Source organism: Gaoshiqia sp. US2, from assembly GCF_059705485.1.
The window spans coordinates 1,210,669-1,326,011 of record NZ_AP048550.1; the positions used below are offsets into that span (position 1 = coordinate 1,210,669).

Here is a 115,343-nt window from a genome sequence, read left to right on the forward strand (position 1 = left end):
AGCTGCCGGAAGGCTTTTTTTATGAATTTTCTTATTGATGACCTTTTAAACAAAGTAAATGGAGGCGTATACTGCGAAGACGGCGATGTGGCAGAGTTGGCCCGCGGACAGGTTATCTCGGCCGGAGTGAAACCTTACTCCCTGGATGAAGCGAATGCCAAAAAATTGTGGGCATTAAGCGAAAAACTGACCGGGATCGCGTTCGATATTCAGTAATCATAAACGTCAGGTGAATGATTATTGCTATTTTTGTTTTGTCGGCTTCAAATTTACACATGGAGTATAAGGCAAAATATATCACCGAAGACATAAAGTTATCCTCGTACGAGTATAACTTTGTCAAGTCGGACATTCTGTTTGACCATCATATGCTTGTCTGGTTCATTTCAGGAGAAACGAAAATTGTGCAGGCAGATGCGACCTGTTATTTTAAAACAGGAGATATTTTTTTAATCCCCAGGAATCAGCTGGCTACTATCATCAACTACCCTAAAAACGGGCAAGCTCATAAAACAGTGGTCATGCACCTCTCTACGGCAAGGCTGAGAGAATTTTACGCTAAACGAACGGTTAATCATGTCCCTGCAGTTTCACCCCGGATCTTATGCTATAACAATCATCCGTTGTTGCAGAGTTGCCTGTCTTCTTTGATCCCTTATTTTGACATGAACGATGTCCCCGAAGAAATTGCTTCGTTAAAAATAACCGAGGCGATCAGCATCCTCAGAAGTATTGATCCCGGGATAGACCATATATTGGCAAACTTTGAAGAACCTGGTAAGGTTGATATCGTTAGTTTTATGGAAAAGAACTTCCTGTATAATCTTCCACTGCAAAAGTTTGGTTATCTGACCGGCCGGAGTTTGACGACCTTTAAAAGGGACTTTAAGAAAGCTTTTAATAATACCCCGCAACGATGGCTCACGCAAAAACGGCTTGAACTGGCACATTACCGTTTAACGCAAAGTAAGTCGAAACCAATAGATGTATGTTATGAAGCAGGGTTTGATGTAAATTCCATTCACCAAGGTATGTCCGGGCGGTTGACGGACAGACCGGCTATGCTGTCCGATCCGGCCTCATTAAGCGATTTACCTGCAAATCCTGACAAGCCGGTGTTTGTCACCATTGACGACTTTTCAACTTTCAGGAGGTACATGTCGCTTAGTTCGTTTGTCCTATGGGACGGCAATAAAAATTTCAGCCCAACCTTGGATACCCTTCTGTACTTGTACTGTTTAAAGATGCCGGATCCGGGAAATTCATCAATTACCAGGACTGCCCCGGTGCTGTCCGTATAAACCCAGGGTTCTCCGGCCAACTCCAGTATTGCGAGGGTTGAGTCTGTGACAATCAAAGGTTGATTTTTGGCATAAAAACCAATTTCATAGTCCATGTTGTTCATCACGAACAAGGTGGCGTTTTCTGATCCCGCAGCGTTGAAATCGCGGGTGGCAATGGGGGTTGCGTTGTACCTGAAAATTTCAGGGAAAAAATGAACCGTTAGGATCAGGTTGACAAAAATAATTGCCATCACAGGAACGTGAATAAGCTTTTCTGCAACCGACGCTGATTTTCTTGTAACGTAAACCAACGCCCCCAGCAGGAAAATGACGGAAATCCATAACAGCAGATTGCCGGAAGGGAAAAACACGGTGGGCATCAGCAGCGAACCAACAACCAGCAAGGCCAAGGCGATGTGTTGGAAAACGACAAGTGTTTTGGATGTTTTGGAAGAAAAAACCTTGCCGGAAATGACTTTGTCCGTCCACTTTGCCGCGATGATGGCCATGAGCGGAATTACCGGCAGCATGTAATGGGGGCTTTTCATTTTTGATACGGACAGGATGGCCAAAAACAGGGGGATTGCCAGGGTCAGGCCTTCTTTTGCCCCTGAAAACGAAAATTTTGCCAATATCCACCTTCTGATCTCCTGGAAAACCCCAAAATAAGCCAATATTGAAAATGGCAGGAACAAATAGGCGAACGTGTGCAAATAAAATAAAGGATCGCTGTTGTTCCCGGTATAAGCTCCGGTAATGCGCCCTGCGTTGTTGGTCCAAAAGAAAAACTTCAGCCCGCCGGCCCCGAATTGATGATAAAGCCCCGCCAGAGCCGGGGCTGCAATCAGGGCCACGATTATCAGCCCGGGCAACCATGGCAAAGGCCAAAGCAGGCGGTACTTTTTTGTGACCAGGATGTGAGACACGATCGCAAAAACCGGCACCGCCAACCCCACCGGCCCCTTGGTGATAACGGCAAAACCAATAAAAATAAACCCGGCCAGGTAATTCCACCTGTTCCCTTTGCTGATGAACAGGTAAAGCTGCCACAGCGCGATGATGATGCACATGGACAGGATAACGTCGGTATGGGTGTCGTTGTTATAAAGCAACATGCCTTGCGAACTGATCAGCATGATTGCCGCTATTGTGCCCGTCCCTTTATTGTAAAGCGCTGCACCTAACCGGTAGGTTGCATAAGTCCCGAAAAGGGTGAACAAAAAAGTCGGAAGTTTAAACGCGAAATTGGACAAGCCAAACAGTTTGAATGAAAGCATACCAAGCCAGAACATGAACGGGGGTTTCTGGTCATACGGTTCATCAAATACCTTCAGGTGAATTAAATCGCCCGATTCAAGTATGTTTTTACTGACGGCTGCATATTTCCCGGAATCAATCACCAAATCAAACCGGAGCCCGGCAATATATACCAGAAGCAGGGCCAGCCCCGTCAGCCAATATTTGAGCGGTATGTTATTTCTTAAAGCCATATTAATTCAGTTTATTTGGTTTGCACTTAAAGACTGGTATAAAAATCCGGATCAGAGATTAAAAAGCGCTCACAGAAATGTTACAAAGTAGTTATTTATCAGCAGAAAATCAATAAGAATGCAGCCTGTCCGGCGGTGGGCGTTCAGATTCCAGAATAAAGAGACACCACAAGAATTTTTTTTGTAATTTTAAGAAGCGGATAAATGACCTGTCTATGAATGAGGACTTTTTACACTTCGTTTGGAAACACCGTTTGTTCGATCCTGCCGAAATGCAAACAACAAACGGCGTTCCGGTTCAGGTTTTGTCCACCGGGATGCTGAATACCGATGCCGGGCCCGATTTTTTCAACGCCCGCCTTCAGATTGATGATACGGTTTGGGCCGGAAATATTGAAATTCATCAAAAAGCATCGGATTGGTACCGGCACACGCATGAGTTGGATGCTGCCTACGATAATGTGATCCTGCATGTGGTTTGTGTAGACGATCAGAGCGTGAAAAACTCGAAAGGTCAACCGGTGATGAACCTGGTGTTGCCGTATAATAAACAGCTTGAAACCAATTATTCAGACTTGCTCAGGTCGAAAGGCTGGATTGCCTGTGCAGACCGGTTTCACCGGATGGATGAGATGACGATGCAAATCTGGTATCATTCGCTGATGGTAGAACGCCTTCAGCAAAAAACAACGGAGATTTTACAACGTTTGGCGCAAAACAAGAACGACTGGAATGAGACATTTTACCAGTTTTTAGCCCGGAATTTTGGATTCAAAACCAACAGCCTGCCGTTTGAACTGTTGGCAAAGGCTGTCCCCCTGCACGTGCTGGCAAAACACAAGAATGACCTGTTTCAGATCGAATCGCTGTTGTTCGGAACATCGGGCCTGCTCAATGAGGAGCTGATCGGGGATGAGTATTTTCTGGCCTTGCGAAATGAATATGCGTTTTTGTACAAAAAATACAAGCTGAAACCGATGGAAGGCCACTTGTGGAAGTTTCTGCGTTTACGCCCGGTGAATTTTCCGACCATCCGGATTGCCCAGTTTTCCCGCCTCATTCATCAGTCTTCCTCCTTGTTTTCGAAACTGATGGAGCTAACCGATCTGAGCGAAATCAAACAGTTGTTCATGGTGCAGGCATCAGATTACTGGACAGAACATTACCGATTTAATAAAGTGTCGGCAAAAAGGGTTAAACACCTGGGCGAGTCGTCGTTTTACAACATTGTGACCAATACCCTGGCGCCTTTTTTGTTTGTTTACGGCGACCATCACAACAGGCAGGATTTAAAAGATTTATCACTTGAATACCTGGAACAGCTTTCTTCCGAGCATAATTCAATCATCGCCAATTGGATCAAAACCGGAGCAAAGGTGCATTCCGCCTTTGATACACAGGCACTGATCCAGTTGAAAAACAACTACTGCGATCATAAAAATTGCTTACATTGCACCGTGGGGACCAAGCTGATCAGCGCAGGCAGTCGGGAGGTGGAAGAGACAACGGGTCAGGCATAAGACAAAGAAGAAAATAGACGGATAAAAACTTGACATTCAAAGAATTTTAATTACTTTTGCGCAGATTTTTGAGAAATTAATTTTAAGCCGTTGTTATTGAAGGCGATGCTGCGGCTTAAACATTGTATCACCATTTAAAAATAAAAAGTATGTATTTGACTTCTGAAAAGAAAGCAGAGTTTTTTGCAAAATTTGGTAAAAATGCAACGGATACCGGTTCGGCCGAAGGGCAGGTTGCCTTGTTTTCATACCGGATTGCTCACCTGACTGAGCACCTGAAGAAAAACAAAAAAGATTTCAGCACGCAACGCGCATTGGTCAGCCTGGTAGGTAAACGTCGTAGTTTGCTGGATTACCTGGCAAAAAAAGATATTGAAAGATATCGGCATATCATAAAAGAACTCGGTTTACGCCGCTAAAAATTGTTCATAATAAAAGGCAATAAATTTATTGCCTTTTATTATTTTTGAAATCCCCGCCACGGATCACACAGTACGTATTGTTAAATTATTTAGTTCAAATTTATTTATGAGTCAAGCAATTATTAAGACAATTGACCTTGGAGACGGACGGACAATTAGTATCGAAACCGGACGCCTGGCCAGACAAGCTGACGGGGCAGTTGTTGTAAAAATGGGTGATACCATGTTGCTGGCAACTGTTGTATCAGCCAAAGAAGCCAAAGAAGATGTTGATTTTATGCCTGTTTCTGTGGATTATCGTGAAAAATTCTCCGCAGCAGGTCGTTTTCCTGGTGGGTTCCTGAAACGGGAAGCTCGTCCCAGCGACGATGAAATCCTGATCGCACGTTTAGTTGACCGTGCTCTGCGTCCGTTGTTCCCGGCCGATTATCATGCCGAAACAGCCGTGATGATTACCCTGATCTCTGTTGATGAAAATGTGATGCCTGATGCTCTGGCGGGGTTGGCTGCTTCTGCTGCCATTGCCGTTTCAGACGTTCCGTTTGAATGCCCGATTTCAGAGGTCCGCGTGGGCCGGATTAATGGCAAGTTTGTGGTCAATCCGAGCGCCGCGCAGTTGAAAGAATCGGATATCGACATTATGGTTGGCGCCTCCTACGACAACATCATGATGGTGGAAGGCGAAATGGACGAAGTGTCGGAAGAAGATATGCTCGACGCGATTAAAGTGGCGCACCAGGCTATTCGTGTTCACTGTAAAGTTCAGGAAGAACTGGCTGCCGAAGCGGGCAAACCCAAACGCGAATACTGCCACGAGGTGAACGACGAGACCCTGCGCCAAAAAGTACATGCCGATCTGTATGAAAAATGCTACGGAATTGCCACACAGCGTATTGCCGACAAGCAACTTCGTATGGCGTCGTTTAGCGGGCTTGTTGACGAGTATATTGTTGCTTACCGGGAGGCGAATGCCGAAAATGCAGAGATTGACCTGGAGCAACATGTGAAGCTCATCAAAAAATATTACCATGATGTGGAAAAAGAAGCCATGCGCCGCATGATTCTGGACGAAGGAATTCGTCTGGATGGCCGTACAACCACCCAAATTCGCCCTATTTGGGGCGAGGTGGATTACCTGCTGGGCTCTCATGGTTCGTCAATCTTTACCCGGGGCGAAACCCAGTCGCTTTCGTCGGTTACCCTGGGAACTAAGATGGATGAAAAAATTATCGACGGTGTAACCGTGCAGGGAACCGAAAAATTCCTGTTACACTATAATTTCCCTCCCTTCTGCGTGGGCGAGGCAAAAACGCCGCGCGGTTTGAGCCGCCGTGAAATTGGTCACGGGAACCTGGCTTACCGCGCCCTGAAACGCATGATCCCGGAAGATTTTCCTTACGTGGTGCGTATCGTTTCAGATATTCTCGAATCAAACGGCTCATCCTCGATGGCTACGGTTTGCGCCGGTACCATGGCGATGCTGGATTCAGGAATGAAAATGAAACGACCGGTTTCGGGGATTGCGATGGGGCTGATCACCGATGAAAACAAAAAATTCGCGATCCTTTCAGATATTTTAGGCGACGAAGATCACCTGGGCGATATGGACTTCAAAGTAACCGGTACCGAAAAAGGGATTACGGCTACACAGATGGACATTAAAGTGGATGGCCTTTCTTACGAGGTGATGTCGCAGGCCTTACAACAAGCCAAACAAGGTCGCGAACACATTCTGGGTAAAATCCTGGAAGTTATCTCGGAACCGCGTGCCGAATTTAAACCGAATGTACCGCGTGTGGAAACGGTTCAGATCCCGAAAGACATGATTGGTCCGATTATCGGACCTGGCGGTAAAAACATCCAAAAGTTGCAGGAAGAAACCAAAACAACCATCGTTATTGAAGAACGCGATGACTTTGGCTATGTCGAAATCTCCGGCTTAAATAAAGAAGCGCTCGATGCTGCAAAAGAACGGATCAAGCGGATCATTGCCCTTCCTGAAAAGGGTGAAATCTACAAAGGCAAAGTAAAATCGATTACAACCTTTGGCGCTTTTATCGAAATTCTTCCGGGAAAAGAGGGACTGCTGCACGTTTCTGAAGTCGCCTGGGAACGTATCCAGAATACCGAAGACGTTTTGAAAGTCGGAGAGGAAGTTGAGGTGAAACTGCTCGATATTGATCGTGACAACAAATTGAGACTTTCCCGCAAGGCGCTTCTTCCGAAACCTGAAGGTTATGTGGAACGCCCGGAACGCGAAAACCGCCCTCCCCGAAGAGATGACGGCGACCGGCGTGATAATCGCGACAACCGCGACCGGCGTGATAACCGTAACAGAAGATAAAAAATGTCATGCTTAGATATAAAATGCCCGTTTATCGGGCATTTTTTTTCACCTTTGATTTTTTTTAATTTTGTAATGTTCCGGGAAAAAAGAGACGGATAATGACGTGTAAAGAACTGAAAATTAAATTATCCGGAAATGAAAGATTTAAGCTGTTTCATGGTATTCTTATTGATGATTTCGTGTACTGATCAAACGGTGAAATATCCTGTAACAAAGAAACTTGTGGTAACAGATCGTTACTTTGGCGCTGAGGTTGAAGACCCTTACCGCTGGCTGGAAAACGACACCTCGGCCGAAACGGGCGCCTGGGTGGAAGCGCAAAACGCCGTTACTTTTGCCTACCTGAGCAAGCTTCCAAACCGGAAAGTAATCAGGCAAAAACTGACCGATTTGCTGGATTATCCCAAATACGGGGTTCCTTCCAAAAAAGCCGGCAGGTATTTCTTCTATAAAAATGATGGTTTACAAAACCAAAGCGTGCTGTATATGACCGATTCGCTTGACGGCGAACCGCAGGTCGCACTCGATCCGAATACCCTGTCGGATGACGGAACAATTGCCCTTTCGGGCGTCGAAATTTCAGACGACGGCACATACCTGGTCTATAAAATTGCCCGCAGCGGTTCCGACTGGAACGAGATTTTTGTAAAAAACATGGAAACCGGCAAACTTCTGGATGATCACATCGTTTGGGTGAAATTCTCAGGTATCAGCTGGTACGATGGAGGCTTCTTCTACAGTGCTTATGATCAGCCGGTTGATGGAGGCCGGCTGTCTCAGTCGAATGAATATCAAAAAGTATATTACCACAAACTTGGTACGTCCCAGGCCGACGATATGCTCGTCATGGAAGACAGCGAAAAGCCAAAACGAATGTTTGTAGCCGGAGTCACTGAAGACAAGCGTTTTCTGTATGTAACCATCAGCGAGTCAACGAGTGGAAATGCCTTATCGGTGAAAGACCTGAACAGAAAAGGCACCCGATTTGTGCCGGTGATGGAAAGTTTTGATTATGAGTTTAATGTTGTTGATAATGTTGGCGACGATTTGTATATCCTGACAAATTATCAGGCCCCGAAATATCGTTTGATAAAATTGAACATCGCGGAGCCGGAAGAAAAATACTGGCAGGAGATTATTCCAGAGAAGGAACATGTATTGGAGTCGGCAGACTTTGCCGCCGGGAAACTGATCGTTAAGTATATGAAAGACGCCAGAAGTGAGCTGGAGGTTTATGATTATGCAGGCGATTTTGCTTACGCGATTGAATTGCCGGGAATCGGAAGCGTCGAGTCTTTTTCCGGTAAAAAAGACGAACAGACTGCTTTTTACAATTACCAGTCGTTCAATACGCCGGGCGAGATTTATCAATACGATTTTGAGAAGAAGGAAAGTCGCCTGCACTACCGGCCCGAAGTCCGGTTCAACCCCGATGATTACCTGGTGAAGCAAGAGTTTTATCCATCGAAAGACGGGATGAAGGTTCCTGTGTTCATTGTTCACAAAAAAGACCTGAAGATGGACGGGAACAACCCCTCTTTGTTGTATGGTTATGGCGGCTTCAATGTCAGCCTGACTCCTTCTTTTTCGTCAACACGTATGGTATTTCTGGAGAACGGCGGGATATTGGCCGTGGCTAATTTGCGCGGAGGAGGCGAATATGGTGAAGAATGGCACAAGGCGGGGACTAAGTTGCAGAAGCAAAATGTTTTTGACGACTTTATTGCGGCGGCAGAGTACCTGATTGCCAACAACTACACAAATCGGAATAAACTGGCGATCATGGGCGGATCGAACGGCGGATTGCTGGTGGGGGCAGTGGTCAATCAGCGGCCCGATCTGTTTAAAGTAGCCTTGCCTGCCGTTGGGGTGATGGATATGTTACGCTTTCACCGGTTTACCATTGGCTGGGCCTGGGCCGGAGATTACGGCACCAGCGACGACAGTCGGGAAATGTTTGAATACCTGTACGGCTATTCGCCTTATCACTGCCTTCGGAAAGGAGTCGCATACCCGGCAGTACTGGTTACTACGGCTGATCACGACGACCGGGTGGTGCCGGCACATTCATTTAAATATGCTGCCCGCTTGCAGGAATGCCAGGCCGGCAAGTTGCCCGTTTTGATCCGGATTGATATCAAAGCCGGTCATGGAGCCGGAAAACCGACCACGAAGGTGATCGACGAGTACATGGATGTCTGGTCGTTTATGTTTTTTCATTTGGGGGTAAAAATGTAATTCACGCAGCAGGTATCCGTTTTAAATATCGTATTTTTATATCCCGGAAGTAATAGGCTTCCGGGATTTTTGCGTTATGAAAATCAATTACTTAGTCATAGAAGGAAATATCGGTTCGGGAAAAACCACGCTGGCAAATAAAATTGCCGAAGATTTTGGCGCCCGCACCATTCTGGAGGGATTTGACGATAACCCCTTTCTGCCCCGCTTTTATGAGGATCAGGATAAATACGCGTTTCCGCTTGAGATGTCATTCTTGGCCGATCGTTACAATCAACTGAGTAAAAATATCCAGGAGTTTGATTTATTCAGCGCATTTCTGGTGTCTGATTATTACTTTATGAAATCCTTGATTTTTGCGCAGAACACCTTGTCGGACGACGAGTATCAATTATATAATCGTTTTTTCAAAATAATATACGACAAGATACCAAAACCCGATTTATACGTGTACCTGCACCTGAACGTCGAAAATTTGTTGCGGAATATCCGGAAGCGAGGACGACGGTATGAGCAAAACATTGATGCTGAATATCTTAATAAGATTAGCACAGGGTATTTTAGTTTCTTCAGGCAACAATTGGATTTTCCGGTTTTGCTGATTGATACCAATAATATCGATTTTGTGGACAATCCGGATGATTATAAACGGCTGATTGGTATTATTTTTGATAAGGGGTATCGACCCGGAATAAATCGTGTTTTGTTGGATTAAAAAAGCATTGTTGCCTCTTTTAAATCATTAAAACATTGCTATTTTTGTAAATATTAATGGGTTAATTACGAAATCAATATTTTAACACTGTCAAAATGAAAAGATTAAACTTTAAACCTCTTGCCTCGATTGTGCTGGCAGCTTTAGTACTTTCCGGCTGCTCTGCCCTGAAGAAAATGAAGAAGAATGCTGATCAGATTAACTTCCAAGTTACTCCTGAAGTTCTTGAAACACACGGCGGCGACGTGGATGTTGCTATTGACGGGCGTTTCCCTGAATCCTATTTCAATAGAAAAGTAACGCTTGTTGCTACTCCGGTCCTGAAATATGAAGGTGGAGAAACTGCTTTTAAACCGGTTACGTTGCAAGGAGAGAAAGTAGATGCGAACAACAAAGTAATCAGTTACAACGGCGGTAGTTTTGCCTATAAAGATGCGGTTGACTACACGGATGCCATGCGCCTGTCGGATCTGGAACTTCGGATTACCGCTTCGAAAGGAGTAAAAAGCCTTGATTTTGATCCGATTAAACTGGCCGACGGGGTTATTGCTACCTCAACGATGGTGGTGAATTTCCCTTCGCCGATTATTGGCGTTCAGCGCGAGAAGAACACAACCGGAATTTATGATCCGAACATCGATAAATTCCAGCGTATTGTCCCGGATTCGTACACGGCTGATATTCACTACCTGATCAACAGCGCTGTTCTTCGCAATACCGAGTTAACGGCCGAAGACATTGTTAAGCTGAGGGAATATACAAAAGACGCTTTCAACGCAGAACGTAAAGATCTGAAAGGTGTTGAGGTTTCGGCTTACGCCTCTCCCGACGGTGCACTCGATCTGAATACCAGGTTGTCTGAAAATCGTGAAGGAACTTCAAGTAAATACGTGAAAGATCAGCTGAAAAAAGATAAAATTGAAGCTGAACTGAAAACAAAATTCACTCCCGAAGACTGGGACGGATTTAAAGAATTGATGGAAAAATCAAACATTCAGGACAAAGAACTGATCCTGCGTGTACTATCCATGTATTCTGATCCTGAAGTCCGCGAACGCGAAATTAAGAACCTGTCTCAGGCATTCACTTCAGTGGCTGATGAAATTCTTCCGCAATTGCGTCGCGCCAAGATTACAACAAGTGTTGACCTGATTGGTAAAACTGACGAAGAAATTGCCGCTTTGGCAGATTCAGATCCTGCTTCATTGAACCCGGCTGAACTGTTGTATGCTGCTACATTGACGACCGACAAAAACAAACAACTGGCCATCTACAACTCGTTCATCAAAGTTTATCCGAACGACTGGAGAGGTCCGAATAACGCCGGTATGGTGTTGGCCCAGCAAATGAAATATACGGATGCCAAACCATTGTTTGAAAAAGCAGAAAAACTGAAAAACGACGAGCCAATCATCAAAAACAACTTAGGCGTTATTGCACTGGTTGAAGGCGACCTGGCAAAAGCTGAACAACTGTTTGGCGCTGCATCGGGTGCAGGCAGCGAAGTAAACTACAACCTGGGTATTGTTGCCATCAAAAAAGGCGAATACGACAAAGCTGTAAAACTGTTGGGCGACTCTGATTCTCCCAATGCCGGGTTGGCTAAAATTTTGGCCGGCGATAACAACGGCGCACTGAAGTCATTGGAAAGCTGCACCTGGGAAAACTGCTTCGTTTCAGAATATTTAAAAGCCGTTGTAGGCGCCCGTACAGCAAAAGAAAACCTGATGTACGAAAGTCTGGAAGCTGCTGTTAAAATAAATCCTGAGCTGAAAGCTAAAATTGCTACGGACATGGAATTCGCCAAATATTTCAACGAACCGAAATTTCAAGCCATTGTACGTTAGTACAAAAGCAAAAAGATAAAAAGAAAAGCGGCTTCATTTGAGGCCGCTTTTCTTATTCTGTCACGCGTTATCTGTACCTGATTTTTTTAAACAAATCCCACAACACGATACCGGCGCTTACCGAGACATTAAATGAATGCTTCGTGCCGAATTGCGGGATTTCAATGGCGCCGTCGCACAAGTCAATTACGCTTTGTTGGACACCTTTCACTTCGTTGCCAAAAACCAAGGCCAGCTTGTCTGTTGGCGTGGGCATAAAGTCAGGCAACAGGATACTTTTGTCGATTTGCTCGATTGCAAAAATGCGATAGCCCTTTCCCCGGAGTTGGCTAACTGAGTCTTCCGTATGCTCGAAATAAGTCCAATGAACCGTTTTCTCCGCGTCGAGCGCTGTTTTATGTATTTCTTTATTGGGCGGGGTGGCCGTAATGCCGCATAAATGAATTTCTTCAATCAGCAGCGCATCAGAAGTCCTGAAAAAAGATCCAATGTTGTTGCAACTCCTGACATTGTCCAGGACCACAATGACCGGAATTTTTTCTGTCTGTTTATATTGGTCCGGTTCCAGTCGGTTTAACTCCTGTGTACGTAGTTTACGCATAGTTCTGTTTATTTTTACCAATCAACCGCTTTTCTGCGAAAAGGCATCGTCATACACCTGGCGCCGCCGCCACCCCGCGCCAGTTCCGAGCCGGCGATGGTGATCACACATTTCTTTTTGGCCGGGATTACGGCTGTCTGTTCAAGAATATCACGGGCTCTGATCACTTCAAATCCCTGTTTGCTAAGTTCTTCAATGGTGTTTACGTTTCGCTCATAGCCGATGATCTGTCCGGGGCTAAACGCGAAGAAGTTAGCGCCGCTGTGCCATTGTTCCCGTTCCTGGGCCCACATATCGTTACTTCCGCCACAAAAAACAGGCTTCAAATCCATCCCGAGTTTTTGCAAGGCTTTCGGAAGATTTTGTTCTTCCGAGATTTTGCGTACCTCGCCGTTATCAACCTGGATGTGGATGGTATGAAAACGGTTTGTTCCGAGGATGAGCGGTTGGTACACCATGCAGGTGTCTTTATCCAGGAAGGTGAACACCATATCAAGGTGAATGAACGACTCGGGCATGTCGGGCAGTTCCTGGACCAGGATGTGCCTCACAGGTCCTTTTTCGGCCTTTATCCCTTCCAAGATGAAATCGATGCCCTGCGTGGTGGTCCGGATACCGGCGCCAATGACCAGGATGTCCTCGCGGGCTACCTGGAAATCACCGCCTTCAATCGACAGATTTTTTCCGGCAGCTAAATTTTCGGATTTCTGCGGGTTTAGGGTTTTGGCCTTAAGCGTTGGATGATGATGAAAGATATATTCCATGATCAGCGCTTCCCGGTCGCGTACCTTGTTAGCCATTTTCCCGATAAGCACTTGGTTGCCAAAGGCCATGGATGCGTCCCTTGTAAACAGGAAGTTGTGAAGTGGCCAGAGGCTGAACCGCTCCTGACTGAGGTAACGAGTCAGGTTGTTCCGGTTGATGGGTACCCCTTGGATGAGCTGCCGGGCAAGTTCATTCGATCCCAACTCATTTAAGCCCGGGAAGATGTCTTCTGCATTCTCCTGAAGACAAATCTCGCTTAAAAGACGTACTTTCACGGTTTCGTCCTGTAAAACCTCGGTTAGCAGATCTGTAATTTCGTAACATGGACTGACGGCAGACAAAACTCCTTTCAGTTGTTTGTATTCTTCGCGGGCCACCGATAAATTCAGGATATCGCTGTAAAGCGCCCGTTTGGCTGTTTCCGGAGTCATTTCTTCTACTTCAAGGCCGGGTGTATGGATGATCACTCCTTCGAGTTCCCCAAACTCGGAGGTGAGATTGACCTTCATCTTTTCTTTCATATGTAACCCTTTTCAGAAATTTTAACAAAGATAATACTCTGGGCTGACAGATAATCTGATAAAAACTTGTTCGTTTTGGTTTAATAACATATTATCTTCGTTCCCTGATTATGAAGCTGATTTTTATCGTCATATTTTTCAGTCTAGTGCCCGTGTTCGACGGATACACACAGCAGAAAGATTCGCTGCACTACCTTGAAGCCATCCGGGAAGACGGGGATACCTTGCCGCACCGCGAATTGGAGCCCATAACGGTGTATCCCCGGAGTAAGTTTAAGTCGCGCAGGATGGAACAGCAATACTGGAAGTTGGCCATGCGGGTCAAAAAGGTTTATCCGTATGCTCAAAAAGCAGCCGAAATCATGAAACAATACGAAGCCCGCTTTCTGGCAACGAATGATCCGAAACAACGGAAAAAATTCGTGAAGCAGGCTGAACAAGAATTATTCGATGAATATGGCCCTCAATTGAAGAAACTCTCGGTTTCGGAAGGACGGATACTGATTAAGCTGATTGACCGGGAAACGAAACGCACCTCATATGAGTTGATTAAAGACCTGAAAGGAGGCGTTACAGCATTCTTCTGGCAGGGAGTGGCCCGTTTGTTCGGGAACGACCTGAAAGCCGAATACGACCCGGTTGTGGAAGACCGGTTGATTGAAGAAATTATTTTTTACATCGAAATTGGCATGTTCTGATGAAACGGACCTTTATTGCCATAAACGTCGGCCTGAATGCTGAATTCAGCGAGCTGGTCTTTCAGTTGAAGAAAAACTTGTCGGGTGAACAGATTCGCTGGGTTCCGGGACATGACCTTCATTTAACCCTGCGGTTTTTAGGCGATACCCCGGATGAAGGATTGATCGCGATAAAAGTGGCATTGCAGCAATTGTCCAAAACAGCTAAATCATTTTCATTGCGGCTTCAAGGGGTTTCATCATTCAAACATCGTGGTGTTCCGGGTGTCATTTTCGTTGAGGTTCAAGAAAGCAGGCAGCTACACGAATTGGTTACCGATTTAAACGAACTTATGGCCGGCGCCGGATTTTCCCCGGTTGGAAAGGCATTTAAACCGCACCTAACGCTGGCCCGGATCAAACAGTTGAAAGACTTAGGGCTTGATACAAAATAAACTTTACATATTTGGTACAATGGAATAATTCCATTCTCCATGAAAATCGTTTTTTGTGATATTTATCTTTCTCAAATCCTCATCTATTATTTTAATTCCTTTTTCATAGACCGTGTCATCGATTTTTGCTTTTATCAACAAGCCTTTTGTTGTTGTCGTAGCTGCAATCAGGCTTACTATTACCTGTAGGCTTGTCAGTGGTTTTGCCCGCCAGTTCATGGAGATATATGAAAACATCCTGTGTTCAATTTTATTCCATTTGCTTGTCCCTGGCGGAAAATGGCTTACAATTATTTCCATGTCCAACTCATTTGAAAGTGACTGTATTTCTGATTTCCAAAGACGGCTTCTCGCACTGTTGCTCCCGCCACCATCTGCTGTTATGAACAGGCGTTTTGATTTTCCGTACAAACCCGCCCCCATTTCATACCACCAGTTCCGTATGGATGAAACGGCAAACTTAGCTGTGTCGTAATTAACCCCAACGCTTACCCAGCCTTGGTTTTGCTCTATATCATACACCCCGTAAGGTATGGCTTTCCCTAGTTCCTTGTCGACAAAATCGTAAACCTTTACTTCGGGGGATCCGCCTTTTGGGTGCCATTCTTGTCCTGAATTCTTATAATTCCCCACTAATTCCTTCTTTTTGCAATCTACCGAAATAACCGGGTCCCCTAAAGCAATAAATTCTGTCGCCACTTTGTTGATATGTTCAAACTGTGCATCCCTATCTTCGTGTTCCCCGCCTTCGTCAACCTTCTTATTACCCTGCAAGCTAAACCCTTCGGAACTCAATATACGGTTAACTACGTTATAGCTAACATTATACCCTTTCCTTTTTAACTCCACCGCTATCTTTCTCGTACTCTTGCTTGTCCATAAAAGTGTATTCATCGGGTCTCCAACAGTATGGGGGCCTACCAATTCGCGGACAGCTTCTGTTAATCCAATTTCTTTGTCTGTCAGCTTTTTTCTGCCACCACCAGTCTTTCGGTTGCTTTTTAAATCAATCTTGTTTACATCTGCCGACCGCAATTCTTTAATCCCTGACGTTAGCGTCACCCTGGAAAACCCAGTAAGTTTAGCAGTTTTACTTATACCCCCACGCCCATGCCCGATCGATTCTGATGCCAAATACAGACGCTTGCTTTTTTCATCTAAATGGGGCAATAGCAAATCATATTTTTCCTGTAAAAGTTTATCGCTTTGCATACATTTTGTTTTTTTCAAATGTACATATTATTTCGTATCAAATCCTTAGCTCATTTTTACCGGGTCTTAAATTGTGCTGGTGGGGGAGAATACCAGGAAGTTCAGGTAAAGGAGATCATCTTCTATGAAAGTATTCTAAAAGCTACCGGACCGGTTTATACGCCCTTGATGAAATTTCCGCTAAGTGAGTGCTGACGCCAGTCGATGCAGCAAATAATTGCTTGGGGTTTATACCAATAAACTGCTGCCGCTGTATTTCAGTTTTTCGGTGATTTCGTGCATGATATTTTGTGCCTGCAGCAATTCATTCATCGAAACAAGGATCGCCGGCCTGTTTCGTATAGCGCTTACAAAGTGTCTGAGTGCATTCTGCTCCGAAGAAAAAAGTTTTGTTTCATTTAGCGGCGCCAACTGAAATGAAATGACAGCGTCTTCCTTCCTGAAAATTTCGATCATCGATTGGTTACCCGTAAAACGGGTCGAAAAAACCAGATGCCCCACGGTACCGGAGTGAAAAGAAATCCGCAGATCCAGAACAAAAGAATGATCATCGCCTTCCAACATCAGTGCTTCGGTTTTTTTTGGTTCGGTTTTGTCCTGATGGATCAGGTAAAGGATCAGGTACAACAACTGGTCGTCGTAAGTTATTCCGGCGCTGGCGGCCATACGGATATTAATCAGCAGCGGCGACAGGAGGTCGCCGTAAATCTCCAGGTTCTCTGAAAGAAATATGTAAGGATTGAAAATCTGGATAACGGAGCCGGCTTCATCTCCCAGGCATATCAGACTTTTGATTTCCGGGATTGAAAGCTTGGGAAGAAACCGGGTAAAGATGTGACTGCTTTTACGGATGGCTGTTCTTAGCAGCGCCAGGCCCGGAGACGGCGTTTCCAGGTAAATGGCATCTGACCCATTGATCAGTTCACCAGCCTGAGAAACAGTCATTTTCTCCGGGACCCCGAACACAGGAGCGGATACACCCGTAATTTTCAGTTCTCTGAATTTGTTGATCAACAATGTTGACCGGGTTACCGAGTTTGCTTCCGAAAGTATGCCTACTCTGATCATAGCTGCAAATTAGAAATAAAAAGCTATTTTAATGTCCGGTATCAGCGAGAACTTTTCAACCGTGCTTGTTGATAATGTATTTTTTCCCGGTTGTTACCCGAACGGCTTTTTAAACTATTTTTGTTAGAAATATAAAAAGAAGATGGATCCCCGCGATACGTTGAGGCATAAGGGCATGAGAAAAAGATTGGTCGAAGGTCTTAAAATTAAAGGAATAAAAGACCAGAGAGTACTCGAGGCGATTGCCAAAGTGCCCCGTCATTTGTTTATGGACAGCAGTTTTATCCAGTTTGCCTACAAAGATCAAGCTTTCCCGATTGGGGCCGGTCAAACCATCTCACAGCCTTATACCGTTGCCTTTCAAACGATGCTACTGCAACTGGAAAAGAATGAAAAAGTTCTCGAGGTAGGTACGGGCTCCGGTTATCAGGCAGCTGTTCTGGTAGAAATGGGTGTCAATGTGTATACCATTGAACGTCAGCGCGAGTTGTACCTGAAAGTTCAGCAATTGTTGCCTGAACTGGGCTATCATCCAAAATTCTTTTACGGCGACGGCTATAAAGGACTGCCCACTTACGGACCTTTTGATAAGATTATTGTCACAGCAGGAGCCCCGGTTATTCCTGATGAACTTTTGCAACAGCTTCGCATTGGCGGACGGCTGGTTATTCCTTTAGGCCAAACAGACAAGCAAATTATGACGGTGATCACCCGGGTAGATGAAAAAGAGTTTAAGAAGGAATCGCACGGAACATTTGTCTTTGTCCCCATGTTAAAGGGAACAGAAAAATAAACTTCAGTATGATACAGATTCAGAAATTCACGTTTAATCCGATTCAGGAGAATACGTACATTCTATATGATGAAACCGGCGAATGCATCATTGTTGACGCCGGATGTTATTTCGATGATGAACAACACGAACTGACCGGTTTTATTGAAAAGAATCACCTTAAGCCGGTAAAGCTGGTAAATACCCATTGCCATTTCGACCACATCCTGGGAATATCTTATTGTCGGTCGAAATACCAGATCCCGTTTCTGGCGCATGCCGGCGACCTGTTTCTTGTTGAAAATGTTGTATCTCAGGCAGCGTTGTTTGGAATGACGGTTGAGCCGGTTGACGCGCCGGACCAGTTAATTGATGAAGGCGATTTGGTTCAGTTTGGCCACTCACAGCTCGAACTGATTCATGTCCCGGGACATGCTCCCGGAAGTCTGGTGTTGTATCATCCGGAACAAAAGTTTCTGCTGGCCGGCGATGTGCTCTTTTACGGAAGCATCGGGCGTACGGATTTGCCTCAGGGAAGCTTCGAGCAATTGGTCGGAAATATCAAATCGAAACTACTGGTTTTACCCGAAGAGGTGGTGGTTTACAGCGGTCACGGGCCGGAAACCAGCATCGGGTTTGAAAAACTGTCCAATCCGTTTTTAATGGACTAAAAAAAACTCTGTGGATGTTTGTAATTCAAGGATAGTAAAAATCATTTTTTATCCCTGAACTTCATTCTATTATTGGATAAAAATTAAAGACATAATATTCATACGCATGGGAAGTGATAAATTTGCGGCCAGACACATCGGCCCCCGGGAACAGGATATCCGGAAAATGCTCGAAAAGATTGGCGTTTCATCATTGGATGAGTTGATTCATCAGACTGTTCCTGAAAATATCCGGCTGGAAAAACCGTTGCAACTGGAAGACGGACTCACCGAACGGCAATATTACCGCAAGATTTTGGCCCTGGCTAAAAAGAACAAGGTATTCAATACCTATATCGGAATGGGTTATTACGACACCATTACACCGGCTGTTATTCTGCGGAACGTGTTGGAAAATCCGGTTTGGTATACATCATATACACCTTATCAGGCCGAAATTTCACAAGGCCGTCTGGAGGTTTTGCTGAACTACCAGACCATGATCTGCGAACTGACCGACATGGAACTGGCCAATGCCTCTTTGCTCGATGAAGCAACGGCAGGCGCCGAGGCGATGATCATGATGTACAACGCCCGTTCACGCGATCAGGTAAAAGCCGGAGCCAATGTGGTGCTGGTCGATCAGTCTGTTTGGCCGCAAACGCTCGATGTGTTGAAAACCCGTGCTGTTCCTTTAAATATTGTATTGAAGGTGTTGGACGCCGCTGACTTTCGCTTCGATGACGGCGTTATCGGTGCAATTGTCCAGTATCCGAATGCCAACGGCGAAATCGTTTCATACGCCGAACTGGTTGAAAAGGCCCATGCCCATGATGTTAAGGTGGCTGTTGCTGCTGATTTGCTCAGCCTGGCGATCCTGACTCCTCCGGGAGAGTGGGGGGCCGACATTGTTTTTGGCAGTTCGCAGCGATTTGGTGTTCCAATGGGATATGGCGGTCCGCATGCGGCATTTTTTGCAGCAAAAGATGCCTATAAACGCAATATGCCCGGCCGTATGATCGGAGTTTCAAAAGATCATCACGGAAACCGGGCCTTACGCATGGCTTTGCAAACCCGCGAGCAGCATATTAAACGCGAACGGGCTACCTCGAATATTTGTACCGCCCAGGCGCTACTGGCAACAATGGCTGGTTTTTACGGCGTCTATCACGGTCCCGAGGGGATCAGGCAGATTGCCGAGCGGATCCACCGGATAGCGGTTTTACTCGAAAAAGAAATTACGGCACTTGGTTATAAACAACTCAACACGAATTTCTTTGATACCATCCGTTTTTCCTTGCCCAAGTATGTGAAACGTGAAGATATTGAATGGTTATCGCTCGAGCTGGAGATGAACTTCCGTTATTTTGAGAATGGTGAGGTGGGATTAAGCATCGACGAAACTACAAATCTGGATGATATTAACTGGATTATTGAGGTGTTTGCCAAAGCGGCCAATAAACTTTCGTATCCGAAAATAAAAGGGTATCCCGATCAGTCAAAAATTAGCGCTGCCAATCAGCGTAACAGCAAATACATGCAGCAGGAGGTGTTCAATAAGTACCGTTCCGAAACGGAAATGCTGCGTTATATCAAAAAACTGGAACACCGGGATATTTCATTGACCCACTCGATGATCCCGCTGGGTTCCTGCACCATGAAACTGAATGCGGCCACGGAGATGCTGCCGTTGAGCTGGATTGAATTTGGAGGGATGCACCCCTTTGTGCCTAAGAACCAGGCGCGCGGTTACCAGGAAATGATGGAAGAATTGCGTCGTGATCTATCCGAAATTACCGGGTTTGCCGACGTGAGCTTACAACCAAATTCCGGCGCTGCCGGCGAATATGCCGGGTTGATGGTGATTCGTGCCTATCACCTGAGCCGCGGAGAAGATCAGCGAAACGTGGTTTTAATTCCGGCTTCAGCTCACGGAACCAACCCGGCAAGCGCCGTGATGGCCGGGATGGAGGTCGTGGTTGTTCCCTGCGACGAAAAAGGGAATGTTGACGTGGAAGCTCTTCGTCAGAAAGCCGCGGAATATAAAGATACCTTGTCGTCTTTCATGGTTACTTATCCGTCAACACACGGCGTGTTTGAGTCATCCATCATCGAAATGTGCGAAATTATCCACCGTAACGGCGGACAGGTTTACATGGACGGCGCCAATATGAACGCCCAGGTGGGATTAACCAACCCGAAACGAATCGGGGCCGACGTTTGCCACCTCAACCTGCATAAAACATTTGCCATTCCACATGGCGGAGGTGGTCCGGGTGTAGGGCCAATCGCTGTGGCCGAACATCTGGTGGAATTTTTACCGTCTCATGCCGTGATGAATAACGGTCATATCGGGATTACAGCGGTCTCGGCAGCCCCCTGGGGAAGCGCATCCGTTTTGCCGATCACTTACGGGTACATTAAAATGCTGGGCGCCGACGGCTTAAAACGCGCCACTGAAATCGCCATCCTGAACGCTAACTACATCGCTGAATCGCTAAAAGAGACCTACGGAATTGTTTATACCGGCGAAAAAGGCAGGGTTGCTCACGAAATGATCCTGGAATGCCGTCATTTTAAAGCCGAATCGGGTATTACCGAGGCCGATATTGCCAAACGCCTGATGGATTATGGTTTTCATGCGCCAACCTTGTCGTTTCCGGTTCACGGAACATTAATGGTTGAGCCTACTGAAAGTGAAGCGAAAGAAGAACTGGATCGTTTTATTGAGGCCCTGAGTTCGATTTATCTGGAAATTCAGGACATTATCGCCGGGAAACTCGATAAGACGGATAACCCGCTTAAAAATGCTCCTCATACGGCCGAAACGGTTACATCGGATCGTTGGGAACATCCTTACAGCAGACAGCAAGCCGCTTTTCCGCTTGCGTGGTTAAAAGAAAATAAATTTTGGCCACCAGTAGGGCGTGTTGATGATGCTTTTGGCGACCGAAACCTGGTTTGTACCTGTGCTCCAACGGAGAGTTATCAATAAGTAGCGATTTTGTGATTGCCTTTTTGTAACTTTGGATAAGTTTTAGACAATATGATTACTTATCCGATTGCGAAAATTAACATTGGGTTGCAAATCACCGCGAAACGCCCGGATGGTTTCCACAACCTGGAAACCATCTTCTATCCGGTACAAATTCAGGATGCCCTGGAAGTTGTGCCGGCGGATGATTTTAAGTTTGATATAACCGGGCTGGCGTTGGAAGGTGATCCGATGGAAAACCTGGTGGTGAAGGCTTACGGCCTGTTGAAGGCCGATTATACGATTCCAAATGTTCATATTCATCTGCATAAGAATATTCCGACAGGGGCAGGATTAGGTGGCGGTTCGTCCGATGCTGCCGGTATGCTTGTTTTGTTGAATAACCTGTTTAATCTGGAAATACCGGAGGAAAAACTGATGAGCTATGCCTTGCAACTGGGTAGTGATTGTCCGTTTTTCATTCATGGAAAACCAGTTTATGCCACGGGACGAGGTGAGATTATGAACGACATCCGCTTAATGCTCAGGGAATATTTTCTGATTATCGTCAAACCTCCCGTTCATATTTCCACGGCCGAAGCCTATCAGAATATTGTTCCGCAAAGGCCTCGTCTTTCCTTAAAAGGATTAATTGGTTTTTCGGTAAACAAGTGGAAAGGGAACATCCTGAACCAGTTTGAACGCTATGTATTTCAGCTTCATCCCGAGGTAGGGCAGATCAAACAAAAATTGTATGATCAGGGAGCGGCCTTTGCGTTAATGTCGGGTAGCGGTTCTGCGGTTTACGGACTTTTCAGAACCGAGAAAAGGGGCATCGAAAGCCTTTTCCCGGATGATTATCAGGTATACCGGATACGCCTTTAAGATTTCCTTAAGATAAGTTTTACAAACTTTAACGGGTTTACTTGTAACGAATCTTGTTTTTATTAGTCTATACGATTGAAAACAATCAGAAACAAAAACAAGTAAGTCTTAAAGTTATGAAAACACATGTGAATCAAATTGCATTTATTCTGGCAATCGTGGTTGTTGGTTTAACCGGCATCAATGCGAAAGTGAATCCAAAAATCTTTATTCCCGAGCAGGAAGAAGAACTTAAAATTGAGGCATGGATGACCGAAGACGATTACTGGAAAAAAAAACAAAACGAAGCGATCTCTGAACCTGCTCCCGAGGTTGATCCGGAACTGGCCCTTGAAGCCTGGATGTGTGACGAAAGCTATTGGAAATAATGGTGCAGTCATTCTGACTATACAGGAAAAAAAAGGGGCCGATTAAGCCCCCTCTTTTTATACTGGAATAATTTCGATCATCAGAAATTTCTTCGGAACTTTATCCCCTGCTTTAACATTTACGGCGACAATTTTACCGTCAAACGGCATCTGCACCAGGTTGTGCATTTTCATCGCTTCCAGGATCAGTAGCGGATCGCCTGTTTTCACTTTATCGCCTGGTTTTACAAATACATCGATAATGGTACCCGGGATGAATGAATGCAGGTTGTTCTCATTTGGTTTTTCCCATTTGACACGGTTTCTGTATTTGTTCGTGTATTCCGTTTTATATACAGCGCTGTGTACAATAATGGTTTCTAATTTTTGTTCTTCTGCCATAACTGGTCTTTTCTGGTTTAAAATGGAGGAATTCCGTGTTTTTTTGCCGGGCCGGAGATGGATTTGTTCGCTGATACCTTCAGGGCATGAAGTAACATTTTTCGGGTATCTTCCGGCTCAATCACCTCGTCGATATATCCTTTTGCCGCAGCCACATACGGGTTGGCAAATTTGTCCTTGTATTCCTGGATCTTTTGTTGGCGCATGGCCTCCGGATCTTCTGCTTCCGCGATTTCTTTCCGGAATACAATATTTGCAGCGCCTTCGGGCCCCATAACTGCAATTTCGGCAGTTGGCCAGGCAAATACAAAGTCGGCGCGCAGGTGGCGCGAGTTCATGGCGATGTAACCACCGCCATAGGCTTTACGGATAATAACCGTGATTTTCGCAACTGTTGACTCGCTGTAGGCATACAGAATTTTGGCCCCGTGGCGGATAACCCCGGCATGTTCCTGGTCGACGCCGGGCAGATAGCCAGGCAAGTCCTCCAGGGTGATGATCGGGATGTTAAAGGCATCGCAATAGCGGATAAAACGAGCCGCTTTGTCGGAACTGTCGCAGTCGAGCACTCCGGCAAGTACTTTAGGCTGGTTGGCTACAAAACCGACCGTTTCACCATCCATACGTCCAAACCCAATAACGACGTTTGGCGCGAATAATTCCATAATTTCAAAGAAATCAGATTTATCCGTGATGGCTTTGATGATATCCCGGATGTCGTAAGGCATTTTCGGGTCGGACGGAACAATGTTTTCAATCTTTTTCTTGAAAGTTGGTTTTGCCGGTTCAATGGCTTTTGCTTTCTGTGCGTTGTTCCAGGGGATGTACGAAATCAATTGTTTGATTTGCTCAAAACATTCCTGTTCACTTTCAGCATAGAAATGGGCATTGCCGGTAAGTTCGGCATGTACTTTTGCTCCTCCCAGGTCTTCCATCGAAATTTCTTCACCCAACACCGTTTTGATGACACTCGGCCCGGTAATAAACATTTTTGAGATGTTATTGACCACAAAGACGAAGTCGGTGAGAGCAGGCGAATAAACGGCGCCACCTGCGCAAGGTCCGAGAATCACAGATATTTGCGGAATCACGCCTGAGGCAAGGGTATTGCGGAAAAAGATTTCGCCATAACCGGCCAGCGAGTTTACGCCTTCCTGGATACGCGCACCGCCCGAGTCGTTGATACCGATCAGGGGGACCCGCATTTTCAGGGCATGGTCCATAATTTTTGTGATTTTACGGGCATGCATCAATCCTAAAGAGCCACCGGCCACCGTAAAGTCTTGGGCAAAAATACACACAGGAGAACCGTAAATGGTTCCGGTACCAATGATTACACCGTCACCGTGCAATTTCATTTTGTCCATATCGAAATCGCGGGCAACATGTTCAACGAACATATCATATTCGTGAAAAGATCCCTTATCCAGGATGTTGACAATCCTTTCGCGAGCGGTGAGTTTCCCCATGGCGACTTGTTTCTCAATGGCTTTTTCTCCACCACCCTTGAGTACCTCATCTTTTCGTTTTCTGAGGTCCAGGATATTCCGTTTCAGCGACATAGTAAATAGTTTTTAAATAAATAAAATGCTCCGGATAACCGAAGTCTTGTCTTGTAAAGGTGTTATTTCAAGTAAGTTTTGCGGGGGTAAAATTATAATTTTTTCACACACAAATGTGTTTTATAAAACATTTCGGCTTTTGGATTAACTTTCCTGTGAATCTTTGGTTTTGAATAATTTTCCTTTGAGTTTGAATCTTTTGCTACCGGCTTGCCTGTTTGTAAAGGTAAGCCGCCAGACAACCGAAAATCAGGTTGGGAATCCAGGTGGCTATGGCCGGAGGAACGCTTCCTGACGCGGCAAAAACGGTGGATATCTGCATAAACATGATGTATGAAAAACTGATCAGGATGCCTAAACCCAGGTGAAGCCCCAGGCCTCCTTTTACTTTCCGCGAGGCCAGCGAGGCGCCGATCAGTGTCAGAATAAAAGCAGAGAACGGTCCCGACAGCCGTTTGTGTTTCTCAATTTCAAATTCAATGGAGTTGACACCGCGTAGTTTCATGTCGTTAATTTCTTTATTGAGCTTGGGCAATGTCATTGTTTCAACAATGTTTTTTACCATCCGGTAATCCTCCGGCAGCATGTTCAGGGTGGTGTCTTTTTTCACGCCGGAGGTGATGGTTTCCGTGTAACCGTCGATGTCGCGGATATAATAGTTGTTGATTTCCCATTTTTTATTCTCCCGGTCCCACTTGATGTAGTCTGCTGAGAGTTTCGATACCAGTTTCCCGTCCTCAAAACGTTCGATGGTAAACCGGTAGCCCACGTCGTTTGATGCATTGTAACTTTTCATGTAGATGAAAGTTCCGGGGGTTAACTGGCGGTGAATGTTTTGTTCGAGTCCTTTGTAGCTGGTCGATATGTAGGTGTTTCTGAATTCAACTCTTTTTTTATTGGCCGGCGGGATCACGTAGTTTCCCAGGACATAGGAGAAAACAGCAATAATAAATGCCGAAACCATGTATGGCCTGATAAAACGGTGAAAAGACACCCCGCTGCTGAGGATGGCGATAATCTCGGAGTTGTAAGCTAACTTGGAGGTAAAATAAATAACAGCAATAAAGGTGAAAAGCGCGCTGAATAAATTCGCAAAATAGGGAATGAAGTTCAGATAATAGTCAATAAAAATGACATTTAAGGGTGCATCTTTTGAAAGAAACTCGTCCAGGTTTTCTGAAATGTCAAAAACAATGGCAATACTGATAATCAAGGTAATCGCATAGAAGAAGGTTCCCAGGAACTTTCCGATAATGTAAATGTCGAGCGTCTTCAGTTTTGGCGTTTTCATAATTTACAGACGTTGGGCAAGTTTGATAACCATCTCTTCTTTCCAGCTTTTAAACCGATCGGCGAGAATTTCTTTTCGGGCTTCTTTTACCAGCCAGAGATAAAAGGCCAGGTTGTGTTGACTGGCAATTTGTGCGCCGAGCATTTCGTTCGAAATAACCAGATGACGCAGGAACGCTTTGGAATAGTGCCGGTCGACAAATGAAGTTCCGTCGGGATCGACCGGTGAAAAATCGTCGGCCCATTTTTTATTCCGGATGTTAATCATCCCCTGACTGGTGAATAACATGCCGTTTCTGCCGTTACGGGTCGGCATGACGCAGTCAAACAGATCCACGCCGCGGTCGATGGCTTCCAGCAGGTTGACAGGGGTGCCAACTCCCATTAAATAACGGGGTTTATTTTCGGGAAGGATCGGGTTTACAACTTCAATCATGGCATACATGTCGGCTTCCGGTTCCCCGACCGACAGGCCGCCAATTGCGTATCCGTCGCTGGGTATTGTGCACACGTGGCGGGCTGCTGCTTCCCGAAGATCGGGATAAACACCGCCTTGAACAATCGGGAATAACGATTGCTTGTACCCGTATAGGGGAGCGGTTTTTTCCATTTGGTTAACGCAACGTTCGAGCCAGCGTTGTGTCAGTTCCAATGATTTTTTTGCATAATCGTAAGCGGCGTCTCCGGGGGTACATTCGTCGAAAGCCATGATGATATCGGCCCCGATTTTACGCTGAACATCAATAACGCTTTCTGGCGTGAATAAATGGTACGAGCCATCGATATGTGATTGAAACCGGACTCCTTCTTCGGTTAGTTTGCGGATATCTCCTAACGAAAATACCTGGTACCCGCCGCTATCGGTTAATATGGGGCCATGCCAGCCGTTGAATTTGTGCAAACCGCCCGCTTGTTCAATGATATCGGTTCCCGGGCGTAAATACAGGTGATAGGTATTTCCAAGGATAATTTGCGCTCCAATATCTTCTTTCAGGTCTTTTACATGAATTCCTTTTACCGAACCGGCAGTGCCAACCGGCATGAAAATCGGAGTTTCAATTGTCCCGTGATCCGTTTCCAAAATTCCTGCCCGCGCTTTTGAATTAACTGCCTGATGCTTAAGTGTAAAATGCATGTTTGTTTTTTTGAGTGGTCAAAGATAGCTATAAAAGTTTTATCACTGGAAAATCCCGTATTTTGGTCGCTGTTAATTTTAATTAAAAATGGCGATAAGAAGTCGTTTGGATTGTTAAATTTGCTCACAAAATAAGACCATGACCCCAAACCCGTTTGATCAACTTTTCCTGCAATGGACCGGATATATTTTATTGTTTGCAGGATTTGTCCTTCTGTTAATTTTCCAGTTTGGCTTTTATTTCAGACTTCTTTTCATAAAGAAAATCAAAGAGAACAGCCCGGAGCGCCCAATCAGTATCCTGATGAGCGTCCGAAACAACGAAGAGCGTATTGGTACGCTTTTGACGAAACTGCTAAGCCTGGATTATCAGGATTATGAAGTGGTGGTGATTGACGATTTTTCGGAAGACGAAACCCTGTCGGTGATCGGCGCTTTGGCCCGGCAATACCCCAAATTGAAATTCAGTTCGCTTAACCAGGAGATCCGGTTTTCCGAAAAAATTGCGATCAACCTTGCCCTTAAAGCGGCCAAATCGCCCTGGTTGGTTTTTATTTATCCCGAAACCGAAGTGATTGATCCGAAATATTTGCGTAAACTGAATGATTACCTGGGTGATGAACAGGCGATTGTTTTAAATTATGTCGGCTATTTTCCCCAACGAAAATTCTACAATACGATTTGCCGGGTCGAACGGTTTTACACCTTTATGGCCTCAGCAGCCTACTCGTTAGCCGGATTACCTTTGTTTTATCACCAGTCGAATGTTTTATTCAACAAACAAATTTATTTTAGGTTGGATGGTTTTAAAGGCAAAATGAACGAGCATTACGCGAATCTGGAGCTGATTTATAACGGATCGTCCGGGAAAAAAATCTTCGTGTCGGTTGATCCGGAAACCCGGTTGCAGGAACGAGCGGATGTCAGAAGATCTGACTTTGCCGAATTGGTTCAGAAACGGATTTTAATCTGGCTCCATTTGAATTGGTCAAAGAAACTGCTTTTGTTTGCGGAAGAGTTGGCTAAAGTGTTGTTTTTTACTGGATTGGTGTGGGTAGTGGCCGGTAATATTCAGGACTGGTGGGTGTATTCAATTCCGGTCCTGACCGTGATTGTGATTCACTGGATATTGATTAAAACTATGTTGAATCTTTTGAATGAACGGAAAATCTTTTTATCTTCGTTAATGTACGTTTTTATTAAACCCGTTTTGAATCTGTATCACGGGGCATTAATTTACATCAAGCTGCAACGAAATAAATGGAATTAAATCCGAATTTATCAGATAAAGCCCAACAAGATTATGCTTTGGTTGAAGCCGCCTTACAGGGCGAAGAGAAAGCCTTTGCAAAATTGCTCAGCAAATATAAAGATGCCATTTATTACATGTTGCTGAAAATGGTCAACAACAAGAGCGATGCCGAAGACCTGACCATTGAGGCCTTTGGGAAAGCATTTAAAAACCTGCATCAATACTCGCCAAATTACGCGTTTAGCACCTGGTTATTCAAAATTGCTTCAAATAATTGCATCGATTTCTTACGAAAAAGAAAAGGAATCCTGGTGTCTATCGAAACAACGCAGGAGAACAATGAAAACGATCCTCCGGTCAAATTGAAATCAGTCGATCCCGATCCGGAACAAAAACTGATTCGGATACAAAAGGCCATTTTGCTGCGCCGGATTGTTCACCGGCTGAAGCCCCGCTACCGGACCCTGGTGGAATTACGGTATTTTCGCGAGTATTCGTACGAAGAAATCGCGAAAGAACTAAGTTTGCCGCTCGGAACAGTAAAAGCACAGCTTTTCAGGGCCCGTGAAATGTTGTTTAAGATGATTGAATCAACAGAGATTGATGATCAGGAGGATTGACGATCTGCCGTAAAACAGCAATACGGTTTTTACTTGAAACATTGAAACAGTTCGGTATCGCTTCTTTTTACGTCAACAAGATAGATCATGCAAATCATTAAAAAATACTTCCCGGAGATAAATGATACCCAGGCAGGGCAATTTGGTGCCATGGGCAGTCTTTATAAAGATTGGAACGAAAAAATCAATGTCATTTCCCGGAAGGATATTGATTTTTTATACGAACGGCACATCCTGCATTCTCTTGGTATTGCCAGGGTGATTCAGTTCGCACCCGGAACCAGGGTAATGGATGTGGGCACCGGCGGAGGTTTTCCCGGAATTCCGCTGGCCATCCTGTTTCCCGAGACAGAGTTTCTCCTGGTAGATGCAATTGCAAAAAAAATCAATGTTGTTGAGGCCGTTGCACATAGTTTGGGATTAAAAAATGTGTCTGCACAGCAAAACCGGGCTGAAAACGTGCCGGGCCAGTTCGATTTTATTGTCAGCCGGGCGGTAACCGCATTTCCGAAATTTGTTTCACTCGTCAGGAATAAAGTAAGTGCCGAACAAAAAAACAAGCTGGAGAATGGTATCCTTTATTTGAAGGGAGGAGATTTTGACGATGAGCTGGAACCCTTTAAAAACGGGGCAACGGTAGTTCGAATGAGCGATTTTTTTGAAGAGGAATTTTTTGAAACAAAAAAGCTGATTCATCTTCCGTTGAAAAATAGCCGAAAATAAACCGTAATGTTTTGGAGGAAATAAAAAAAGATATATTTTTGCAGTCCGAATTGACCGGAGTGTATTCTAAAAAAAATATTTACCAATGAAAAGGACATTTCAACCATCGAACAGAAAACGCAGAAACAAACACGGTTTCCGTGAAAGAATGTCTACTGTAGGCGGCCGTTTGGTTTTAAAATCACGTCGGGCCAAAGGTAGAAAGAAATTGACTGTTTCTGACGAACCAAGACATAAACGTTAGGAAATCCGCTACGTAGTTAAAACATAGAAAGGTAAAGAATTACGATTCTTTACCTTTTTGTGTGTTTTGATGTTGTCATTTTATCTTCCGGGGCCCGGTTTGATTTTTTGAAGCAAAGACAGCTTTCCGATACTAATTTTTAAGCTATTTTTGTTTTCTGTTAAAAATCAATTTGCTTTCATTATGAGTTTCAAAGCGTATTTTACCAGCAAAGTATTTCTGACGAATTTGTTGATCATGGTTGGTGTCACGGTGGTGTTGATCCTGGTGACCATGTTTGCCATCCGCGTTTACACCAAACACGGTGAGACCCTTGCGGTTCCTAATCTTACGGGAATGGATATGGATCGGGTGGAAATTATGCTGAGGGAAAAGAACTTAACCTGGGAGATCGTCGATTCGTTATACACGGGCGAGGCTGAACCTGGTTCCGTGATTGATCAGTTTCCACTTTCCGGCTTTTTAGTAAAAGAGGGCAGGACAATCTTCCTGACCATCTGTGCCAGAGATCCAGAGCAGGTAAATATGCCTAAGCTGACCGATATTTCATTGCGGCAGGCATTAAACATCATGCACAATAACGGGTTAAATGTGGGTGAGGTGAAATATGTTCCTTCCGAATATCCGAACCTGGTGCTGACACAAAAGATAAATGGTCTGGAAATATCGGACGGAACACTGGTGAATAAAGGATCGATGATTGATCTGGTTGTCGGTCAGTCTTCCTCCGGAAGAAAGACAATGGTTCCCAACCTGATTGGCGTTTCCATGGAACAGGCCCGGAGCGAGATTAATGTCATGTTCCTGAATGTAGGCGCCGTGATATTTGATGAATCGGTTTTGACGGCACTGGATTCAGCGAATGCAAAGGTCTGGCAGCAACGCCCCGAAGCGGTGATGGATGAAGAAATTGATTTGGGGACCTCCATCGATTTATGGCTGACCTTGGATCCGGATAAATTACCCGCCGAAACGGAAGGAAATGACTTTTTTTGATGATAGACGAAATAGACGATATTTTTGACGAGCAGGACGAACCCGAAGAGGGTGGTCTGTTCGAGCACTATAAACTGACCGTTGACCAGGGACAATCGCAATTGCGTGTGGATAAATACCTGGTCAACAGGGTGGAGAATGCTTCGAGAAGCCGTATCCAGGCCGCCGCCGATGCCGGAAATATCCTGGTGAACGGCGTCGCAGTCAAATCAAATTATAAAGTAAAACCGGGCGACGAAGTGGCCATTGTGATGGACTTTCCACGCCGCGAATTGCAGATTATCCCGGAAGAAATGCCGCTTGATCTGGTATATGAAGACGATCAGCTGATCGTGATCAATAAGCCTGCCGGACTGGTTGTTCACCCCGGACACGGAAATTACACGGGAACACTGGTCAACGGGCTGGCCTGGTACTTCAGGGATCTGCCCTTGTTTAACAGCAGCGATCCGAGACCGGGACTGGTGCACCGGATCGATAAAAATACCTCAGGATTGATGGTTGTTGCCAAAACCGAGCTTGCCAAAACCAAACTGTCCCTGCAGTTTTTTGAAAAAACGACTAAACGCCAGTACATTGCTTTGGTTTGGGGACGCCTTAAAGAACCGGAGGGCACCATTGAAGGACATATCGGGCGGAGCATGAAAGACCGGCAGGTGTTCACGGTTTATGAGGACGGTGAACATGGCAAAAACGCTGTCACCCATTATAAATTATTGGAAGAGCTGGGCTATGTCAGCCTGGTTCAATGCCAGCTGGAGACTGGCCGTACCCACCAGATTCGCGTACATATGAAACACATTGGTCATCCGCTTTTTAATGATGAAACCTACGGCGGAGATCAAATTTTGTGGGGAACAACCTTCGCGAAATACCGGCAATTTGTTCAGAATTGCTTCAATAAATTGCCGCGCCAGGCCCTTCATGCCAAAACCCTGGGCTTTGTGCATCCGGTCACGGGCGAAGAAATGTTATTTGACTCGGAACTGGCGGCCGACATGAATGAGGTTGTTTCGCGATGGCGGGATTACATTGCAAACCGGAATATTTAAAGTAACTCGAACATGAAGAAGAACATTGCCGTGGTCTACGGGGGCGACTCATCCGAATATGTTGTTTCCGTACAGAGTGGGAAGAATGTATTTCAATCGATTGATCAGGAGATCTTTCAGCCCTGGCTGGTTGAAATGAAAAACCTGGATTGGAAGGTGATGAAGGGTGATCAGAAGATTGCCGATGTGGATAAAGCAGACTTTAGCTTTATGCTGGATGGCCGGAAAATCAAATTTGATTATGCGTATATCATCATTCACGGGACCCCGGGCGAAGATGGCATTCTCCAGGGGTATTTTGATCTGTTGAATGTTCCGTATTCTTCTTGCGGCGTACATGCCTCGTCACTGACATTCAACAAGTATTTTTGCAGCAATTATCTCCGGAATTTCGAAATTCCCATGGCCAAATCGGTTCGCTTAATGAAGGATAGTCAGGTAGATACCGAAAAGTTGATTGAGCAACTGGATTTGCCCGTTTTTGTTAAGCCAAATGCCGGCGGTTCAAGTTTTGGCGTCACAAAAGTAAAAGACAAAGCAAATCTGATTGAGGCGATTGAAAAAGCCTGGATCGAAAGCGATGAGGCTCTGGTTGAAGAGTTTATCGAAGGCACCGAGTTTACCTGCGGCCTGGTGAAACTAAAAGACCAGCGCTTTGTTTTCCCGGTTACCGAAGTCATACCCAAAAACGAATTCTTTGATTTTGAGGCGAAATACACCAAGGGCATGACCGACGAAATTACCCCTGCCCGGATCTCCCCCGAACTGACTCACAAATGCCAGCAATTAGCGTCTGAAATCTACGATTTATGTAATTGTAAAGGCATTGTGCGGGTTGATTTTATCCTGAAGAACGGCGTGTTTTACTTTCTCGAAGTGAATACCACCCCGGGAATGACCGCGACCAGTTTTATTCCCCAACAAATTGCCGCAATGGGCAAAAACTTACAGGAGATGTTAACACTGATCATCCGGGATGGCTTGAAGTAACATCTTGCAGATTATACTAAAATGGCCGTTCTGCCCTGTCAGTGAGGGTGTTGTTGTTTTGCTTTCTTGTTAACAAGCGGCGTGTGGAATGTGTACAGACGGCTGTTGATAACGATTTTGTTCGGTTGACTCAGCAGTTTGCCTGTATGAAATAAATTTCTCTTAAGATAGCTGTTTCCTGATTGCTGATCACAGGCGCACAAATGGCCCGTCGATGCATTGTTCATAAGTATCCGTGAATAAAATGCGGAACGGGGGTGCAATGTTTTGTATTTTTATAACTTTAGAATCCTTTTCCTATAAATTTTGGGGATTAGAAACAAATTGACAATCAACCACAACAGATTATTCGACTATGGCAGGAGAGCGGAAGAACACCAAACCAACTTCAACTTCAACAATTGAACAGATTAATGCACAGTACGGTAAACTGCCACCTCAGGCGATCGATGTTGAAGAAGCCGTTTTAGGCGCTTTGATGCTGGAACGTGATGCCTATGTAACGGTTGCCGATATTATTGATACACACAGTTTTTACAAAGAAGAGCACCGGAAGATTTTTGAAGCAATCAAATACCTGTCAACCCATGAAAAACCGGTTGATTTGCTGATGGTTACCCAGGAGTTGAAAAACCGGAATGAATTGGATGTCGTTGGCGGCCCGTTATACATCACCCAGTTAACCAGCCGGGTGGCGTCTGCTGCACATATTGAGTTTCATGCACGGATAATTGCTCAAAAATACATTCAGCGCGAGTTAATCCGTGTTTCATCCGAAATTCAGACCAAGGCTTATGATGCCAACATGGATGTGGATGACTTGATTGATTTTTCCGAAACCGCTTTATTTAAAGTGGCCGAAGGGAATATCAAAAAAGAAACGATGCCGATTAAACCCATCCTGAAAGAAGCTGCCATGCTGATAGAACAGGCATCACGCAGAGACGACGGACTGAGTGGAGTGCCGAGCGGATTTACTGGGCTCGACCGCATGACTTCCGGCTGGCAGAAAACCGACCTGGTGATTATCGCCGCCCGCCCGGCGATGGGAAAAACAGCATTTGTCCTTTCCATGGCCCGAAACATGGCCGTTGAACACAAAAAACCAGTGGCCGTATTTTCGCTCGAGATGTCGTCGGTGCAGTTGGTAAACCGGTTGATTGCCGCTGAAACCGAGCTGGGATCCGAAAAAATTAAAAACGGTCGTTTGGCCGATTGGGAATGGGAACATTTTAACCGCAAACTGAATGTGCTGGAAGAAGCGCCTATGTTTATTGACGATACGCCTGCCCTGTCGATCTTCGAATTTCGGGCCAAGTGCCGCCGTTTGAAGATGCAACATGATGTTGCGGTGGTGATTGTCGACTACCTGCAGCTGATGACTGCCGGCGGTGACGGGCGTGGAAACAGGGAGCAGGAGGTCAGTATGATCTCGCGTTCACTGAAAGCAATCGCAAAAGAACTGAATATTCCGATTCTGGCCTTGTCGCAGTTAAACCGATCGGTAGAGTCGCGTGAAGGCAAGCGTCCTCAGTTGTCCGACCTTCGGGAATCCGGGGCCATTGAGCAGGATGCCGACCTGGTGTTGTTTATTCACCGTCCTGAGTATTATGGTATTACCGAGGATGAGAACGGAAATTCCTTGTTGGGTGTCGCTGAAATTATTGTGGCCAAACACCGTAACGGTTCCGTGGGAGATGTGCAGTTGGCATTCAAAAAACAACAGGTTAAATTCTGCGATCTCGAAAGTGCGATCCCGGAAGAAATTGGCGGAGGTTTTGTCGGGCAAACATTCAGCTCAAAAATGAATGAAGACAGGCAAATGCCTGCTATGCCAGCCAATACCAGGTTCGAAACAGAAAAATCGGGTTCATATGGACGACCTGACTCCGATATTGTCCCGTTTTAAGATTGGCCGGATATTGGCGCTTGTCCTGTTGCTTTCGGTTTTAGCGGGGAAACAGGCAAATGCGATATACCTGCTGATCCCGATGGACGACCAGCAGCGTAACCACCTGAAAGCATACGGGATAGCCTACTGGACACTTGAAAAAGCGATCGAGGTAAAATGGTTACTGAATTACCGTGGCGGAAGTTTTCTGATTCCCCATGCCGCTGAAATTGAAAATGAATGCCTGGTACGTGGAGTTTCTGTTGAAAAACTGGCAGATGTGCAGGCCAATCTGTTGTTGACTGAAATTTCCAGACCCGAAGTTAACCAGGATGCGGTAAGTATGCAGAAAGCGCCGAAAATAGCCGTTTATACCCCGCTCAACAAGCAACCGTGGGACGATGCGGTTACGCTGGTGCTCACCTATGCCGAAATCAGCTATGATAAGATCTATGACGAAGAAATCCTGAACGGGAAGTTAAAGGAATACGACTGGCTGCACCTGCATCACGAGGATTTTACCGGACAGTTTGGTAAATTTTTCCGCAACTATCAAAATATGCCCTGGTACCAGGAAGAAGTCGGGATTAATAAGGAACTGGCACGAAACCTGGGCTTCCTGAAAGTTTCGGAAATGAAACTGGCGGTCAGCAAGGAGATTAAAAAGTATGTGTCGGCGGGAGGCTTCTTATTTGCCATGTGTGCTGCTACCGATACTTATGACATCGCGATGGCGGCTGATGGGATCGATATTTGTGAATCGATGTTTGACGGCGATCCGGCTGACCCCGATATGAATAATAAACTGGATTATGACCAAACCCTGGCATTTAAAAATTTCACCATTGAAACGAATCCGTTTGTTTACGAGTTTTCGGATATTGATGTCACCGAAAAACGGAATGTTCCTCCAACCCAGGATTTTTTTACGCTTTTTGATTTCTCAGCGAAATGGGACCCGGTACCCACCATGCTGACACAGAACCACAGCCGGATCATTAAGGGATTTATGGGGCAAACCACTGCTTTTCACAGCCATTTGGTCAAAGCGAATGTCCTGGTGATGGGTGAAAACAAAGCAGCCGGAGAGGCGCGTTATATTCATGGTGAAACCGGCAAAGGTTTTTGGACATTCTATGGCGGACACGATCCGGAAGATTATCGGCATTTGGTCGGCGATCCGCCGACTGATCTGAACCTGTATCCCAATTCTCCCGGTTACCGGTTAATTTTGAATAATGTTTTGTTTCCTGCGGCCAAAAAGAAGAAACAGAAAACCTGAAAACAGGCGGCCTGTACATTCATAATTTCTTAGTCAATAAGGCCCGGTTGTTTCCGGTATAGCCCTGTTGAAGGTATAAGTGGTTTGCTTTTTCGTTGTGGTTTTCCACTTCCAGGTGAATAGCGTGGATACCGAGCTCAGATGACTCCCGCTCAATGAACTTCATTGCTTTTTTCCCTATTCCTTTGTTCCGGTATTCCTCTTTGATGAAAAGCTCGTCGATGAATGCGTCACGTCCGTGGTACTCAAAACTAAAGCCAAAAGTTAACACAATATATCCGATTGGCTGATTATGCAGGCAAATCATCCAAAGCCGTCCCAATCGGCTGTCGGTGAGGAACGTTTTCAGATTTTTCTCGCTGACCGACTTGTCAAATTTATAATGATCAATTGAATAGAATGTCTCCATCATATGAAGTATTTCCGGGAAATCATCTTTTTCGGGTATTCTAAAATCAATTTTCATTTTTTTCCAATTTTCAGTTTAACACGTGAGTGAATACAAGATTACCGGTTTGTAAATCCGGCCTGAATGGATTGAACAGAATTTGTTCTGAGATACATCGGGTAGAAACGATTCACCTGGCTGATATTTTGGGTTTTTATACGGAGTAATCCTGAAAATGTGCACCTGTGAAAAAGTAATGTTTCCTGGCTGTGAGCAGTAATAAATTCCGATTTCCGTATTTTTTTGTGGATAAAGGAAAAATCCGGGAAAACCATAGGTATTCTAAAGGATTTGTAATCAATTAGATATGGGTTTCATTTTCGGCGAATGCAGAAAAAATAAGCAGTGTAGAAAAAATAATCAAATACTATAAAAAACAGAAGGACAGTGAGTTGACGTAATTTTAAATGAAAAGTGATGAAAAATACAACACTCTAAGGTGTTTATATTAATAACAAACATTCTTTTAATATGCTAATATACAGGATGTAAGGCATGTCTTATTTTACTGGCACTGTAATTGGATTGTCAATGACCGGATAGCTGGAATAATGAATCAGCGATCCGGGAGAGAATGATAAAAAACCAATTTAATATCCATATCATGAAAACCATGCTGTTCTTTTTCATCAAACTATTATTCTTGTTATACGGCGTTGCCGCTTTGGCTAATACCGCAAATGAGAACAAGGCAGGAGATCAGGTACAAAACACCAGTGTAAATACCTTGGAAATTGTCAGCACTCCTGAGCTATTTGATCTTACATCCGGCTGGATGACAGAATTTGGCAAAGAATTTCCTGATCTGAACCTTGACCTAATTCCGATGGGTTCTGAGCAGCCGGGTACGGATCCTCTGTATTTTATGACCAATGGCGAAATGCTGTCTGATTCTTCCGCCTGGAAAATGGTAGTCGGCCGCGATGTGGTTGTGGCGGTTATTCATTCGGAGAATCCATGGATTGAGGTCATATACAACCAGGGACTTACGGTTGACAAATTTACGCAACTGTTTGCCGAAGAGGCGAACTGGGGGAAAATATTGGAAGGGACCGGGAATGCTCCTTTGCGATGTTACCTGGTGGACAATTATACGGTAAAAGCAAAGGTTGCTGATCTTGCAAAATTAGATGAATCAGCCATCGTTGGCATGAACATGGCATCGGGGAAAGAACTGATTGCCGCGTTACAAAAGGATCAGTTCGCGATCGGCTTTTGCAGGCTCGCTGACCTGATCGTTCCGGGAACAAACGCCTTTGCAGACAACATCCGTATCCTGCCGTTTGATAAAAACCGGAACGGACGCGTGGATAGTTTTGAAAATATCTACGAAAATCCCGAAGAGTTTACCCGCGGGGTCTGGATCGGGAAGTATCCGGCTGTCTTGTGCGAAAATATTTATGCCCTGTCGTCTGAAAAACCGACCGGCCGGGCTGCTCTGGAATTCCTGGCCTGGATTATGGGTAGCGGACAGGAATTGATAAGCATGTACGGATACAGCGATCTTTCGGGCAGGGAGCTTGATGCCAATTTGCTTGCCCTCGCCGATCCGATGGTGTTGACGGATGCGAAGGGCGAAGATGGAATGGCCGCTGGCTGGATGCTGGCCGTGGGGGCACTGGTCCTGGTAGTCCTGATTGTTGTACTGGTTGCCTACAGCCACAGAAAACGATCGGCAATTTCGTATGAAAAAATCAGAATCACACCGGCGCTGAATGAGAATTCGGTACATGCTCCTAAAGGTTTGTATTACGATAAAAGCCACACCTGGGCGTTTATGGAACCGGACGGCCTGGTAAAAATCGGTCTGGATGATTTCATGCAACATGTTACAGGTAAAATCACCCGTGTAAAACTGAAAGAGCCGGACGAGAAGGTACGAAAAGGTGAAAAAATTCTGACCATCATCCGCGACGGAAAACAATTGGAAATTTACTCTCCTGTTTCAGGAATCATCAGAATGAAAAATGAGATCTTGCTTGATGAGGCATCATTGATCAACGTTTCTCCCTATACTGTTGGCTGGGTATATTTGATCGAACCGAGCAACTGGCTGCGTGAAACCCAATTTATGTTCATGGTGGATCAATATAAAGAATGGCTGGAAGATGAATTCATCAGGCTAAAAGATTTCTTTGCCAGGTCGGTCCGGTCGAATACCGAAGTGTATGAACATGTTGTTCTGCAAGACGGAGGAGAGTTGACAGATCATGTCCTGTCTGATCTCGGGCCGGCAGTTTGGGAAGATTTCCAGACACATTTTATCGACACTTCCAAATAGGGCTGATTACGTTTAATTCTGTTTTTACCTACATAAAACCAACCTTATGAGTATCGATCGACGAAACTTCTTTAAAACCATCGGTATTGCCGGAATGACAATTATCGGGGTAAATGCTTCCGCTTCATCTGCTTCGGGAGACGAAGAACCCGAGTTTCACGGGATCTTGTACGACAGCAATATTTGCATCGGGTGCAGGGCCTGCGAAAATGCCTGCGCCAAAGCGCATGGCCTGCCGCAGCCGGAAGATGAACTGAAAGCGGGTGTATTGCGGAAGACAAGCGAAAAGCAACGTTGTGTGATCAACAGTTTTAATACATCCGAAGGCGAAATCTATGCCCGGAAGCAATGTATGCACTGCAACGAACCGGCCTGCGCCGCAGCTTGTCTGACACAGGCCATGTATAAAACAAAAGAGGGGCCGGTTATCTGGAGGGAAGAAAAGTGTATGGGCTGCCGGTATTGTATGATTTCCTGCCCGTTTGATGTGCCGAAGTTTGATTATCACTCAGCAAATCCGAAGATCCAGAAATGCGATATGTGTTACGACCGGATTATTCAGGGAGAGCTTCCGGTGTGTGTGGAAACCTGCGGAGATGCCTTGTTCTTCGGTACCCGGCGGGAACTGATTGCTGAGGCGCGGCGACGGATTGCCGAAACGCCGGAACTCTATATCGATCAGATTTACGGAGAACAGGTTGCCGGCGGAACCGGTTATCTGTATCTGTCTCCTGTCCCTTATCATGAACTGGGTTTTAACGAACAGCTTCAAAATTCGTCGTATCCGGCGTTGACAAAGGGATTTCTCTACAGCGTGCCTGCTGTTTTTGTATTGGTGCCTTCCTTGCTGTTAGGTATTCATGAAGCGACCAAAAATAAATCATCTAAACACGAAGATTATGACTAGCCCGGTATATCCTGTTACAAAAGATCATGACGGACAATCCGTTTGGCGCTTTCTGTGGCGCGAGTTAAAACCCAAAGGGAAATGGCTTACACCTTTCAATATCATCTCCATCCCGGTCATTTTTGCAGGGCTGGTTCTGATTGTGATCCGTTTTTCGCAAGGGCTTGGGGCCGTCTCGAATATTAACCAGGAGATCCCCTGGGGTTTATGGAAGGGCTTCAACGTAGTTACCGGCGTGGCTTTTGCCGGCGGGGCCTACGTATTAACCTTCATGGTATACATCCTGAAAGTAGAGAAGTACCATTCCATCATTCGGGTAACGGTGCTAAATGGGTTCCTGGCGTACTTGTTTTATGCCGGCGCGCTTGTTCTCGATCTGGGGAAACCATGGAATATCTTCAACCCGATTATTGGCAACAGTTTTGGCGCCAGTTCTGTCTTGTTTCTGGTTGCCTGGCATTTCTTACTTTATATTATTGCCCAATTCATTGAGTTTTCGCCAACTGTTGCGGAATGGCTCGGAACACGGCGGATTCATAAAATTCTGTCGGGACTGACGCTTGGCGCAGTGATATTCGGGATTACCCTGTCTACCTTACACCAATCGGGTCTGGGAGCCCTTTTCCTGATGGCCAAAGAGAAAATACACCCCTTGTGGTATTCCGAATTTATTCCTTTGCTGTTCCTGGTGTCCAGTGTTTTTGCCGGCCTTTCGATGGTTATTTTTGAAGGTTCGGTTAGCCGGCGGGTATTTTTCAACCAGATAAGCGAGAAAAACCGCAAAGCCGGAAAAGGGATTGTTCGTAGTTTGTCACGAATCTGTGCTTTCAGTATGTTTGCTTACCTGTTTCTGCAGTTGCTGGTTTTTATTCACGGGCAACACTGGAACCTGCTAAACACGCCAATGGGGTATTGGTTTTTGCTGGAGATGCTGGGATTTGTACTCGTCCCGATGATCTTGTTCTTTTACAGTTACCGGACATCCAATATCACCCTGATACGCGTAGCAGCTTTGCTTACCATTGCCGGCATCATCCTGAACCGGCTGAATGTTTCGATCATTGCGTTCCGCTGGGATGCAGCCACACACTATGTGCCGTCATGGATGGAAATTGTGGTAAGCATGATGATCATATTCGTGCAGATCTGGATTTTCAGATGGGTTATTAACCGGATGCCGGTTTTGAGAGATTCGCCTGACTGGGCAAAAGAAGAGCATGTATAACCAGCTGTTACGAAGGTAACGGCGCAATATCATATACCATGGACGGATTTACATATCATAATATCTTTGAAACGAAAGGGATAGAGTACCTGGTGGTTATCCTGTTTCTGATCGTGCTGGTTCCTTTCTGGGGATTATTGAATAAAAAACTGACAATCAAACAGGTTCAAAAATCACTGGGCGTTATTACAGCCAACTCGTTGCGAATTCCCCAGGGATTGTTTTTCAGTAAGTTTCATACCTGGGTACACCTCGAGCAAACCGGTATTTCAAGGCTGGGACTCGATGACCTGCTGTTGCATTTCACCGGTAAGGTGAGGCTTACACCGCTTAAACGTGAAGGTGAGCGTATTGAAAAAGGCGAAATGATTGCGAGGATCGATCACGAAGGGAAATCGCTTCCTGTTTTCTCTCCTGTTTCGGGCGAAATCGCTGGTATAAACCATCGCCTGCACGATCAACCCGAATTACTAAATACCGATCCTTACAGCGAAGGGTGGATGTATCAAATTAAACCTTCCAACTGGTTTGCCGATACCAGTGTGTGTTTTCTGGCAGAAGACGCCACCCAATGGGCGATCCGGGAGTTGGAGCGGTTTAAAGACTTTATTGCCGTTTCGGTGGTAAAGCATACGCCGGCTTCCGGGCAGGTGGTTTTGCAGGATGGCGGCGAGTTGATCGAAGAGCCCCTGGCCGGCCTTCCCGATGAAGTGTGGAAGGATTTCCAGGATCATTTTTTAGCTGAACCGATCAACAGGGAATGAACAGGAACTGATTTTACACGGCTTAAGCTGTACAAAACAACAATTGTATTACCGGGTTTGAAATTTTGAACTTAACTTAGCAAAGTCAGAACCCTTAACCCTTAAACCATGCCCGGAGCAAAAAAAAATAAAACAAAAAGCAGTCTTGGAAGTCCAATCCTGAGCGGATATGTGAAATTCAGATCGTCGATCTATGGGCGGGTGGTTTTTACCATCACCATTTCTTTGTTTTTCCTGTTCCTGGCTTTCGGTGTCATTTTTCGTTCGGTCAACGAGGAATACATGAAATCGGTGATCAGCGAAAATGGCAACAATATTGGTTTTTTGGTCGAAAGCGCTTTGTATCATTCCATGCTTGAAAACGATCAGGCCTCGCTTCAGCGGACACTCGACCTGATTAATTCGATGGAGGGCATCAGCGATGTAAATATGTATGACCACAACAACAACCTGGTTTATACCTCAATCACAAAGGAAACGATTGACAGGAGCGATCCCGATTGTATCAGTTGCCACACAAACTTTGAAGCAATGTTTTCGGTGAACGAGAAATCGTACCGGATTATCGACGAGAACAGCGGTTGCGTGATGAGCCAGAATGAAACCAACAACAGGCACCTGCTGATAAAATCGCCTATCCTAAACAATCCTTCCTGTTATACCACCGAGTGTCATGCTCACAGTCCCAACGATGAAGTGCTGGGATCGCTGATAATTAAAATGCCGCTCGAAGGGCTTGATACTGCTCTTGAAAAATCAACGGCCGATTATTTTCTGCTGGCCGCCTTAATGACGGTACTGATGATCGTTTTTTTGATCTTTTTTACAAATAAGAAGATTAAACAACCGCTGAATGAGATCATTAAAGCGAGCGAGGCGGTGGCTAAAGGCGATAAAACAACCCGCCTGGAGATAAAACCGCACCAGCTTTCCGACATGCGCATGGTCTCGTATGCGTTCAATGAAATGCTTGATAATTTGCATTCGGCCACGGTCGAACTGCAAAACTGGTCGCAGCAACTGGAGTATAAAGTGCAGAAAAAATCGGAAGAATTGGGTCAGGCACACAACGAACTGGTTAATATTGAGCGGATCGCTTCGCTGGGAAAATTGTCGCTATCGGTAGCGCACGAAATTAATAATCCCCTGTCGGGAATACTGGTTTACACGAAGCTGGTACATAAACAGCTGAGCAGCCAGGAACTGGACGAGACTAAAGTAAATATTATGCTGAAGCACCTGAAGCTGATCGAAAGCGAGACCAAACGCTGCGGAAACATTGTGAAAGGCTTGCTCGATTTTTCGAGAAAAGACCAGGAGGGCCTTGAGGCCCGCCACTTACACGAAATCCTGTCCGATACCTTCGAATTGATGGTTCATCCGATGAAAATCGCCAACATTCATTTCTGGTCCGATTTTAAGGCGAAACAGGACCTGATCAATTGCAGCCCAAACCAAATCAAGCAGGCTTGTATGGCTGTTCTGGTGAATGCGTCGGAGGCTGTTGCCGAAAACGGTGAAGTGCTGATCCGGACGATGAATCCGGATGAGGATCATGTTCGGATTGAGGTGGTTGATAATGGCGTCGGAATTTCAGAAGAAGATATTCCCCATGTGTTTGAACCCTTCTTCTCCACCAAAGAGAAAGCCAGTGGTATTGGCCTTGGTTTGTCGATTGTTCATGGAATCGTTCAGAGCCATAAGGGAAAAATCGGCGTAACATCAGAACGCGGAAAAGAAACGATAATAGCGATAACACTACCATTAATAAAGACTTAAGGAGAATTCATTATGGCAAAAAAAATCTCGATATTGATCGTTGATGATGAAGAATCGGTTAGAGACTCCTTGTTCAACTGGTTTGTTGAAGACGGATATCAGGTGGAGTGTGCAGAAGATGCAAAAAAAGCTTTATCCATTCTGGAGTCTGAAAATTATGATATTGTATTGGCTGATATTAAGATGCCGGGTATGGATGGGCTGGAAATGCTCAAACGCATCAAGGCATTGAAAAAAGACGCCATTGTCATCATGATGACGGCATTTGCCACGGTTGGCACAGCCGTTCAGGCGCTGAAAGACGGCGCTTTCGACTATGTGACTAAACCTTTCGACCCGGATGATCTCTCGCACCTGATCCGGAATGCTTCCAAACAAATTGTTCTGATGGAAGAAAATGAAATTTTGAAAGAGAAAGTCGTTTCCCTCGATAATGTGGAAGACCTGATCGGGAATAGTGAAGGCATGAAGCGGGTTCTGCGCGAAATTGAAAGTGTGGCGCAATCCAATGCTTCCGTGATTATTACCGGTGAAAGCGGAACAGGCAAGGAGTTGGTAGCCCGGGCGATTCATGCCAATTCGCCGCGCCGGTTTTTTCCGCTGGTGAGTGTACATTGCGGCGCTTTGTCCGAAAGTCTGCTGGAAAGCGAGCTGTTTGGTCACGAAAAAGGCGCTTTTACCGGCGCCGTTTACAACCGCAAAGGACGTTTTGAAATGGCCGACAACGGGACGATTTTTCTGGATGAAATCGCGACCATCTCCCCGAAAATGCAGATTGAACTGCTGAGGGTACTCGAATCCAAAAGTTTTGTCCGGGTTGGCGGAAACAAGGAAATTTCCTCCGATTTCAGAGTGATTTGCGCCACCAACCGCGATTTGAAAACCATGGTCGACAACGGCGTATTTCGCGAAGATTTATATTACCGGCTCAACGTGGTGAATATCAATGTTCCGCCCTTGCGCGAACGCATCGACGATATCCCGCTGCTGGTGGATTATTTCATAAAAAAATACTGCACGACGATGAACAGGCCGGTTATGCCGATCGAAACGGCAGCTCTGAGGCGTTTGGAAGAATTCCCGTTTCCCGGGAATATCCGCGAATTGGAGAACATGATTGAACGGGCCATCGTGGTTGGGAACGGAAAAAAGATTTGCCTGAAAGACCTGCCGATCGAAAAGGCCGTGACCGGTACGCCCTACGAAAGTCTTGACGAGTTGGAAAAACATCATATTCTCCAGATCCTGAATAAATACAACTGGAATATTTCCGTGTCGGCCAAGGCCCTGAAAGTTGACCGGGTGACCCTTTACAACAAAATAAGGAAATACGATTTAAAACAGAGCAAATAGTTTAGCGAACGGACAAGGTATGCTGCGGAGCGATCAAACCGTATATTGATTTGAGTTCTGCCCGGTTGCCCGATAAACCCATTGTGAATGAAACAGGAGAGCATCAGGTTAATTTCATTTGGCTATTTTGAGAAACGCTTTCTCGAAGAAATTGTCCATGATGTGGAACGCGAGTTTTTAATTCCTGTTAAGATCAAAGAAGGTTATCTTGATTTAAGCGAATTTTATGATCCCGGACGAAAGCAGTACGACGCGAACCGGCTGTTAAAAGAAATTGAACTGAATTTTGCTTCAGACCGGGCTAAAACGATCGGGATCTTCAACGTCGACCTGTTTATTCCCATTCTTACCTATATTTTTGGACAGGCATTTTTAAACGGACGTTGCGGTATCGTATCGGTTTATCGCCTTCGGAATGAACGTTACGGGATGAAGGCTGACGAACGGGCTTTTACCGACCGGATACGGAAAGAAGTGATCCATGAACTGGGGCATGCTTTTGGACTGATCCACTGCATTAATTCAACCTGCGTGATGCGATCGGGGACTTATGTTGAGGATATTGACCAGAAAAGCTGGTCGTTTTGCCCGAAATGCAAAAGCGAGCTAAAAACTTCAGGGATTGTAGCCGGGGAAGCGAGAAGAAAATCATGATGAAAAATACCCTTTTGAAAGTTCAGATCCGGGGAGCGGGTTACTTTCAAAAAGGTATTTCTTTTAAAACTCAGTTTTGATAGGGGTTACAGGGATATTCTGCCTGCATCTTATTTCCTGGCTGCCACTGTTTTCTTCGATTCTCCAGGAAGAGCCAGGTTCAGAAGAATACCTACGACCGCCGCCAAACCGATTCCGGCCAGCGAGAAGTTTCCCCATGAAATCACTGCGCCTCCGATTCCAACGGTTAACACCACCGAAACAATCACCTGGTTGCGGATTTGTGTCATATCAGTTTTTGAATCGATTAATGTTTTGATCCCCACCGAGGCAATTAATCCGAAAAGTAACAGCATAATTCCGCCTAAAACTGCCTGGGGGATGGTTTTTAAAATTCCGCTGATCTTCCCGATTAAAGAAAACACGACCGCTGTGACGGCTGAAATTCGCAAAATAAACGGGTTGGTTACTTTGGTCAGCGAGATGGCTCCGGTTACTTCCGAATAAGTGGTATTGGGCACACCGCCAAAGCAACCGGCCAAACTGGTTGCAATCCCGTCTCCGAGTAAAGTGCGGTGTAAACCTGGTTTCTCAATGAAGTTCTTTTCAGCGACACCGCCAATAGCATACATATCGCCAACATGTTCAATGATGGGGGCAACAGCTACGGGGATCATATAAAGAATGGCGTTCCAGTTGAATTCGGGGGTGGTAAAAGCGGGCAGGCTAAACCAGTCGGCTTCTTTTATCGGAGTAAAATCAATAACACCCAGCGCCAAACCCGCCAAATAGCCAACAATGATACCAATGAATATGGGGATGAGTTTAATCAGTCCCCTGGTGAAAACAACAACAATAATGGCTGTTGCCAGGCTGATGACCGCGATAAGCCAGTGTGTTTTTGCCATGTCGATGGCAACGCCGGCCAGCGAAAGGCCAATAATCATAATAACAGGGCCGACAACAGTTGCAGGAAACAGGCGTTCAATGAATTTTAATCCGCGCCATTTAACCAGTCCCGAAACCAGGGCATAAACCAGGCCTACGGCAATAATTCCGGAGAAAGTTCCGGGTAAACCGTACAAACGGGTCGATTCGATGATCGGGGCGATAAAGGCGAAACTGCTGCCCAGAAAAACCGGAACCATGCCTTTGGTGATTAAATGAAAAAGCAAGGTGCCAATGCCGGCTGTGAATAAGGCAACGGCAGGGTCGATACCAACTAATAAGTCAAACGTGAAAAATCAAAATAATGCTTCCACATTGTTGATAATCAATACAATATTGTTGATTAAATTTGATTTTGGGGGAGTAAAATCTACCGGATTTTTGCCAAATTTGAGAAAAAGCTGGTAGAAATGATAGGTCAAAAAGAAAAAAATCCGCAATTAAGTATGTTCCGGGTCCCGTTGAAACAATTTATTGATGAAAGCCATGAACTGGTTCAACTTTCCGGGAAAATAGACTGGAAAAGTCTGGAGAATGATTTGAGTGTTTATTATTGTGCCGACAACGGGCGTCCATCTGTCCCGATCCGGTTGATCGTTGGGGTTGTCATGTTGCGCAGGATGTATAACCAGAGCGATGAAAGCGTGCTTGACCGTTGGATCGAAAACCCGTACTGGCAATATTTCTGCGGAGAAGTTTATTTCCGTCACGATTTTCCGTTCGACCGGACCGAGTTGATCAAGTTTCGCAGGCGTATCGGGGAAAATGGAGCCGAACAGATTTTGAAGGCAACAGTGGATTTGTTTGGGAGCAAAGAAATCCGGGAAAAAGAAGTTTTAATCGATACCACGGTACAGGAGAAAAACATCACCTTCCCCACCGATGTAAAACTTCAGAAGAAAATCATCGAAAAGTGCCGGAAAATCTCAAAGAAAGAAGGCATCCACCTGAGGCAGACCTACCAACGCGAATTAAAGCAACTGCTGATCGACCAGCGCTTCCATGACCATCCCCGGAGAAAGAAGAAGGCGTTGGCCGCCAGGCGAAGGATAAAAGTGATTGCGGGAAAGATTTTTCGTGACCTGGAACGCAAGATGGGAGAAGCCCAAAAAATGAAATACCAAAACCAGTTCTGTATTTTTAAACGGGTACTGACCCAAACCCGGGGTTCGAAGAACAAGGTTTACAGCATTCATCAACCACAGGTCAGTTGCATTGCCAAAGGCAAAGAACACAAGAAATACGAATTTGGGAACAAAGTATCAATCGTAAAGACCCGTCAATCGGGAATCATTATCGGGATCATAAGCTTTTGCGGAAACCCCTTCGATGGAGATACCCTCTCTCCCCAACTGACGCAAGTGGAAAGGATCACCGGTCACAAGCCCGAAACAGGAATTGTTGACAGGGGATACCGGGGCCGCAAACAAGTAAATGGCACACAAATTATTTGCCCGGGGAAACCACTTGAAAGCCACAACAAATACCAACGACAAAAAACAAGGCAACGCTTCAGGGCCAGGGCCGGGATAGAACCCGTCATTGGCCACGTGAAACACGACCACCGGATGCTTCGGAATTATCTGCTCGACCAGATTGGGGACAATATGAACTCAATCCTGGCAGCAGTCGGTTTTAACCTGAGAAAAATGCTCCGGAGGTTAAAATCCGAAGCAAAAAATATTTTTGAGCTATTTGAAAACTTAGTTTTTCTCTTCAACAGAAACCTGATTTTTACGCTTTTTGAAAAAATGAGGGTTTTTCACGTTTGACTAATAAGGGAACAAGAACGGTCGCACCGAAGGCAACGAATAAAAACTGGACTCCCAAAACCATGTTGCTTGTTGTAAACTGGTTCTGGTTTTTCACTTTTTGATTCATAGAGTTTTTTTAATAGGTTAGTAAAAAACAGGATTAATATAATTTGGCTGCAATATCCCGGATGTATAGCTGGAGATTGGTTTTCCCCCGGAATTCATTTTCAGCAACCGAGTACAGGATATCGAATGGCAGTCCCTGGCTGATGGCCTCATAATGGCTTGCCTGATTAAATGCAATCGCTGAAAAGATGGATGAGTTTCCGGTTGGCTCCACCAGGTCAAGCTTCAGATGCTCCATGTTTCGGCCTACGCATCGGCTGGTGCCGCTGTCAAGCACATTCTCGGTCATAAACAACGGAGTCATATTGTGGGGGCCAAAGGGCTCAAACTGTTTTAAAACCCGGTAAAATTTTGGGGTAATTTCCGAGAGCTGAATTTTGGCGTCAGCCTCCAGTATCTCTGTTTGTTGCAGGTCAGTAATCGTGTTTCTTACAATTTCCTCAAAGCGGCGGGTAAAAGCCGGGATGTTTTCAATTTTCATGGTCAGGCCGGCAGCATACATGTGGCCACCGTACGATTCGAGCAAATCACTGCATTGGCCAATGGCTTCGTACAGGTCAAAATCTTTGACTGAACGGGCTGAACCTGTGGCCAGCCCGTTGGATTCGGTCAGAATGACTGTGGGCCGGTAATAATGCTCGGTTAAACGCGACGCGACAATTCCGACCACGCCTTTATGCCAGTCGCGGTTGTACAGAACTGTGGCATTTCGTTCTGCCTGAATGGGGTCGTGGGCAATCATATCCAAGGCTTCCTGGGTAATATCCCGGTCGAGCGTTTTGCGGATTTCGTTGTATGAGTTGATTTCATCTCCCAGGCGGGTCGATTCATCTTCGTCGGTAATCACCAGAATTTCCACCGATCTTTTGCCGTGTTCAATTCTTCCTGATGCATTTAGCCGGGGCCCGATTTTAAAAACAATATCACTAATGGAAATATGTTGCCCGTCAAGTCCGGAGAGGCGAATGATGGTTTTTAGGCCCAGGCTGGGGTTCGAGTTCAGCTTTTTAAGTCCGTAATGAGCTAATACGCGGTTTTCGCCGGTTACCGGAACAATGTCCGAAGCAATGCTGACGACCACCAGGTCAAGCAGGTCGTAAAGTTCGATGACGGGAATATCGTTTTTTAAGATGTAAGCCTGCAAAAGCTTGAAACCAACCCCGCAACCCGAGAGGTCCTTGTACGGGTAGTTACAGTCCGGGCGTTTGGGGTCGAGCACCGCAACGGCATCGGGGATTTCTTCATCCGGGTTGTGATGGTCGCAAATAATAAAATCGATACCATGATCTTTGGCCTGTTTGATTTTTTCAACGGCCTTGATGCCGCAATCGAGTACAATGACCAGTGAGAATTTTTGTTCGGCGGCGTATTCAATACTTTGCGGCGAAATTCCGTAGCCTTCCGAATAGCGGTCGGGAATGTAGAAATCCAGATTTTCGATACGGGTACGCAGGAACTGGTACATCAGGGCCACCGAGGTGGTGCCGTCAACGTCATAGTCGCCGTATATCATCACCTTTTCCCGGGTGATGATGGCTCTTTCCAGCCGTTCTACGGCCTTGTCCATGTCCTTCATCAGAAACGGATCGTGCAGGTCGGAAAGTTTCGGTCTGAAAAATGACCGGGCTTCATTAAACGATGTAACCCCCCTTTGAGCCAACAGGTTGGCTATAACCATGTTGACATTCAGGGCCGCAGATAAATGCTTGATTACATTTAAATCGCCTTGTTGTTTGACTTTCCAAATTTTATCCATTCCTATTTCCACCGCCACGTATTTACGAACAACTTAAATTTTTCAAAGATAGAAAATGAAGACCGATCTGGAAAACAAAAAGACGAGCTGGTTCTCTTGTTCTGCCGGCGCCGGTATTTTAACGCAGGGCTAAATTTCATCCCCTCAAATCATTAGCTTCACTATAAAATTATCAACATAGGTCAAAAAAATACAAACAACTGATTTTGTTCGTTTTAGTTTGACGAAACCGGTCAGTAGGGATTATTCAATTCTTTGTTATCTTTGCACAAATTTTTTCGAAGCAAATTCAAAAGGAAGATTACCAATGAGTATAGCAGAGCTGAGCGAGCAGGAGATCATCCGGAGGAATTCACTGGCAAAATTACGCGAGTCAGGAATTGAACCTTACCCGGCTGAAGAATATCCGGTGAATACAAAAACAGCAGAGATCAGGGAACAGTTTGAGCCTGAGGCAGGAAACTATCAGGATGTTGTTCTGGCAGGTCGTATCATGAGCCAGCGAATTATGGGAAAAGCATCTTTTGCCGAGCTGCAGGACGATACCGGACGTATTCAGTTGTACATTAACCGCGATGAAATTTGCCCGGGCGACGACAAATCCCTCTACAACGATGTCTTTAAAAAATTACTCGATATTGGCGATATTATTGGGGTGAAAGGCTTTGCCTTTATCACGCAGGTGGGCGAAAAATCGGTCCATGTAAAAGAACTGAAGTTACTGAGCAAGTCGTTGAGACCGCTTCCTGTGGTAAAAGAAAAAGATGGGGTGATCTATGATGCGTTTACCGACCCGGAACAACGTTACCGCCAGCGCTATGTCGACCTGATTGTTAACCCTCAGGTTCGCGACGTTTTTGTAAAACGCACAAAAATCGTGAATACCATGCGCCAAATATTCAACGAGTACGGCTACCTGGAGGTCGAAACACCCATTCTGCAATCCATCCCCGGCGGTGCTGCCGCCCGTCCGTTTATTACGCATCACAATGCCTTAAATATTCCGCTTTATCTGCGCATTGCCAACGAGTTGTATCTGAAACGTTTGATTGTTGGCGGTTTTGAAGGTGTTTATGAATTTGCCAAGGATTTCCGTAACGAAGGAATGGACCGGACACACAACCCCGAGTTTACAGTCATGGAAATTTATGTGGCGTACAAAGATTACAAGTGGATGATGAATTTCACCGAAGAAATGGTGGAGCGCGTCGCCCTGGCCTTACACGGAAAAACAGAAGTCGAGGTTGGCGATAAAATCATCGATTTCAAACGGCCGTTCCCGCGGGTGACCATGTACGATGCCATTAAAGAGCACACCGGTTACGACATTGCCGGAAAATCGGAAAATGAATTACGGGCCATTTGCGCCGAACTGGGAATCGAAACAGATCCGAGCATGGGTAAAGGCAAGCTGATTGATGAACTGTTTGGGGAAAAATGTGAACATCACTACGTTCAGCCGACCTTCATCATCGATTATCCGGTCGAAATGTCGCCGCTGACTAAAAAACACCGCGATTATCCCGAACTGACCGAACGCTTTGAATTGATGGTCAACGGGAAAGAGCTGGCCAATGCTTATTCGGAGTTGAACGATCCGATTGACCAGCGCGAACGTTTTGAAGACCAGATGAAACTCTCTGAAAAAGGAGACGATGAAGCGATGTTCATTGACCAGGACTTTTTGCGTTCCCTCGAGTACGGGATGCCGCCAACATCGGGCATGGGAATCGGAATCGATCGCCTGACCATGTTTATGACCAACAGCCCGTCGATTCAGGATGTCTTATTCTTCCCGCAAATGAAACCGGAGAAAAAACCGGATGCCGACCCGGATGAAAAATTCGAGGCATTGGGGGTTCCCGGCGATTGGGTGGATGTGCTTAAAAAGATGGGCTTCAAAAAAATAGAAGCTTTAAAAGAAGTGAAAGCCGGAAAGCTCTTTAACGATCTTTGCGGGTACAATAAAAAAAATAAACTGGGATTGGAAAATCCCTCAATGGACGATGTGAAGCAATGGCTCGCGTAACATTGAGCGCTCAACTATGCCTACCGAACCGAAAATAGCAATTATAGGGAGTGGAAGCTGGGCTACGGCCCTGGCAAAAATTCTCCTGAATAATGTTGACCGGATAAACTGGTACTTCCGAAACCCGGAAAACATAGAACAGTTTAAGCGGTTCAAACACAATCCCAGCTACCTGAGGGGTGTTGAGTTTGACGTTAGCCGGATTGACTTTTTTAACGATATCAATGAGGTGATTACACAGTCAGACCTGTTGGTGTTAGCAATACCATCGGCCTTTCTGGACAGTTCGCTTTCCGAACTGAACGTGAATATCAGCCAAAAGTTTATTGTTTCGGCTATTAAGGGGATTGTCCCCGAGGGAAACCAGATTGTCGGGCAATACCTTCACCGCAAGTTCAAAGTGCCTTACGACCGGATTGGCGTCATTGCCGGTCCCTGTCATGCCGAAGAGGTTGCCCTGGAGCGTTTGTCGTACCTCACCATTGCCTGTCCGGATATTAAACGGGCCCGCGATTTTGCTGTCAGGCTCGAATGTCCGTATATTCGGCCGCAGGTGTCGGATGATATTTATGGCACCGAGTACGCATCTGTCCTGAAAAATATTATTGCCATTGCCTCCGGAATTGTACACGGGTTGCGTTACGGCGACAACTTTCAGGCAGTGCTCGTGGCCAATGCCATCCAGGAAATTAAACGCTTTGTCGATAAAGTTCATCCCATCACCCGCGATATTAAGAGTTCGGCCTATTTGGGCGATTTGCTGGTGACAGCGTATTCCCAGTTTTCACGAAATCGTACCTTTGGAACCATGATCGGAAAAGGTTACACCACCCGAACTGCCCAGCTCGAAATGCACATGGTGGCCGAAGGGTATTATGCAACCAAATCCATTCATGAAATAAACGCGGAATACAAAGTAAATATCCCGATTTGTGAGGCTGTTTATAACATTCTTTACGAGGGTGTTAATCCCGCGGCAGAGATTCGCCGGCTGACAGAAAAGCTTAGATAGGGATGGTCCTGTGAAGAATTAACCTGTGCAAACGCCTTGCCTGTGTTTATGGAGCGACCGTTTTTTTCCGGCAGGTTTCGACAAGTTGAAGAGAATTACATGAACCTTAAAATCATATAAACAGATGGAAAACATCAGCTTAAAATTTGATAAAACATTCGGTTTCATATCAAAAGATGCGGTGTATGGCTACGCCGGTGAGCTGCAAAAGCATAATGAAGCGCTTCATCAGAAAACAGGAAAAGGAAACGATTTTCTGGGTTGGGTGAACCTGCCGTCTTCGATCTCTGAGACTGAACTGACCGACTACGAAGCAACGGCCAGATTGCTTCAATCGAAGAAAATTGACATTTTTGTTGTGATTGGCATCGGTGGCTCCTACCTCGGGGCTAAAGCCGTTTTGGATGCTTTATCCGATAGTTTTGTTCAGTTGAAAGGAAGCGATAAACCCCTGGTGCTTTTTGCCGGCCAAAATATCAGCGAAGATTATTTGTATGAACTGCGCGAACTGCTGAAAAGCAAAGAATACGCCATGGCTGTAATCTCCAAATCAGGAACGACAACCGAGCCGGCCCTTGCTTTCCGTATGTTGAAACAGGATATCGAAGAGAAATACGGCAAAGAAGAAGCCAAATCGCGTATTGTGGCCGTTACTGATGTTGCCCGTGGCGCCTTGCGTAAACTGGCCGACACCGAGGGTTACAAAACATACGTGATTCCTGATGATGTAGGCGGCCGTTACTCGGTGCTCACGCCGGTTGGTTTGCTGGCGATTGCAGTAGCCGGTTTCGACATCCGTGCCCTGGTAAAAGGGGCGGTGGATATGGAACATGCATCGGGCGTTGATGTACCTTTCGATAAAAACCTGCCCGCCCAATATGCCGCTGTACGGAACGAACTCTACAAAAGCGGCAAGCTGATTGAAATTTTGGTGAACTACAATCCTAAATTACATTACGTGGCCGAATGGTGGAAACAGCTTTACGGCGAAAGTGAAGGAAAAGAAGGGAAAGGAATTTTCCCGGCCAGCGTTGACTTTACGTCCGATCTGCATTCGATGGGCCAATACATCCAGGAAGGCGAGCGGAAGTTGTTCGAAACAGTGATCTCAGTGGCCAGTCCCGATCGCGAAGTGCGGATCCCTACCGACCCGGAAAACCTCGACGGTTTGAACTTCCTGGCCAATAAGCGGGTTGACGAAGTGAATAAAATGGCCGAACTGGGAACCATGATTGCCCATGTTGACGGTGGCGTTCCGAACATGCTGATCGAGTTACCCAAGCTGAATGAATACTACCTGGGGCAGCTGATCTATTTCTTTGAAAAGGCCTGTGGCCTCAGCGGTTACGCACTCGGCGTAAATCCGTTTGACCAGCCCGGGGTCGAAGCTTACAAAAAGAACATGTTCGCTTTGCTCGAAAAGCCTGGCTTCGAAGCCGAAACCAAAGCCATTAAAGCGTGTTTGTAACCGGCCTTATTTTCATATAAAAAAGAGAAGTCAAACAAAATTGACTTCTCTTTTATACCGATCACCCATTCAATAGGATACTAAACTCAGACGAGTGAAATCAGACCGGTTTAAAGGATATTTTTTCGCGATTGTTGCTACCCTGGCATTTTCGAACATTTACATTTTCAGTAAAGCGGCGCTGAACGAAGTGCATTTGTTCCAGTTTGGCGTGTACTGGTTTGCTGTTTCTCTGTTGTTTAACCTGGGCTGGCTCGTCAAAACAGGCGGGCTTGCTGCCATCCGGAACTTCAATTTTTCACATTGGCGGATTTTACTGCTTTTGGGTGTTCTCGAAATCCTGACCAACCTGACCTTTTACCTGTCCATTCAAATCATTCCCGACCCGGCGATTACCTCTTTTTTGGGTAATATTTACCCGGTGTTGCTGACGATTATGGGAGTCATCTTTCTCAGTGAACGATTCAGCCTGACAGAAGTAATTGGCGCTTTGCTGGCCTTGACAGGCGCTTTTATTATCAGCTACCAGGGAGGCACGTCACTTTCCGATTTGTTTATCCCGGGGGCCGGAGTGGTACTGATCAACGCGATTTTTGCGGCGGTGGCTTCGCTGATTGTAAAAATGAATCTGAAAAAAATCCCGGCCGAGGTGCTAAACACCAACGTGTCGGCCTGGTTGTTTTTGGCATCGGCAGTCATGCTGCTCATTTCAGGAAAGCCTTTGGCCATCCCGGTATCTGCTCTGACCAACATTGTGATTGGTTCATTTTTTGGTCCGTTCCTCGGAATCCTCACGATTTATTATTCGTTTAAATACATCGAAGTTTCCAAATCATCGATCGTGCAGAGCCTGAAGGGTGTATTTGTGCTGATCGGGAGTTATTTATATTTCCAAACCTTTCCGCTCGGGCACCAGTTGTGGGGCGGTTTGCTTACCGTTTTGGGTGTTTTGCTGATTTCGGTGGCGCGAATGCGAATCTTTCGGCGACGATCGTTTTCGGGCGAATAATCCGAAAGATGCAGGCGGTTTTCAGCGTATGCCCAAAAATGATTTTCGGGTGGATGAAGCTTGATCTGGTCAAATTTGTTTAATTTGCGTCATGAACTATCTGGCACATGTATACCTGTCGGGAGAGTCGGATGAGCTGATTCTGGGGAATTTTATCGGCGACTATGTGAAGGGGCAGCAATACCTGAATTTCCGGGAAGAAGTCGGGCGGGGCGTTTTGCTTCACCGGAGTATTGATGCCTTCACCGACAACCATCCCCTGGTACGGCAGGCTTCGCGACGGTTTCAACCAGGCTACGGACGGTATGCCGGCATTGTGACCGATGTTGTTTTCGATCATTTTCTGGCCCGGTACTGGGCTGCTTATTCGGTGTATACTTTGCGGCAATTTTCAAAACATGTGCATGCTGTTTTGCTTTCCAATTTCATTCACCTGCCGTTAGCGGTGAAAACCTTTCTTCCGTTTTTAATTCAGCACAAACGGCTCGAATCGTATGCGCAGCTTGAAGGAATCAGTCATTCGCTGGAAATTATGGGACGACGGACCAGTCTTCCGGAGAAAACTGAATTTGCTATGCAAACGCTGGTTTCGGAATATGACCTGATCAAAGAAGAATTTGAGACTTTTTTTAACGAGCTGGTGTTGTTTGTTGAAACCCGATTTGGGGTGAAAATAAAGAAACCCGTTAAACACGGGCTTTGGACGGATAATGTTGTACTTTGAGGTCGGTCTTTTCGAAGAAAAACTGCTCTTCGCCAAAAGCCGGCTCCAAATCATCCAGCCAAATAGCCTTCGGATCGTAGCGGGCAAAAAACGGGCGGTTGACCCAGTCCGGGTTACGTCCTTGCAGAAAATTCAGTACAAATACCTTTTCTCCCTTCACTTTTTGGGTTCCCAGGATCTGGATCTTTCCCGGGGCACACGACATAGAAGGGCCCCGCACTGTGCGGCAGATTCCGCTGACCTGTTGAATCGCTTTCTGGTAAATACGCCATGCCTCTTCCAGTGAGACGGCAAAATAGTCCTGCGCGCCGGTGTTGCGCACCACAAACATGTAATAGGGGATGATCCCCAGATTGACCTGTTTACGCCACATCAGGGCCCACACATCCGGGTCGTCGTTGATGTGCTTTAAAAGAGGAGACTGCGCCCTGATCTGAACACCCGCCGCTTTCAGTTTGTCGATCGCTTTTTTGACTGCTGTTGTTTCCAGCGACCTGTAATGGTTAAAATGGGCCATCAGGGAGATGGTGATGCCCCGCTGATTCATTTTTTTAAACAAGTGAAGCAATTCGCCGGCATCGCTGTCGCTGGTAAACCGGTAGGGCCAGTACGTCAGCGCTTTGGTGCCAATGCGGATGGTTTTTATATGATCCAGACCGGCATTCAGGATGGCGTTGAAATAATTGACAAAATGCCGGGTCGACATCACCGCGGGATCGCCGCCGGTAAACAGGATATCGGTAATTTCGGGATGTTGTTTCAGGTACCTGACCAGCAAATCAACTTCTTTCATCGCGAACTTGAAACTATTCAGCGCAAATTGCGGCCAGCGAAAGCAAAACGTACAGTAGGCATGGCAAGTCTGTCCCTGTGTCGGGAAAAAAAGAACGGTTTCCCGGTATTTATGCTGAATTCCGTTTAAACGCACCCCATCCAGATACGGAACGTTGCTTTCCTGTCCGGCCGGATTGGGATTAAGCTGAAGGCGTACCTTTTCTATGGCATTTTTCAGCGTAACTTTGTCGGCATTCGATTTTAACAGCCAGGCAATACGCTGGAAATGTTCGTCGGAGAGCATCCCCTTTTGCGGAAAATTGAGGATAAAAAACGGATCATCTTCAAAATGTTCCCAATCGATTAACTCGTCGACAATATAATTACTGACTTTAAAAGGTAAAACAGCGCCAACAACATCAATCACAAACTTTTGTTCTTCCGATAGTTTGGTCATTTGCGGAATTTCGCGGTAGTTGCCGAGCGAGTAAGAGCGATACTTCATGATTTCAATCGTTTTTTTTGAATCAATAAACCTTTCCGGATGTCCATGTAAAAAAACCGGGATTGATGTTGAGCGTGGCCTCCTAAAAAACATGGCATCTGTTTGCTTTTCCACCTAAAATCTGAAAAGCAGTTTAAAGATACAAAAAATCAGGGAGCCCTGAAACCCAAAAACGACGTCAGTCCGGGATTTTAGTAACTGAGTTCTCCATCCGGCTGGCATCCAGGTTTCTGATGTCCGGGCAATTTCGGCGAGCAGTACAATGTTTTCAGATGGAAATTTTTCAAACAGGAGTGGTTTTATTGTCACAAAACGGTCGCCGGCTTACCCCCTCGTTTGAGTTTAATGGAAGGGGAGGCCGGTTTTTGGTGATTGGCGGTAGTTTTTATCATTTTTTCGTTAACCGGTATTTCAAGTGAGTGGTTAATTTTGAAGGAATTACTTCACTAATTTCAATGCTGAAAATATCTTTGTCAATATTGTCAAACAAACGGATACCGCTTCCTAAAATGACAGGTGTAATGTGAATATAAAATTCATTGATCAGCCCTGCGTTCAAAAATTGTTGAATTGTTTCCGGTATTTTAAAGATTTTTGTGTATGTCTCTTTTCGTGGCGCCTGCATAGGGCAATGTTGGATAAAACAAAAAAGCAAATTCCGCCGGGAAGGAGAAGACAACCGGAGGAGTTGACAGAACACGAACCGGTGAAAGACAGCCGTTTTCGGTCTCTCCAATTCCGGCAGAAAACAATGCGGGCATTATGCCCGGTCGGCCGATATTTTGTATCTTCCGCCCACGGAACATTTAAAATCAGAAAGCAAATGAAACAGTTATTCTCCTACTTCATGAAAGGACTGGTACTGGTCGCCCCGATTGCCATTACCGGATATATCATCTTCTTAACCTTCGATTTTATTGACGGTATATTACGCGATGTACTCAAGACCTGGCTGGGGCACATTATTCCCGGGCTGGGACTGCTGATTATTGTTTTGTTGCTCACCCTGCTTGGGCTCGTCGGCGAGTACGTGGTCACCAACCCATTCAAAAAGGTGGGCGAACGACTGCTCGAAAAGGCCCCGCTGCTTAAGGTGATTTACAGCTCGCTGGTCGATTTGTTTTCGGCTTTTGCCGGTAAAGAGAAGAAATTCAGCGAGCCGGTCATGGTCTGTATCAATAGCGAAAACAACCTGTGGAAAATTGGTTTTATCACCCAGAAAAGTCTCGACGAATTGGGGCTGACAGGCATGGTAGCCGTGTATTTCCCGCACTCGTACAACTTTTCGGGCGAGTTGTTCATGATCGCGACTTCAGCCGTTCATAAACTGAATATGCCCCCGGCCGAGGCCATGAAGTTTGTGGTTTCGGGTGGTGTTACGCGGGTCAACTAAGGTCAGCATTAGTCACCCGCTGGTTTGAGGGTGACTAATGCTGGCCGGTTATTATAATTCCAGTTGAAGTTGATTTAATTCGCCGGTGATGAATGCCAATTCTTCGGATGATAACTGAATATCCATCGCCCGGGCATTTTGGATAGCCTGGTTTGCATCACGCGCTCCCACCAGGGCAATGGTTATCCCGGCTTGTTCCACTGTCCAACGGATCACCAGTTGGCCAATGCTTGCCTGTTTTTCATCGGCCAGGGGTTTCAGCTTATCTAAAAAAACATTGACCCGCCGAATATTTTCATTGGTAAAATAAGGATTTCCGGCCCGGTGGTCACCTTTTTCAAACTGATGACCCGGTTTCATTTTTCCGGTCAGCAAGCCCCGCTCCATCGGGCTGTAAGCCAATATCGATTTGTTATTTTTAAGTGTGTAAGGCACCAATTCGCGTTCAATGCCGCGTTTAACCATGCTGTATGGAACCTGATTGGATACCAGCGTGACCGATTTCCCGGCTTCCTCCATTTGTTCGGCGGTGTAGTTGCAAACCCCGGCGTACCTGACCTTTCCGTCTTTAATCAGCTGAGCCACTGCTTCCATGGTTTCCGGGATCGGCGTGGTTGAATCGGGCCAGTGGATTTGGTAAAGATCAATATAGTCAGTTTTAAGGCGGCGTAAACTGTCCTCGCATTCTTTGATCACGCTTTCTTTCCCGGAGTACCGATGCAGGTTAACCGGATTTCCCTGGTTATCGAAGCTGCTGAAAAAGTAATCCCCGAGTTTGGTGTCCCAGCGTAAACCATATTTGGTCAAAATCTGGACCTTGTCGCGCGGGAGCCCGCTGATGGCATCACCTACAATTTCTTCACTTGCCCCCATCCCGTAAACAGGAGCCGTATCGATTGATGTTACGCCCAAGTCATAGGCAGCGCGGATGGCATTCACCGATTCGCGGTGTTCGGTACCTCCCCACATCCATCCCCCTACTGCCCACGCGCCAAACGTGACTACCGACACTTCCAACTCCGAATTTCCCAATTTGCGGTATTCCATAATGGTTCTGATTGATAATGTTTGTTAACGATTTTTCTATTTGCTGGATATCAGCTGGGGTTTTGTGCTGATCGTGAATTTATATTTATCGCCCCGGTAGAGCGATTTCTCTATTTCGACCAGCCGTCCGTCCTGGCAAAAAATAGCGCCATCGAGGATGAAAACTGCAATCGGAATTTCATTTTCAAAATAGTTGTTGGGTTCCTGCGGGTAGATGATGGTGTTGCTTAGTGTTCGCTCCACGTTGCCTAAGACCAGTTGATATTTTTCTTCATAAACCTTGATCAGCGATTGTTCCAGATCAATAAGATGAATTTTCGGACAAATTGACATCGAAATATACCGGGTTTCATCCTTTAGTAATACCTCATCGGCATAACGTAAACGATGAATCTTTAAAACAGGCCCTTCCATAATATAATGACGATTATTGATGGATGAAGAAATGCCTTCGTCGAGCGTAATTTTTTCAAGGATGATATTTTTAGGCGTAAAGCCTTCCTTAATCAGGTTGTCGCTGAAGCTTTCTTTCATCGCATGAAAGGAACCCAGAACCCGGGTTAGGTGTTTGTCTTCCGACCGATTGAGCACAAAGGTTCCTTTTCCCTTAATCCGGTTTGCCCAACCGTTAAGCTCAATTTCCAGAAGACTCTTCCTCGCGGTGGTATTACTAATGGAGTACATTTTAATCAACTCATTTTCAGAGGGAATTTTATCTCCCGGCTGCAGTTCACCCGATTCAATTTTCTGGATGATTTCCTTACTGATAGCAATATACTTCGGAACAGCTTTGTTCATATGTTTTATAACAAGCGATAATTACAACGACAAAATAACAATATTATTTGCACAATTGAAAGGCATTTGTATTTTTGTAAAAAAATTAACTTAGTGCGTTAACTCATGATGAAAAAATATTCTCCCTGGCTTCCCTGGTTAATTGTGATGATGGCCTTTTTTGCAACGGCTCTGAGCTTTCTTGACAGGCAGGTCCTTTCCATCTCAATTATCCGGATTAAAGAAGACTTTCACATTTCAGATATTGAATATGGCTTTATCAATACTGGTTTTCTGATTAGTTACGCCATCATGTTTACCGTGGGAGGAATACTTATTGACCGTTACGGGAGCCGTATTGGGCTGGCATATTCAGTAGGTGTCTGGTCGCTGGCCACCATGCTGCATTCGTTTGCCAACAATGCTTTCCATTTCGGATTTTATCGCTTTCTGCTGGGAGTAGGCGAAGGCGGCGCTTTTCCCGGGGCGATCAAAGCCGTTGTAGAATGGATTCCAAAAAACAAGCAGGCTTTGGCAAACGGGATCGCCATCGGAGGTTCGGCGCTCGGCGCCGTCATTGCCCCTCCGCTCTGCGTGTACCTGATTCAGGTCACCGGATGGAGAGGAGTATTTATTGTCACCAGCATCATTGGTTTCATTTGGCTGGGAGCCTGGCTGTTGTTTCCCAAAAGTAAACCAGCCAATCATTTAACAGAAAACGCGGAAGACAAACCAAACCCACGGTTAAGAACAAAACTGGCTCAAATATTACGGATTAAAGAAGTATGGGTTTTTATTATGATCCGGTTTTTACTGGATCCCATCTTCTATTTTTATATGTTCTGGATTCCAAAATTTCTGAATGAATCGCGCGGTGCCGATCTCGTACAAATTGGCAATTTGTTCTGGATCCCGTTTTTAGCTCTGGGACTCTCCAATATGCTTGGCGGCTGGTTGTCGGACGTGGTATTAAAGAAAACATCGAGCCTGGACAAAGCCCGGAAAAGCATCATGGGAATTGCTGCTTTGCTGACTATGGCAGCCTTATTGGTCAAGTACGTGCCTTCAATCGGGCTTATCATGGTGATTATGTCTATTGTCTTTTTTGCTCACGGGCTATGGATTACCAATTACATTACTTCCATCAGCGATATTTTCGGGAGATCAGCAACCTCTACCATCGTAGGTTTTTCAGGCTCTGCAGGTGCCATCTCAGCTTTAATTCTGAATCCGGTCATTGGAGTGATTATCACAAAATACTCTTACAACCCCATGTGGATCTATGCCGGATCGATGTACCTGGTTTGTTTTATTGGCTTCCTTGTATTCATCCCTAAATTAAAAACAATAAATCTCCATTAAACGAAACACAGAACGGAGGTTGGATTATTTTTTTACATGAAAATACTTAGTGCGTAAAGATAAATATTAAAAGCGTTATTATGGACACATTTTTAAAAGAACAAAAACTGATAACCCTGCAGAAAACTTCAGCCCGGATTGGAATATTTGGTGTTGGGTATGACAAGTATTGGAGTCAATTCCCCGGTTTGCTTGATGATTTAATGCACAAACACGAAGTAATTCTCCAAAAATTTTCAGATAAAGGCCCAACCATCATTGATTTCGGAATGGTTGACAACCCGGCAAAGGCTTACGCTGTGGTGAAAGAACTGGAAGCAGCCAACCTGGATATGATTTTTTGCAATATGCTTACCTATGCCACTTCCGGTACGTTTGGGATCATTATCAAAACACTCTCTGTGCCAATTATTCTTGTTGCACTTCAGCCTTTAAAAGCGCTTGATTACACCAAAGCGTCAACCTACATGCAATTGGCCAACGACGATATTTGCTCGCTGCCCGAATTTGCCGGAGTTGCTGTCAGGATGGGGAAAAAAGTGCCCGATATGATCATTGGCACTTTATATGATGATCCGCAGGTCGATGTACAAATTGACGAATACTGCCGGATTTCGAGGGTGCTGCACGATCTGAAAAATGCGCAATTCGGGCATCTTGGTCATCCGATCAACGCGATGCTGGATATGCACACCGATGCTACCATGCTCACGTCGATGTTTGGCTGCCACGTGGTTGAATGCGAAGCAAACGAACTTGTTGCCTGTTATGACCGGGTTACCGAGGAGGAGATCAGATCGGCCGAAGAAATGATCCTCGACTTCTTTGATACGCCTGATCCGGTGTCTGACCCGATCTCTCTAAAACTTCAGGAAAGTGATTTAAGAGTGGCCGCGAAGGTGAGCGTGGCATTAAAGCACTTTGTAGAAGAAAAAAAGCTCCACGGGCTTGCTTATTATTATGACGGACCTGAGAACAGCAAGCTGAGAACAGTGATGTCGAACCTCATTGTCGGAAATTCGTTGTTAACTTCTAATGGGTTTCCGATGTGCGGAGAATCCGATTTAAAAACGCTTGTTGCCCTGTTGTTGATGGATCGGTTAGGAATCGGAGGCAGTTTTGCCGAATTTCACCCGGTCGATTTCAAAGAAGGCTTTGTCCTGGTCGGACATGACGGCCCTCACAACATTTCGATTGCAGAAGGCAAGCCGGTTTTAAGAAGTCTGAAAAAATACCACGGCAAACCCGGGCACGGGGCCGGCGTGGAATTTAAAATCAAGGAAGGCCCGATTACCATGCTTTCGATTAACTCGACTTATGACGGAAAGTTTAAGTTTGTAATCGCCGAAGGCGAATCGGTTAAAGGACCGATCCCTCCTACCGGGAATACAAATACGCGCGGATTTTTTAAGCCGGATGTGCGGACTTTTTTAACCCGCTGGATTTCAGAAGGGCCAACGCATCATTTTGCTTTAGGAATCGGACATCATGCCAAATCAATCGAAAAGATAGCTGATTATCTTCATATTGAATCGGTAATCATTAAGTAAAACCAAACACAGAATAAAACAACAACTCGAAATCTTATGAAAAAGAATGATTCATTGTTTGCAAAGAACCGCATCGCTAAACAGTTGTTTTTCATACTGGTATGTGTGATTTGCGTTTCAGTGGACACTGCTGCCCGCGAGGCAGTAGTTCCGGCTGGTGCAGAACAGCCCCAGCTTGTAAGCGGACAGGTAACCGACAGTGATGGCAATCCTTTGCCCGGGGTTACCGTGGTGGTAAAAGGAACCACGCAAGGGACCATTACTGATCCGTCCGGGCGTTACACCATCTCCATTCCTTCAGGAGACCCGTTACTGGTATACTCGTTCGTAGGGATGACCACGCAGGAAATAGCCACAAAAGGAAAAACGACAATCAACGTCGCATTAACAGAAGATGTAAAAAGTGTGGATGAAGTGGTTATTGTGGGATACGGTACCCTCCGGAAAATGGATCTGACCGGTTCTGTTGAATCGGTTAAAATGAATGAGATGCAAAAAGCGCCCGTCAAATCATTTGATGAAAGTTTGGCCGGACGTATTGCAGGGGTAACGGTTGCCGGAAACGACGGTCAGCCCGGTACAAATAACAACATTGTCATTCGCGGCGTCGGATCAATTACCGGATCAACCTCCCCCTTGTATGTTATCGACGGGGCCCCGATGGAAGACTCTTACGCAAACACCCTGAACCCGAGCGATATCGAATCGATCAACATCCTTAAAGATGCCTCGGCAACAGCAATCTACGGTGCAAGAGGGGCAAACGGCGTTGTGTTAATCACTACAAAACGCGGGATCAAAGGCGCTCCGGTTGTTACCTACAATGCGTATTATGGTTTTTCTGTTCCGCCAAAATCAATCGATCTGATGGGAGCCTACGAGTTTGTGAAATATCAGGCCGAGCTCAATCCAACTTACGCCCAGAACGTTTATTTTATAAACGGGAAGACTCTGGAAGATTACAGAGATGCAAAAAGCATTGATCTGCAGGACCAAATGTTTCAGCGTTCGCCCATCCACAACCATGAAATCTCGGTTCGGGGAGGATCGGAAAATACGTCGTATTCGGTTTCGGGAAATGTTCTCGATCAGGATGGTATTGCCATCAATTCCGGTTTTAAAAGGTACCAGGGACGAATGACGCTTGACCAGAATTTCAACAAAAAAGTGAAAGCCGGCGTCGACCTGACTTACAGCAGCGAAATTTCGCACGGCGCTATCTTGACCCAGTCCTCCGATTCGTATACATATGCCAACCTTAGTTTATTATATTCGGTATGGGGATTCAGACCAATTCTGGGCGATAACGAAAGTCTGCTGGATGAACTCTTTGACCCGGCTATGCCTGCAACCGATTTCCGGGTGAACCCGATTTTATCTGCAAAAAACGAATTCAGGCAAACCAAGGTAAATAATATGCGGGCAAACGGATACCTGGAATATAAGCTAAGTCCTTATTTAACCTTAAAACTGGCTGGTGGTATCACCAACATCATGGTTGAGCGGCAAGGTTTCTTCAATTCGTTGACTACTGCCGGAAATGAACGCAGAGACCAGAAACAGAACGGATTTATTTATTTCCGGCCTGTTACCAACTGGAACAACACCAACACGTTGACTTACAACAGAAACTTCAACAAAATTCATAACCTGAATGTCGTCGTCGGGAATGTGGTACAAAAACAAAAAGACGGCAATTACGGATTTTCAGCAATCCAGGTACTGAACGAAGGCACCGGGGTCGACGGTTTGGACGAAGCTTCGGCCAACTTTGGCACATCAGGCAGTTCGCGCTGGTCGCTGGCCTCGTTTCTTGGACGTGTTAATTACAGCTACAAGTCTAAATACATTATCACAGGCTCAGCCCGGTACGATGGTTCGTCCAAATTTGCACCGGGCAACCGTTGGGGATTTTTCCCGTCGGGGGCTTTTGCATGGAGAATGTCTGAAGAAAGTTTCATGAAAAATATCGCTTCTCTGTCGAATGCCAAGCTCCGGTTGAGTTACGGGGCAACCGGTAATAACCGGATATCCGATTTTGCTTATCTCTCAACCATGTCGATCCCGCGAAACGGAGGCTATTCTTTTAATAACTCCGAACCCAACCGGGGGGCCCTGCTCGAGAATTTTGGCAATCCGCGGTTGAAATGGGAAACGACCTATCAGACAAATATCGGATACGACCTGGGACTGTTCAACAACCGGATTGACTTATCGGCCGATCTGTACCGGAAAACCACCGAAGATGTGCTATTGAATGCCAACCTGCCGTATTCAACCGGGTTGACAACCATTTATGATGTAGCCACGGCATACAAAAACATCGGGAAAATCAGAAACCAAGGGCTTGAGATCACCGTGAATACGGTAAATATCAGAAAAAAAGATTTTGAGTGGAGCACAAACTTCAATATCAGTTTCAACCAAAACAAGGTGATGGAATTAAATGAAGGACAAACGGCCTTGCTTCAGAATGTAAACTTTGATACCGACTTCCGGAATACCAGCCCCTATATTGCCCAACTGGACAAACCCATCGGGCAAATGTACGGCCTGATTTGGGACGGGGTTTACCAATACGAAGATTTTGATTTGGTTCTCGGAAATTACATTCTGAAAGATCACATCACCACAAACGGACAGGCTCGGGCCAATGTTCAGCCCGGCGATATCAAATACAAAGACATCAACGGCGACCTGGTGGTCAACGAAATGGACTTTACGGTAATTGGACGGGGTTATCCGATCCACACGGGGGGCTTCAGCAATAACTTCAGTTATAAAGGTTTCGATTTGAATATTTTCTTCCAATGGTCGTACGGCAACGACCTGATTAATGCCAACCGGCTGTTTTTCGAAGGAAATGCCAAACGTGTGGTGGCCTTAAACCAGTTTGCCACTTACGAAAACCGATGGACACCCGAAAATCCCAGCAACGAACATTTTCGTACTGCCGGAAAACGCGACACCTATTATACCAGCCGCGAAGTGGAAGACGGCTCTTTCCTCCGGCTGAAAACGGTCTCGCTGGGCTACGATTTCAACCAATCGCTGGCAGAGAAACTAAAACTGAAAAGTTTGCGCGTATATGCTTCGGCTCAAAACCTGTATACCTGGACCAACTATTCAGGACAGAATCCTGATGTATCGACAAGGCACTCTGCCTTAACTCCCGGTTTTGATTTTGCGGCCTATCCGCTGGCCACAACAATCACTTTCGGCATCAAAGCTTCATTCTAATTAAACAGATCAAATTATGAAACTGAAATATTTTTTATTAGCGATCATCATCGGCACCGGAAGCTCTTCGTGTGAAGAATTTCTGGATACCAAACCGACCAATTTTATAGCGCCCACCTATGAGACCCTGGCAGAGCTCGAAACCGGACTTGCCGGTGTGTACGACGTTCTTGGCAGCCAGGCCATGTATGGCGACGTGGTTCCTTACTGGCTAAACGTGAGCACCGACATTGAATACACCAACACCGGCCAGCTGAATACAACAGTCTACATTTATACCCCCGCCGACGTCCAGGTGACCAACTTCTGGAAAACCTTGTACCAGGGAATTTACCGGGCAAACCTGGTTCTGGCCAGAGTCGACAATCCTGACCTGAACGAAACCGCCAGAAATAAGATCAAAGGGCAGGCGCTGTTCCTGAGAGGGTATTATTATTTTCTGCTGGCCAGTAACTATGGCGGGGTTCCTTTGCTGTTAACCGATGAACCGGACATAAACAACGTGGATGTTCCGAGAGCAAGTCTCCGTGAAGTTTATACGCAAATTGTAAACGACATGACCCAGGCCGAACCTTTGGTGGCCGAGGCCGCAAGCCTTAGCGGCGGCGGCCGGATTTCACGTTCGGCCGTTCAGGGTGTTTTGGCCCGCGTGTGCCTGAGCATGGCCGGTTACCCTTTGAACGACAGCGCTCAGTACGAAGAAGCAAAAAAATGGGCGGCTAAAGTCCGCGATTCGGGCATGCACGAGCTAAATCCCGATTATTCGGATATCTTCATCAACTACGCCAAAGATGAATACGATATTAAGGAAAGCATCTGGGAAGTTGAATTTTACGGACTGTTGTCAAACGGCTCATCCGAATACACCTATTACATTGGGGCAAGAGGCGGAATTCGCAGCGCCGATACCGAAATCGGCTACAGCGGAGGTTCCGTGTTGGCCACAAAATGGTTGTTCGATTTGTATGAGAAGGACGAAACAAGTACAACAACACCTCTGGCATCGCCCGATTTACGAAGGGATTGGAACATTGCGCCCTTCACCTACGTTGGAACGCCGGGTGTATTAACTCCAAACCCGGATTTATGGAGGCGGACCATGGGAAAATGGAGACGGGAATATGAGGTTCAAACCCCCAAAGACCGGGTTGTTTCTCCGCAAAACTTCCCGATTCTCAGGTATTCGGATATTTTACTGATGATTGCCGAAGCAGAAAATGCAATTCACGACGGCCCGACTGCCGAAGCCTACGAGGCCATCAATGAAGTAAGAAGACGGGCATATGGGTTAAAACTACCCAATCCTCCCGCTCCGGATGTGAATGCCGATTTGCCGGAAGGTTTGTCGAAAGATGAATTCTTTCAGGAAATTATCAACGAACGGGCACGGGAATTTTGTTTCGAGGCCGTGAGACGACCTGATTATATCCGCTGGGGAAACTTCGTTAGCCGAATGAAAGAATACAAAGACTGGGCCTTGGCAAACGGAGCGGTACAGGGGCATGTGCTGGCGCAAACCAATATCTCCGACAGAAACTTGCTCTTACCTATCCCTACTTATGAGTTATCGCTCAATAAAGCAATGACACAGAATCCAGGTTATTAACCGTTAAAACAAGAATGATGAAACGATATTTAAGCTTACTGTTATTCGCTATTTCTTTAGCTTCTTGTGAAGACCTGATTGAAGTAGATTCCCCTGATTTTGATGTTCAGGTAGAAAAACTAACCTATCAGGTTGGCGATACCGTCAGGTTCCAATTTTCAGGAAATGCCGGAAATATCACCTTTTACTCCGGCTTACCGGGTTCCGACTATAATTTTCGTCATCGGACGGCCCTGGAAGGAGGTACCCCTCAAATCGATATTACCACCCAGTACGGTGGCGGCGGAACCCAAATCCATTCGTTGAGACTAATGGTCTCCAGCGATTTGGCTGCTATGAGCAAAGAAGGTATCCTCGCGGCTAGCTGGACCGATATTACCGATCGCGGAGCAATTGCACCCAACACCACGGTAACGCCATCCGGAACGATGGATGTGTCTGACCTGGTTAATCCTGAAAAACCTTTTTTCTTCGCCTTTAAATTTGTCGGGCAAACTGATCCCGATAAAGCAGCGGGGAACTGGATTGTCCACGCATTCAATGCAAAAACATTAGTTTCCGATGGTCTCGCGATCCCTGTTGCAACCTTACAAAATGCAGGCTGGCAACCTTTCAGCATCCTGAACGATGCCAATGCCTGGTATTCAAGAGGTACGCCCATTGTTGACCTGGTCATTATCGGCGGAGGAAAGAATGCGCCGGAGAGTGAAGACTGGTATGTGACTAAACCTTTGTTCTTCACAAAAGTATCGCCCGACACCGGTACACCGATTCAAAACATCGGAAGCAATGCCCTGGATGGTTACCAGTTTATTTACAGCCAGGCCGGAACATATACTGTCACCTTCCTGGTATCCAATAACTCGGTTGACCAACACAAAGAAAAGGTTATCCAATTTGAACTGACCGTTACGGAATAGTCTCTTTAGAAATGGAGGCAAAGGTCATCCAGGAATACCAACTGAGCGCCTTTGCCTCCAGGCTTAGACCTTTTGATAACTATTTTTATTCATAATTCAGAACAAAATAACGATGATAAACTTTTTCAGATATTTCATTTATATACTCCTCCTGGCATCCTGTTCTAAAGGAAATGATATTCCTGGTGTGGATGAACCGGAACCTGATCCTATTCCCGACCCGGTTGTTGTAACGGAAAGTTTTGGCGTAAATCTTTCGGGAGGTGAGTTCGGGGGAGTCTATCCGGGTGTGGATGGGACACATTATGGGTATCCCGGCTCAAAAGACCTCGATTACTTCAAATCGAAGGGACTGATCCTGATTCGTTTTCCATTCCGATGGGAACGTATTCAGCACGAACTGAACGGAGATCTTTATGCCATTGATCTGGGAAAAATGAAAACCTTTGTCAAAGCAGCCGAAGACCGTGACATGCCGGTAATTCTGGATATGCACAATTTTGCCCGCCGATCGTTCGATGGCGGAGCGACTTCAACGGTGATTGATGCTGGTCCTGAGCTAACCCGGGAACATTTGGCCGATGCCTGGATGAAGCTGGCCAATGAATTCAAATCCTATAAAAACATCTGGGGATACGACATTATGAACGAGCCTTACTCCATGCCCTCGTCAACCGCCTGGTTCACAATTGCTCAAGCCGTTATCGACAAAATCAGGCTTGTAGATACGCAAACTCCGATTATCATCAGCGGAGACCGCTTCAGCTCTGCTCTGCACTGGGTTCAGTTCAGCGATAACCTGCGCAACCTGAACGATCCTTCAAACAACCTGATCTTCCAGGCTCATATTTATTTCGACAAAAACATCTCGGGCGCGTATGCCGGCACTTACGATGAAGAGCAAGCAACGCCCGAAACCGGCGTAACCCGCATAAAACCCTTTGTGGAATGGCTTAAAAAGTATAATAAACGCGGATTGATCGGAGAGTACGGTGTGCCTGATAACGATCCACGGTGGCTGGTGGTACTTGAAAATATGCTGATTTACATGCGCGATAATGGTGTACCGGGAACCTACTGGTCGGCTGGTCCCCGATGGGGAACTTATAAGCTGGCCGTACAACCAACCAACAATTATACAACAGACCGGCCTCAAATGGAGGTACTTGAAAAATATACACAAACAAATCCGAAGTAGAAATAAATCATCATGAAAGGGCCGCTCCCGGTGGTCCTTTTAAAATTGTTGATTTTTAAGTGAGAGAGATATGTTTCAATGTAAAAGACCAATTCAGATCTTAATCCTGTCTGCGCTGATTTTATCGTCAAACGCGGGACGGGCCATCGGTGAAAATACTCATGCAACAAGCCAACCGGATCAATTCGCCGGTATTCCAAAACATAAAAAGTTAGCTGAAAGAAAGGCTTCTTATAGACTGATAATCTCAGTAAATGCAGCCGGAGTAGAACCTGTTGCCGAAACCGGAGGAACATCTGTTATTGACGGAGCCGCAGGTACATACAGGGAGGCAGGAACGGGGATTCGCGACCGTTTTGCCCTTGATTTCGAAGTTGACCGGATCGACGTTCCGCATCTGGCCGTGATCACTTATCCCGATGATAAACCGAGAACCATGGAGATTATGCTTCAGCATTTCACAAAACACCTCGATTTTCAGTCGCATACCGGTGTGATGACCGGTGAAGAATACCCCCTGTCGAACGGTATGAAGGAATTTCGGATCGTTTTCTGGCCCAAGGCCAAACGCCAGGCTTTCATTTTTATGACCGCCGAAGACAATTATCCGGCTGCAGTTAGTGAAATGAAGATCTATGAAATCAGCGAATTTGGCATTCCGTCAAACAGCAATTACTTTTCGGGAAGCGTACCTGCCCGCAGCGCCGGACTTTTTTATGAAGATCCTGTCCTGTTTCACAGTTTTGGTACCGGTCGCGACAAACAAGGTTTTATGGAAGCGACCGACCGGATGGTCACCTATCTCCGGTCGCTCGGTCAGACGACCTTTGAATACCCGCTGGTGTGGTATGCCGGCCCCTTATATGGGTCGGATGTTGAACCTTACGATCCAGTTGCAGAAAATGCGCTTGGCGGTAAACGTCCGCATCCCGAAGATTATCCGCGTTATATGCTGAAAAGACTTGAGGAGCAGGACATGAAATTTACTGCCGGACTACATATTCATACCCTTCCAAGTTTGAATAGAGACCCGCTGGCCGACACTGCCCGGATCAATTCGGGAGAAGAAACCGTCATCAATATCAATAAAGACGGAGAACTGTGGTTTGGACACTGGCATGGCTCCGATCCGAATTTTAATGCCGCCGATCCGCGGGTTATGTCGGCTGTGAATGGGCTGGTTACGGAAATCTGCGACAAGTATGCTGAAGAACCGGCATTCGATGGAATTTCACTGGTGATTTCCCGGCCGAAACTGTTTTCATTTGGCTCGCTGGCTTCAGGATACAATGATTTGAACCTGAAACGCTTCCAGGAAGAGTCAGGCATAAAAATTCCGGCCTACATTCCGGGAGAACCTGATCGTTTTAAGAACAGCTATGACTGGCTGATGAGCAGTCCGGAAACAAAAAAAGCCTGGATCGACTGGCGGTGCCAAGTCCTTTACAAACATTATTCCCAAATGGCCCGGACCATAGCCTCATATCGTCCCGATTTGAAACTCAACCTGAACATCTTTGTTCACCTGACCCAGAATGATCGTCTGGCTGACTATTTGAATGAGTCGCCGGCGGAGGCCATGCGCGAAATGGGATTTGACCCGGAGCTTTACCGGAACGAATCGAATATTGTTGTCAGTCCTACGCTTGTGCCTGCCGATTTGAGATGGGCCAGGTCACACTACACGCCGGTAGCAACTAACGCCAACCGGACAGTGCTTACTGCTCCAGAAGTTGTTTCGTCTATGAGCGATCTTCCACGGGTTGGAGTAACGATTCACGACCGGTATTTTGAAGATGCCATTGGCCGCGAAGAACCGCTGAAGGGGCTAAAAGACTTAGGGGTCGACGAAATGGTCTGGAGGGCTTCCACGTTAAACCCGACGGGTTTTCACAGCCTCGAACCCTATATTTTTGCACTTAATTACCTCGATGCTACCAGCATCATCAAAGGAGGCTATGTGATCGGCAGCTTCGGCATGGACGAAGAACTCACCGCGTTTAGCAAGGCTTTTCAGTCGTTACCGGCTGTTAAATTTGATGATGTTCCCAACATGTCCGATCCGGTCCGGGTCAGGCAAAAAGTGGTGGACGGGAAAATGTATTTCTACCTGCTTAACGGCCTGCCTGAACCGGTCACATTCAACCTGAAATTAAACAAAGCCTCTGATGTGACCGATCTTGTTGAGAACAAAAAACTCAGGAAGGTTCGTTCACTATCCGTGCAACTCGCTCCGTATGATCTGCGTGTTTTTGAATCTCCGTCCACTGGTTTAAGTTTCACCCGAAGCGATTTTGAACTGGACGAAAAATGGCTGAAACAGCTTGGTCGCTCGCTTGACAGTTTGGAAAAGCTGGCTGAACTAAAGAGCACGGAAGCCCAGAAATACAAACCCTACCTGGAACAGGCCCGGGCATGCCGGGATCAGAAACACTATGCGCGCTTATACTTTTTGCTACAGGACGGTTGGGCAAAAGAGTTAAAGACCCTGATCGGTAATATTCATTAATGATCACAAAAACCATAAACTAAATAACCGGCATTATAAGCTAAAGCAGTATGCTAACGATTAATCTTTTGCAATTTAAAACTTTGTGCGTTAAGAATATAATTAAAAGCGTTATCAGCATTAATCTTATTCGCCGGAAAATGATTTAACATGTAAAACGTAACTTCTATGAAAAACACGGAATTTTGGTTTAGGAGAAATCGCAGATTCGAACGGCTTTTTCTCTTGCTTATTTTTTCGATTTGCTTTTTGGTTAATAGCCAGGCTCAACTAATGGCTGCTCAGAATCAGTCGGAACAGGGCCGGGCCATCAAAGGGCAGGTTGTTGATAACACAGGCAGCTCGCTGCCAGGTGTCACGGTAGTGGTTAAAGGAACAAACCTGGGTACCATTACCGATGCGAATGGTAATTATTCCCTGACAAATGTCGCCGACGGCGCTACCCTGTTATTTTCTTTTGTTGGCATGAAAAGCCAGGAAGTAGCAGTGGCAGGTCAAACGGTCATCAATATCACATTGAAAGAAGAAACTGTCGGGCTGGAAGAAGTGGTGGCCGTGGGTTACGGGTCGCAACGGAGAAAAGACCTGACCGGTTCTATTGCCCGGGTGAAAGGCGATGATATGATTCAAGCTTCAACCGGAAGTTTCGATCAGATGCTGCAGGGCAAGGTCGCCGGGGTACATATCAGTCAAACTTCGGGCGCTCCGGGCGGAAACGTGAATGTGCTGGTACGGGGAGTCAGTTCGATTACCGGCGGAAATCAGCCGTTATATGTTGTCGACGGATTTCCCGTCGGAACAGGCGGCGGAGGTTCGGACATGTCCAATTTTGGCGGAGCAAATTTTACCTCGGCCGGCATGGCTAACAATACCCAGAACCGGATCAATCCGCTAAGCTCGATCAACCCGGCAGATATCGAGTCGATCGAAATTCTGAAAGATGCTTCGGCAACAGCGATTTATGGTTCACGCGGCGCCAATGGCGTCATCATTATCACCACAAAACGCGGTGCAATCGGTAAGTCGCTAATCAACGTCGATGTTTCGTATGGAGTTCAGGAAGTTGGCCATAAACTGGATATGATGAACGCACGCCAGTATGCCGAATTTGTGGCCGAAGGTCGCGACAATGCCCGTATTTATGCAGGTGGTTTGGCCAGCGATCCCAACGACGTGAGGGCGGGTGGTCACCGCGTACCGCCCGCATTCCGGAATCCGGCCTCCATTACCACCGACACCGACTGGCAGGATGTCATTTTCCGTATTGCACCGGTTCAAAACTACCAGGTATCGTCTACGTCCGGAAATGAGAAAAACCGGTATTTCATCTCAGCCGGCTATTTCAACCAGCAGGGAATTGTGCTCACATCCGACTATGAGCGTTTTAATCTGAGAACCAATGTTGACGCGCAACTCACGGAACGACTGAAACTGGGTACGTCGATTTCCGGATCATATGGCTACGGAAGATTTCCAAATACCGAAGGACACTACGGAACCGGTGGAATTTTGAGCATGGCCTTAGCCGCATCCCCAACTATACCTTCTCACCACGAAGACGGAAGTTATTATTTTAACCAGGAAGATGTTGATTATGGTTTGGGCTGGCTTTCCAACCCGCTCGCCGTTCTCAACGGCTATTCCGATAACCGCAAGGTAGCCGACATTTTGGCCAATAATTTCCTCGAATACCGCATCATCGACGGTCTGACCTTTAAAACTTCGGTGGGGATTAAATACGGCACAAATGTCATAAAACTCTGGCGATCTTCCGAAGTTCCTTTATACGGCAACCGGAACTACGAAGCAACAGCAGCGGTTATCAAATCCGAATCGCTTAATTGGCTAAACGAAAATACCCTTAACTTTAAACGAAATTTTGGCGGCAAACACCAGCTTGATGCGCTGGTTGGTTTTACTGCACAGAAAGATAGCTACGACCAGCTATCGGCCGGGGCAGCCAATTTTCCAACCGAATATGTGACTTACCTCTCGGAAGGAATTGTCAATACCGGCAGCCATTTTGTTTCCGAGTGGTCCATGTTATCGCTGATGTCCAGAATCAATTACGCTTACGACAGCAAATACCTGTTTACGGCAACCATCCGCCGCGACGGCAGTTCCCGCTTCGGTGTAAACAATAAATGGGGTAACTTTCCTTCTTTTTCAGTCGGATATAATGTTTCGGAAGAACCTTTTATGCAATCCTTCGCTTTTGTTGATAATCTGAAATTAAGGGCCAGCTACGGGCTTTCGGGAAACAACCAGATCGGAAATTATACCCATATCGGCTTGCTTTCAACCTTGGGTTATGTCGAAAACAATACGAAACGCCTTGGCTTGGTTCCCAGTAGTTTATCCAACGACGATTTGACCTGGGAAAAATCGAAACAGGTGAACCTGGGCATCGACCTGAGCCTTTTTAAAGAGCGGATTGCACTGACAGCCGATATTTACCGCGACCGTAAAACCAACCTGCTGCTTGCTGTTAATCTGCCGGCCGCTTCCGGTTTTGGTTCTTCAACGCAAAATATTGGTGACATTGAAAATAAAGGGATTGAAATCGGCCTGCAAACCGTCAACCTCAACTTAAACAAGTTTAACTGGACCAGCAGCGCTACTTTCAGCGCCAATAAAAATAAGGTTCTTAAACTGACCAATGCCTCCGAAAGGATGGTTAACTCGGCTTACCAGGTTACCCAGGTAGGGTATCCGGTTTCCAGTTTTTATCTGATGAATGCGATCGGTATCTTCCAGACGGTTGAAGAAGTGCAAAACAGTCCGGTTCAGCATCCAAGGGTACAGCCCGGCGACCTGAAGTTTGAAGACGTAACCAAAGATGGTAAAATCAACGCCGATGATAAAAAAATCGTAGGCGACCCGTGGCCCGACTTTACCTGGGGATTTACCAACAAATTCAGCTACGGCAACCTGGCTTTAAGTGTCACGTTGAACGGTTCGCACGGAGCGTATACTTATTTCCAGGGCGGCGAAATTATTCTTAACTCGGCCGGTGTACAAAACCAACTCGCCATAGCCGACCGCAGGTGGAAATCGGAACAAAACCCCGGCGACGGTTTTATGCCGCGTGCGATCCGGAGCAATCATGCCTTTGGATTTAGTTCCACATCGCACTTCCTGTTTGATTCGTCGTTTACACGGATTAAAAATGTGAACCTTTCCTACAAACTTCCGCAACAACTGGTTTCCAGACTATCGATGGGAAGCGCCTCGGTGTATGTTGATGTCAGTAACCTGTACACCTTCACCGACTACCCCGGTTATGATCCCGAGTCGAGCACTTCGGGTGATAATGTGGTTAACGCAGGCATCGACTACCTGACTTACCCGCTTCCGCGGACTTATACTTTTGGTGTTCAATTAACTTTTTAAATCAGTAAGACCATGAATAAGTACCTGTTAATTGTTTTTGTTCTCGCGCTGGTATCGTGTAAAGATTTTCTGGTGCTGGAACCGGAGAACCAGATCAGCGAAAATATTTTTTACAAAACCGAAGCTGATTTTGAAACAGCGATGTTCGGCATGTATGGTGAACTGCAAACACTCCACGATATTTCGAATTTATTTCTTACCGAAGTAACCACCGACAACATGCGGATTACCAATCAGTTGTCAAATCCTCCGGCTGACCGTGTGGAAAGCGATGAAGTCAATCTGACTTCAACCAATGGTTTTGTGAATACCATCTGGGGCTCCTGCTTTAAAACCATTGCCCGGAGCAACAATATCCTGTCACGTATCGACGACGCCGATTTTGTTGAAAGCAAAAAAAACCAGTTTAAAGGCGAATCGCTGTTTCTGAGGGCTTATGCCTATTTTTACCTCGTTCGGCTGTTTGGCGAGGTTCCCCTTGTTGATGTGGCGTTCCGCAGTCCCGACGAAGTGGCCGGATACGACATGAGCCGGAAGCCGGTCTCTGAAATTTACACCCTGATCCTGGATGATTTACAGGAATCGGCCGGGTTACTGAGTGCCGGAGCGGGCCTGAGCAAATCGCGTGCTTCGCTGGGCGCCGTCAAAACCCTTCAGGGAAAAGTGTATCTGACCCAAAAAGAATATGTCCTGGCAGCTGCGGCTTTACTGGAAGTTCAGCAGATGAACCGGTACACGCTGACAAATGATTACGGCCAGTTATTTTCGGTGGGTAACGACGAACTGTCAGAGTCTATCTTCGAAATCAAATACCTGACAGGCAACGTAGGTGAAGGGAATTCACTGACGACCAATTTCTCCTATGGCCATACCATCGTGCCCACTTCCGATATGATCCAGGCCTATGAAGCCGACGATTTGAGAAAAGACGCTTCACTGGCTGATTCGCTGCTGGCTGCCGACGGCAATTACGCCACCTACGAGGAAAAATACATCCGCAAATTCTACGATCCCACTGCCGAGCTTCAGTTCGACGGCGGAATTAATGTCCTGCCGCTACGTTATGCCGACGTTTTGCTGATGTATGCCGAAGCCCTGAATGAAACCGGAAAAACCACCGAGGCCCACGACTTTCTCAACATGGTACGCGACCGGGCCGGACTCGTCTCGTTAAGCGGACTGAGCAAAGCTGATTTTGCCCTGGCACTTGAACGCGAACGGCGTGTTGAGTTTTTAGCCGAAGGACATCGCTGGTTCGACCTGGTCAGAACCGGCAGGGCTCAGACAATTATCAACAACTATTACATCAGCCTGGGATTGAGTTTCCGCGTTGAAGACTATGAACTTTTAATGCCAATTCCTCAAAGTGAACGGGATATTGATCCGAACCTGACGCAAAATACAGGTTATTAATTAAATTAGAGCTGTCCTGAAAGTCAGTCAACCAGAATGAAAAATTCTGAAATATATTCTGAATGATGCGGTTGGTTTTTATGACTCAGGGACAGCTCTAAAAAAACATTTTCAATGATGATGATAATAAAACGATTAAAGTTATGTTGGTATGTTTTGTTCCTGTTTCTGCTAAGCTGCCAGACCGGAACGGAAAAAAATCATGCCGTGTCCCTGATTGATTCTTCTTTAAAAGGCCAGTCATTTCATAACATTACCCTGGAAGCCTCCTTAAAGCCGTTCAAAGAAAAAAGCGAAGCTTATTACCGGAAAGTGGCTGCCGAAATGTTTATGCAATGGCATTCATTGCTGCGCCATGCCGACACCATCTCGGTTATGCTGTGGACCAGCGACGGATCTGAAATCCTGAACTATTCGGGGAAACCGGATCAGCCGTTGGAATGGGCAAAATACATTGGCAATCCCAACACCGAACACGAAATCGGTTCAGGACCCAAAGAACTTTCATTGCACGAAAGGGCCTATTTGTATCTCGAAAATCCACCGGATTTCACCTACAAAGACCTGAAAATTATTGTCAGCATCCTGAAAGAAACCGGCGAATCGATTACCGGGAAACCGGTGCGGATCGGAGCGACCTTTGACCCGGGGCCCGAATTTGCCAAGTCGCCGTTCAAATACGAAAAACATCCTGAAATACTGGAAGGAAGCGCCATGGGTGAAAAATCTTTTGTGTTCAGCTATGCCACCCTGAACGCCGATGATGAGTCGTATGCCGGTTACCCCGGCGGCATTCCGGCAAACACGCCTTTTGGAACCTTCTTTGGCCGTCAAAGTCAGCATTTTCTCACCGATCTGGGCTTTGACTACATCTGGTTCAGCAACGGTTTTGGATTTGGCATGGAGCCCTGGTCGTCAACCGGAACCATTTTTACCGGAACCGGTTTTAATGCCGAAAAGCTGCCGGACACGAAAGAAAAGATTGTCAATTTCTGGAACCTGTTTCGTGCCGAATGTCCCGACTTTCGGATTGAAACCCGGGGAACAAACCTGTCAACCGGAATCGACCTGGCCAAAGACGGCGTTGATTTAAAAGCCATCTACAACGGTGGTTTTAACATCCTGCCTCCCCCAAATTCGCCCTGGGCCGCACTCGACGGCGACTTTGGACTCGAAATGGTTGGTTACATGTCGCGCATTTCCGAACTGCCCGACGACCGGTACATCTTCCGCTATTACACGCACGATCCCTGGTGGCTCAACAGCCCCTGGCTCGACCGTTACGGACGGGAACCACACGATATTTATCTGCCGATGGCGGTGTCGCGTATCAACGAAAAAGGCGAGATCACCCTGCCCACCCATCTCAATTTCCTGACGATTGATGATTCATTTGGCAACATGCCAACGCAGGTACCCGACGAGGTGATTCCTCACATTCTGAAAGCACGGTATGATTCGCCAACCGCAGCGGGTCCGCTGGTTTGGGTTTACCCCTTTGACGAATACCACCAATGGGCGCAAAACCAACAGGAACGCTTGCCCGAGATTTATTACGGCGATTGGTATATCCGGCAGGCCATCAATAACGGGTTGCCGCTGAATACAGTTATTTCCACCAGTAATTTTGGGAAGGCTCTTTCCCAAAAACCGGGGTTGTTCAACCAGTCTGTGCTGCTTTCGATCGTACCCGATGCCGGCTCAGCCTACGAAAAAGAACTGATTAGCTTTATTCAGCAAGGCGGGCAGGCCCTCATTTATGGTCCGGCTGACTATGCCGGCGAGGAATTTTTAGCCATGCTTAACCTTGAAAATGTGTCGCCTGTATCGGGTGAACTGACGATTTCAAAAAACTACCAATTGGATGAGCTGCGGCAGGCCGATCCTGCAATCATCAGACACGAAGCGCTTTTTTCGGGAGGCGGTTTGCGTTCGACGGTGAAAAACAAACAGGATGCGTACACCAGATTAATTGCCCAGGCCAAACAAGCTTCTGCTGTCCGCGACATGGCCTGGATCCGGTCTCATCCCGACTGGTCGGGCGGAAAAATTGCTTATGTGAGGGGTACCAATTCTTCTCACTTTACGGGAAAACGTTTGCTTGAACCGGACGATCCTACCCGTTATTTTACCAGCCCGAATTACCTGCGGTATGTCCTCAGTGAGTTGGGTCTGAGCTATGCCACCGACAAAAACAGTCCGGCGGTAAAAAGCCCGGTGCTGAGCATTTCGCGCAGCAACAACGGTTATTTCTTTGCCGGTTATGTGCCCAACACCACCGTAAAACATCGCTTTAAACTGGCGCCCGGCGCTCCCGTCTTGTTGGGCTACGACACCGGGCTGGAAAAAGGACACTCGGTTTATCACTTCCCCACCTCGTGGAATCGGGAATGCCGCGTTTTTGTAGAACAGAACGGAGGTGTGGTATCCTGTAAAGAAATGCACTCGGGCGAACTTGGTATCACCCGCCGGCTGCAGGTTTCGGGGCTTGAAAACGCCACCGTTCGTATTTTCCCCGACAACGGAATCAGCGAAGATCAAATTAACTTTTACCTGAATGCCGGTTATCCGTGGAAAAAAGGACAGCTCGACTTTCGGAAAGGCGAAGAAGCATTTGGCAACAATTACAAAGTGGAAGGCGTAAGCGGAACTTTAGTGGTATCATGGTAACAATCGGTATAAAATGATGAGGAAATATTTTTTAGTGACTTTGATGCTGACTTTATTCCTGGGGCATTTAAATGCTCAGGAAACTGGGATTGCCGATCAGTCGGCTTATCTTTCAGCAATTAAAGATGAGTTGAAAATAAAATGGCCAAACAACCGGACCATCAACCTGGTGTTTCACGGACATTCGGTTCCGGCCGGATATTGGCATAACTCCGAGGTGCATACCCTCGATTCGTATCCAAACCTGGTGCTTGCCCGGTTGAAAGAAATTTACCCGCATGCCGTGATCAATGCGATTGTTACGGCTATTGGAGGCGAATATGCCGAAAAAGGCCAGACCCGCTTCGCTTCCGATGTTCTGCCGCATCAGCCTGATGTGATTTTTATCGATTACGCGCTGAATGATCTGGGTGCCGGGCTTGAACGGTCGCGGGCGGCCTGGCAAAAAATGATTGAAGCCGCACAAAAGGAAAACATCCCCGTGATTCTGCTTACCCCGTCGCCTGACCAGCGACAGGACATCCTTGCTCCTGAAAATCCCCTGGCGCTGCATGCTGCACAAATCAGAGAGCTCGCAGCAGTGTACCATATTGGACTGGCCGATCCGTTTACCAAATTTCAGGAGATTGTCCGGAACGAAGGCGATGTAAAAGCTTATATGTCGCATGTAAACCATCCCAACCGGAAAGGACATGAGCTGATTGCCGATGAAATCATCAAATGGTTTTGAGAAGAAAATGAAATATAAAATTTAACATCATGAAGAAATACCATATCCTGATTATCCTGCTGTTGTCCATCTTTTTGTGCAAAGAAGCGGAAGCTGAAAATACAATTCCGCAATGGCAAATCGGGTTTCATCATCAAAAAGAGAACAAACCGGAAAAATGGATGCCGGCAGAAGTTCCCGGAGCAGTTCAGCTTGATTATGCCAGGGCCAACAACTGGGCCAAATTTTATTATGCCGAAAACTGGAAAGACTATTCCTGGATGGAAGATGTGTTCTGGACCTATAAAACAAGCTTTAAAAAGCCGGATATGAAAGCCGGCGAGCAGTTCTGTTTTATTTCAGAAGGCATTGACTATGAATTTGAAATCAAGATCAATGATCTGCCGGTTTTTTACCAGGAAGGTATGTTTACCCGGGTTGAGCTCGACTTGACGGCTTTTTTGCAGGACCATAATGAACTTCAAATAACCATCTTTCCTGTACCAAAAATTCAGGGGAAGCCTGTTAATCGCGATCAGGCGGCGCAGAGCGTAAAACCGGCAGTCAGCTACGGTTGGGATTGGCATCCCCGTCTGGTGCCGCTGGGAATCTGGGACGAAACCCACTTTCAAATCCTTAACCAGAACCGGCTGAGAGATTTTTCAACCAAATACAGTTTGTCTGAAAACCTTGAAGAAGCAAAGATCGAAGCTTCGTTTATCAGCCAAAATGAACCGGGGAAAAAATTCGAATGGACCGTAACCGCTCCCGACGGGAAAGTGATGCTGTCAGAAAAAGGCAGTGTCACCGACAAACAACAGCTCACAGCATCACTTAAAAATCCGCAGTTGTGGTGGCCGCACGACCATGGAAAACAGCCCTTGTATGTATCAAAAATCATCCTGAAAGATGAAAAGGGAAGGGTTTTGGATACCAAACAACAAAAGATTGGGTTCAGGCAAATTCGCCTGGTGATGAATGAGGGAACCTGGGATGAACCCAACGACTTTCCAAAATCACGAAGTTATCCACCAATGACCATCGAAATTAATAACCGGAGGATATTTTCGAAAGGCACAAATTGGGTTAACCCGGAAATTTTTCCCGGAATCATCACAAAAGAACGCTACAACGAGCTTCTCGACCGGGCACTCGAAGCCAATTTTAACCTGCTCCGGGTTTGGGGTGGCGGAATCGTGAATAAACAGTCATTTTACGATTTATGCGATGAAAAAGGCATTATGGTATGGACCGAATTCCCCCTGGCATGCAACAATTACGAAGGAACTCCCAAATACCTGGGCGTACTGGAGCAGGAGGCCCGGTCAATCATTCAAAAAATAGCGCCCCATCCTTCCAACGTGATGTGGTGCGGGGGCAACGAGCTGTTTAACAACTGGTCGGGTATGACTGACCAATCACTGGCGCTTCGCCTGCTGAACAGTTTGTGTTATCAACTGGACCCGCAAACGCCTTTTATCCCAACGGCTCCTGTTGCCGGGGTAGGGCATGGCAATTATGTTTTTCGCGATCTGAATACCGGCAAAGAAGTGTTTGAAGTGATGCCGAAAGCGCGGAACACCGCTTATACCGAATTTGGGATGCCTGGCCCTTCGCCGGTGGAAATTCTGAGGCAGATCATTCCTCAGGATGAACTTTTTCCTCCCCGCGCAGGAACAAGCTGGGAAAGTCATCACGCGTTCGGCGCCTGGATGGGCGATACCTGGCTGATGAAAGACTTGCTGACCGACTATTTCGGAGAAGCTGCTTCGCTCGAAGAACTGGTTGCTGCGGGGCAATGGCTTCAATCCGAAGGATACAAATGTATCTTTGAAGAAGCGCGCCGCCAGAAACCGTATTGTTCCATGGCCCTGAACTGGTGTTATAACGAACCCTGGCCAACAGCCGCCAACAACAGCCTGATCAACTACCCCAACAACCCGAAACCTGCATTTTATGACGTCAGCGCGTCTTGCCGTCCGGTGTTGGCCAGCGCACGGATTCCGAAATTCAGGTGGCAGGAAGGAGAGACATTCACCGGTGACCTGTTTATCCTGAATGATCGGTACGAAGATTTGCCCGGAGGAAAAATAACGGTATCGCTTGTCGCCGGAGAACAACGGATTGTTATCCTGAACTGGGATTATCTTTCGATAGAGAAAAATAAAAACCTTGCCGGGCCTTCCGTCCGTTATGTGCTGCCACATTTTGACACCAGCAAAATAACCCTTGAGCTAAGCTCGGAAGATCATCCGGAATGGAACTCAAGTTATACGCTTCATTACCAAGCGGCTGAAGCAAAGACCGAAGTTACCACACCGGTACTTAACCAATAAATCAGGGGCAGTTGTCGTCAAAAAAATAAACTGTTATATGAAAAAGATAGTTGTTGCCATTCTTTCTGTCCTGTTCTTCCCGGTTTTTTCAGGGGCGCAATCCGACCTTCGCGTCAGCGATAACGGGCGTTATCTTGTTCACCGCGATGGCAGTCCCTTCTTTTACCTTGGCGATACAGCATGGGAATTATTTCACCGGCTAAACCGGGCCGAAGCCAGTCTTTATCTGAAAGACCGGGCCGAAAAAGGATTTACGGTGATCCAGGCGGTAGTGCTGGCCGAACACGACGGACTGAACGATCCGAATGCCTACGGGGCAACACCTTTAATCAATCACGACCCCGGCAAACCGGATGAGGATTACTTTGAACAGGTCGATTACATCATCGAAAAGGCGGAGGAGTATGGTTTGCATATCGCATTGCTCCCCATTTGGGGCGATAAACTTTTCAAAGCAAAATGGGGAACCGGACCGGAAATATTTAACCGGGAGAATGCCTATGCGTTTGGAAAGTTTATGGGGAACCGCTATAAAAAGCAGGCGAATATTATTTGGGTGATCGGCGGCGACAGAAACCCGAGGTACGGAACCGACGATGCCGATGTTTGGCGGGCATTGGCCAAAGGAATTACCGAAGCCGTGGGCGGAAATGACCAGGCATTGATGACTTTCCACCCGCAGACGGCCTCGTCGGCCTGGTTTCATCAGGATGACTGGCTGGATTTCAACATGCTGCAAACCAGTCATTGTGCCGACACCAGGGTATGGGAGAAGATCAGCCATGATTACGGGCTTTCGCCGGTAAAACCAACCATGGACGGGGAACCCATGTATGAAGAGATCCCGGTTTGTTTTGATTTGAAAAACGGTTATGCCGACCCCAATGATATCCGGAGAAAAGCTTATCTGAGTCTGTTTGCCGGGGCACACGGACATACCTACGGCTGCAACAACATTTGGCAAATGTACGCACCGGAAAGAAAACCTCAGATTCATGCAACAAAACCCTGGTTCGACTCATTGGATCTGCCCGGCGCCAAATCAATGACCTTTGTACGAAAATTAATGGAGTCGCGTCCGATGTTGGAACGGGTGCCCGATCAATCCCTGATTGTTGACAGTCCGGAACCTTACAGGGAGCGGATTCAGGGAACGAGGGGGAATGATTATGCCTTTATTTATTCGTCATCGGGACTTCCCTTCGAGGTACGGATGGGCAAAATCTCAGGAAAGAAGGTAAAAGCGTCCTGGTATAATCCCCGAAACGGGGAAGTAAGCGAAGCGGGAACTTATAAAAATAAAGGAGTCGTCCGGTTCATCCCGCCATCTCAAGGTAATTCGAACGACTGGGTATTGATAATTGATGATATTTCGCGAAATTTTCCGGAAATGAATTAGTTATCTTTGACGCCGGTTTACAGCAGTTTATTTTCCTGCACAAGATTAATGCCCGTTATGAAAGAGAGCCCGTCAAACAAGTTTAGCGAGTTGGCCAAAAACATTGCCGGTGATGTCTTTACCGACCACACTCACCGGATTTTGTACGCCACCGATGCGTCGTCGTACCGCGAAATGCCATTGGCAGTCACCCGACCCAAAAACAAAGACGATATTAAAAAGCTGATCGTTTTTGCCGCGATAAACAAAACTTCGGTTATACCGAGAGGCGCCGGGACTTCGCTGGCCGGACAAGTGGTTGGGCCGGGTATCGTGGCCGACGTTTCGAAATACATGAACCGTATTCTTGAATTGAATACCGAAGAACGCTGGGTTTGGGTGGAACCGGGCGTTGTGCTGGCTGAACTGAACCAGTTTCTGGCGCCGCACGGCTTGCAGTTCGGGCCCGAAACATCAACGGCCAACCGCTGCGTCATTGGCGGTATGCTGGGCAATAACTCCTGCGGGCTTCATTCGTTGGTTTACGGAAGTGTACGCGATCATATCCTGGAGGTGGAAACAATTTTGTCCGATGGCTCAGAGGTTACCTTTGGTGAGCTGAGTGCCGAAGCGTTTCTGCAGAAATGTAAAGGTAATCCCGATTTGCTTGAAACGAAGATTTATAACAAAATCAACGAGATCCTGTCCGTTCCTGAAAACCAGGCCGAGATCCACAAGGAGTTTCCCGATCCCCGGATCAAACGGCGCAACAACGGTTACGCCCTGGATATTCTCCTTGAAACAGATCCTTTTACCGGAAACAGGAAAAAAATCAATCTGAGCAAGTTATTGGCCGGTTCGGAAGGTACCCTTGCTTTTTCAACCAAAATCAAACTTAACCTGATACCGCTCCCGGCAAAATACAAAGGGTTGGTTTGTGCCCATTTTACCAGCATGCAGGAAGCTGCCCGGGCAAATATCATCGCTTTAAATCATCAGCCGGTGGCCATCGAACTAACCGATGATTATATCCTGAACTGTACCAAAGACAATATTGAACAGCGAAAAAACCGCTTCTTCATACAGGGTGATCCGAAGGTGGTTCTATTTATTGAATTTGAAAGTGACGATCCGGATGAAATCCGGCAGAAAGCCCGGCAACTGGAACTCGATCTGAGAGACGCCGGATACGGTTATCATTTTCCGCTGTATACCGAGGCCGGCGACATCGCTAAACTCTGGGATTTACGCAAGGCAGGCCTGGGCGTATTGCTGAACATTCCGGGCGACAAACGCAGCGTGCAGGTGATTGAAGATACGGCTGTTCATCCGGAAGTTTACCCCGAATTTATTGCCGAAGTGGAACAAATCCTTCAAAAACATCAGCTCGAATGTGCCTACTACGCCCACCTGGCAACCGGCGAATTACACCTGAGTCCCCTGCTCAACCTGAAAGATTCGGAAGATGTAGCCACCTATTACAAATTGGCTAACGACATCGCGTTGTTGGTCAAAAAGTACCGTGGCTCGCTGAGCGGCGAACATGGCGACGGACGTTTACGCGGCGAATTTATTCCGTTAATGCTGGGAGAGCACAATTACCGGCTATTGAAAGAACTAAAAAATGCCTGGGACCCCGACCAGATCCTGAATCCGGGAAAAATTACCGATACGCCGTCAATTGTTGAAAACATGCGTTATCTGCTTGATCAACCTGCAAAAAAGATTGAAACGAGCTTCCCTTTTCCTGAAAAAAGCGGCCTGCTGTATGCTGCCGAAAAATGCAGCGGATCGGGCGACTGCCGGAAAAGTGCGCTGATTGGCGGAACCATGTGCCCAACCTTTATGGCTACCCGCGACGAAGACAAAACCACCCGTGGGCGCGCCAACCTGTTGCGCGAGTTTCTGACCCGTACGGACAAAAAAAATCCATTTGACTACCGCGAACTGTATGAAGTGATGGATTTATGCCTGTCGTGTAAAGCCTGCAAATCGGAATGCCCCTCGAATGTGGATATGGCCAAACTGAAAGCCGAATTTTTACAGCATTATTACGAAAGCCATCCGATACCGCTCCGCACCAGGCTGATCGCGTATTTACCAAGGCTAAACCGGCTGGGGATGGCCTTTCGCCCCATGACCAATTTTCTGACCGGAAACGATTTGTTTAAACAAACCATTGGCTTTGCAAAAGAACGGTCGGTTCCGGCTTTGTCGAAAATCACCTTAAAAAAATGGGACAAACAGAATCGCCGCTTGCCAAAGTCAGGTAAAAACAAAAAAGTTTACTTGTTTGCCGACGAATTTACCAACTTCAATGAAAGTGAAATCGGGATCAAAACCATCCTGTTGCTGAACAAGCTGGGCTACGAGGTGGCCATTCCGAAACACATCGAAAGCGGCCGGACCTTCTTGTCAAAAGGATTGCTGAAAACAGCAAAAAAAGTGGCTGCCGAAAATGTGGCGCTGCTGAAAGACCTGGTTACAGACGAAACACCGCTTATTGGCATTGAACCCTCGGCCATTTTAACTTTCAGAGACGAATACCCCGAACTGCTTACCGGAACTTTGCAGGAAGCGGCTGCCAGACTGGCAAAAAACGCCCTGATGCTGGATGAATTTATCGCCCGGGAGGCCGACAGGGGATTGATCGGGCCGGAACAGTTCACTACAGAACACCGGCAGATTAAACTACACGGGCATTGCCAGCAAAAAGCCATTGCATCAACCGAGGCCACAAAGAAGATGTTGTCGTTACCTGTCAATTTCAGAGTAGAAGAAATCAAAAGCGGTTGTTGCGGCATGGCCGGTTCGTTTGGCTACGAGAAGGAGCATTACGAACTAAGCATGAAAATCGGGGAACTGGTCCTTTTCCCCGAAGTCAGGAAAACAGCGCCCGAAACCCGGGTTGTTGCTCCCGGAACTTCGTGCCGTCACCAGATTAAGGATGGTACCGGACGGCAAGCGCAGCACCCCGTCGAAATTTTACTGGATGCGTTGAAGGAATAATCAAGGAAAACAGATGACGGACCGAATGTTTTGCCTCTGGTAAAAACCGACAGTTATAGGTAAAAAAAATCCCGCCGAAGCGGGACTCATGTTCAATTTTGTTATGCTGTATTGAACGGGTATTAGCTTAAAAATTGATGAACGTGGGCCGCGGCCACTTTTCCGGCTTCAATGGCATGAACTACCAGGCTTGCCCCGCGCTCAATATCCCCGGCGGCAAAGATTTTTTCCACCGATGTTTGTTTGTTGGCTTTCACCTTCACGTTCCCGCGGGCATCATATTCAACTCCCAGTTCATCCAGTAAACCAACATGCACCGGCTGGGTAAAGCCCATCGACAACAAGACCAGATCTGCTTTGATGATTTCTTCGGTGCCGGGAACTTCAGCCATCACCCAACGGCCTTTTTCGTCTTTGTCCCATTTTACTTCAACAATTTCGGCTTCTTTCACCTTCCCGTTTTCCCCGATCAACCGTTTGGTCGAAAGCGCCCAACGGCGGTTGCAACCTTCCAGATGTGAGCTGGAAGTACGCAGGGTGTTTGGCCAGTAAGGCCAGGGAGCATCGTTGGTCCGTTCGACCGGGGGTTTCGGCATAATTTCGATTTGGGTAACGCTGGCGGCTTTTTGCCTGATGGAGGTGCCTACGCAGTCGGAGCCCGTATCGCCACCACCAATCACCAATACATGTTTTCCTTCGGCCGACAGGCGGATATCATCCGGAATTTTCTGGCCGGCTACCACTTTATTTTGTTGTGTCAGAAACTCCATCGCGAAATAAACGCCCTCCAGGTCGCGTCCTTCAATGCCCAGGTCGCGCGGCTGTTCGGCTCCTGTTGCCAAGACCACTGCATCAAATTCAGCCAGAAGTTCATCTCTGCTTACATCGGCCCCAACAGTGACATTGGTTTTCAGGATGAGACCTTCAGCTTCGAAGATCGCCAGGCGCCGGTCGATCACCCCCTTGTTCAGTTTGAAATCGGGTATGCCATAGCGTAATAAACCGCCGATGGCATCATTCTTTTCATAAACCGTTACGGTATGACCGGCACGGTTTAACAAGTCGGCGGCTGAAAGACCAGCCGGGCCGGAACCGATGACCGCCACTTTTTTCCCGCTGCGGACCTTCGGGGGATTTGGCACGATATACCCCTGCTCAAACGCCCGTTCAACCGTTGAGCATTCGTTCTCGCGGATGGTCACGGGATCGTTATGAATATTCAGCACGCAGGCTTTTTCGCAGGGAGCCGGACAAATACGGCCGGTAATCTCCGGAAAACTGTTGGTTGAATGAAGGATCTCGTACGCTTCGCGATCATCTTTGCGGAACAAAGCATCCTGCCATTCCGGTATTTTGCTTCCTACCGGGCATCCCCAGTGGCAAAACGGAACCCCGCAATCCATGCAGCGTGAAGCCTGCAACCTTCTGTCCTCTTCGTTCAGGGTTTGCTCCACTTCCCCGTAGTCGTATATTCTTTCTTTTACAGGCCGGTAGCCGCCTTCCTTGCGGGCCACTTTTATAAAACCTCTTGGATCTCCCATAATACTTCTAAATCTTTTCTGTTAATTTCAATCAGTTCTTTTTTATTCGTGACGCGTGGGGTCGTCTTCCGTCAGCTGTAATTTACGCTCAATTTCCCGCAGTTTCATTTCCTCAAGTACTTTCTTGTATTCAAACGGAATGACTTTCACGAATTTCGGCAGGTATTCTTCCCAATTGGTCAGAATATCGGCAGCCAAAGAACTTTGGGTATATAACAGGTGTTTACTAATCATTTCCTGCAGTTCATCCACATCCGATTTATCTTCAACCGGCGACAGTTCAACCAGACCTTTATTGCAGTAATAGTCAAAGTTGCCGTCAACATCGAGCACGTAGGCGATACCTCCGCTCATCCCGGCGGCAAAGTTCCGCCCGGTCCGTCCCAGTACAACAACGCGCCCGCCGGTCATGTATTCGCAGCAATGATCTCCGGTTCCTTCCACTACGGTTTTTGCGCCGGAGTTACGAACACAGAAACGTTCGCCGGCAACTCCCCGGATATACCCTTCACCGCTGGTTGCTCCGTAAAACGTGGTATTCCCTACGATGATATTTTCTTCCGGCTTAAATGTTGATCCGGTTGGAGGCACCACCACAATTTTACCTCCCGAGAGTCCTTTCCCGATGTAGTCGTTCGCGTCTCCCTCAAGGCGGAATGTGATTCCTTTCACCATGAAAGCGCCGAAACTTTGACCGGCTGTTCCTTTAAAGGTGCAGTTGATGGTATCTTCGGACAACGCCTCTTCGCCGTAGCGTTTCGAAATTTCGCCCGACAACATGGCGCCAATGGTCCGGTCGGTATTCACGATGGGGTACGAGATCCAGACTTTTTCTTTTCCTTTTATCGCTTTACTGGCATCCAGAATCAGTTTGTGATCCAGGTGATCTTCAATCGATTTCAGATTCGGAAAGGTATTCCGGATATCAAATTCTTTCGCTTCTTCGGGCAAATACAGGATTTTGGAGAAATCTATATTTTTCATTTTCCAGTTTCCGACGGTCGGATCTACTTCCAGTAAATCGGTCCGGCCAACCAGATCGTCGAATTTACTGATGCCCATTTCGGCCATATATTCGCGGACTTCTTCGGCGATAAAGCGGAAGAAATTAACGACGAATTCGGATTTGCCGATGAAGCGTTTACGCAGATCTTTATCCTGTGTGGCAATACCGGCCGGACAGGTATTGAGGTGGCATTTGCGCATCATGATGCAACCCATGACAATCAGGGCCGAGGTGGAGAACCCGAATTCTTCACCGCCCAGGCAAGCCATTGTAATCACGTCGTGCCCGTTCTTCAATTGTCCGTCAACCTGAAGTTTCACGCGTCCGCGCAGGTTGTTCATCACCAGGGTTTGCTGTGCTTCGGCAATTCCCATTTCGGCCGGCAAACCGGCATGTTTGATCGAGCTGGCCGGGCTGGCGCCAGTACCGCCTTCGCCCCCCGAGATCGTGATCAGATCGGCATAAGCTTTGGCAACACCCGCTGCTACGGTTCCAACACCGGCTTCCGCCACCAGTTTCACCGAAACTTTAGCGCGCGGGTTGGTTACCTTCAGGTCGTAAATCAATTGAGACAAGTCTTCAATCGAATAAATATCGTGATGAGGAGGTGGCGAAATCAAGGTAATTCCCGGAGTTGAGTTACGGGTTTTAGCGATAATTTTATTCACTTTAAAGCCAGGCAACTGCCCTCCTTCGCCCGGTTTTGCCCCCTGGCAGATTTTGATCTGCAATTCGTAGGCATTGGTCAGGTAATTGTTGGTGACCCCGAAACGTCCGGATGCAACCTGTTTGATGGCGCTTTGTTTCAGCGTCCCGAAACGTTCGGAATCTTCGCCGCCTTCGCCGGTATTGCTGCGTCCGCCAATCGTATTCATGGCCATGGCCAGGGTTTCATGTGCTTCTTTACTGATTGACCCGTAAGACATCGCCCCGGTCACAAAGCGGTTCATGATATTTTCAGCAGGTTCTACCTGATCGATCGGGATGGGATTGTTCTTTTTAAACCTGAAACATCCGCGGATAAACCCGGGTTTTTGGTTGTTCTGCTGAACCAGCTTACTGTATTCTTTATATTTACTGTAATCGTTGGTGCGGGTAGCCCATTGTAACAAACCAATTGCTTCGGGATTCCAGGCATGGTGCTCGCCGTATTTCCGCCACGCGTAAACCCCGCCGTTTTCGAAGCGGAATATTTCGGGAGTGGCGACGGTTTGGTAAGCTGCTTCGTGCATCCGCTTGTATTCCTCCGCGATTTCACTCAGACCTATACCGCTCAGGCGGGAAGTGGTTCCGGTGAAATACCGTTCAATCAGCTCATTCCCAACACCAATGGCTTCGAACATTTGTGCCCCGTGATACGAACGCAGGGTGGAAATACCCATCTTTGACATGATTTTTAATAAACCTTTGTCAACTGCTTTGATGTAATTTTTACGGGCCTCCTTATATTCCATTTCAACTTTACCTTCTTTCACCAGGTAGTCAATGGCCGCAAAAGCCATGTACGGATTAATCACGCTTGCCCCATAGCCCAACAAGAGGGCAAAGTGATTGACTTCGCGTGCTTCGGCCGTTTCAACAATGACTCCGACCTGCATCCGTTTCTTTCTGGAGATCAGGTGATGGTGAACCGCCGAAACAGCCAGCAAGGAGGGGAACGGCGCGTTTTCGGCATTCACTTCCCGGTCGGACAGAATGATGAAATTTTTCTTTTCATCGACCGCTTTCTCGGCCATCTCCAACATGGATTCAAATGCTTTCCTGAACCCGGCTTCTCCTTCTTTGACCGGGAAAACCATGGGGATGGTCTGATGGCTGAACATTTCATCTTTCAGGTCTTTAATTTTCCCCAGGTCGGTATTGGTAATCAGCGGGCTGTCAAATTTGATCAGCTTGCAGTGATCCGGGCTGTCATTCAGAATATTCGAGCTCAATGAACCGATATAGTTCGTCAGCGACATCACCAGGCCCTCGCGGATCGGGTCGATGGCGGGGTTGGTTACCTGCGCGAACATCTGTTTAAAGTAATTGAAAAAGAGCTGGGGTTTTTCTGAAAAGATCGCTATAGGCGTATCATTACCCATTGAGCTGGTGGCTTCGGCAGCCGAAACTGCCATACCCTGGATGATCTCGTACATATCTTCTTTCGTGTATGAAAATACTTTCGAGAGGGTTTCAAAATTTTCCAGTTCTGAAGGCACCCGGTTTTTAACTTTGATATCTTTCATCCGCATGCGGTTTTCTTTTAACCACATATCGTACGGATTACGTTTACTCAATTCGTATTTCACTTCGTTGTCGGGGATGATAATTCCCAACTTCGTATCGATCAGCATAATTTTGCCTGGTCTCAGACGCCCTTTTTCTTTGATTTCGTCGGGTGCAAACTGCTGAACGCCAACTTCGGAGCCCATCACAACCAGGTCGTTTTTGGTGATGACATAACGCGAAGGGCGCAGACCGTTCCGGTCGAGCGTACCGCCGATATAACGGCCATCGGAAAAAACCATCGAGGCCGGGCCATCCCAGGGTTCCATGATGGTTGAGTGATATTCGTAAAATGCCTTCAGGCTTTCCGGGATCGGGTTTTTCTCGTTAAACGATTCCGGGATCATCATACACAAGGCATGATGTAAGGAACGGCCGGTGAGGTGAAGGAATTCGAGCACATTGTCGAATGAGGCAGAGTCTGACTTTCCATCCTCGATCACCGGTAATAATTTTTTCAGATCTTCACCGAAAATTTCAGATTTCAGCAGGGCCTCGCGGGCCTGCATCCATTTCCGGTTACCTTTTACCGTATTGATTTCCCCGTTGTGGGCGAGGAAACGAAATGGCTGGGCCAAATCCCAGGTTGGGAACGTGTTGGTACTGAACCGGGAATGGACAAGCGCAATAGCCGATTTCAGTTTTTCGTGCTGAAGGTCTTTAAAATACTCGCCCAACTGGAACGGGGTAAGCATACCTTTATATACAATGGTCCGCGAAGAAAAGCTTGGCTGATAAAATGCTTCTTTCTGGCTCAGGTTCGACCGGGCAATTTCGTGTTCTGTCAGCTTACGCACGATATATAACCGGCGTTCGAGCGCTTCCTGCTCTAAATCAGCCTTAACAAATACCTGTTTGATGACTGGTTCTGTTTTTTTAGCAATTTCTCCCGGCGCAGAGCTGTCAACAGGAACATCGCGGAAAGCGATCAGCTCCAGTCCTTCCTCTTCGATGTGTTTGCTCAAAACATCCAGGCAAATATCCGCTTCAGCAGCCAGATGGGGCAAAAAAATCAGTCCGGTTCCGTATTTGCCGGATTCGGGCAGGTTTATTTTTACAACATCCTTGAAATATTCATGAGGAATTTGCATTAAAATACCTGCTCCGTCACCCGTTGAATTATCAGCACTTGTAGCGCCCCGGTGATCCAGATTTTCAAGAACCCGTAAGCCTCGCTGGATAATGTCATGCGACGCCTGTCCTTTTATATGAGTCACGAATCCAATCCCGCAATTGTCGTGCTCATTTGCAGAGTCGTACATCCCCTGCCTTTTTGGAAATCTAAACTGCTTCATGTATACCTTTTTAATTTAATCCACCTTCACCTGTTCTGACCAATAAGACATAACAAAAATTGTCAAATCCTGATTATTGATTAGAATTTATAAGCAAAACCCGCAAAAATCTTACGAAGTGAAAGCAAAAATAGCCATAAATCGATTATCATCCAATCTTTGCCCTAAAAAAAGATGCTCGACAACATGCCAAATTCCTTTGTTATTTAAAAACAAATCATATAAACATGTGAAATAAAAGCACTTACACCTTCTTTCAGGAAAATTCCAAAAAAGAAATTTGTTTTTAAAGATAACGATTTATTAACAGAAAGCTCTTATTTCAGTAGTTTCTTAATGGCCTTGTCAGTGTTTTCGAAATTAAACTGACCGATAACCGATTTCATTTTGTCTTCGATTTGTGGCAAACACAAATTTCCAAGGCTTCCGGCATGGCTGTGTTCAACTTTCCGGTGGGGCTGATAGTTTCCTGATTGTATCTCCATGCCGACTTGCCGGTATGCATCTCTAAACGGAACACCCTGCATGACCAGTTTGTTCACATCTTCCACACTGAACACATATTTATAACGGTCATCTTCCAACAGATCTTTTTTGACCGAAATCTCCGACAAGGCAAAGGCTGCAATTTCCAGGCAGTTTTTCAAATCGCGGAAAGCCGGCAAAAATACTTCTTTCAAAATTTGAAGGTCGCGAAAATACCCGCTGGGCAGGTTATTGACCATCAGCGTTATTTGGGTAGGTAATGCCTGCAACTTATTGCAGTGAGAGCGCAAAAGTTCAAAAACATCGGGATTTTTCTTGTGAGGCATGATGCTCGATCCGGTCGTCAGTTCGTCGGGAAGGGCCACGAATCCGAAATTCTGGCTCATAAACAAACAAACGTCATAAGCCAGTTTCGACAGGGTGGAAGCCAGGGAGGCCAAGGCAAAACTAACTGTCTTCTCCATCTTCCCGCGTCCCATTTGGGCATAAATCACGTTATAATTCATCTGCTCGAAGCCCAACAAGTCGGTTGTTAACTGACGGTCGATCGGGAAGGAAGAGCCGTAACCGGCGGCCGAACCAAGCGGGTTTTGATTGGTGATGCGGTAAGCCGCCTGCAACAATACAAAATCATCCGTCAGGCTTTCGGCATAAGCGCTAAACCACAAACCAAAAGACGAGGGCATGGCCACCTGTAAATGGGTATATCCCGGCATTAAAAAATCCTTATATCTTTCGGCCTGGGCCATCAGTACCCCGAACAAGCGATTCCCCAGATCCACAATTTCGCGGATTTCGTGACGGGCAAAAAGCTTCAGATCGAGCAGCACCTGATCGTTGCGCGAACGTCCGCTATGGATTTTTTTACCCACATCGCCAAGCTTCCGGGTTAACATGGTTTCTACCTGCGAATGAACGTCTTCCATGCCTTCTTCAATCACAAACCCGCCTTGTGCAGCCAGTTGGTAAATCGCTTTCAACTCAACCAGTAAGCAATCCAGCTCTTCTTTCTCAAGCAAACCGATGGATTGCAACATCGTGGCATGCGCCATGGAGCCCAGCACATCATATTTCGCCAGGTAAAGATCAAGTTCCCGGTCTTTTCCAACTGTAAAATCTTCAATGAGTTTATTTACTGAATAGCCCTTGTCCCAAAGTTTCATTTTGCATCAATTTTTAGCCAAAGATACTTATTTTAACTTTTACCAAACCCGTCTATCGCTAACCGTCGATCTGCCTATTTTCTTTCAGTCCGAATTGAATAATCAGAATGCCATAATGAAATAAAATAATACAATAAAATATCGTTCCTCTATTTATTTATTTATTTTATTGTCTTTTTGCTCATATTTGATTTAAATAAATTGATTTTTGACCTTTTGATACAAAACAAACAGCTGAAACTGACCAAAAATTAATTATTTTAGAAATGACCCCATGTTTTTATAGTCACATTCTGACATTTTGATATTTTTTCTAATATAATCCCCTATTTTTGATGGGTATTGTATGTTAATTTTGCATTAATTAGCAATTGTACCCCTATTTTAAACTTTGATTGTTTTGAAATATATCTACTTTTGAAGCGGAGATCTAAAAATAAAGGGGGTCATTTAAAAAAACGAGCATTTTTAAAAGATCACACACGTTAAAGCAAAACCCAAAAAAGAATTAATGACAAAAAATTCAGTTAAACCCTTAAAAATTTCATTATGAAAAAGACAATTAAGCTTTTAGTTTTTGGACTGACAACTATTTTTGCTTTAAACGTACAGGCACAGGAAAGTTCCTGGAGTACAGGCGTTGATTTAGTGAGCAGCTATGTGTGGCGTGGTACAAACTTCAGCGGGCCATCTCTGCAACCCTCAATCGAATATTCATCAGGAATTTTCTCGATCGGCGCATGGGGATCGCAAGGATATGACGGTTTTCAGGAAATGGATCTTTACACGTCCCTGTCTTTTGATTTTGGATTAAGTCTTGGGCTGACCGATTATTATTATCCCGGCACAAACTACTTCGAAACCAGTAAAGAAAACGGGAGTCACGCCTTCGAAATAAACTTAGGTTTTGAAACGGGGGCACTGACTCTTGCCGCCAATTACATCTTAAATGAAGCCGGAGGAGCTGCATCAGCCGGAAAAGACATGTATTACGAGGCCGGCCTGGCGGTTGGTAAGGTTAACTTGTTCGCAGGAGCCGGCGACGGATGGCACACCTCGGATGGCAAATTCAATCTTTGCAATGTAGGCATTGGCACTTCCAAAGAAATCAAAATCACGGATTCTTTTTCCATCCCGCTAAGTGGCACAGCAATCCTTAACACGGAAAGAGAACAGTTTTACATTGTTGTAGCAATCTCTTTATAATTAAAACCAAAGTACGATGAAGAAAATTGAAGCCATTATCAGAAAAACCAAATTCGATGAAGTGACTGAAGCGCTTCACGATGCCGGGATCGAATTCTTCTCCTTCTGGGATGTACGCGGTGTAGGGCAAACCAGGCAAGAACGGACTTACCGCGGCGTGACTTACGACACAAGCACCATTGAACGGACCATCCTCTCCATCATTGTCCGCGATAAAAATGTTGAAAAAACCGTTCTGGCGATTATGAATGCCGCCAGAACAGGTGAGATTGGCGACGGTAAGATTTTCATCTCCACCATCGATGAATCCTATCGCATACGCACCGGAGAATTTGGTGATGAGTCATTATTCATTAAAGGAAAAGAAGAATAAAAAATTAATTATCATGGAAGGAACTTTACAAGGCCTGCAAATAGGTATCGATAATATGTGGCTGTTGATTGCCGGATTCATGGTGATGTTTATGCAGCCGGGGTTTGCAATGGTGGAGGCGGGCTTTACCCGTTCGAAAAACACCGCAAACATCTTAATGAAAAACCTGATGGATTTTGCCATCGGCTCTCTTTTATACTGGATGATTGGTTTTACCATCATGTACGGCGATTCGGTAGCCGGGTTAATCGGGATTCCCGATTTATTCTTCATGAGTGATGGCTACGGCGATAATTACTCCGACTATGCCGACCTGTTTTTCCAAACGGTATTTGCTGCCACTGCCGCAACCATTGTTTCGGGAGCGATGGCCGAACGTACCGAGTTTAAAGCTTACCTGATTTTCTCGATCGTGATCACCGTGTTGATTTATCCGATCTCGGGGCATTGGACCTGGGGAGGCGGTTGGTTAAGCGAACTTGGATTTCACGACTTTGCAGGTTCTTCGATCGTTCACTCGGTAGGCGGATGGGTTGGATTGGCCGGTGCTGCCATCATCGGCCCGCGTCTTGGAAAATATGACAAAAAAGGAAAAGCAAAGGCGATTCCGGGACACAACCTCACCTTAGGCGCTTTGGGTGTATTTATTCTCTGGTTTGGCTGGTTTGGCTTTAACCCCGGCTCACAATTAGCGGCCGCCGGTGTCGAAAATGCTGTTGCGATCGGCCATATAGCCGTTACTACAAACCTGGCTGCCGCCGCCGGCGCAGTAACAGCCATGCTGGTCGCCTGGGTTCGTTACCAACGCCCAACCCTGTCAATCTCATTGAACGGCGCCCTGGCCGGTTTGGTTGCCATTACCGCTGGTTGCGATGCGGTTGATCCCGTCGGTGCCGTGATTATCGGTATTGCTGCCGGATTTATTTTGCCGTTTGCCGTTGAGTTTTTCGATAAAATACTGAAAGTTGACGATCCGGTTGGCGCGATTTCGGTACACGGCGTCAGCGGCGCCATTGGCACGCTGGCCGTTGGCCTGTTCTCAACGTCCGAAGGTTTGTTTTACCGCAACGGCGCAAAACTGCTCGGCGTTCAGGCCATTGGAGTGCTAAGTATCTTTGTCTGGGCTTTTGGAACCGGCTTAATCCTGTTTACCATCCTGAAAAAAGCAGGCGTTCTGAGAGTATCCAAACGCATTGAAGAAGAAGGTCTTGATGTATATGAACACGGAGAAAGCGCCTACAATTAATAATTTCTTCAGCCTTTATGTCTGTAGCTTTCTCAAAGGGTCTGCCTTGGCAGGCCCTTTCCCTTTTTATGAGCTAAGCGGTGAGCTACATATCGGTCGTCCGGCAATAAGCATCTACAAACTCAGATTTTCCAGCAATCTTTTATAGATGTCAAAGCCCTGCTCGATCTCAGAAATCAGGATATATTCATCAGCCGTGTGCGAACGGGCGCTGTCGCCCGGGCCAATCTTCATGGAAAGAAAGGGCATAACGGCCTGATCGGATGTCGTCGGCGAACCGTAACCGGACAAACCAATTTCGACTCCCCGCCGCACCAAGGGGTGATCTAACGGGATACCCGAACTGTTCAGCTTAAACGAGCGGGCTTTAACTTCAGCCGAAATCAATCCGCTAATCATCTCGAAAGCAAGCTGGTTCGAATAAAACTCATTGGTGCGTACATCGACCACAAATGAGCAGTTATCGGGCACCACATTGTGCTGATAACCGGCGTTGATTTGGGTAACCGACAGTTTTACCGCTCCAAGCATCTCCGATACTTTCTCAAACCGGTAATTCCGGAGAATCTGGATGTCGTCAATGGCTTTGTATAACGCGTTCTCGCCTTCGTTGCGCGCCGCATGGCCCGCTTTGCCGTAAGCCATGCAGTCGAGTACCATCAATCCTTTTTCGGCTACAGCCATTTGCATTTGGGTCGGCTCGCCGACAATCGCCAGATCAACCGGCCCCAGGTCGCCAATCAGGCTCTCCATCCCGTTTATGCCCGACACCTCTTCTTCGGCCGATGCGGCAAATATGAGATTAAACGGCAATTCATCCTGCTTCTCAAAATAAATAAATACCGCCAGCAGGGTCACCAGCGAGGCTCCGGCATCGTTGCTGCCCAGCCCGAAAAGCCGGTCGCCGTCCCGCTCAGCCCCGAATGGGTCTTTTGTCCAGTTCTGTACCGGTTTCACCGTGTCAATATGTGAATTCAGCAATAACACCGGTTTCCCCTCCTGCCAGCTTTTGTTCCGCAACCAGGTGTTGTTGGCTTTGGTCGAATACGACAGCCCTTTTGCCTCCAGAAACGCACGAACCAGGCTTGCCACCGCTTCTTCTTCTCCGCTGAAAGAAGGCGTTTGTATCATCCGGCTTAACAGTTGAATGTATTCTTTCATCGTTCGGAATTAATAAAAACAAATGTAATAATGTTTCGTAAAGAAACAGACAACTCCCCGCAATTAGGCTTTTTGCTTATTCCATACGCACAATTATTTCTTTTAGATTGTACCGGATAAAATTGTAAATTGTAGCAATTTAATTTTCAGAAAATTCGATTTGTGAAAAGGCTTGAGAATCTGTAAAAAAACTATATTTGGCGTTCAAAAAAATTAACCCTGTTTTTAATTAGTTATTAGGATTATAAGAATGAGAAAATGGCGCATTGAGGACACTGAGGAACTCTACAACATCAATGGTTGGGGAATCAACTATTTTTCGATTAATGATAAAGGAAATGTGGTTGTTACCCCGCAAAAAGGCGGACCTCAGATTGATTTAAAAGAACTGATTGATGAGCTGCAGGTTCGGGATGTAGCTTTACCTCTGTTGGTTCGTTTTCCGGATATTCTGAACAGTCGGATTGAAAAAATGACGAATTGTTTCAGGACTGCGGCCAAAGAATATAACTACAAGGCGAACAATTTTATCATTTACCCGATCAAGGTAAACCAAATGCGCCCGGTGGTCGAAGAAATTGTCAGTCACGGACAAAAATTTAACATTGGCCTCGAAGCAGGTTCAAAACCTGAACTTCATGCCGTAATCGCCATCAACACCGACAGTGATTCGTTAATCATCTGTAACGGCTATAAAGATGAAGATTACATAGAGCTGGCGCTACTTGCACAAAAAATGGGACGCCGCATTTTTGTGGTCGTCGAAAAACTGAACGAACTTAAACTCATTGCAAAAGTAGCCAAGCGACTGAAAATCAAACCAAATCTTGGAATTCGCATTAAGCTGGCCAGCAGCGGAAGCGGTAAATGGGAAAACTCGGGAGGCGACGTCAGCAAATTCGGGTTAACCTCCAGCGAAGTGCTCGAAGCCGTGGATTTTCTGGATAAAAACCACCTCAGGGATTGTCTGAAACTCGTTCATTTTCACATTGGCAGCCAGGTGAATAAAATACGTCGCATTAAAATCGCCCTGCGCGAATCGGCCCAGTTTTATGTCGAGTTGTGCAAGCTGGGGTTCGATATCGAATTTGTTGATATCGGCGGCGGCCTGGGCGTTGATTACGATGGGACACGCTCGGCAAACCGCGAAAGCAGCGTGAACTACAGCATTCAGGAATATGTGAATGACGCAGTTTCGACTATGGTGGATGCCAGCGATAAAAACAACATTCCCCACCCCAATATTATCACGGAGTCGGGCCGGTCGCTAACGGCCCATCATTCCGTGCTGATTTTTGAAGTACTGGAGTCGACAACGCTTCCGAGCTGGGATGAGGATGTTGAAATGAACGAAAACGACCACGAACTGGTACAGGAACTTTACGGCTTGTGGGAATCACTCAACCAACCGCGTATCCTGGAAGCATGGCACGATGCCCAGCAGATTCGCGAAGAAGCTCTGGATCGGTTCAGCTTTGGCCTGATCGACCTGAAAACCCGTGCACAAATTGAGCGTTTGTTCTGGTCAATTGCCCGCGAAATCTATCAGATGACCAACAAAATGAGACATATCCCGGAAGAATTGATGTCGATGTCGAAATTACTGTCAGATAAGTATTTCTGTAATTTTTCGCTGTTTCAGTCATTGCCCGACTCCTGGGCCATCGACCAGATTTTCCCGATCATGCCCATCCACCGTTTAGATGAAAAGCCCGACCGTTCGGCCACCTTGCAGGACATTACCTGCGACTCGGACGGGAAAATCGATAATTTCATCTCAACCCGGAACATATCGTACGATTTGCCGGTTCACTCGCTGAAAGCCCGCGACCCGTATTATATCGGCGTATTTCTTGTCGGCGCATACCAGGAAATCCTGGGCGATTTGCACAACCTGTTTGGCGACACAAATGCCGTTCATGTATCGGTCGACGGCGATACGTACAGCATCGACCAGGTAATTGACGGGGAAACCGTGGCCGAGGTATTGGATTACGTCCAATACAACCCGAAAAAAATGGTTCGTATGGTGGAAACCTGGGTGACCACCTCCGTAAAATCGGGAAAAATTACGGCCGAAGAAGGAAAAGAATTCCTGTCGAACTACCGCTCCGGCTTATACGGCTACACCTACCTGGAATGATGTTAACCGGATAATTTTAAGCTATCGGAAGAGGCTGTACGAAAAGTTTAAAGGTTTACTTTTCATACAGCCTTTTTTTCGCCCGAAACGAAAGGGATGAACGGCTTAATTTAACCAGTTGCTTTCAACGGAAAGGCCAACCTGCTGAAACCTTATTTAATTGGATTGACTCACCCTCCGAAGAACGGAGTTCTGCGGAGGGTGAGTCAGGAAACAAAAGTCGGAATTAAGAACGGTTTGGGGTTCATCCATTCCAAAAATTCTGCCTATTTTTATAAAAAATCCGACTCAACCATGACCACCTGCGCACTTGCCTTTACCGAAGAAAATGAAGCGTTATCCAGGGAGTTGGAGCAACTGAACCTGGAATTTGTCGACCTGTTTACCAATCACAAACACCTGGCCGAACAGGTTTCGGTAATCCTTACCTCGCTTTATCTGGATAAACTGGGACACCTTCAACTGGAATTGCTGCAAAAACAAACCGAGACCGCCAGGCTCAAAATGAAGATGAATTTGATGCAGGCGGCTATCAACCGCGACGAACAACCCGACATGCCTGCTATTGAACGCCTTCTGAATGAACGTCTAAGAAGTTATTATAAGCAAATTCAGGAACAGGCAGCAGATATTGAACAAGCAAAGAAAGTTCTTTCCCGTTTATTGCCCGAAGAAGAATCTCTCCAACTCAAAGAACTGTTCAGGCTGCTTTGTAAACGACTGCACCCCGATTTAAACCCCAACCAAACGGAAGAAGAAAAAGATTTGTTTATCCGGGTAAAAGCGGCTTACGACCAGCAAATGACTGACGAACTTCAGAAAATACTATTGTATCTGAGCCAGTCGGGTGAAAAACCTTCGGGCTTGGGCGTTGGCGAAAAAAGAGACCGGGTTGCCCATCTTAAAAAGAACATCGCCCTGCTGAAGGACAAAATTGACCAGTTAAAACAAAGTTTCCCGTTTAACATGGAGGAGTTGATCAACGATGAAGAGGCCATTCGTCAACAGCAGGAAGAAATACGGCAACAAATTCAAAGGGCTGACGAAGAAATAGAAAAATATACCAAAATCATAAACATCATGGCCAATGAATGAATCGATTCTGCCGGTTACCCCCGGCTTACTTGCCCTGTTGAGTAAAGGACAGAACGGCCTGGCCGCCTTCACCCAGGAAATTTTCCTCCTGGAAATTGTAGTTGCCGGAACCAGCTTTTGCAAGCAACTCGACGCTGTTGATGACAAAATCGTCCCCGAAACGGTGCTGACCATGAAACGGGAGCCGGAAAATAAATACGATCCCTTTGCCATTGCCATTTATTGTGAGCAAATCAGGATCGGCTTTGTTCCTGCCGAAATGAATCTGGTATGCTCGCGCCTGATGGATGCAGGCAAGCTGTTCTTTTGCCGGGTTGTTTCAAAAAAGTGGAAAAACAACTGGTTGCAAATCAGAGCCAACATCTATCTGGTGGAATAAAAGAAAACGGGCTTATAAAAATAAAACCGACTACCATGAACAGCGGCAATCACCACTTTGAACTCCCTGACCCCATCTGGCCCATTGCGTGGGGCATAGAACACGGATTGTATTTTTATCTTCAGGCGGTTGAAGAACTCCGGGATGGCCGTGTTTTGGTGAAAGACCGGGGCGAGATGATCATGTTAAGCTCTTATTCTTACCTGGGCTTACTTGGTCATCCCGCGATTGAAGCGGCGGCCGTTCAGGCAGTTCAGCAGTATGGTACCGGCGCCCACGGGGTACGTTTGTTAGCCGGAACACTTCCCTTGCACGAGGAATTGGAGGCGAAAATCTCCCAATTCAAAAAAACGGAAACGGCCGTGGTATATTCCAGCGGTTACCTGGCCAACCTGTCAGCAATCCCGGCCATCGTATCGCGCGATGACCTGGTTTTCTGCGATAAACTCGACCATGCCAGTATCCAGGATGGCTGCCGTTTATCCGGCGCCGGCTGCATCCGTTTCAGACATAACGAGATGGCTCAGCTGGAAGGTTACCTGCGAAAGGCTGATCCGAAAAAAGAAAAAGCTGGTGGTGGTTGATGCCGTGTTCAGCATGGATGGCGACATGGCAAATCTGCCGGAGATCAGTCGTTTGTGCCGCCAATACGGGGCGCTCCTGATGGTCGACGAGGCCCACTCGCTTGGCGTATTAGGAGAGGAAGGGAGGGGAATTGAAGAACATTTTGGACTGGCGCCCGATACCATCGATATTAAAATGGGCACCTTAAGCAAGACGATCCCGGCAATGGGCGGTTACATCGCGGGTTGTGCCGAATTAATCAACCTGTTAAAACACAATTCGCGCGGCTTTATTTTTTCAGCGGCGCTGGCTCCCCCGCTTGCCGCGGCGGCCTTGGCCTCGTTCGACCTGATTTTACAAGAATCCGGACGGATACGCCGCTTACAGGCGAACATGCGGTATTTCCGCGACCAATTGCGGGAAAAAGGCTTCAACCTGTTGAATACCGAAACGCCCATTATGCCGGTTATTTGCGGCGACGACCAAAAGGCCTGGGAGATGGCCAAACATTGTCAGGATAACGGGTTATTCGTTCACGGAATTCCCTCGCCTGTTGTACCCCGGGGTACGGCGCGCCTGCGTGCGATTGTCACCGCGGCGCATACGGCTGCCGATATCGCGTATTGTCTGGCGGTAATTGAAAAGGCCGGCCGGTTAACCGGAATAATCTAAGCCGGGCTATCACACGAGCGAATAATCTTCGAAGATCACTCCTTCTTTTAGTTCTTTCAGCAGGTTTTCATCTCCTTTTAAACTGCTTGCCCAAAGTTTTGAATAGAAGCTGAACCCGGGTAATCCTTTGCGGATCGTTTGAAGCTTATCTGCCGGATGCAACGCCAGTGTCAGAAAAGTAAACCGGTCGCGGTAAAGCAAATACCTGGCATGGGCCATCAGTTGATCTAACCCGTGCAGACACCCGGGGAGGGCAGCCAGACGTTTTACATTGATCAGGCGAATCGGTTCCCCCTTTTGAGGAAGCCGGAAGACCGGCAGCAGCCCGGAAATCAATTTACTGGTACGGCAAAGGAGATGAAGGGATAATGGTAAATCGACGATGATATTTTGTTTTAACCGGGAATAATCGGCCAGGGTGAGCGCCGCCGTAAATTGGCCGTTTTCCTTAATAGCCAGGTTGATTTGTTCGGCCAGATCTTCCGACTTGCTGTAAGGAGCCAGGGTGTAATTGTTCGCGCAGGCATTGTAAAAATCAGCTAACTTCTCCGTTTCGTCGTCGTGAACCGGTGTAACCGTCAACTTGTTTTTTGCCGGTTTAACAGGTCGCGGCAAAAACTGGAACACCCGGAAAGTGCCCATTCCCAAAAAAGGCGGCATACCCGCCCGGCCGTCAAAAAAAGTTTCGACCTGATCATTCCCCAAAATGGTTGTACAAAGCAAAAGATCGGCATCAACCGAAATCAGGTATTCACGGAGCTTTTTTATTAAGCGAAAAGCGAGCCCGGTTCGCCGGTAAACGGGATGGATTTTAAAATCGCTGATATAATGAACCAGGCGAAGCCGACCGGCAAACAAAGCAGGGTGAGCGCTGACGGCAATTGATCCCACCATTTCGGCGTTGTTTTCGGCCACCAACATAAAAAAGGGTCCCCGTTCTCGGAGCAGGGAAAAAAAATCGGGTTGCCGTTCAATCCGCAGATCGATGATCCCTTTCATCGTTGTAAGGGCGGTTAGCCGTAACAGGCTTTCGTTATCGGTCGGTTTTGCGTCGCGGATGTACATGTTTCTTTTGTTTTTCGAAGAAGTAAAGATCTGCTTTTTTTAGTTTGCCGGCAGCAAACAAGGGCATCTGATCGGCATAATGCGGACTGTCGGGGCATTCGGATGCGCCGTAAGGGACAATTGATTCAATTTCGACCCCTGCTTCCGAAAAGCGCACGAACTGAATATACGAATCGCCGCCTTCCATCCGGAAAGTACCTTTTTTATCTTTTTCCAGAAAGGTTGCCGCCAGGTTTTCGGGCAAACCGGGCATGGGAATTTTGGTTTTTCCCCGGACCAAAAACTGGAGTTGGCCGAGCGGAACTTCAAGGCTTCCAAAATAACGTAACAGGTGTTTTTTCGATTTACGCAGGCTGTCGGCAAAAACCTTTTCCGGGACGCGATTGGCTTGCCCCCGCAAAAAATGCGCATCGATGTATTCAACCAGGTGGTACAGCAATACGGCCATCAGCGAAGCCTGTTTGTTGTCGGCGTCAGCTTTCCGGTTCCACCGGCGGATAATCGAAATACTTTCGCGCAGATCGGGATATTTTGAAAAACATTCGTCCAGTAATTCGTCGATGTTTTCAATACTGAACGAGTAGAAACTATCGCGGATAAACTGACGATCGTATTTCCATTCCGTTACTTCAGCGTAAGAAATTTTCCGGTTGCCGGTCTGTTTGGATGAGGTCTTCGGCTTTGCCGGGCTGTTCGGTGAAAAAACGTTGCAGATCGTTTGGTATCGGTTGATGAAAATGAATGTAACGGGCAGATAATAAACTTTCGGGCGCCGCTTTTTGATGAATCAACCGAAGGACTTCCTGAAACTCGTTGGGGCTCATCCAATCGCCAATATTGGAGAGATGAAACTTGTTGAAGTAATGAGGCGGGTAAACGTGCAGGCATTCCGAAAATGAATGTTGCCGAAAATAAAGCTGATGTTGCCGCTCTCTCAGTTTTTCCTGTCCCTCAGGTTGAAGAAACCCGGGCAAGGCCTCCGCATAAAGAACCTGGTTGAAAAAGGTGTATTGAAAAAAATAATTTAACCGGCAGGGTGTGGCTGTGCAAAAGTGCCGCAAACGACCGTAGAAAAAGGCCGCCATATCAATTTCACCCTGATTGGAAAGTCCTTTTTCGTGGATACCCCGGTTTTTATAGATCCGGGGATGGAAAATAATTTTAAACAGGCCTTTTAGTAAAACAGAACTCAGTTCCCGGTCGAAAAAGACTTGCTGTTCGTCAACATTATCGCAGGCCAGTAAGCGGTGTAGTTTTCTTTTTCCAAGAATCAGCTGGGCGATCGGCCGGAAGCGGGTGATGTATTGCTCAAAGCGGCCGGCCTTGACCGCCCCTTTTTCGATCACAGTCGGGTATTTGTTCCAAAAATGACATTCTTCGGGGCTGAGATTTTTTTGAAGCCGGGCAAACTGCATTTTTCGCTCCGCTTGGTCCATGTGCATATATCCCAGGAAGCCGGCTGCTTTTTCGGATGGTAAAAACAAGGCTGCCGAAAGTTTTAGTTTGCCGAGATAAATCTGGTTCAGGTCGGTATCTGCCGCCGTGATATCTGCCTGTCGCATCGCCAGCAGGTTAAGCGGTACCTCGCCGGCGCTGGCAATACAAAGCAGGCGGTCTCCGTCGTTTAGTTCCAGCATCTGACTTTCAGTGCGGGCGTCTTCCTGCGATATCCCGTAGTTAAATAATGCCTTCATTGGTTTATTTTGGGTTAAAACTTTTTACCGGGCCTATTTCCTCGTATAAACCGTGTTCCTTCGCGATGTTCATGATGGCCGCCACCTCGTTGTAACGAATGGCGCCTTTCAGGTGAAGTTCATTCCGACGAAGCGCACAAAGAACCGCCTCTGCCGCACAGCAAAATGCCGTACCGGCCGGTGTGTGCGAGCTCATTTTGAACGTGGGGTCGTGCGGCAGGCCTACGTAGGCTGCAAAGGGTAACAGGCTTACGTTAGGCATGGCGGCTGTCACTTTGGATACTGCCGACGGGACAGAAACGTCTGAGATGATTACGGGGCGGCTTGGATGAATGTGATGAGGGAATATCAGCGGCGCATTGCAATTGGTTGCAACAACAATCAGGTCGGCCTGTTGGCAATCGTGCAAACTGGTCGAGATTTCCAAAACCGGTGAATGGGGGCGATGGTTATTTTTCATCATCAGTTCAAATGTATTTTTTAGCTTCCGTTCTCTTCGCCCCAACAGAATAATCTTTGCCACCCGGAGCGGATTCTTCATGAAATATTCCACCACCGCCGAACCGATATTGCCGGATGCGCCGATCACGACTAAGGTTGATTTTTCAGGAAAACCGGTTGTTTTATCTGTTTCCTGAAGAATTTGCTGAATGCCGGTGGCCACCGTTAAGGTGTTCCCGCTGATCACTTGAACTCCGTCAGGGACAACTACCGAAAGGGCATTGTTGGTGAGAATGGAGGTGAACCCGCCTAAGCTGATAAAGCGGGCGCCTTCTTTGGCGGCAAGTTCGGCTGTCTCCTGGATCTTCCCGGTAATTTTCTGCCGTTTGCCGTCGAGGCAGAGGCGCTCCAGGCTTGCCGCGTCGGTCGGGAGGGCATAAAAGGTGAAATGAACCCGCCGGTTGAATATATTTTTTGAAAAGATCTTCATGGGTTTCCACTCCAGCAGTTGCTGCAATTTGTTGAAAAGAATATACAAGCCGGTGTCCGACGCCTTGGCCAGGTCGGGTTCGATTGCCCGCAGTTCTTCGGTTACGTAAACAAAGTGCGCAATAAAAGCGACCTGAACGGCGCCGGGAGCAGGCGCTTCATCTACGGTGAGCATGGGTCCGCCTGCAACCGGAACGCCCTTGTTGTCGTCAAACGGATCATCATCCATCAACGGCTTGAGCAGTTCGTAAAATGCGTTTCGGTCCAGTAGTCCGCATAAATCGTCGAGCCCGCTAACCAACTTCCTGATTTCATTTTTTGTAATGTAGGCCGAAGGTTCTATCCGCAGGGTATTGGGCGCCGATAGCGAAGGGAATATCCGGATCTGGTATCTGGCGAGCAGGTAGGCCGAATAAAGGTAACCGGCCCGTTCCGATTGGCAAAGCGTGCGGAGAAGCAAGCGGTCGTCCTGGTTAAAGCGTCTGAATTCAATTCCGGCGAGTAAGCCTTTTCCGCCTATGCGGGCAACGATCAGGGGGTATTTGCGTTGTAACCGGAGTAGTTGTTTTTCGAGGTACAAACCGGCATTCCGCGCCCGTTCGTCCAGGTGTTGCTCCGAAATCAGGCTGATGGTACGCAGCGCGATTTTTGAAGCGAGACCGCTGTTGGCAAAGGTGGATACGAAGTCGCGTTGAAAACTTGGATGAAAGCGTTCCTCGGCAATAAGCACGGCTGAAATTTTTGCCATGTTTCCGCCCAGGGCCTTGCCGAACAAATAATAGTCGGCCGGTACATCCGGGAAGGTAACAAAGCTCCCGGTCCGGCCCAGGCCGCTTTGAATTTCATCCAGGATCAGCGGGAACTCAAACTGGTTTAAATGCGCAAGAACTTCGCGGTTGACCAAGCGCACGCCTCCCTCGCCCTGAACCGGCTCGGCGATAGCGGCCAGGATGGTGGAGAAAAACTGTTGCTCCACCTGCCAGTCGCCATTCTTCCAAACCAGCTTATTGATGAAAATTCCTGTCTCGCTGATGATTTGATCGATCCGGGCTTGCCAGTCGGCGGCTTCATCATCTACAAACAAGGTGCGGACAGCAAGCAGCGGGTTAAACTTTTCTTTCGATAAACTGGTATGCAGCAATGAGCGGGCGCCGGAAGTATTGCCGTGAAAAGCGTGTTTCAGGCCAATGACAACCGGCTTACACTGATTAAGCCGTTCAAAGTTTTCTTTCCAGCTTGCGTAAAATAAAGATGGGGCCACGCCGCTGCCTGCCTGGAACTGAGATCTGCAAATCCGGCTCAGGCGCTTGCGCAACTCCAGCCAGGCGTGGTGCAGGGCCAGTTCAACGGCTTCGCTGCCGGTCGATACCAACTGGGTCCGGTAGCTTCGGCCGGTAAGTTTGCTCACCTCGCGGTTCAGGGCCTGGGCCAGTAAGCCGGCATATTGCTGAATGCTCAGCTGATCGGAAACAGCGACCTCATCTTCTTTCAGAAACCGGCGGATATAAGGGCTTAGGTAATGCCTGAACGCATGGTCTTTACCGCAATGTTTATCGGGTTGCACCAGGTTGGGGTGTTCGATGCCGTAATGTTTTAACAGTTCAAATAACGCTCCATAGCGTTCTTTCAGCAGGAAAGAAGAGACATTCCCCTTATTGGTCAGGGGAGGATTGCCATTGACAAGCGCCAATTGCCTGACGGTAAAGTGTTGGTATTCGAACGACGGCAACAGGCTTTCCAGTTGGTGGTTGATGGTCGAAGTCAGGTTACCGTATTGGTTCAGGACCGAAATGTCGTGCACGGTTCCTTCGGGCAATTGCGGGTTGTTTATGAACAGAAGCAGCCCGAGACCCGGGTTTTCATCAAAAGGAATAAAAACGTGGTGAGACGTGTTTATGAACACATCCCGGTAGTTTTTGCGGATAAACGGAAGCGGAATTTTTACCCCAAAGCCATCGTTGAGAAAATCCTCTTTTTCCCGTCCGATGTAATATAATTTCCCCTTCCGGTAATGCACGATATCGCCGGTATAATAAAAGCCGGCGCTTTCATAAAAAAATGACTGATCACCACGCAATATCCGGTGGTGCATAAATGGCGTGCGAACGTATAAACGATAATAATCATCAAAGGGGGGCAACTTCTCTAAGCCGATTTCAACGCCGGGGAGAGGCAGGCCCATCGGGAATTCGTTCAGCCATCCGTTTTCGCGTGGGGCCGTGTCCATTAAGGTATTAAGCACCTGTTGCGTTTCGGTAGTGCCAAAGGCATTGTGCATAGGCACGTTAAAGGCGGTCAATAATAATCCGGCAGTTTGAAAATCGAAGGGGGCTCCACTGGAAATGAATAGTTTAAATGAATCGCTTAAAGACTGCTTCAGCTTTGGAAAATTTCGGATCAGTTCGAGTAACAGTCGGTATACCGACGGCCCGCCGGTGATGTGGTTCGGGCGTATCTTTTCGAGCAAAAAAGCCACCGTTTCGGGTTTTTCGGAAAACCAGGACGTAGTGATCAGGCAAACGGGCTGCCCGGTCCACAAAGCATTAAACAACTGGCGGATGCCCATCGTATGGGTGAACAGCGGCGTAAAGCCTCTTCCGCCCAGAAGCTCGGGATGAAAAAGGCCCGCGCTTTGCCAGCTTTGGCAGCTTTGCAAAAAAGCATGTTGCTGATAGGTTACCATATCGGGAGCGCCGGTTGATCCGGAGGTCGTAATGATCAGCACCTCATCATCGGCCTGGCCTAAATCCGATAAATGTACGTCCGGTATTTCCAGGTCGCCTGTTTCGCCTGCGGCAGCCTGCAACAACAGGTTCCGAATCCCGAAATCAAGCTCGGTATCCAACAGGAGAAGCTTCTTTTCGCGGGCCATGTTCGTGAGCAGGCGCAGTTGTTCGCGTTCCAAAAAATGGTCATTCAGGTTTTGAAGTTCTGTATCCTGCGTGATGACGGCTTTACACTGCCACCGATCAATCCATTTCGGGAATGCTTCGAGGTCGGCATACATGGGCAGCAGCACGCGGATTCCCTTAACCGTAAGCGCCAGAAACAGCAAAGCAACCGGTAATTCGCTGCAACCGTCGGTGCGAACAAGGGCTACGGTGTCGCCGCGGCGCAGCCCGTTTGCCTCAAAGGTTTTAAAAAACCGGCAGACGAGCCGACGTACCTGCTGTAACGATAACCAGATCAGGTTGGAATCCAAATGGCTGCAAAACAACAGGCAATCCTCCGGACGGCGAGGTAACCGCTTAAACAGCAATTCGCCCAACGATTGTATTTCCAGCGGTTGGATCGGTTGGGCTGCTTTGATGACGATTTCAAAGGCAACGGGCCCGGCTGTTTTTATCTCATTGGTTGTTTGCATCGACACAGTCATTCAGTTTGGGGTAATACCTACATTTTTCCACTGGGTACCTCATTCTCAGAAATAGGAGTGGGGTACGGACTCAAATTTATGGCAACCGGTACGTTGTAGCTGGGCAATCGATTTTTCAATCGGGGCTTCCAAACAATGACCAGCCCCGTTTTGGCAAAACGGGCAGGCATGAAGATTTCCGTCGGGGTCGATATACAGAAAGCGTTGCCCGGCGCCGAAGCAGCCGACTCTTCGCTGGTGAAATCCTGCATACATCACTGTTGGCAGGCTCCGGTATGCGGGATTGGTATTTATTTCTATTTGGAAGTCTTCCAGGGCTTTGATCTGCAGAGGGGTCAACCGGGCCTCATTTAGTTTAAAATGACCAACGCTGCGGGCTTCCAGTATCTGGATAAATCCGGCGCCCAGTTCTTTGGCTAAACTGGCGTACTTCCAAAGATTTTCGGTTGAAATAAAGTCGCTGGTGGCACACAAGGACAAGCACAGCACCAACCCTGCTTTCCGGACATTTCGCGCAGCATCTGTCGCCCATTTCCAGGCAGATGGATGGCCCCGGAATGCATTATGAAAATCGGCGTCCCAGTGGTCCAGGCTCACATATATTCCGGTCAGCCCGGCCTTTTTCAGCCTCAGGGCATTTTCAAGCGTCAGGTTGAAGCCTGATGTAAATATCCAAAAGTCGGAACTTGCATCGGCGCTTTGTACAAGTTCCAGGGTTTTTTCCAAACAGGCCAGCGGTTCCCCGCCGCTTATCAGAATCTGGGCCACACCCCTTGCCTGGAAGATTCTGATGATGGATTTTAAATCGTCCACCGACAAGGTTTCCGGTTGGTTTAGGCGGTTCCGTTCGTAACAGTGCCGGCAGTGCAGCGGGCACTGTTTGGTGATTCCCATGACGATAAACTGCAACCGGATTGGTTTTTCATTCCTGGAGAAAATCCGGACCAGTTCGCTTTCGATATACTGGTCGTAGGCTTTGGAAGGCCAGCCCGGAACATGCAGCCGGTAAAAATAGCGACCATTTGATTTGACTGTTTTCCGCATCCCTACATTTTCCTGAAAAGTTACATTAAACTGTCGCAGCATCAACTTCAATTCGCGGGAAACCTTAACCGGGTTGGCGCAATGTTTTAGCGCCCGCACGTAAACCGTTGCGCTTAATGCCGTCCTGACGGCTGTATATTCGAGCCTGGGGTATGCTGTTTGAAACCAGTTCATGCTGATTTTCCGATAAAGTGAATATTCTTATTGTTTCGTTGTTGCCTCCAGTCTTTCAAAATAATGGTCGCGGGCCAACCGGGTAAAGCGTTCGGGTTTGGCGAATTTATAAAGATAAACCAGCGACCTGCCCCGGTCGGAGTTCCCCAGGATGGTATAATGGCCTTTGCTGTGCAGGAAAACCGATCGTTCCAACTCTTCAAGCTGATCCGGGACCTGGAAAATGAGTTCAGTTTCATCGCCAATCAGCGGTTGGTTCAGGTAGCTGTGATCATCGCAGAGAAGCGTACCTAACACGTCATTTGAGTTTTGGTCGGTAGCCCGGAATGGCTTAATCACGGAATAACTGACGGCTGTTTGGGAGCTGAAATCCATGCCCACCCGGTCGATTTCCCAAAACAGTTTGCCGGCGACCAGCTTTATCCGTATTTCCTGACGTTCAGCGTCTGAAAAATGAATGGTGAGAAGATCATCCCGGAAAGCCATGGGACCCGGTGGCTGAAAATAGTCCACAAACTGCCATCTTCCGTCTTCTTCCAAATAAACCGATAAAGGAATGCCTTGCTCCAGGCTCCATGTTTGTAATTCCTCCGCCGGTTTTTCGTTAAACTTGTTTTGCCATTTCGTTAGTTTCTGACCGAACATGTGGAAATACTCAGCAAACGAATCGTCCAGAAGCATGTTGTTCCGCGCCCGCAAAATAAGTTTTCCTTCCCGGCAGTTTTCGGGTACGCTGAAGCTTACGATCAGTTCATCCATCGTTTCGTTTTTATCTGAACCGGGCAGGGAATAATAGTTCAATTGATCAGTTTCTGCAATTTCCGAGAGTGGCGATTCGCCTTTTGAGTTGACCGCCGAAAGAGGCTGTCTGATGTCGGAAGCGACATAGGGATTGCCGTATTTGTCGATGAACACGCGGGTGTCTCGCGGGTGGTCGAACACAAACAATTCAGCCAGGTTGGTGTTCTGAATTTCTTTGGCCTGGTTACACAGGTATACATAGTAATTATTTCCGACGGCGTGCAGATTGGGAATGAACAGGTAGTCGTGCCGTTCCAGAGACGGGAAAACAGCGCCGCTGTATATTTCTCCCGCGAATGAATAGTTTTCGCCGTCGAAGGTATAAACAAAGGGGCACGACGTATATTCACCGTCGGAAGGAGGCGGAGTTGGTTCTTCTTTTTCATCCTCCGAAATGATGGCAATCATTACGGCCAGCGCAGCCGTGATCCCGATTGTTCCGGCAACCCACGAAGCCGTGGTAGCCCCCTTGTTCTTATCGAAAATTTCCATTTTCGTTATGTTCTCAAGAGGAATTTTTGCCGTATCGGAAAAAAAGGGAGTGTCATTCACATACAGGTGAACATCATTCACAATGGCAGAATTGTTTTTCTTTTTGTTTTTATAATAACGTTTCACTTTCGGATTGACCGACGTTAATTGCGTTATTTTATCATCGGGAAGGGGAGTAGAAATACCTGTTAAAACGTCTTTTTCGATTCTCAGGTCGCTCAGTTGCCAGGCAAATTCGCCCTGATGAAGAATGAAATATTTGTTTTTCGCATTGAGCTCATCCAAACTTTGCGGAGTTAAACGATCATGTTCGGTTACTTTATAGTAGAAACAGCCTGACAGAAAACCAATGAACAGGAGAATCAGGATGACCCGAAAAGAGATTTTTTCATTTGGAGAGAGCTGAGTAGAATTTTTCATGGGCGGTAATGATTTTTGGATGAAAAGAAATTCTCCGTGAGAAATCATAATAACCCGATTAAAGGTTGAAGAGCCGGTTAGTCGTCTTCGTTGTCTGATTAACGCTGCTTTTTTTGATTTTTGAATCAAATTTTGCAGATAACCTTGATCGCCAATTCAGTATACATTACGAAAAGCGGGTAGATATGATTCGCCCGGGTTACAATAAATTTTTATAGTTACCTGAACAATCTGCTTAAAGTACTGTTTTAGCCTAAACAGGATAATCAGAATTCATACAACCGCCTAGTTGTTAGAGATTTAATTTTGAATATTTAACTAAAATTATAGAAAATGGAAGATGACAATAAACATGTTGGCAAGTGTCCGGTTACCGGAGCAGTAAGCAGGCACAGTGTTGGAACGAGCGGAACAAAAAACCGCGATTGGTGGCCCAACCAGTTGAAGCTAAATATTTTGCGCCAGCACTCTTCGAAGTCGAACCCGATGGGCGAT

General features: G+C 46.6%; 86 protein-coding genes and 1 pseudogene (1 of these 87 running past the window's edge). 61 read left to right on the forward strand and 26 right to left on the reverse strand.

The genetic code is table 11. From position 1 onward, the window contains the following. Window positions 1-21 precede the first annotated feature (21 nt). Window positions 22-216 carry a hypothetical protein gene (locus AC6H3C_RS04675; protein ID WP_497519520.1) on the forward strand — a complete coding sequence of 65 codons (195 nt, stop codon included), beginning with the start codon at window positions 22-24 and terminating at the stop codon, window positions 214-216. A 152-nt stretch (window positions 217-368) separates the two neighbouring features. After that, window positions 369-998: pseudogene (locus AC6H3C_RS04680) on the forward strand (helix-turn-helix domain-containing protein); the annotation flags it as partial. A 23-nt stretch (window positions 999-1,021) separates the two neighbouring features. Here AC6H3C_RS04680 and AC6H3C_RS04685 read toward each other — a convergent pair. Then, window positions 1,022-2,773 (reverse strand): ArnT family glycosyltransferase, encoded by a 1,752-nt coding sequence (locus AC6H3C_RS04685; protein WP_497519521.1) that lies wholly within the window; start codon window positions 2,771-2,773, stop codon window positions 1,022-1,024. Window positions 2,774-2,988: 215 nt separating this feature from the next. On the opposite strand from AC6H3C_RS04685, the gene AC6H3C_RS04690 reads away from it, so the two are divergent. The 6 genes from AC6H3C_RS04690 to AC6H3C_RS04715 all read left to right on the forward strand — a co-directional run bounded on the left by AC6H3C_RS04690 (window position 2,989) and on the right by AC6H3C_RS04715 (window position 11,862). Then, entirely contained in the window at window positions 2,989-4,293 is a 1,305-nt protein-coding gene (locus tag AC6H3C_RS04690) for a DUF2851 family protein (protein WP_497519522.1), read from the forward strand. Between the two features lie 149 nt (window positions 4,294-4,442). Beyond that, the gene (gene rpsO / locus AC6H3C_RS04695) at window positions 4,443-4,712 is read left to right on the forward strand and encodes a 30S ribosomal protein S15 (RefSeq protein WP_497519523.1); all 270 of its coding nucleotides are present in this window, start codon (window positions 4,443-4,445) and stop codon (window positions 4,710-4,712) included. Between the two features lie 109 nt (window positions 4,713-4,821). Further along, window positions 4,822-7,059, forward strand: a complete 2,238-nt coding sequence (pnp, locus tag AC6H3C_RS04700) for a polyribonucleotide nucleotidyltransferase (RefSeq protein WP_497519524.1) — start codon at window positions 4,822-4,824, stop codon at window positions 7,057-7,059. 138 nt (window positions 7,060-7,197) lie between these two features. Next, window positions 7,198-9,300: a prolyl oligopeptidase family serine peptidase gene (locus tag AC6H3C_RS04705; RefSeq protein ID WP_497519525.1), complete on the forward strand. Its 2,103-nt coding sequence runs from the start codon at window positions 7,198-7,200 to the stop codon at window positions 9,298-9,300. 76 nt (window positions 9,301-9,376) lie between these two features. Then, window positions 9,377-10,015 carry a deoxynucleoside kinase gene (locus AC6H3C_RS04710; protein ID WP_497519526.1) on the forward strand — a complete coding sequence of 213 codons (639 nt, stop codon included), beginning with the start codon at window positions 9,377-9,379 and terminating at the stop codon, window positions 10,013-10,015. Window positions 10,016-10,110: 95 nt separating this feature from the next. After that, window positions 10,111-11,862: a tetratricopeptide repeat protein gene (locus AC6H3C_RS04715; RefSeq protein WP_497519527.1), complete on the forward strand. Its 1,752-nt coding sequence runs from the start codon at window positions 10,111-10,113 to the stop codon at window positions 11,860-11,862. Window positions 11,863-11,929: 67 nt separating this feature from the next. Here AC6H3C_RS04715 and AC6H3C_RS04720 read toward each other — a convergent pair whose 3' ends face one another. Both AC6H3C_RS04720 and AC6H3C_RS04725 read right to left on the reverse strand, forming a co-directional pair. After that, window positions 11,930-12,463, reverse strand: coding sequence for an RNA methyltransferase (locus AC6H3C_RS04720; RefSeq protein WP_497519528.1), 534 nt, complete (start codon window positions 12,461-12,463; stop codon window positions 11,930-11,932). A 14-nt stretch (window positions 12,464-12,477) separates the two neighbouring features. Continuing rightward, window positions 12,478-13,749, reverse strand: a complete 1,272-nt coding sequence (locus AC6H3C_RS04725; protein WP_497519529.1) for an arginine deiminase — start codon at window positions 13,747-13,749, stop codon at window positions 12,478-12,480. Between the two features lie 110 nt (window positions 13,750-13,859). Here AC6H3C_RS04725 and AC6H3C_RS04730 point away from each other — a divergent pair, with 110 nt between their 5' ends. Together AC6H3C_RS04730 and thpR are read left to right on the forward strand one after the other, a co-directional pair. Continuing rightward, window positions 13,860-14,447, forward strand: coding sequence for a DUF4294 domain-containing protein (locus AC6H3C_RS04730; RefSeq protein WP_497519530.1), 588 nt, complete (start codon window positions 13,860-13,862; stop codon window positions 14,445-14,447). Next, window positions 14,447-14,881, forward strand: coding sequence for an RNA 2',3'-cyclic phosphodiesterase (gene thpR / locus AC6H3C_RS04735; RefSeq protein WP_497519531.1), 435 nt, complete (start codon window positions 14,447-14,449; stop codon window positions 14,879-14,881). The genes AC6H3C_RS04730 and thpR overlap by 1 nt, the downstream gene beginning before the upstream one ends. A 3-nt stretch (window positions 14,882-14,884) precedes the next feature. Here the strand turns inward: thpR and AC6H3C_RS04740 are convergent, their stop codons facing one another. Continuing rightward, entirely contained in the window at window positions 14,885-16,093 is a 1,209-nt protein-coding gene (locus AC6H3C_RS04740; protein WP_497515874.1) for an ISAzo13 family transposase, read from the reverse strand. A gap of 228 nt (window positions 16,094-16,321) precedes the next feature. Then, entirely contained in the window at window positions 16,322-17,161 is an 840-nt protein-coding gene (locus AC6H3C_RS04745; protein ID WP_497519532.1) for a hypothetical protein, read from the reverse strand. A 175-nt stretch (window positions 17,162-17,336) separates the two neighbouring features. On the opposite strand from AC6H3C_RS04745, the gene AC6H3C_RS04750 reads away from it, so the two are divergent. The 5 genes from AC6H3C_RS04750 to AC6H3C_RS04770 all read left to right on the forward strand — a co-directional run bounded on the left by AC6H3C_RS04750 (window position 17,337) and on the right by AC6H3C_RS04770 (window position 22,810). Next, complete coding sequence (locus AC6H3C_RS04750) at window positions 17,337-17,954, forward strand: protein-L-isoaspartate(D-aspartate) O-methyltransferase (protein WP_497519533.1); 618 nt, start codon at window positions 17,337-17,339, stop codon at window positions 17,952-17,954. Window positions 17,955-17,962: 8 nt separating this feature from the next. Then, a complete protein-coding gene (locus AC6H3C_RS04755) occupies window positions 17,963-18,604 on the forward strand; it encodes an MBL fold metallo-hydrolase (RefSeq protein ID WP_497519534.1) in 642 nt (213 codons plus the stop codon). Between the two features lie 106 nt (window positions 18,605-18,710). Then, window positions 18,711-21,578 (forward strand): aminomethyl-transferring glycine dehydrogenase, encoded by a 2,868-nt coding sequence (gene gcvP, locus AC6H3C_RS04760; protein WP_497519535.1) that lies wholly within the window; start codon window positions 18,711-18,713, stop codon window positions 21,576-21,578. A 51-nt stretch (window positions 21,579-21,629) separates the two neighbouring features. Beyond that, complete coding sequence (ispE, locus tag AC6H3C_RS04765) at window positions 21,630-22,442, forward strand: 4-(cytidine 5'-diphospho)-2-C-methyl-D-erythritol kinase (protein ID WP_497519536.1); 813 nt, start codon at window positions 21,630-21,632, stop codon at window positions 22,440-22,442. A gap of 116 nt (window positions 22,443-22,558) precedes the next feature. Next, window positions 22,559-22,810: a hypothetical protein gene (locus AC6H3C_RS04770; protein ID WP_497519537.1), complete on the forward strand. Its 252-nt coding sequence runs from the start codon at window positions 22,559-22,561 to the stop codon at window positions 22,808-22,810. Window positions 22,811-22,867: 57 nt separating this feature from the next. Here AC6H3C_RS04770 and AC6H3C_RS04775 read toward each other — a convergent pair whose 3' ends face one another. The 4 genes from AC6H3C_RS04775 to tgt all read right to left on the reverse strand — a co-directional run bounded on the left by AC6H3C_RS04775 (window position 22,868) and on the right by tgt (window position 27,178). Further along, window positions 22,868-23,191, reverse strand: coding sequence for a biotin/lipoyl-containing protein (locus AC6H3C_RS04775; RefSeq protein ID WP_497519538.1), 324 nt, complete (start codon window positions 23,189-23,191; stop codon window positions 22,868-22,870). 17 nt (window positions 23,192-23,208) lie between these two features. Continuing rightward, window positions 23,209-24,753 (reverse strand): acyl-CoA carboxylase subunit beta, encoded by a 1,545-nt coding sequence (locus AC6H3C_RS04780; RefSeq protein ID WP_497519539.1) that lies wholly within the window; start codon window positions 24,751-24,753, stop codon window positions 23,209-23,211. A gap of 202 nt (window positions 24,754-24,955) precedes the next feature. Continuing rightward, window positions 24,956-26,044, reverse strand: coding sequence for an LptF/LptG family permease (locus AC6H3C_RS04785; RefSeq protein ID WP_497519540.1), 1,089 nt, complete (start codon window positions 26,042-26,044; stop codon window positions 24,956-24,958). A 3-nt stretch (window positions 26,045-26,047) separates the two neighbouring features. After that, a complete protein-coding gene (gene tgt / locus AC6H3C_RS04790) occupies window positions 26,048-27,178 on the reverse strand; it encodes a tRNA guanosine(34) transglycosylase Tgt (RefSeq protein WP_497519541.1) in 1,131 nt (376 codons plus the stop codon). Window positions 27,179-27,317: 139 nt separating this feature from the next. On the opposite strand from tgt, the gene AC6H3C_RS04795 reads away from it, so the two are divergent. The 9 genes from AC6H3C_RS04795 (at window position 27,318) to AC6H3C_RS04835 (ending at window position 36,228) form a co-directional block, all read left to right on the forward strand. Continuing rightward, the gene (locus AC6H3C_RS04795) at window positions 27,318-28,448 is read left to right on the forward strand and encodes a glycosyltransferase (protein WP_497519542.1); all 1,131 of its coding nucleotides are present in this window, start codon (window positions 27,318-27,320) and stop codon (window positions 28,446-28,448) included. Further along, the gene (locus AC6H3C_RS04800) at window positions 28,439-29,050 is read left to right on the forward strand and encodes an RNA polymerase sigma factor (protein WP_497519543.1); all 612 of its coding nucleotides are present in this window, start codon (window positions 28,439-28,441) and stop codon (window positions 29,048-29,050) included. The genes AC6H3C_RS04795 and AC6H3C_RS04800 overlap by 10 nt, the downstream gene beginning before the upstream one ends. 87 nt (window positions 29,051-29,137) lie before the next feature. Then, the gene (rsmG, locus tag AC6H3C_RS04805; protein WP_497519544.1) at window positions 29,138-29,773 is read left to right on the forward strand and encodes a 16S rRNA (guanine(527)-N(7))-methyltransferase RsmG; all 636 of its coding nucleotides are present in this window, start codon (window positions 29,138-29,140) and stop codon (window positions 29,771-29,773) included. Between the two features lie 85 nt (window positions 29,774-29,858). Then, window positions 29,859-30,017 (forward strand): 50S ribosomal protein L34, encoded by a 159-nt coding sequence (gene rpmH, locus AC6H3C_RS04810; RefSeq protein WP_282593387.1) that lies wholly within the window; start codon window positions 29,859-29,861, stop codon window positions 30,015-30,017. Window positions 30,018-30,200: 183 nt separating this feature from the next. Continuing rightward, a complete protein-coding gene (locus tag AC6H3C_RS04815) occupies window positions 30,201-31,013 on the forward strand; it encodes a PASTA domain-containing protein (RefSeq protein WP_497519545.1) in 813 nt (270 codons plus the stop codon). Next, window positions 31,013-32,065 (forward strand): RluA family pseudouridine synthase, encoded by a 1,053-nt coding sequence (locus AC6H3C_RS04820; protein ID WP_497519546.1) that lies wholly within the window; start codon window positions 31,013-31,015, stop codon window positions 32,063-32,065. The genes AC6H3C_RS04815 and AC6H3C_RS04820 overlap by 1 nt, the downstream gene beginning before the upstream one ends. 12 nt (window positions 32,066-32,077) lie before the next feature. Further along, the gene (locus tag AC6H3C_RS04825; RefSeq protein WP_497519547.1) at window positions 32,078-33,055 is read left to right on the forward strand and encodes a D-alanine--D-alanine ligase; all 978 of its coding nucleotides are present in this window, start codon (window positions 32,078-32,080) and stop codon (window positions 33,053-33,055) included. A gap of 355 nt (window positions 33,056-33,410) precedes the next feature. Continuing rightward, window positions 33,411-34,964, forward strand: a complete 1,554-nt coding sequence (gene dnaB / locus AC6H3C_RS04830; RefSeq protein WP_497519548.1) for a replicative DNA helicase — start codon at window positions 33,411-33,413, stop codon at window positions 34,962-34,964. Further along, a complete protein-coding gene (locus tag AC6H3C_RS04835) occupies window positions 34,930-36,228 on the forward strand; it encodes a hypothetical protein (protein ID WP_497519549.1) in 1,299 nt (432 codons plus the stop codon). Before dnaB ends, AC6H3C_RS04835 begins: the two co-directional genes overlap by 35 nt. 19 nt (window positions 36,229-36,247) lie before the next feature. Here AC6H3C_RS04835 and AC6H3C_RS04840 read toward each other — a convergent pair whose 3' ends face one another. Beyond that, the gene (locus AC6H3C_RS04840) at window positions 36,248-36,694 is read right to left on the reverse strand and encodes a GNAT family N-acetyltransferase (protein ID WP_497519550.1); all 447 of its coding nucleotides are present in this window, start codon (window positions 36,692-36,694) and stop codon (window positions 36,248-36,250) included. Window positions 36,695-37,280: 586 nt separating this feature from the next. Here AC6H3C_RS04840 and AC6H3C_RS04845 point away from each other — a divergent pair. From AC6H3C_RS04845 to AC6H3C_RS04875, 7 genes are all read left to right on the forward strand, one after another. Next, window positions 37,281-38,957, forward strand: a complete 1,677-nt coding sequence (locus tag AC6H3C_RS04845) for a hypothetical protein (RefSeq protein WP_497519551.1) — start codon at window positions 37,281-37,283, stop codon at window positions 38,955-38,957. 46 nt (window positions 38,958-39,003) lie between these two features. Then, window positions 39,004-39,864 (forward strand): 4Fe-4S dicluster domain-containing protein, encoded by an 861-nt coding sequence (locus tag AC6H3C_RS04850; RefSeq protein ID WP_497519552.1) that lies wholly within the window; start codon window positions 39,004-39,006, stop codon window positions 39,862-39,864. After that, window positions 39,857-41,089, forward strand: a complete 1,233-nt coding sequence (gene nrfD / locus AC6H3C_RS04855; RefSeq protein ID WP_497519553.1) for an NrfD/PsrC family molybdoenzyme membrane anchor subunit — start codon at window positions 39,857-39,859, stop codon at window positions 41,087-41,089. The genes AC6H3C_RS04850 and nrfD overlap by 8 nt, the downstream gene beginning before the upstream one ends. A 38-nt stretch (window positions 41,090-41,127) precedes the next feature. Then, window positions 41,128-41,853: a glycine cleavage system protein H gene (locus tag AC6H3C_RS04860; protein WP_497519554.1), complete on the forward strand. Its 726-nt coding sequence runs from the start codon at window positions 41,128-41,130 to the stop codon at window positions 41,851-41,853. Window positions 41,854-41,961: 108 nt separating this feature from the next. Then, window positions 41,962-43,632, forward strand: coding sequence for an ATP-binding protein (locus tag AC6H3C_RS04865; RefSeq protein WP_497519555.1), 1,671 nt, complete (start codon window positions 41,962-41,964; stop codon window positions 43,630-43,632). A 12-nt stretch (window positions 43,633-43,644) separates the two neighbouring features. Then, window positions 43,645-44,985 carry a sigma-54-dependent transcriptional regulator gene (locus AC6H3C_RS04870; protein ID WP_497519556.1) on the forward strand — a complete coding sequence of 447 codons (1,341 nt, stop codon included), beginning with the start codon at window positions 43,645-43,647 and terminating at the stop codon, window positions 44,983-44,985. Window positions 44,986-45,072: 87 nt separating this feature from the next. After that, entirely contained in the window at window positions 45,073-45,639 is a 567-nt protein-coding gene (locus tag AC6H3C_RS04875; protein WP_497519557.1) for an archaemetzincin family Zn-dependent metalloprotease, read from the forward strand. Between the two features lie 110 nt (window positions 45,640-45,749). On the opposite strand, the gene AC6H3C_RS04880 is transcribed toward AC6H3C_RS04875, so the two are convergent. After that, window positions 45,750-46,856 carry a uracil-xanthine permease family protein gene (locus AC6H3C_RS04880; protein WP_497521251.1) on the reverse strand — a complete coding sequence of 369 codons (1,107 nt, stop codon included), beginning with the start codon at window positions 46,854-46,856 and terminating at the stop codon, window positions 45,750-45,752. 141 nt (window positions 46,857-46,997) lie between these two features. On the opposite strand from AC6H3C_RS04880, the gene AC6H3C_RS04885 reads away from it, so the two are divergent. After that, complete coding sequence (locus AC6H3C_RS04885) at window positions 46,998-48,359, forward strand: IS5 family transposase (protein ID WP_497518526.1); 1,362 nt, start codon at window positions 46,998-47,000, stop codon at window positions 48,357-48,359. Between the two features lie 142 nt (window positions 48,360-48,501). On the opposite strand, the gene recJ is transcribed toward AC6H3C_RS04885, so the two are convergent. Next, window positions 48,502-50,235 carry a single-stranded-DNA-specific exonuclease RecJ gene (recJ, locus tag AC6H3C_RS04890; protein WP_497519558.1) on the reverse strand — a complete coding sequence of 578 codons (1,734 nt, stop codon included), beginning with the start codon at window positions 50,233-50,235 and terminating at the stop codon, window positions 48,502-48,504. A gap of 295 nt (window positions 50,236-50,530) precedes the next feature. Between recJ and lysS the strand changes: the two genes are divergently transcribed. From lysS to AC6H3C_RS04915, 5 genes are all read left to right on the forward strand, one after another. Next, entirely contained in the window at window positions 50,531-52,252 is a 1,722-nt protein-coding gene (gene lysS / locus AC6H3C_RS04895; protein WP_497519559.1) for a lysine--tRNA ligase, read from the forward strand. A gap of 16 nt (window positions 52,253-52,268) precedes the next feature. Next, the gene (locus AC6H3C_RS04900) at window positions 52,269-53,264 is read left to right on the forward strand and encodes an NAD(P)H-dependent glycerol-3-phosphate dehydrogenase (RefSeq protein ID WP_497519560.1); all 996 of its coding nucleotides are present in this window, start codon (window positions 52,269-52,271) and stop codon (window positions 53,262-53,264) included. A gap of 124 nt (window positions 53,265-53,388) precedes the next feature. Next, on the forward strand, window positions 53,389-54,732 hold the full coding sequence (locus AC6H3C_RS04905) for a glucose-6-phosphate isomerase (RefSeq protein ID WP_497519561.1): 1,344 nt from the start codon (window positions 53,389-53,391) through the stop codon (window positions 54,730-54,732). A 94-nt stretch (window positions 54,733-54,826) separates the two neighbouring features. Then, window positions 54,827-55,741 (forward strand): DMT family transporter, encoded by a 915-nt coding sequence (locus AC6H3C_RS04910; RefSeq protein WP_497519562.1) that lies wholly within the window; start codon window positions 54,827-54,829, stop codon window positions 55,739-55,741. Between the two features lie 91 nt (window positions 55,742-55,832). Next, the gene (locus AC6H3C_RS04915; protein WP_497519563.1) at window positions 55,833-56,465 is read left to right on the forward strand and encodes an acyl carrier protein phosphodiesterase; all 633 of its coding nucleotides are present in this window, start codon (window positions 55,833-55,835) and stop codon (window positions 56,463-56,465) included. Here the strand turns inward: AC6H3C_RS04915 and AC6H3C_RS04920 are convergent. Further along, a complete protein-coding gene (locus tag AC6H3C_RS04920; protein ID WP_497519564.1) occupies window positions 56,428-57,744 on the reverse strand; it encodes a KamA family radical SAM protein in 1,317 nt (438 codons plus the stop codon). The two genes, AC6H3C_RS04915 and AC6H3C_RS04920, sit on opposite strands and share 38 nt — an antisense overlap. Before the next feature lie 388 nt (window positions 57,745-58,132). Then, window positions 58,133-58,369 carry a dihydrofolate reductase family protein gene (locus AC6H3C_RS04925; protein WP_497519565.1) on the reverse strand — a complete coding sequence of 79 codons (237 nt, stop codon included), beginning with the start codon at window positions 58,367-58,369 and terminating at the stop codon, window positions 58,133-58,135. A 198-nt stretch (window positions 58,370-58,567) separates the two neighbouring features. Here AC6H3C_RS04925 and AC6H3C_RS04930 point away from each other — a divergent pair, with 198 nt between their 5' ends. After that, a complete protein-coding gene (locus AC6H3C_RS04930) occupies window positions 58,568-59,137 on the forward strand; it encodes a DUF502 domain-containing protein (protein WP_497519566.1) in 570 nt (189 codons plus the stop codon). 51 nt (window positions 59,138-59,188) lie between these two features. Here the strand turns inward: AC6H3C_RS04930 and AC6H3C_RS04935 are convergent, their stop codons facing one another. Both AC6H3C_RS04935 and AC6H3C_RS04940 read right to left on the reverse strand, forming a co-directional pair. Next, the gene (locus AC6H3C_RS04935; RefSeq protein WP_497519567.1) at window positions 59,189-60,184 is read right to left on the reverse strand and encodes an aldo/keto reductase; all 996 of its coding nucleotides are present in this window, start codon (window positions 60,182-60,184) and stop codon (window positions 59,189-59,191) included. Between the two features lie 36 nt (window positions 60,185-60,220). Next, window positions 60,221-60,982 (reverse strand): GntR family transcriptional regulator, encoded by a 762-nt coding sequence (locus tag AC6H3C_RS04940; protein WP_497519568.1) that lies wholly within the window; start codon window positions 60,980-60,982, stop codon window positions 60,221-60,223. 105 nt (window positions 60,983-61,087) lie between these two features. On the opposite strand from AC6H3C_RS04940, the gene AC6H3C_RS04945 reads away from it, so the two are divergent. The 14 genes from AC6H3C_RS04945 to AC6H3C_RS05010 all read left to right on the forward strand — a co-directional run bounded on the left by AC6H3C_RS04945 (window position 61,088) and on the right by AC6H3C_RS05010 (window position 88,254). Next, window positions 61,088-62,323, forward strand: a complete 1,236-nt coding sequence (locus tag AC6H3C_RS04945) for an MFS transporter (RefSeq protein ID WP_497519569.1) — start codon at window positions 61,088-61,090, stop codon at window positions 62,321-62,323. Between the two features lie 80 nt (window positions 62,324-62,403). Beyond that, complete coding sequence (locus AC6H3C_RS04950) at window positions 62,404-63,873, forward strand: L-arabinose isomerase family protein (RefSeq protein ID WP_497519570.1); 1,470 nt, start codon at window positions 62,404-62,406, stop codon at window positions 63,871-63,873. Between the two features lie 36 nt (window positions 63,874-63,909). Next, window positions 63,910-67,113 (forward strand): SusC/RagA family TonB-linked outer membrane protein, encoded by a 3,204-nt coding sequence (locus AC6H3C_RS04955; RefSeq protein ID WP_497519571.1) that lies wholly within the window; start codon window positions 63,910-63,912, stop codon window positions 67,111-67,113. A 16-nt stretch (window positions 67,114-67,129) separates the two neighbouring features. Next, entirely contained in the window at window positions 67,130-68,719 is a 1,590-nt protein-coding gene (locus AC6H3C_RS04960) for a RagB/SusD family nutrient uptake outer membrane protein (protein WP_497519572.1), read from the forward strand. A gap of 17 nt (window positions 68,720-68,736) precedes the next feature. Beyond that, window positions 68,737-69,639 carry a DUF5017 domain-containing protein gene (locus tag AC6H3C_RS04965; protein ID WP_497519573.1) on the forward strand — a complete coding sequence of 301 codons (903 nt, stop codon included), beginning with the start codon at window positions 68,737-68,739 and terminating at the stop codon, window positions 69,637-69,639. Between the two features lie 112 nt (window positions 69,640-69,751). After that, complete coding sequence (locus tag AC6H3C_RS04970) at window positions 69,752-70,837, forward strand: glycoside hydrolase family 5 protein (RefSeq protein ID WP_497519574.1); 1,086 nt, start codon at window positions 69,752-69,754, stop codon at window positions 70,835-70,837. 70 nt (window positions 70,838-70,907) lie between these two features. Next, window positions 70,908-73,346, forward strand: coding sequence for a hypothetical protein (locus AC6H3C_RS04975; protein WP_497519575.1), 2,439 nt, complete (start codon window positions 70,908-70,910; stop codon window positions 73,344-73,346). 273 nt (window positions 73,347-73,619) lie between these two features. Beyond that, window positions 73,620-76,739 carry a SusC/RagA family TonB-linked outer membrane protein gene (locus AC6H3C_RS04980; RefSeq protein ID WP_497519576.1) on the forward strand — a complete coding sequence of 1,040 codons (3,120 nt, stop codon included), beginning with the start codon at window positions 73,620-73,622 and terminating at the stop codon, window positions 76,737-76,739. A 12-nt stretch (window positions 76,740-76,751) separates the two neighbouring features. After that, entirely contained in the window at window positions 76,752-78,152 is a 1,401-nt protein-coding gene (locus AC6H3C_RS04985; RefSeq protein ID WP_497519577.1) for a RagB/SusD family nutrient uptake outer membrane protein, read from the forward strand. A 114-nt stretch (window positions 78,153-78,266) separates the two neighbouring features. After that, window positions 78,267-80,822 (forward strand): hypothetical protein, encoded by a 2,556-nt coding sequence (locus tag AC6H3C_RS04990; protein ID WP_497519578.1) that lies wholly within the window; start codon window positions 78,267-78,269, stop codon window positions 80,820-80,822. Between the two features lie 13 nt (window positions 80,823-80,835). Then, window positions 80,836-81,552, forward strand: a complete 717-nt coding sequence (locus tag AC6H3C_RS04995; RefSeq protein WP_497519579.1) for an SGNH/GDSL hydrolase family protein — start codon at window positions 80,836-80,838, stop codon at window positions 81,550-81,552. A 29-nt stretch (window positions 81,553-81,581) separates the two neighbouring features. Further along, a complete protein-coding gene (locus AC6H3C_RS05000; protein ID WP_497519580.1) occupies window positions 81,582-83,867 on the forward strand; it encodes a glycoside hydrolase family 2 protein in 2,286 nt (761 codons plus the stop codon). Window positions 83,868-83,904: 37 nt separating this feature from the next. Further along, window positions 83,905-85,266 (forward strand): glycoside hydrolase family 140 protein, encoded by a 1,362-nt coding sequence (locus AC6H3C_RS05005; protein ID WP_497519581.1) that lies wholly within the window; start codon window positions 83,905-83,907, stop codon window positions 85,264-85,266. Window positions 85,267-85,323: 57 nt separating this feature from the next. Continuing rightward, window positions 85,324-88,254: an FAD-binding and (Fe-S)-binding domain-containing protein gene (locus AC6H3C_RS05010; protein ID WP_497519582.1), complete on the forward strand. Its 2,931-nt coding sequence runs from the start codon at window positions 85,324-85,326 to the stop codon at window positions 88,252-88,254. 122 nt (window positions 88,255-88,376) lie between these two features. Here the strand turns inward: AC6H3C_RS05010 and AC6H3C_RS05015 are convergent, their stop codons facing one another. The 3 genes from AC6H3C_RS05015 to argH all read right to left on the reverse strand — a co-directional run bounded on the left by AC6H3C_RS05015 (window position 88,377) and on the right by argH (window position 96,013). Further along, entirely contained in the window at window positions 88,377-89,795 is a 1,419-nt protein-coding gene (locus tag AC6H3C_RS05015; RefSeq protein WP_497519583.1) for a glutamate synthase subunit beta, read from the reverse strand. Window positions 89,796-89,837: 42 nt separating this feature from the next. Beyond that, window positions 89,838-94,364: a glutamate synthase large subunit gene (gene gltB / locus AC6H3C_RS05020; protein WP_497519584.1), complete on the reverse strand. Its 4,527-nt coding sequence runs from the start codon at window positions 94,362-94,364 to the stop codon at window positions 89,838-89,840. 317 nt (window positions 94,365-94,681) lie between these two features. Then, window positions 94,682-96,013: an argininosuccinate lyase gene (gene argH, locus AC6H3C_RS05025; RefSeq protein WP_497519585.1), complete on the reverse strand. Its 1,332-nt coding sequence runs from the start codon at window positions 96,011-96,013 to the stop codon at window positions 94,682-94,684. Window positions 96,014-96,562: 549 nt separating this feature from the next. Between argH and AC6H3C_RS05030 the strand changes: the two genes are divergently transcribed. The 3 genes from AC6H3C_RS05030 to AC6H3C_RS05040 are packed head-to-tail and all read left to right on the forward strand — an operon-like array spanning window position 96,563 to window position 98,838. Beyond that, window positions 96,563-97,219 (forward strand): TorF family putative porin, encoded by a 657-nt coding sequence (locus AC6H3C_RS05030; RefSeq protein WP_497519586.1) that lies wholly within the window; start codon window positions 96,563-96,565, stop codon window positions 97,217-97,219. Between the two features lie 16 nt (window positions 97,220-97,235). After that, window positions 97,236-97,592 carry a P-II family nitrogen regulator gene (locus AC6H3C_RS05035; RefSeq protein WP_497519587.1) on the forward strand — a complete coding sequence of 119 codons (357 nt, stop codon included), beginning with the start codon at window positions 97,236-97,238 and terminating at the stop codon, window positions 97,590-97,592. A gap of 13 nt (window positions 97,593-97,605) precedes the next feature. Next, window positions 97,606-98,838, forward strand: a complete 1,233-nt coding sequence (locus AC6H3C_RS05040) for an ammonium transporter (protein WP_497519588.1) — start codon at window positions 97,606-97,608, stop codon at window positions 98,836-98,838. Window positions 98,839-98,952: 114 nt separating this feature from the next. On the opposite strand, the gene AC6H3C_RS05045 is transcribed toward AC6H3C_RS05040, so the two are convergent. Continuing rightward, window positions 98,953-99,999 carry a M20 family metallo-hydrolase gene (locus AC6H3C_RS05045; protein ID WP_497519589.1) on the reverse strand — a complete coding sequence of 349 codons (1,047 nt, stop codon included), beginning with the start codon at window positions 99,997-99,999 and terminating at the stop codon, window positions 98,953-98,955. A gap of 250 nt (window positions 100,000-100,249) precedes the next feature. Here AC6H3C_RS05045 and speA point away from each other — a divergent pair, with 250 nt between their 5' ends. The 5 genes from speA (at window position 100,250) to AC6H3C_RS05070 (ending at window position 104,852) form a co-directional block, all read left to right on the forward strand. Beyond that, window positions 100,250-102,142 (forward strand): biosynthetic arginine decarboxylase, encoded by a 1,893-nt coding sequence (gene speA, locus AC6H3C_RS05050; protein ID WP_497519590.1) that lies wholly within the window; start codon window positions 100,250-100,252, stop codon window positions 102,140-102,142. 294 nt (window positions 102,143-102,436) lie between these two features. Continuing rightward, window positions 102,437-103,237 (forward strand): J domain-containing protein, encoded by an 801-nt coding sequence (locus AC6H3C_RS05055; RefSeq protein ID WP_497519591.1) that lies wholly within the window; start codon window positions 102,437-102,439, stop codon window positions 103,235-103,237. Further along, window positions 103,230-103,616, forward strand: coding sequence for an HIRAN domain-containing protein (locus tag AC6H3C_RS05060; protein ID WP_497519592.1), 387 nt, complete (start codon window positions 103,230-103,232; stop codon window positions 103,614-103,616). Before AC6H3C_RS05055 ends, AC6H3C_RS05060 begins: the two co-directional genes overlap by 8 nt. Before the next feature lie 35 nt (window positions 103,617-103,651). Further along, window positions 103,652-104,200 (forward strand): aminotransferase class I/II-fold pyridoxal phosphate-dependent enzyme, encoded by a 549-nt coding sequence (locus tag AC6H3C_RS05065; RefSeq protein WP_497519593.1) that lies wholly within the window; start codon window positions 103,652-103,654, stop codon window positions 104,198-104,200. Window positions 104,201-104,213: 13 nt separating this feature from the next. Continuing rightward, on the forward strand, window positions 104,214-104,852 hold the full coding sequence (locus AC6H3C_RS05070) for an aminotransferase class I/II-fold pyridoxal phosphate-dependent enzyme (protein WP_497521252.1): 639 nt from the start codon (window positions 104,214-104,216) through the stop codon (window positions 104,850-104,852). Window positions 104,853-104,861: 9 nt separating this feature from the next. On the opposite strand, the gene AC6H3C_RS05075 is transcribed toward AC6H3C_RS05070, so the two are convergent. From AC6H3C_RS05075 to AC6H3C_RS05100, 6 genes are read right to left on the reverse strand one after another with little or no spacing between them, the layout of a single operon-like run. Beyond that, window positions 104,862-105,917 carry a GNAT family N-acetyltransferase gene (locus AC6H3C_RS05075; RefSeq protein WP_497519594.1) on the reverse strand — a complete coding sequence of 352 codons (1,056 nt, stop codon included), beginning with the start codon at window positions 105,915-105,917 and terminating at the stop codon, window positions 104,862-104,864. Then, window positions 105,886-106,656 carry a penicillin acylase family protein gene (locus AC6H3C_RS05080; protein ID WP_497521254.1) on the reverse strand — a complete coding sequence of 257 codons (771 nt, stop codon included), beginning with the start codon at window positions 106,654-106,656 and terminating at the stop codon, window positions 105,886-105,888. Before AC6H3C_RS05080 ends, AC6H3C_RS05075 begins: the two co-directional genes overlap by 32 nt. Beyond that, window positions 106,547-107,611, reverse strand: a complete 1,065-nt coding sequence (locus AC6H3C_RS05085) for a DUF3419 family protein (protein ID WP_497519595.1) — start codon at window positions 107,609-107,611, stop codon at window positions 106,547-106,549. Before AC6H3C_RS05085 ends, AC6H3C_RS05080 begins: the two co-directional genes overlap by 110 nt. 4 nt (window positions 107,612-107,615) lie before the next feature. Continuing rightward, on the reverse strand, window positions 107,616-111,905 hold the full coding sequence (locus tag AC6H3C_RS05090) for an aminotransferase class III-fold pyridoxal phosphate-dependent enzyme (protein WP_497519596.1): 4,290 nt from the start codon (window positions 111,903-111,905) through the stop codon (window positions 107,616-107,618). A 57-nt stretch (window positions 111,906-111,962) separates the two neighbouring features. Continuing rightward, window positions 111,963-113,135: a radical SAM/SPASM domain-containing protein gene (locus tag AC6H3C_RS05095; RefSeq protein WP_497519597.1), complete on the reverse strand. Its 1,173-nt coding sequence runs from the start codon at window positions 113,133-113,135 to the stop codon at window positions 111,963-111,965. Between the two features lie 27 nt (window positions 113,136-113,162). Next, window positions 113,163-114,848, reverse strand: coding sequence for a hypothetical protein (locus tag AC6H3C_RS05100; RefSeq protein WP_497519598.1), 1,686 nt, complete (start codon window positions 114,846-114,848; stop codon window positions 113,163-113,165). A 333-nt stretch (window positions 114,849-115,181) separates the two neighbouring features. On the opposite strand from AC6H3C_RS05100, the gene katG reads away from it, so the two are divergent. Beyond that, window positions 115,182-115,343, forward strand: partial view of a catalase/peroxidase HPI gene (gene katG, locus AC6H3C_RS05105; RefSeq protein ID WP_497519599.1) — the 5' portion only. The gene runs 2,052 nt beyond the window's last position; the window shows 162 of its 2,214 coding nt (coding positions 1-162); its start codon is at window positions 115,182-115,184; its stop codon lies off the right edge, out of view.

Bases quoted from the DNA above. Each gene is read 5' to 3' on its own strand.
- AC6H3C_RS04775 (WP_497519538.1), bottom strand. From the start codon at position 23,191: ATGGCAGAAGAACAAAAATTAGAAACCATTATTGTACACAGCGCTGTA.
- AC6H3C_RS04685 (WP_497519521.1), bottom strand. From the start codon at position 2,773: ATGGCTTTAAGAAATAACATACCGCTCAAATATTGGCTGACGGGGCTG.
- AC6H3C_RS04815 (WP_497519545.1), top strand. From the start codon at position 30,201: ATGAGTTTCAAAGCGTATTTTACCAGCAAAGTATTTCTGACGAATTTG.
- AC6H3C_RS04840 (WP_497519550.1), bottom strand. From the start codon at position 36,694: ATGAAAATTGATTTTAGAATACCCGAAAAAGATGATTTCCCGGAAATA.
- argH (WP_497519585.1), bottom strand. From the start codon at position 96,013: ATGAAACTTTGGGACAAGGGCTATTCAGTAAATAAACTCATTGAAGAT.
- AC6H3C_RS04845 (WP_497519551.1), top strand. From the start codon at position 37,281: ATGAAAACCATGCTGTTCTTTTTCATCAAACTATTATTCTTGTTATAC.
- AC6H3C_RS04920 (WP_497519564.1), bottom strand. From the start codon at position 57,744: ATGAAGTATCGCTCTTACTCGCTCGGCAACTACCGCGAAATTCCGCAA.
- AC6H3C_RS04965 (WP_497519573.1), top strand. From the start codon at position 68,737: ATGAAACGATATTTAAGCTTACTGTTATTCGCTATTTCTTTAGCTTCT.
- gltB (WP_497519584.1), bottom strand. From the start codon at position 94,364: ATGAAGCAGTTTAGATTTCCAAAAAGGCAGGGGATGTACGACTCTGCA.
- AC6H3C_RS04780 (WP_497519539.1), bottom strand. From the start codon at position 24,753: ATGTCGCTGAAACGGAATATCCTGGACCTCAGAAAACGAAAAGATGAG.
- AC6H3C_RS04940 (WP_497519568.1), bottom strand. From the start codon at position 60,982: ATGAACAAAGCTGTTCCGAAGTATATTGCTATCAGTAAGGAAATCATC.
- AC6H3C_RS04820 (WP_497519546.1), top strand. From the start codon at position 31,013: ATGATAGACGAAATAGACGATATTTTTGACGAGCAGGACGAACCCGAA.
- AC6H3C_RS04720 (WP_497519528.1), bottom strand. From the start codon at position 12,463: ATGCGTAAACTACGTACACAGGAGTTAAACCGACTGGAACCGGACCAA.
- AC6H3C_RS05010 (WP_497519582.1), top strand. From the start codon at position 85,324: ATGAAAGAGAGCCCGTCAAACAAGTTTAGCGAGTTGGCCAAAAACATT.
- ispE (WP_497519536.1), top strand. From the start codon at position 21,630: ATGATTACTTATCCGATTGCGAAAATTAACATTGGGTTGCAAATCACC.
- AC6H3C_RS05095 (WP_497519597.1), bottom strand. From the start codon at position 113,135: ATGAACTGGTTTCAAACAGCATACCCCAGGCTCGAATATACAGCCGTC.
- AC6H3C_RS04745 (WP_497519532.1), bottom strand. From the start codon at position 17,161: ATGATCAGAGTAGGCATACTTTCGGAAGCAAACTCGGTAACCCGGTCA.
- AC6H3C_RS04740 (WP_497515874.1), bottom strand. From the start codon at position 16,093: ATGCAAAGCGATAAACTTTTACAGGAAAAATATGATTTGCTATTGCCC.
- AC6H3C_RS05060 (WP_497519592.1), top strand. From the start codon at position 103,230: ATGAATGAATCGATTCTGCCGGTTACCCCCGGCTTACTTGCCCTGTTG.
- AC6H3C_RS04960 (WP_497519572.1), top strand. From the start codon at position 67,130: ATGAAACTGAAATATTTTTTATTAGCGATCATCATCGGCACCGGAAGC.
- AC6H3C_RS04865 (WP_497519555.1), top strand. From the start codon at position 41,962: ATGCCCGGAGCAAAAAAAAATAAAACAAAAAGCAGTCTTGGAAGTCCA.
- AC6H3C_RS05040 (WP_497519588.1), top strand. From the start codon at position 97,606: ATGGAAGGAACTTTACAAGGCCTGCAAATAGGTATCGATAATATGTGG.
- AC6H3C_RS04985 (WP_497519577.1), top strand. From the start codon at position 76,752: ATGAATAAGTACCTGTTAATTGTTTTTGTTCTCGCGCTGGTATCGTGT.
- AC6H3C_RS04785 (WP_497519540.1), bottom strand. From the start codon at position 26,044: ATGAAAACGCCAAAACTGAAGACGCTCGACATTTACATTATCGGAAAG.
- AC6H3C_RS04945 (WP_497519569.1), top strand. From the start codon at position 61,088: ATGATGAAAAAATATTCTCCCTGGCTTCCCTGGTTAATTGTGATGATG.
- lysS (WP_497519559.1), top strand. From the start codon at position 50,531: ATGAGTATAGCAGAGCTGAGCGAGCAGGAGATCATCCGGAGGAATTCA.
- nrfD (WP_497519553.1), top strand. From the start codon at position 39,857: ATGACTAGCCCGGTATATCCTGTTACAAAAGATCATGACGGACAATCC.
- AC6H3C_RS05035 (WP_497519587.1), top strand. From the start codon at position 97,236: ATGAAGAAAATTGAAGCCATTATCAGAAAAACCAAATTCGATGAAGTG.
- AC6H3C_RS04990 (WP_497519578.1), top strand. From the start codon at position 78,267: ATGATGATGATAATAAAACGATTAAAGTTATGTTGGTATGTTTTGTTC.
- AC6H3C_RS04875 (WP_497519557.1), top strand. From the start codon at position 45,073: ATGAAACAGGAGAGCATCAGGTTAATTTCATTTGGCTATTTTGAGAAA.
- AC6H3C_RS05085 (WP_497519595.1), bottom strand. From the start codon at position 107,611: ATGAAGGCATTATTTAACTACGGGATATCGCAGGAAGACGCCCGCACT.
- AC6H3C_RS04905 (WP_497519561.1), top strand. From the start codon at position 53,389: ATGGAAAACATCAGCTTAAAATTTGATAAAACATTCGGTTTCATATCA.
- AC6H3C_RS04705 (WP_497519525.1), top strand. From the start codon at position 7,198: ATGAAAGATTTAAGCTGTTTCATGGTATTCTTATTGATGATTTCGTGT.
- AC6H3C_RS05070 (WP_497521252.1), top strand. From the start codon at position 104,214: ATGGATGGCGACATGGCAAATCTGCCGGAGATCAGTCGTTTGTGCCGC.
- AC6H3C_RS04770 (WP_497519537.1), top strand. From the start codon at position 22,559: ATGAAAACACATGTGAATCAAATTGCATTTATTCTGGCAATCGTGGTT.
- thpR (WP_497519531.1), top strand. From the start codon at position 14,447: ATGAAACGGACCTTTATTGCCATAAACGTCGGCCTGAATGCTGAATTC.
- AC6H3C_RS04755 (WP_497519534.1), top strand. From the start codon at position 17,963: ATGATACAGATTCAGAAATTCACGTTTAATCCGATTCAGGAGAATACG.
- AC6H3C_RS05090 (WP_497519596.1), bottom strand. From the start codon at position 111,905: ATGCAAACAACCAATGAGATAAAAACAGCCGGGCCCGTTGCCTTTGAA.
- AC6H3C_RS04950 (WP_497519570.1), top strand. From the start codon at position 62,404: ATGGACACATTTTTAAAAGAACAAAAACTGATAACCCTGCAGAAAACT.
- AC6H3C_RS04970 (WP_497519574.1), top strand. From the start codon at position 69,752: ATGATAAACTTTTTCAGATATTTCATTTATATACTCCTCCTGGCATCC.
- AC6H3C_RS05005 (WP_497519581.1), top strand. From the start codon at position 83,905: ATGAAAAAGATAGTTGTTGCCATTCTTTCTGTCCTGTTCTTCCCGGTT.
- AC6H3C_RS04795 (WP_497519542.1), top strand. From the start codon at position 27,318: ATGACCCCAAACCCGTTTGATCAACTTTTCCTGCAATGGACCGGATAT.
- dnaB (WP_497519548.1), top strand. From the start codon at position 33,411: ATGGCAGGAGAGCGGAAGAACACCAAACCAACTTCAACTTCAACAATT.
- rpmH (WP_282593387.1), top strand. From the start codon at position 29,859: ATGAAAAGGACATTTCAACCATCGAACAGAAAACGCAGAAACAAACAC.
- AC6H3C_RS04800 (WP_497519543.1), top strand. From the start codon at position 28,439: ATGGAATTAAATCCGAATTTATCAGATAAAGCCCAACAAGATTATGCT.
- AC6H3C_RS05055 (WP_497519591.1), top strand. From the start codon at position 102,437: ATGACCACCTGCGCACTTGCCTTTACCGAAGAAAATGAAGCGTTATCC.
- gcvP (WP_497519535.1), top strand. From the start codon at position 18,711: ATGGGAAGTGATAAATTTGCGGCCAGACACATCGGCCCCCGGGAACAG.
- rsmG (WP_497519544.1), top strand. From the start codon at position 29,138: ATGCAAATCATTAAAAAATACTTCCCGGAGATAAATGATACCCAGGCA.
- AC6H3C_RS04860 (WP_497519554.1), top strand. From the start codon at position 41,128: ATGGACGGATTTACATATCATAATATCTTTGAAACGAAAGGGATAGAG.
- AC6H3C_RS04870 (WP_497519556.1), top strand. From the start codon at position 43,645: ATGGCAAAAAAAATCTCGATATTGATCGTTGATGATGAAGAATCGGTT.
- AC6H3C_RS04725 (WP_497519529.1), bottom strand. From the start codon at position 13,749: ATGAAAGAAAAGATGAAGGTCAATCTCACCTCCGAGTTTGGGGAACTC.
- AC6H3C_RS04955 (WP_497519571.1), top strand. From the start codon at position 63,910: ATGAAAAAGAATGATTCATTGTTTGCAAAGAACCGCATCGCTAAACAG.
- AC6H3C_RS04885 (WP_497518526.1), top strand. From the start codon at position 46,998: ATGATAGGTCAAAAAGAAAAAAATCCGCAATTAAGTATGTTCCGGGTC.
- AC6H3C_RS04750 (WP_497519533.1), top strand. From the start codon at position 17,337: ATGAGAAAAAGATTGGTCGAAGGTCTTAAAATTAAAGGAATAAAAGAC.
- AC6H3C_RS04975 (WP_497519575.1), top strand. From the start codon at position 70,908: ATGTTTCAATGTAAAAGACCAATTCAGATCTTAATCCTGTCTGCGCTG.
- AC6H3C_RS04995 (WP_497519579.1), top strand. From the start codon at position 80,836: ATGATGAGGAAATATTTTTTAGTGACTTTGATGCTGACTTTATTCCTG.
- AC6H3C_RS04930 (WP_497519566.1), top strand. From the start codon at position 58,568: ATGAAACAGTTATTCTCCTACTTCATGAAAGGACTGGTACTGGTCGCC.
- AC6H3C_RS04980 (WP_497519576.1), top strand. From the start codon at position 73,620: ATGGCTGCTCAGAATCAGTCGGAACAGGGCCGGGCCATCAAAGGGCAG.
- AC6H3C_RS04900 (WP_497519560.1), top strand. From the start codon at position 52,269: ATGCCTACCGAACCGAAAATAGCAATTATAGGGAGTGGAAGCTGGGCT.
- AC6H3C_RS05075 (WP_497519594.1), bottom strand. From the start codon at position 105,917: ATGTACATCCGCGACGCAAAACCGACCGATAACGAAAGCCTGTTACGG.
- tgt (WP_497519541.1), bottom strand. From the start codon at position 27,178: ATGCATTTTACACTTAAGCATCAGGCAGTTAATTCAAAAGCGCGGGCA.
- AC6H3C_RS05065 (WP_497519593.1), top strand. From the start codon at position 103,652: ATGAACAGCGGCAATCACCACTTTGAACTCCCTGACCCCATCTGGCCC.
- AC6H3C_RS04935 (WP_497519567.1), bottom strand. From the start codon at position 60,184: ATGGAATACCGCAAATTGGGAAATTCGGAGTTGGAAGTGTCGGTAGTC.
- AC6H3C_RS04825 (WP_497519547.1), top strand. From the start codon at position 32,078: ATGAAGAAGAACATTGCCGTGGTCTACGGGGGCGACTCATCCGAATAT.
- AC6H3C_RS04690 (WP_497519522.1), top strand. From the start codon at position 2,989: ATGAATGAGGACTTTTTACACTTCGTTTGGAAACACCGTTTGTTCGAT.
- AC6H3C_RS05100 (WP_497519598.1), bottom strand. From the start codon at position 114,848: ATGAAAAATTCTACTCAGCTCTCTCCAAATGAAAAAATCTCTTTTCGG.
- AC6H3C_RS04710 (WP_497519526.1), top strand. From the start codon at position 9,377: ATGAAAATCAATTACTTAGTCATAGAAGGAAATATCGGTTCGGGAAAA.
- AC6H3C_RS04675 (WP_497519520.1), top strand. From the start codon at position 22: ATGAATTTTCTTATTGATGACCTTTTAAACAAAGTAAATGGAGGCGTA.
- AC6H3C_RS04925 (WP_497519565.1), bottom strand. From the start codon at position 58,369: ATGCAGGCGCCACGAAAAGAGACATACACAAAAATCTTTAAAATACCG.
- AC6H3C_RS04715 (WP_497519527.1), top strand. From the start codon at position 10,111: ATGAAAAGATTAAACTTTAAACCTCTTGCCTCGATTGTGCTGGCAGCT.
- rpsO (WP_497519523.1), top strand. From the start codon at position 4,443: ATGTATTTGACTTCTGAAAAGAAAGCAGAGTTTTTTGCAAAATTTGGT.
- AC6H3C_RS05015 (WP_497519583.1), bottom strand. From the start codon at position 89,795: ATGGGAGATCCAAGAGGTTTTATAAAAGTGGCCCGCAAGGAAGGCGGC.
- AC6H3C_RS05045 (WP_497519589.1), bottom strand. From the start codon at position 99,999: ATGAAAGAATACATTCAACTGTTAAGCCGGATGATACAAACGCCTTCT.
- AC6H3C_RS04835 (WP_497519549.1), top strand. From the start codon at position 34,930: ATGGACGACCTGACTCCGATATTGTCCCGTTTTAAGATTGGCCGGATA.
- AC6H3C_RS04915 (WP_497519563.1), top strand. From the start codon at position 55,833: ATGAACTATCTGGCACATGTATACCTGTCGGGAGAGTCGGATGAGCTG.
- AC6H3C_RS04850 (WP_497519552.1), top strand. From the start codon at position 39,004: ATGAGTATCGATCGACGAAACTTCTTTAAAACCATCGGTATTGCCGGA.
- AC6H3C_RS05030 (WP_497519586.1), top strand. From the start codon at position 96,563: ATGAAAAAGACAATTAAGCTTTTAGTTTTTGGACTGACAACTATTTTT.
- AC6H3C_RS05000 (WP_497519580.1), top strand. From the start codon at position 81,582: ATGAAGAAATACCATATCCTGATTATCCTGCTGTTGTCCATCTTTTTG.
- pnp (WP_497519524.1), top strand. From the start codon at position 4,822: ATGAGTCAAGCAATTATTAAGACAATTGACCTTGGAGACGGACGGACA.
- speA (WP_497519590.1), top strand. From the start codon at position 100,250: ATGAGAAAATGGCGCATTGAGGACACTGAGGAACTCTACAACATCAAT.
- AC6H3C_RS04730 (WP_497519530.1), top strand. From the start codon at position 13,860: ATGAAGCTGATTTTTATCGTCATATTTTTCAGTCTAGTGCCCGTGTTC.